The sequence below is a fragment of the Geodermatophilus sp. SYSU D01186 genome (assembly GCF_054050215.1).
In genome coordinates this window covers 1-114,645 of the sequence record NZ_JBJGYW010000018.1, presented here as the reverse complement: position 1 = coordinate 114,645, position 114,645 = coordinate 1, and the positions used below count along the sequence as shown (strand labels likewise).

107 protein-coding genes, 1 rRNA gene, 1 pseudogene and 1 riboswitch (1 of these 110 only partly in view) are annotated in these 114,645 nt (G+C 72.8%); of the genes and pseudogenes, 42 read left to right on the top strand and 67 right to left on the bottom strand.

Annotation, left to right across the window (positions count from 1 at the left end):
- From ACI784_RS14915 to ACI784_RS14905, 3 genes are all read right to left on the bottom strand, one after another.
- Positions 1-793, bottom strand: partial view of an ABC transporter ATP-binding protein gene (locus ACI784_RS14915; RefSeq protein WP_456924173.1) — the 5' portion only. It extends 743 nt beyond the left edge of the window; the window shows 793 of its 1,536 coding nt (coding positions 1-793); it begins with the start codon at positions 791-793; the stop codon falls past the left edge of the window.
- Positions 794-867: 74 nt separating this feature from the next.
- Positions 868-1,899, bottom strand: coding sequence for a BMP family protein (locus ACI784_RS14910; protein WP_456924172.1), 1,032 nt, complete (start codon positions 1,897-1,899; stop codon positions 868-870).
- 44 nt (positions 1,900-1,943) lie between these two features.
- Positions 1,944-2,954 (bottom strand): helix-turn-helix transcriptional regulator, encoded by a 1,011-nt coding sequence (locus ACI784_RS14905; protein ID WP_456924171.1) that lies wholly within the window; start codon positions 2,952-2,954, stop codon positions 1,944-1,946.
- Positions 2,955-3,049: 95 nt separating this feature from the next.
- Between ACI784_RS14905 and ACI784_RS14900 the strand changes: the two genes are divergently transcribed.
- Entirely contained in the window at positions 3,050-3,574 is a 525-nt protein-coding gene (locus ACI784_RS14900; RefSeq protein WP_456924170.1) for a DinB family protein, read from the top strand.
- Positions 3,575-3,644: 70 nt separating this feature from the next.
- On the opposite strand, the gene ACI784_RS14895 is transcribed toward ACI784_RS14900, so the two are convergent.
- Genes ACI784_RS14895 through ACI784_RS14870 form a run of 6 tightly spaced genes read right to left on the bottom strand, consistent with a single transcriptional unit; the run spans position 3,645 to position 10,480 of the window.
- Positions 3,645-4,853: a vWA domain-containing protein gene (locus tag ACI784_RS14895; RefSeq protein ID WP_457013973.1), complete on the bottom strand. Its 1,209-nt coding sequence runs from the start codon at positions 4,851-4,853 to the stop codon at positions 3,645-3,647.
- A complete protein-coding gene (locus ACI784_RS14890) occupies positions 4,846-5,712 on the bottom strand; it encodes an AAA family ATPase (RefSeq protein ID WP_457013972.1) in 867 nt (288 codons plus the stop codon). Before ACI784_RS14890 ends, ACI784_RS14895 begins: the two co-directional genes overlap by 8 nt.
- Before the next feature lie 49 nt (positions 5,713-5,761).
- Positions 5,762-6,649, bottom strand: a complete 888-nt coding sequence (locus ACI784_RS14885; protein WP_457013971.1) for an XdhC family protein — start codon at positions 6,647-6,649, stop codon at positions 5,762-5,764.
- Between the two features lie 5 nt (positions 6,650-6,654).
- A complete protein-coding gene (locus ACI784_RS14880) occupies positions 6,655-9,057 on the bottom strand; it encodes an aerobic carbon-monoxide dehydrogenase large subunit (protein ID WP_457013970.1) in 2,403 nt (800 codons plus the stop codon).
- Positions 9,054-9,584, bottom strand: coding sequence for a (2Fe-2S)-binding protein (locus tag ACI784_RS14875; protein ID WP_457013969.1), 531 nt, complete (start codon positions 9,582-9,584; stop codon positions 9,054-9,056). Before ACI784_RS14875 ends, ACI784_RS14880 begins: the two co-directional genes overlap by 4 nt.
- A 2-nt stretch (positions 9,585-9,586) precedes the next feature.
- The gene (locus ACI784_RS14870) at positions 9,587-10,480 is read right to left on the bottom strand and encodes an FAD binding domain-containing protein (RefSeq protein WP_457013968.1); all 894 of its coding nucleotides are present in this window, start codon (positions 10,478-10,480) and stop codon (positions 9,587-9,589) included.
- Between the two features lie 119 nt (positions 10,481-10,599).
- On the opposite strand from ACI784_RS14870, the gene ACI784_RS14865 reads away from it, so the two are divergent.
- The gene (locus tag ACI784_RS14865; protein WP_457013967.1) at positions 10,600-11,553 is read left to right on the top strand and encodes a LysR family transcriptional regulator; all 954 of its coding nucleotides are present in this window, start codon (positions 10,600-10,602) and stop codon (positions 11,551-11,553) included.
- A 131-nt stretch (positions 11,554-11,684) separates the two neighbouring features.
- On the opposite strand, the gene ACI784_RS14860 is transcribed toward ACI784_RS14865, so the two are convergent.
- The 3 genes from ACI784_RS14860 to ACI784_RS14850 form a co-directional block, all read right to left on the bottom strand.
- On the bottom strand, positions 11,685-12,011 hold the full coding sequence (locus ACI784_RS14860) for a hypothetical protein (RefSeq protein ID WP_456924162.1): 327 nt from the start codon (positions 12,009-12,011) through the stop codon (positions 11,685-11,687).
- A 73-nt stretch (positions 12,012-12,084) separates the two neighbouring features.
- Positions 12,085-13,029 carry a hypothetical protein gene (locus ACI784_RS14855; RefSeq protein WP_457013966.1) on the bottom strand — a complete coding sequence of 315 codons (945 nt, stop codon included), beginning with the start codon at positions 13,027-13,029 and terminating at the stop codon, positions 12,085-12,087.
- A gap of 29 nt (positions 13,030-13,058) precedes the next feature.
- A complete protein-coding gene (locus tag ACI784_RS14850) occupies positions 13,059-13,532 on the bottom strand; it encodes an ArsI/CadI family heavy metal resistance metalloenzyme (RefSeq protein WP_457013965.1) in 474 nt (157 codons plus the stop codon).
- Between the two features lie 135 nt (positions 13,533-13,667).
- Between ACI784_RS14850 and ACI784_RS14845 the strand changes: the two genes are divergently transcribed.
- The 4 genes from ACI784_RS14845 to ACI784_RS14830 are packed head-to-tail and all read left to right on the top strand — an operon-like array spanning position 13,668 to position 16,211.
- Positions 13,668-14,009, top strand: coding sequence for a metalloregulator ArsR/SmtB family transcription factor (locus ACI784_RS14845; protein WP_457013964.1), 342 nt, complete (start codon positions 13,668-13,670; stop codon positions 14,007-14,009).
- On the top strand, positions 14,006-15,124 hold the full coding sequence (gene arsB / locus ACI784_RS14840; protein ID WP_456924158.1) for an ACR3 family arsenite efflux transporter: 1,119 nt from the start codon (positions 14,006-14,008) through the stop codon (positions 15,122-15,124). Before ACI784_RS14845 ends, arsB begins: the two co-directional genes overlap by 4 nt.
- Positions 15,121-15,780: an arsenate reductase ArsC gene (locus ACI784_RS14835; protein ID WP_456924157.1), complete on the top strand. Its 660-nt coding sequence runs from the start codon at positions 15,121-15,123 to the stop codon at positions 15,778-15,780. Before arsB ends, ACI784_RS14835 begins: the two co-directional genes overlap by 4 nt.
- Positions 15,781-15,800: 20 nt before the next feature.
- The gene (locus ACI784_RS14830; protein ID WP_457013963.1) at positions 15,801-16,211 is read left to right on the top strand and encodes an arsenate reductase ArsC; all 411 of its coding nucleotides are present in this window, start codon (positions 15,801-15,803) and stop codon (positions 16,209-16,211) included.
- Between the two features lie 446 nt (positions 16,212-16,657).
- On the opposite strand, the gene thrS is transcribed toward ACI784_RS14830, so the two are convergent.
- On the bottom strand, positions 16,658-17,959 hold the full coding sequence (gene thrS, locus ACI784_RS14825) for a threonine--tRNA ligase (protein WP_457013962.1): 1,302 nt from the start codon (positions 17,957-17,959) through the stop codon (positions 16,658-16,660).
- Between the two features lie 435 nt (positions 17,960-18,394).
- On the opposite strand from thrS, the gene ACI784_RS14820 reads away from it, so the two are divergent.
- Positions 18,395-18,652, top strand: a complete 258-nt coding sequence (locus tag ACI784_RS14820) for a hypothetical protein (RefSeq protein WP_456924154.1) — start codon at positions 18,395-18,397, stop codon at positions 18,650-18,652.
- A gap of 249 nt (positions 18,653-18,901) precedes the next feature.
- On the opposite strand, the gene ACI784_RS14815 is transcribed toward ACI784_RS14820, so the two are convergent.
- The 3 genes from ACI784_RS14815 to ACI784_RS14805 form a co-directional block, all read right to left on the bottom strand.
- Positions 18,902-19,189, bottom strand: a complete 288-nt coding sequence (locus ACI784_RS14815) for a ClpX C4-type zinc finger protein (protein WP_457013961.1) — start codon at positions 19,187-19,189, stop codon at positions 18,902-18,904.
- 79 nt (positions 19,190-19,268) lie between these two features.
- Positions 19,269-20,132, bottom strand: coding sequence for a hypothetical protein (locus ACI784_RS14810; protein WP_457013960.1), 864 nt, complete (start codon positions 20,130-20,132; stop codon positions 19,269-19,271).
- A 140-nt stretch (positions 20,133-20,272) separates the two neighbouring features.
- Positions 20,273-20,587: a DMT family transporter gene (locus ACI784_RS14805; protein WP_456924151.1), complete on the bottom strand. Its 315-nt coding sequence runs from the start codon at positions 20,585-20,587 to the stop codon at positions 20,273-20,275.
- Between the two features lie 11 nt (positions 20,588-20,598).
- A riboswitch (guanidine-III (ykkC-III) riboswitch) is annotated at positions 20,599-20,664 on the bottom strand.
- A gap of 70 nt (positions 20,665-20,734) precedes the next feature.
- On the opposite strand from ACI784_RS14805, the gene ACI784_RS14800 reads away from it, so the two are divergent.
- Together ACI784_RS14800 and ACI784_RS14795 are read left to right on the top strand one after the other, a co-directional pair.
- Positions 20,735-21,217: an SRPBCC family protein gene (locus tag ACI784_RS14800; RefSeq protein WP_457013959.1), complete on the top strand. Its 483-nt coding sequence runs from the start codon at positions 20,735-20,737 to the stop codon at positions 21,215-21,217.
- A 121-nt stretch (positions 21,218-21,338) separates the two neighbouring features.
- Positions 21,339-22,136, top strand: coding sequence for an SRPBCC family protein (locus tag ACI784_RS14795; protein WP_457013958.1), 798 nt, complete (start codon positions 21,339-21,341; stop codon positions 22,134-22,136).
- Between the two features lie 3 nt (positions 22,137-22,139).
- Here the strand turns inward: ACI784_RS14795 and mgrA are convergent, their stop codons facing one another.
- Positions 22,140-23,174: an L-glyceraldehyde 3-phosphate reductase gene (mgrA, locus tag ACI784_RS14790; protein ID WP_457013957.1), complete on the bottom strand. Its 1,035-nt coding sequence runs from the start codon at positions 23,172-23,174 to the stop codon at positions 22,140-22,142.
- A 211-nt stretch (positions 23,175-23,385) separates the two neighbouring features.
- Between mgrA and ACI784_RS14785 the strand changes: the two genes are divergently transcribed.
- Positions 23,386-24,003, top strand: coding sequence for a hypothetical protein (locus tag ACI784_RS14785; protein ID WP_457013956.1), 618 nt, complete (start codon positions 23,386-23,388; stop codon positions 24,001-24,003).
- A gap of 12 nt (positions 24,004-24,015) precedes the next feature.
- Here ACI784_RS14785 and ACI784_RS14780 read toward each other — a convergent pair whose 3' ends face one another.
- Complete coding sequence (locus ACI784_RS14780) at positions 24,016-24,207, bottom strand: hypothetical protein (RefSeq protein WP_457013955.1); 192 nt, start codon at positions 24,205-24,207, stop codon at positions 24,016-24,018.
- A 287-nt stretch (positions 24,208-24,494) separates the two neighbouring features.
- On the opposite strand from ACI784_RS14780, the gene ACI784_RS14775 reads away from it, so the two are divergent.
- A complete protein-coding gene (locus ACI784_RS14775; protein WP_456924145.1) occupies positions 24,495-24,656 on the top strand; it encodes a hypothetical protein in 162 nt (53 codons plus the stop codon).
- A 6-nt stretch (positions 24,657-24,662) separates the two neighbouring features.
- Here ACI784_RS14775 and ACI784_RS14770 read toward each other — a convergent pair whose 3' ends face one another.
- Entirely contained in the window at positions 24,663-25,430 is a 768-nt protein-coding gene (locus tag ACI784_RS14770) for an IclR family transcriptional regulator (protein ID WP_456924144.1), read from the bottom strand.
- 180 nt (positions 25,431-25,610) lie between these two features.
- On the opposite strand from ACI784_RS14770, the gene ACI784_RS14765 reads away from it, so the two are divergent.
- The 4 genes and pseudogenes from ACI784_RS14765 to ACI784_RS14750 form a co-directional block, all read left to right on the top strand.
- The gene (locus ACI784_RS14765; RefSeq protein WP_457013954.1) at positions 25,611-26,945 is read left to right on the top strand and encodes an SLC13 family permease; all 1,335 of its coding nucleotides are present in this window, start codon (positions 25,611-25,613) and stop codon (positions 26,943-26,945) included.
- A 25-nt stretch (positions 26,946-26,970) separates the two neighbouring features.
- Entirely contained in the window at positions 26,971-27,963 is a 993-nt protein-coding gene (locus ACI784_RS14760) for an ABC transporter substrate-binding protein (RefSeq protein WP_456924142.1), read from the top strand.
- Between the two features lie 267 nt (positions 27,964-28,230).
- Positions 28,231-28,797, top strand: a complete 567-nt coding sequence (locus ACI784_RS14755) for a hypothetical protein (protein ID WP_457013953.1) — start codon at positions 28,231-28,233, stop codon at positions 28,795-28,797.
- Positions 28,722-28,976, top strand: a pseudogene (locus ACI784_RS14750) (GMC oxidoreductase); the annotation flags it as partial. The gene ACI784_RS14755 and the pseudogene ACI784_RS14750, both read left to right, overlap by 76 nt.
- Positions 28,977-29,125: 149 nt before the next feature.
- Here ACI784_RS14750 and ACI784_RS14745 read toward each other — a convergent pair.
- On the bottom strand, positions 29,126-30,862 hold the full coding sequence (locus ACI784_RS14745; protein WP_457013952.1) for an MFS transporter: 1,737 nt from the start codon (positions 30,860-30,862) through the stop codon (positions 29,126-29,128).
- Between the two features lie 353 nt (positions 30,863-31,215).
- On the opposite strand from ACI784_RS14745, the gene ACI784_RS14740 reads away from it, so the two are divergent.
- Positions 31,216-32,211: an anti-sigma factor RsbA family regulatory protein gene (locus tag ACI784_RS14740; RefSeq protein ID WP_457013951.1), complete on the top strand. Its 996-nt coding sequence runs from the start codon at positions 31,216-31,218 to the stop codon at positions 32,209-32,211.
- 25 nt (positions 32,212-32,236) lie between these two features.
- Here the strand turns inward: ACI784_RS14740 and ACI784_RS14735 are convergent, their stop codons facing one another.
- Positions 32,237-33,304, bottom strand: a complete 1,068-nt coding sequence (locus ACI784_RS14735; RefSeq protein WP_456924138.1) for a LuxR C-terminal-related transcriptional regulator — start codon at positions 33,302-33,304, stop codon at positions 32,237-32,239.
- A 398-nt stretch (positions 33,305-33,702) separates the two neighbouring features.
- Positions 33,703-34,173 (bottom strand): DUF1707 SHOCT-like domain-containing protein, encoded by a 471-nt coding sequence (locus ACI784_RS14730; RefSeq protein ID WP_457013950.1) that lies wholly within the window; start codon positions 34,171-34,173, stop codon positions 33,703-33,705.
- Positions 34,174-34,560: 387 nt separating this feature from the next.
- Between ACI784_RS14730 and ACI784_RS14725 the strand changes: the two genes are divergently transcribed.
- Positions 34,561-36,081 carry an MFS transporter gene (locus ACI784_RS14725; RefSeq protein ID WP_457013949.1) on the top strand — a complete coding sequence of 507 codons (1,521 nt, stop codon included), beginning with the start codon at positions 34,561-34,563 and terminating at the stop codon, positions 36,079-36,081.
- Between the two features lie 111 nt (positions 36,082-36,192).
- Here the strand turns inward: ACI784_RS14725 and ACI784_RS14720 are convergent, their stop codons facing one another.
- Positions 36,193-37,647 carry an FAD-binding oxidoreductase gene (locus ACI784_RS14720; protein ID WP_457013948.1) on the bottom strand — a complete coding sequence of 485 codons (1,455 nt, stop codon included), beginning with the start codon at positions 37,645-37,647 and terminating at the stop codon, positions 36,193-36,195.
- A 1,167-nt stretch (positions 37,648-38,814) separates the two neighbouring features.
- Here ACI784_RS14720 and ACI784_RS14715 point away from each other — a divergent pair.
- Both ACI784_RS14715 and ACI784_RS14710 read left to right on the top strand, forming a co-directional pair.
- Complete coding sequence (locus ACI784_RS14715; RefSeq protein WP_457013947.1) at positions 38,815-39,219, top strand: hypothetical protein; 405 nt, start codon at positions 38,815-38,817, stop codon at positions 39,217-39,219.
- Positions 39,220-39,461: 242 nt separating this feature from the next.
- Positions 39,462-39,779: a hypothetical protein gene (locus ACI784_RS14710; RefSeq protein WP_457013946.1), complete on the top strand. Its 318-nt coding sequence runs from the start codon at positions 39,462-39,464 to the stop codon at positions 39,777-39,779.
- A gap of 79 nt (positions 39,780-39,858) precedes the next feature.
- On the opposite strand, the gene ACI784_RS14705 is transcribed toward ACI784_RS14710, so the two are convergent.
- The 5 genes from ACI784_RS14705 to ACI784_RS14685 are packed head-to-tail and all read right to left on the bottom strand — an operon-like array spanning position 39,859 to position 47,722.
- Positions 39,859-40,527 carry an 8-oxoguanine DNA glycosylase OGG fold protein gene (locus ACI784_RS14705; RefSeq protein WP_457013945.1) on the bottom strand — a complete coding sequence of 223 codons (669 nt, stop codon included), beginning with the start codon at positions 40,525-40,527 and terminating at the stop codon, positions 39,859-39,861.
- Positions 40,528-40,582: 55 nt separating this feature from the next.
- Complete coding sequence (locus ACI784_RS14700) at positions 40,583-43,516, bottom strand: type I restriction endonuclease subunit R (protein WP_457013944.1); 2,934 nt, start codon at positions 43,514-43,516, stop codon at positions 40,583-40,585.
- Positions 43,513-44,667 (bottom strand): restriction endonuclease subunit S, encoded by a 1,155-nt coding sequence (locus ACI784_RS14695; protein WP_457013943.1) that lies wholly within the window; start codon positions 44,665-44,667, stop codon positions 43,513-43,515. The genes ACI784_RS14700 and ACI784_RS14695 overlap by 4 nt, the downstream gene beginning before the upstream one ends.
- Positions 44,664-46,178: a type I restriction-modification system subunit M gene (locus tag ACI784_RS14690; RefSeq protein ID WP_457013942.1), complete on the bottom strand. Its 1,515-nt coding sequence runs from the start codon at positions 46,176-46,178 to the stop codon at positions 44,664-44,666. Before ACI784_RS14690 ends, ACI784_RS14695 begins: the two co-directional genes overlap by 4 nt.
- The gene (locus ACI784_RS14685) at positions 46,175-47,722 is read right to left on the bottom strand and encodes an N-6 DNA methylase (protein WP_457013941.1); all 1,548 of its coding nucleotides are present in this window, start codon (positions 47,720-47,722) and stop codon (positions 46,175-46,177) included. Before ACI784_RS14685 ends, ACI784_RS14690 begins: the two co-directional genes overlap by 4 nt.
- Before the next feature lie 1,414 nt (positions 47,723-49,136).
- Here ACI784_RS14685 and ACI784_RS14680 point away from each other — a divergent pair.
- Genes ACI784_RS14680 through ACI784_RS14660 form a run of 5 tightly spaced genes read left to right on the top strand, consistent with a single transcriptional unit; the run spans position 49,137 to position 53,920 of the window.
- Positions 49,137-49,601: a hypothetical protein gene (locus tag ACI784_RS14680; RefSeq protein WP_457013940.1), complete on the top strand. Its 465-nt coding sequence runs from the start codon at positions 49,137-49,139 to the stop codon at positions 49,599-49,601.
- A 5-nt stretch (positions 49,602-49,606) separates the two neighbouring features.
- Complete coding sequence (locus ACI784_RS14675) at positions 49,607-51,148, top strand: Mu transposase C-terminal domain-containing protein (protein ID WP_457013975.1); 1,542 nt, start codon at positions 49,607-49,609, stop codon at positions 51,146-51,148.
- The gene (locus ACI784_RS14670; protein ID WP_457013939.1) at positions 51,145-51,984 is read left to right on the top strand and encodes an AAA family ATPase; all 840 of its coding nucleotides are present in this window, start codon (positions 51,145-51,147) and stop codon (positions 51,982-51,984) included. Before ACI784_RS14675 ends, ACI784_RS14670 begins: the two co-directional genes overlap by 4 nt.
- Complete coding sequence (locus tag ACI784_RS14665; RefSeq protein WP_457013938.1) at positions 51,981-53,183, top strand: hypothetical protein; 1,203 nt, start codon at positions 51,981-51,983, stop codon at positions 53,181-53,183. Before ACI784_RS14670 ends, ACI784_RS14665 begins: the two co-directional genes overlap by 4 nt.
- The gene (locus ACI784_RS14660; protein ID WP_457013937.1) at positions 53,180-53,920 is read left to right on the top strand and encodes a helix-turn-helix domain-containing protein; all 741 of its coding nucleotides are present in this window, start codon (positions 53,180-53,182) and stop codon (positions 53,918-53,920) included. The genes ACI784_RS14665 and ACI784_RS14660 overlap by 4 nt, the downstream gene beginning before the upstream one ends.
- Before the next feature lie 47 nt (positions 53,921-53,967).
- Here the strand turns inward: ACI784_RS14660 and ACI784_RS14655 are convergent, their stop codons facing one another.
- The 8 genes from ACI784_RS14655 to ACI784_RS14620 all read right to left on the bottom strand — a co-directional run bounded on the left by ACI784_RS14655 (position 53,968) and on the right by ACI784_RS14620 (position 61,622).
- Positions 53,968-54,252, bottom strand: a complete 285-nt coding sequence (locus ACI784_RS14655) for a DUF7701 domain-containing protein (RefSeq protein ID WP_457013936.1) — start codon at positions 54,250-54,252, stop codon at positions 53,968-53,970.
- A complete protein-coding gene (locus tag ACI784_RS14650) occupies positions 54,249-54,680 on the bottom strand; it encodes a RipA family octameric membrane protein (protein ID WP_457013935.1) in 432 nt (143 codons plus the stop codon). The genes ACI784_RS14655 and ACI784_RS14650 overlap by 4 nt, the downstream gene beginning before the upstream one ends.
- A 41-nt stretch (positions 54,681-54,721) precedes the next feature.
- Positions 54,722-55,108, bottom strand: coding sequence for a TIR domain-containing protein (locus tag ACI784_RS14645; RefSeq protein WP_457013934.1), 387 nt, complete (start codon positions 55,106-55,108; stop codon positions 54,722-54,724).
- A gap of 76 nt (positions 55,109-55,184) precedes the next feature.
- Positions 55,185-56,480, bottom strand: coding sequence for an AlbA family DNA-binding domain-containing protein (locus ACI784_RS14640; protein ID WP_457013933.1), 1,296 nt, complete (start codon positions 56,478-56,480; stop codon positions 55,185-55,187).
- A 196-nt stretch (positions 56,481-56,676) separates the two neighbouring features.
- Positions 56,677-59,541: a vitamin B12-dependent ribonucleotide reductase gene (locus ACI784_RS14635; protein ID WP_457013932.1), complete on the bottom strand. Its 2,865-nt coding sequence runs from the start codon at positions 59,539-59,541 to the stop codon at positions 56,677-56,679.
- A gap of 81 nt (positions 59,542-59,622) precedes the next feature.
- A complete protein-coding gene (gene nrdR / locus ACI784_RS14630; RefSeq protein ID WP_456924133.1) occupies positions 59,623-60,180 on the bottom strand; it encodes a transcriptional regulator NrdR in 558 nt (185 codons plus the stop codon).
- Positions 60,181-60,658: 478 nt separating this feature from the next.
- Positions 60,659-61,300, bottom strand: a complete 642-nt coding sequence (locus ACI784_RS14625) for a hypothetical protein (protein ID WP_456924132.1) — start codon at positions 61,298-61,300, stop codon at positions 60,659-60,661.
- A gap of 175 nt (positions 61,301-61,475) precedes the next feature.
- Entirely contained in the window at positions 61,476-61,622 is a 147-nt protein-coding gene (locus ACI784_RS14620; RefSeq protein ID WP_456924131.1) for a LysM peptidoglycan-binding domain-containing protein, read from the bottom strand.
- Between the two features lie 750 nt (positions 61,623-62,372).
- On the opposite strand from ACI784_RS14620, the gene lexA reads away from it, so the two are divergent.
- The gene (gene lexA / locus ACI784_RS14615; protein ID WP_456924130.1) at positions 62,373-63,122 is read left to right on the top strand and encodes a transcriptional repressor LexA; all 750 of its coding nucleotides are present in this window, start codon (positions 62,373-62,375) and stop codon (positions 63,120-63,122) included.
- Between the two features lie 109 nt (positions 63,123-63,231).
- Here the strand turns inward: lexA and ACI784_RS14610 are convergent, their stop codons facing one another.
- The 3 genes from ACI784_RS14610 to hflX all read right to left on the bottom strand — a co-directional run bounded on the left by ACI784_RS14610 (position 63,232) and on the right by hflX (position 66,678).
- Entirely contained in the window at positions 63,232-64,224 is a 993-nt protein-coding gene (locus ACI784_RS14610; protein WP_456924129.1) for a hypothetical protein, read from the bottom strand.
- Between the two features lie 43 nt (positions 64,225-64,267).
- Entirely contained in the window at positions 64,268-65,017 is a 750-nt protein-coding gene (locus ACI784_RS14605; RefSeq protein WP_456924128.1) for a phosphatase PAP2 family protein, read from the bottom strand.
- Positions 65,018-65,187: 170 nt separating this feature from the next.
- Positions 65,188-66,678, bottom strand: a complete 1,491-nt coding sequence (gene hflX / locus ACI784_RS14600; RefSeq protein WP_456924127.1) for a GTPase HflX — start codon at positions 66,676-66,678, stop codon at positions 65,188-65,190.
- A 154-nt stretch (positions 66,679-66,832) separates the two neighbouring features.
- Between hflX and ACI784_RS14595 the strand changes: the two genes are divergently transcribed.
- On the top strand, positions 66,833-67,063 hold the full coding sequence (locus ACI784_RS14595; protein ID WP_457013931.1) for a hypothetical protein: 231 nt from the start codon (positions 66,833-66,835) through the stop codon (positions 67,061-67,063).
- 66 nt (positions 67,064-67,129) lie between these two features.
- On the opposite strand, the gene dapF is transcribed toward ACI784_RS14595, so the two are convergent.
- From dapF to ACI784_RS14580, 3 genes are read right to left on the bottom strand one after another with little or no spacing between them, the layout of a single operon-like run.
- Entirely contained in the window at positions 67,130-67,999 is an 870-nt protein-coding gene (gene dapF, locus ACI784_RS14590; protein ID WP_457013930.1) for a diaminopimelate epimerase, read from the bottom strand.
- Complete coding sequence (gene miaA / locus ACI784_RS14585; protein WP_457013929.1) at positions 67,996-68,919, bottom strand: tRNA (adenosine(37)-N6)-dimethylallyltransferase MiaA; 924 nt, start codon at positions 68,917-68,919, stop codon at positions 67,996-67,998. Before miaA ends, dapF begins: the two co-directional genes overlap by 4 nt.
- The gene (locus ACI784_RS14580; RefSeq protein ID WP_457013928.1) at positions 68,916-69,635 is read right to left on the bottom strand and encodes a hypothetical protein; all 720 of its coding nucleotides are present in this window, start codon (positions 69,633-69,635) and stop codon (positions 68,916-68,918) included. Before ACI784_RS14580 ends, miaA begins: the two co-directional genes overlap by 4 nt.
- A 40-nt stretch (positions 69,636-69,675) precedes the next feature.
- Here ACI784_RS14580 and ACI784_RS14575 point away from each other — a divergent pair, with 40 nt between their 5' ends.
- From ACI784_RS14575 to ACI784_RS14565, 3 genes are all read left to right on the top strand, one after another.
- On the top strand, positions 69,676-71,178 hold the full coding sequence (locus tag ACI784_RS14575; RefSeq protein ID WP_456924122.1) for a DUF349 domain-containing protein: 1,503 nt from the start codon (positions 69,676-69,678) through the stop codon (positions 71,176-71,178).
- 17 nt (positions 71,179-71,195) lie between these two features.
- Entirely contained in the window at positions 71,196-71,897 is a 702-nt protein-coding gene (locus tag ACI784_RS14570; protein WP_456924121.1) for an alpha/beta fold hydrolase, read from the top strand.
- 109 nt (positions 71,898-72,006) lie between these two features.
- Positions 72,007-72,708 carry an alpha/beta fold hydrolase gene (locus ACI784_RS14565; RefSeq protein WP_456924120.1) on the top strand — a complete coding sequence of 234 codons (702 nt, stop codon included), beginning with the start codon at positions 72,007-72,009 and terminating at the stop codon, positions 72,706-72,708.
- Between the two features lie 4 nt (positions 72,709-72,712).
- Here ACI784_RS14565 and miaB read toward each other — a convergent pair whose 3' ends face one another.
- Complete coding sequence (gene miaB, locus ACI784_RS14560) at positions 72,713-74,164, bottom strand: tRNA (N6-isopentenyl adenosine(37)-C2)-methylthiotransferase MiaB (RefSeq protein WP_457013927.1); 1,452 nt, start codon at positions 74,162-74,164, stop codon at positions 72,713-72,715.
- A 122-nt stretch (positions 74,165-74,286) separates the two neighbouring features.
- Between miaB and ACI784_RS14555 the strand changes: the two genes are divergently transcribed.
- The 5 genes from ACI784_RS14555 (at position 74,287) to ACI784_RS14535 (ending at position 78,074) form a co-directional block, all read left to right on the top strand.
- On the top strand, positions 74,287-75,042 hold the full coding sequence (locus tag ACI784_RS14555) for an amino acid ABC transporter ATP-binding protein (RefSeq protein ID WP_456924118.1): 756 nt from the start codon (positions 74,287-74,289) through the stop codon (positions 75,040-75,042).
- Between the two features lie 22 nt (positions 75,043-75,064).
- On the top strand, positions 75,065-75,958 hold the full coding sequence (locus ACI784_RS14550; RefSeq protein ID WP_456924117.1) for a glutamate ABC transporter substrate-binding protein: 894 nt from the start codon (positions 75,065-75,067) through the stop codon (positions 75,956-75,958).
- Between the two features lie 71 nt (positions 75,959-76,029).
- On the top strand, positions 76,030-76,680 hold the full coding sequence (locus tag ACI784_RS14545) for an amino acid ABC transporter permease (RefSeq protein WP_456924116.1): 651 nt from the start codon (positions 76,030-76,032) through the stop codon (positions 76,678-76,680).
- On the top strand, positions 76,677-77,573 hold the full coding sequence (locus tag ACI784_RS14540; protein ID WP_456924115.1) for an amino acid ABC transporter permease: 897 nt from the start codon (positions 76,677-76,679) through the stop codon (positions 77,571-77,573). Before ACI784_RS14545 ends, ACI784_RS14540 begins: the two co-directional genes overlap by 4 nt.
- Positions 77,574-77,696: 123 nt before the next feature.
- A complete protein-coding gene (locus ACI784_RS14535; protein ID WP_456924114.1) occupies positions 77,697-78,074 on the top strand; it encodes a hypothetical protein in 378 nt (125 codons plus the stop codon).
- Positions 78,075-78,214: 140 nt separating this feature from the next.
- On the opposite strand, the gene ACI784_RS14530 is transcribed toward ACI784_RS14535, so the two are convergent.
- The 5 genes from ACI784_RS14530 to ACI784_RS14510 form a co-directional block, all read right to left on the bottom strand.
- A complete protein-coding gene (locus ACI784_RS14530; RefSeq protein ID WP_457013926.1) occupies positions 78,215-78,793 on the bottom strand; it encodes a regulatory protein RecX in 579 nt (192 codons plus the stop codon).
- A 151-nt stretch (positions 78,794-78,944) separates the two neighbouring features.
- On the bottom strand, positions 78,945-79,979 hold the full coding sequence (recA, locus tag ACI784_RS14525; protein ID WP_456924112.1) for a recombinase RecA: 1,035 nt from the start codon (positions 79,977-79,979) through the stop codon (positions 78,945-78,947).
- 176 nt (positions 79,980-80,155) lie between these two features.
- Entirely contained in the window at positions 80,156-80,350 is a 195-nt protein-coding gene (locus tag ACI784_RS14520; RefSeq protein WP_456924111.1) for a DUF3046 domain-containing protein, read from the bottom strand.
- A 159-nt stretch (positions 80,351-80,509) separates the two neighbouring features.
- Positions 80,510-81,796 (bottom strand): MFS transporter, encoded by a 1,287-nt coding sequence (locus tag ACI784_RS14515; RefSeq protein WP_457013925.1) that lies wholly within the window; start codon positions 81,794-81,796, stop codon positions 80,510-80,512.
- A 9-nt stretch (positions 81,797-81,805) separates the two neighbouring features.
- Complete coding sequence (locus ACI784_RS14510; protein ID WP_456924109.1) at positions 81,806-82,951, bottom strand: acyl-CoA dehydrogenase family protein; 1,146 nt, start codon at positions 82,949-82,951, stop codon at positions 81,806-81,808.
- 167 nt (positions 82,952-83,118) lie between these two features.
- Here ACI784_RS14510 and ACI784_RS14505 point away from each other — a divergent pair, with 167 nt between their 5' ends.
- The gene (locus ACI784_RS14505) at positions 83,119-87,711 is read left to right on the top strand and encodes an ATP-dependent helicase (protein WP_457013924.1); all 4,593 of its coding nucleotides are present in this window, start codon (positions 83,119-83,121) and stop codon (positions 87,709-87,711) included.
- A 40-nt stretch (positions 87,712-87,751) separates the two neighbouring features.
- On the opposite strand, the gene ACI784_RS14500 is transcribed toward ACI784_RS14505, so the two are convergent.
- Complete coding sequence (locus tag ACI784_RS14500; protein WP_457013923.1) at positions 87,752-88,336, bottom strand: antibiotic biosynthesis monooxygenase; 585 nt, start codon at positions 88,334-88,336, stop codon at positions 87,752-87,754.
- 88 nt (positions 88,337-88,424) lie between these two features.
- Here ACI784_RS14500 and ACI784_RS14495 point away from each other — a divergent pair, with 88 nt between their 5' ends.
- Positions 88,425-89,279: a DNA-formamidopyrimidine glycosylase family protein gene (locus ACI784_RS14495; RefSeq protein WP_456924106.1), complete on the top strand. Its 855-nt coding sequence runs from the start codon at positions 88,425-88,427 to the stop codon at positions 89,277-89,279.
- Between the two features lie 97 nt (positions 89,280-89,376).
- Here the strand turns inward: ACI784_RS14495 and ACI784_RS14490 are convergent, their stop codons facing one another.
- Positions 89,377-90,216 (bottom strand): PspA/IM30 family protein, encoded by an 840-nt coding sequence (locus ACI784_RS14490; protein WP_457013922.1) that lies wholly within the window; start codon positions 90,214-90,216, stop codon positions 89,377-89,379.
- Positions 90,217-90,358: 142 nt separating this feature from the next.
- On the opposite strand from ACI784_RS14490, the gene ACI784_RS14485 reads away from it, so the two are divergent.
- Together ACI784_RS14485 and ACI784_RS14480 are read left to right on the top strand one after the other, a co-directional pair.
- Positions 90,359-91,375 (top strand): PfkB family carbohydrate kinase, encoded by a 1,017-nt coding sequence (locus tag ACI784_RS14485; RefSeq protein ID WP_457013921.1) that lies wholly within the window; start codon positions 90,359-90,361, stop codon positions 91,373-91,375.
- The gene (locus tag ACI784_RS14480) at positions 91,372-91,836 is read left to right on the top strand and encodes a GNAT family N-acetyltransferase (RefSeq protein WP_456924103.1); all 465 of its coding nucleotides are present in this window, start codon (positions 91,372-91,374) and stop codon (positions 91,834-91,836) included. Before ACI784_RS14485 ends, ACI784_RS14480 begins: the two co-directional genes overlap by 4 nt.
- Here the strand turns inward: ACI784_RS14480 and ACI784_RS14475 are convergent.
- From ACI784_RS14475 to ACI784_RS14425, 11 genes are all read right to left on the bottom strand, one after another.
- Positions 91,833-93,488 (bottom strand): glycoside hydrolase family 13 protein, encoded by a 1,656-nt coding sequence (locus tag ACI784_RS14475; RefSeq protein WP_456924102.1) that lies wholly within the window; start codon positions 93,486-93,488, stop codon positions 91,833-91,835. The genes ACI784_RS14480 and ACI784_RS14475 overlap by 4 nt on opposite strands.
- A 112-nt stretch (positions 93,489-93,600) precedes the next feature.
- The gene (locus tag ACI784_RS14470; protein ID WP_456924101.1) at positions 93,601-94,875 is read right to left on the bottom strand and encodes an ABC transporter ATP-binding protein; all 1,275 of its coding nucleotides are present in this window, start codon (positions 94,873-94,875) and stop codon (positions 93,601-93,603) included.
- 36 nt (positions 94,876-94,911) lie between these two features.
- Entirely contained in the window at positions 94,912-95,745 is an 834-nt protein-coding gene (locus ACI784_RS14465; protein WP_456924100.1) for a carbohydrate ABC transporter permease, read from the bottom strand.
- The gene (locus tag ACI784_RS14460; protein ID WP_456924099.1) at positions 95,745-96,707 is read right to left on the bottom strand and encodes a carbohydrate ABC transporter permease; all 963 of its coding nucleotides are present in this window, start codon (positions 96,705-96,707) and stop codon (positions 95,745-95,747) included. The genes ACI784_RS14465 and ACI784_RS14460 overlap by 1 nt, the downstream gene beginning before the upstream one ends.
- Positions 96,704-97,984 carry an extracellular solute-binding protein gene (locus ACI784_RS14455; RefSeq protein WP_456924098.1) on the bottom strand — a complete coding sequence of 427 codons (1,281 nt, stop codon included), beginning with the start codon at positions 97,982-97,984 and terminating at the stop codon, positions 96,704-96,706. The genes ACI784_RS14460 and ACI784_RS14455 overlap by 4 nt, the downstream gene beginning before the upstream one ends.
- A gap of 219 nt (positions 97,985-98,203) precedes the next feature.
- Positions 98,204-99,436: a DUF4032 domain-containing protein gene (locus ACI784_RS14450; protein ID WP_457013920.1), complete on the bottom strand. Its 1,233-nt coding sequence runs from the start codon at positions 99,434-99,436 to the stop codon at positions 98,204-98,206.
- A 96-nt stretch (positions 99,437-99,532) separates the two neighbouring features.
- Positions 99,533-100,111 carry a TetR family transcriptional regulator gene (locus tag ACI784_RS14445; RefSeq protein WP_457013919.1) on the bottom strand — a complete coding sequence of 193 codons (579 nt, stop codon included), beginning with the start codon at positions 100,109-100,111 and terminating at the stop codon, positions 99,533-99,535.
- A 75-nt stretch (positions 100,112-100,186) separates the two neighbouring features.
- Positions 100,187-100,576: a helix-turn-helix domain-containing protein gene (locus ACI784_RS14440; protein ID WP_456924095.1), complete on the bottom strand. Its 390-nt coding sequence runs from the start codon at positions 100,574-100,576 to the stop codon at positions 100,187-100,189.
- Between the two features lie 168 nt (positions 100,577-100,744).
- Positions 100,745-101,410 carry a CDP-diacylglycerol--glycerol-3-phosphate 3-phosphatidyltransferase gene (gene pgsA / locus ACI784_RS14435; protein WP_456924094.1) on the bottom strand — a complete coding sequence of 222 codons (666 nt, stop codon included), beginning with the start codon at positions 101,408-101,410 and terminating at the stop codon, positions 100,745-100,747.
- A complete protein-coding gene (gene rimO / locus ACI784_RS14430; protein ID WP_457013918.1) occupies positions 101,407-102,834 on the bottom strand; it encodes a 30S ribosomal protein S12 methylthiotransferase RimO in 1,428 nt (475 codons plus the stop codon). The genes pgsA and rimO overlap by 4 nt, the downstream gene beginning before the upstream one ends.
- A gap of 77 nt (positions 102,835-102,911) precedes the next feature.
- Positions 102,912-105,452, bottom strand: coding sequence for a DNA translocase FtsK 4TM domain-containing protein (locus ACI784_RS14425; RefSeq protein ID WP_456924092.1), 2,541 nt, complete (start codon positions 105,450-105,452; stop codon positions 102,912-102,914).
- 74 nt (positions 105,453-105,526) lie between these two features.
- Between ACI784_RS14425 and ACI784_RS14420 the strand changes: the two genes are divergently transcribed.
- Positions 105,527-107,473 carry a dipeptidyl-peptidase 5 gene (locus ACI784_RS14420; RefSeq protein ID WP_457013917.1) on the top strand — a complete coding sequence of 649 codons (1,947 nt, stop codon included), beginning with the start codon at positions 105,527-105,529 and terminating at the stop codon, positions 107,471-107,473.
- A 34-nt stretch (positions 107,474-107,507) separates the two neighbouring features.
- Here ACI784_RS14420 and ACI784_RS14415 read toward each other — a convergent pair whose 3' ends face one another.
- From ACI784_RS14415 to ACI784_RS14400, 4 genes are read right to left on the bottom strand one after another with little or no spacing between them, the layout of a single operon-like run.
- Positions 107,508-109,208, bottom strand: a complete 1,701-nt coding sequence (locus ACI784_RS14415) for a ribonuclease J (RefSeq protein WP_456924090.1) — start codon at positions 109,206-109,208, stop codon at positions 107,508-107,510.
- The gene (gene dapA / locus ACI784_RS14410; RefSeq protein WP_457013916.1) at positions 109,205-110,101 is read right to left on the bottom strand and encodes a 4-hydroxy-tetrahydrodipicolinate synthase; all 897 of its coding nucleotides are present in this window, start codon (positions 110,099-110,101) and stop codon (positions 109,205-109,207) included. Before dapA ends, ACI784_RS14415 begins: the two co-directional genes overlap by 4 nt.
- A gap of 9 nt (positions 110,102-110,110) precedes the next feature.
- Complete coding sequence (locus ACI784_RS14405) at positions 110,111-110,632, bottom strand: dihydrofolate reductase (RefSeq protein WP_457013915.1); 522 nt, start codon at positions 110,630-110,632, stop codon at positions 110,111-110,113.
- Positions 110,629-111,447, bottom strand: coding sequence for a thymidylate synthase (locus ACI784_RS14400; protein ID WP_456924087.1), 819 nt, complete (start codon positions 111,445-111,447; stop codon positions 110,629-110,631). Before ACI784_RS14400 ends, ACI784_RS14405 begins: the two co-directional genes overlap by 4 nt.
- Positions 111,448-111,535: 88 nt before the next feature.
- Here ACI784_RS14400 and ACI784_RS14395 point away from each other — a divergent pair, with 88 nt between their 5' ends.
- Positions 111,536-111,943 (top strand): DUF1232 domain-containing protein, encoded by a 408-nt coding sequence (locus ACI784_RS14395; RefSeq protein ID WP_457013914.1) that lies wholly within the window; start codon positions 111,536-111,538, stop codon positions 111,941-111,943.
- Between the two features lie 7 nt (positions 111,944-111,950).
- On the opposite strand, the gene ACI784_RS14390 is transcribed toward ACI784_RS14395, so the two are convergent.
- Positions 111,951-113,168 (bottom strand): winged helix-turn-helix domain-containing protein, encoded by a 1,218-nt coding sequence (locus tag ACI784_RS14390; RefSeq protein WP_457013913.1) that lies wholly within the window; start codon positions 113,166-113,168, stop codon positions 111,951-111,953.
- 57 nt (positions 113,169-113,225) lie between these two features.
- On the opposite strand from ACI784_RS14390, the gene ACI784_RS14385 reads away from it, so the two are divergent.
- Together ACI784_RS14385 and ACI784_RS14380 are read left to right on the top strand one after the other, a co-directional pair.
- The gene (locus ACI784_RS14385) at positions 113,226-113,813 is read left to right on the top strand and encodes an N-acetyltransferase family protein (protein ID WP_457013912.1); all 588 of its coding nucleotides are present in this window, start codon (positions 113,226-113,228) and stop codon (positions 113,811-113,813) included.
- Positions 113,810-114,475: a DUF2461 domain-containing protein gene (locus ACI784_RS14380; protein WP_456924083.1), complete on the top strand. Its 666-nt coding sequence runs from the start codon at positions 113,810-113,812 to the stop codon at positions 114,473-114,475. Before ACI784_RS14385 ends, ACI784_RS14380 begins: the two co-directional genes overlap by 4 nt.
- A gap of 96 nt (positions 114,476-114,571) precedes the next feature.
- Here the strand turns inward: ACI784_RS14380 and rrf are convergent.
- A 5S ribosomal RNA gene (gene rrf, locus ACI784_RS14375) occupies positions 114,572-114,645 on the bottom strand; the annotation flags it as partial.

The following is a 114,645-nucleotide window of genomic DNA, read 5'->3' as shown; positions in this document are numbered from 1 at the left end:
CCAGCCGCACCGCGGAGCCGGCGGTCGCGTGCTCCGGTGCCTCCGCCGCGACGGCTCCGACCTCGGCCAGGCCGAGCGCGGCGGCGACCTCGGTGGACTGCTCCGCCGCCAGCTCGCCGACCATCAGCCCGGCCACGCCCGCGGCGTCGGTCTCGTCGCGGCGGACCGTGGTGAGCCGGCGGCCGTCGCGCATGACGGAGATGCGGTCGCAGATGGCCAGCACCTCGCGCACCTTGTGCGAGATGAACACGACGCTGGTGCCCTCGGCGACGATCTCGCGCAGCGAGGCGAACAGCGCGTCGACCTCCTGCGGGGTCAGGTTGGTCGTCGGCTCGTCGAGGACGAGGATCCGCGCCCCGCGGTAGAGCACCTTGAGGATCTCCACCCGCTGGCGGGCGCCCACCGACAGCCGGTCGGTGCGCGCCCGCGGGTCGACGGCCAGGCCGAAGCGGTCGGAGAGCTCGGCGATCCGCCGTCCGGCCGCGCGCAGCCCGCCCGAGCCGCCGCTGGTGCCGACGACGACGTTCTCCACGACCGTGTACGCGGGCACCTGGAGCAGGTGCTGGTGCACCATGCCGATGCCCAGGCCGATCGCGTCGCGCGGCGACCGCACGTGCACCTCACGGCCGTCGACCCGGATGGTGCCCGCGTCGGGCCGGTACAGCCCGTACAGGACGTTCATCAGGGTGGTCTTGCCGGCGCCGTTGCCGCCGACCAGGCCGTGCACCTCGCCGGCGGCGAGCTCGAAGTCCGCGTCGACGAGCGCCTTGACCGGCCCGAAGGACTTGGTCACGCCGCTCATCGACAGCGGCACCCGCCCCGCGGGCGGAGGCGCTGCCTCCCCCGCCCGCGGCTGCTGCCCGGCCGTCACTCGACCGGGGTGACGTCGCGCTCGACCTCGATCTCGCCACTGGTGAGACCCGCGACGACCTCGTCGACCTGGTCGATGACGGCCTGGTCGACACCGGCCGGCGGCTGCAGCGAGATGCCCTGCTCGAAGGTCATGCCGAGGTAGCCGCCGGTCTCGCCGTCCTGCACCTGGCCCAGGATCTCGTCGAGCATGACCGAGAAGTCGTAGAGCACCGAGGTCAGGTAGTGGTCGGGGGCCAGGTCAGACTTGTCGGTGTACTTCGCGGTGATCCGGACGGCGCCCGCGGGCTCGGCCTTGACCGCCTCGAACGCGCCGACCATGCCGAGGTTGAGCGAGCCGAGGACGACGTCGGCGCCGCCGGCGATCAGCTGGCTGGTGAACTGCTGGCCGCGGGTGGGGTCGTTGAGGTCACCGGTCCACACGGGGGTCAGCGTCGCGGTGCTGCCGACGTCGGCCAGCGCCTGCTCGACCGCGTGCACCTCGGAGTAGCTGAACGGCAGGGTGGCCCCGCCCAGGTAGGCGATCTGCTGGCTCTGCGTGGTGGCCGCGGCCAGCACGCCCAGCGGGTAGAAGGCCAGGTGGAAGTTCCGGTCGAGCACCCACACGTTCTCGGGGACGTCGGCGGGTTGGGTGTCCTGCTCGGCGATGAAGACGACGTCCGGTGCCTCCTCGGCCACGGCGACGGTGGCGTCGTAGAACTGGCTGCCGTGGGTCCAGATGACGGTGTAGCCGTCGGCGACGTACTCGCGCAGGACCCGCTGCGCGTCGGGCACCGCCACGCTCTCGGAGTAGGTGGTCTCCGCGCCGTACTCGCTCTCGGCCGCCTGCAGCGCCTCGAGGCCGAGGAAGGTGTAGTCGGCGTCGGTGGTGGTGCCGGAGAAGACCGCGGCGACCCGCGGCGCCTCGCCGTCCCCACCACCTCCGCCGCCACCACCACCGCCGTCGCCGTCCCCGCCACAGGCGGTGGCCGTGAGGAGCAGCGCGGAGCAGAGGGCGGCGGAGCGGAGGAACATCCGGGTGGAGCGCATGAGCGGGCACCATCCTCGTCACGGGGTCGGGTTCGGGGAGCCTGTCAGCCCCGGGTTTCGGGGGCCGGTGCACCGGGACCAGTCGCAACCGAATCGATACCGACCACCGCGCGGCCGAACCGGTCCGCCCACTCGCGCAGGAGGTCCCGCAACTCAGGCGGCCCGACCACGGTGAACTCCGCCCCGAGCGACCCGAGGGCGAACGCGGGCCAGTCCAGGGCGTCGGTCTCCAGGTACACGCGGCTCGACCGCGGCCCCTCCTCCACCACCCGCGCCCAGCGGCCGATGCGGTCGCGGACCTGCTCCGCGGGCGCGGCCACCACCGCCTCGACCGCCACCGGCGTCGCTCGCGGTCCCATCGCCGCGCGCACGAAGGCCGCGGCGTCCTCGGCCGGCAGCCGCCGCGGCGCGAAGCGGGCGCCGGTGGGGCGCGGGGCGGTGACCCGGTCCAGCCGGAAGCTGCGCCAGTCGCCGCGGCCGAGGTCGTAGGCGACCAGGTACCAGCGGCGGCCGAGCGGGACCAGCCGGGCGGGCTCGACCTCCCGCTCGGTGGGGGCGCCGTCGGCCGCCGTGTAGCCGAACGCCAGGCGCTCGGTGTCGCGGCAGGCCTGCGCGACGGTGGTCAGCACCTCCGCGTCGATGTCCGCCGGGACCCCGCGCCAGCCGGCCGGCTCGGTGACCGCCCGCAGCGCGTCGGCCCGGCGGCGCAGCCGGGGCGGCAGCACCTGCACCACCTTGGTCAGCGCGCGCACCGACGACTCCGCCGTCCCGGCGATCGCGCTCTGCGCCGCCGCCTGCAGGCCGACGACGAGGGCGACGGCCTCCTCGTCGTCGAGGACCAGCGGCGGCAGCGCGGCACCGGGCGCGAGCCGGTAGCCGCCGTCGACCCCGGGCTGGGCCTCGACCGGGTAGCCGAGGTCGCGCAGCCGGTCGACGTCGCGCCGCAGCGTGCGCAGCGAGACGCCGAGCCGCTCGGCCAGCTCGGCACCGGCCCAGTGCCGCCGGTTCTGCATGAGGGAGAGCAGCCGCAGGGTGCGGTTCCCGGTGTCGCCCATGCGACCAGATTGTCGGGCATCGAGGACAGGAACTGGCACCAATGGCCCCTAGCGTCGTCCGTGACGGATCCACCGGGACACGGAGGGCGGAGACCATGACCACCACGACGAGCACCCTCACCGGGGAGCGGGCGGACCTGCTGGAGGCCCTCGCCGCCCACCGGTACTTCCTGCGGTACACCGTCCAGGGCCTGACCGACGAGCAGGCCCGGCAGCGGACGACGGCCAGCGAGCTGACCCTGGGTGGCCTGGTCAAGCACGTCGCCGCGCAGGAGGCCGGCTGGGTGCGGTTCATCCTGGAGGGCCCGGAGTCGATGCCCGGCCCGGACGACCCCGAGCAGATGGCGAAGTGGGCCGAGGAGTTCCGGATGGGGCCGGACGAGACGCTCGAGGGCGTCCTCGCCCGCTACGAGGAGGTCGCCGCCCGCACCGACGAGCTGGTGCGCACGCTGCCCGACCTCGACGCCTCGCACCCGCTGCCGGAGGCGCCCTGGTTCCAGCCGGGTGCGCGCCGGTCGGCCCGGCGGGTGTTCCTGCACATCGTCGCCGAGACCGCCCAGCACGCGGGGCACGCCGACATCCTGCGGGAGTCCCTCGACGGCCAGAAGACGATGGGCTGACGGCCGAGGGATCCCCCAGGCACAGGAAGCGACACCCACGTCGGCCGCCCGCTGACGTGGGTGTCGCTTCCTATGCCTCCTGGACCGCGGCGGCCACCTGCTCCAGCGCGGCGAGGCTGTGCCCGCTGACGAAGGCGTCGCACAGGGGCAGCGCCGCCGCCATCCCGCCCACCAGCGGGGCGTAGCCGGGCGCGGCCTTGCGGGGGTTGACCCACACGATGCGGTGGGCCAGCCGCCGCAGCCGCCGCATCGCCTCGGCGACGTCCTCGGGGTCGTCGGTGGCCCACCCGTCGGAGAGCACCACCACGACCGCGCCGCGGGCCAGGCCGCGGCGGCCGTGCGTGGCGACGAAGCCCCCGATCCCGGCGACCAGGCGGGTGCCGCCGGCCCAGCCGGACTCGGTCGCCGCGGCGCGGGCCAGCGCCCGGTCGGGGTCCCGGACGGCGAGCTGCCGGGTGAGCCGGGTCAGCCGGGTGGAGAAGACGAACGCCTCCGCCCGCGCCCCGGCCACCGCGCCCTGCAGCAGCGAGAGGTAGACGCGGGTGTAGGGCTCCATCGACCCGGAGACGTCGCACAGCAGCACCAGCCGGCGCGGCTGCGTCCGCCGGGCGGCGTGCACCAGTCGGACCGGGTCGCCGCCGGAGCGCTGCGCCGCCCGCACCGTCCGGCGCAGGTCGAGCCGGTCGGCGCGGCGCCGGCTGGGTCGCACCCGCCGGCTGCGCCGGTCCGGCGTGCTGAGCACGATCCGCCGGACCAGCTCGCGCACCCCGGCCAGCTCGTCGGGGGTCAGCTCGGCGAAGGAGGTGTGCCGCAGCCGCTCGTCGGCCGACGCCGCGGCCAGGACGGCGTCCCGCTCGCCACCCGCGCCGTCCCCGGGGAGCGAGACGCCGGATCCTGCCGGCGCCTCCCCGGGCGGACGGCGATCCGGCGGGGCGGGGCGCACCCGCGGCTCGGACCCCACGGGCGGGGGTGCGGTCGGGTCCCCGCGGGTGTCGGCCGGGTCGAGCCGACCGTCGAAGACGGCGGAGAAGACCGCGTCGAACACCGGCAGCTGGGCGCGGTGGGTGACCAGTGCGACCCGGCAGGTCCAGTAGAGAGCGGCGCGGTCCACCGGGGGCACCAGCTGCAGCGACCGCGCGAGCCCCGCGGCCCGCTCGGGGGTGGTGGGCAGCCCCGCCCGGTGCAGCGCGGTGGTCAGCCCGACGGCGAGCGGTCCGGGCGCGACCGGCCGGCGGTGAACCCCCGGCCGGCGGTCGGTCCCCGGCCGCGGTTCAGGCACCGGCCAGCCAGGCCGCACCCCGCGTGCGGGCCAGCTCCTGGTCGTCGCGGTTCTTGAGCACCGAGCCCCAGGTCGCCGCCACCGCCGGCGGGTCGAGGCGGTCGACGCCGAGCACGTCGAGGGCGGCGACCCAGTCGATGACCTCGGCGATGCCCGGCGGCTTGACCAGGTCCAGACCGCGCAGCCGCCCGACGGCCGACGCGGCGGCGACCGCCAGCGGCTCGCTGCTGCCCGGCACCCGCCGGCGGACGATCTCGGCCACCCGGTCCGGCGCCGGGAAGTCGATCCAGTGGTAGAGGCAGCGCCGGGTCAGCGCGTCGTGCAGGTCGCGGGTCCGGTTGGAGGTGAGGACGACGACCGGCGGGTGGGCCGCCCGCACGGTGCCGAGCTCGGGCACGGTGACCGCGGCCTCGGCCAGCACCTCGAAGGTGAACGCCTCGAACTCGGCGTCGGCCCGGTCGATCTCGTCCAGCAGCAGCACCGCCGGCCGCGGACCGGGGTGCTCGATGGCCTGCAGCAGCGGCCGCCGCAGCAGGTACTCGGGGCCGAAGAGGTCCTCCTCCCCCAGCGGCGCCCCGGCCGCCTCGGCCAGCCGGATCCCCAGCAGCTGCCGCGGGTGGTTCCACTCGTACAGCGCCTCGGCGGCGTCGATGCCCTCGTAGCACTGCAGCCGGTACAGCGGGGTGTCCAGCACGCGGGCCAGCGCCTTGGCCGCCTCGGTCTTGCCGACGCCCGGCTCGCCCTCCAGCAGCAGCGGCTGCGGCAGCCGGACGGCGAGGAACAGGGCCGTGGCCAGGCCGGGGTCGGCAAGGTAGTCGACGCCGTCGAGCGCGGCGGCCAGGGTCGCGACGTCCGGCACCCGGTCGCGGACCTCCTCCTCCGCCCCCGTCCGCGCCGATGACACGGCGTCAAGCGGGGGCATACCGGGCCGGGTCCGCGGTGAACGCCGTCCGGCAGCCGTCGCAGCAGAACCAGGTCGTGACCCCGTCGAGGGTGACGTGCGGGCTGGCGTCGACGGCGGCGACGCCCATCCCGCAGACCGGGTCCACCGCGCGGGCCGACGCCGGGAGCCGGGGCGAGGGCAGGCGGACCTCGGCGGCCCGCCGCTCGGCGACCACCTGACCCCAGATCGACAGCGCGATCTCCGCCGCGGTGCGGGCGCCGATGTCCAGGCCGGCCGGGCTGCGGACCCGGGACCGCTGCTCGTCGGTCACCTCGAGGGCGGCGAGCACGGCCGCGCCGCGGATCCGGCTGGCGACCAGCCCGACGTAGGGGACGCCGAGCCGCAGCGCCGCGGTGAGCGCGGGCTCCTCGCCCCGGCCGTGCGAGGCCACCACCAGCGCCGCGTCGTCGGCCGCGGGGGCGGCGTCCTCCCCCGGGACCCGCTCGACGGCGAACCCGAGCGGCCCGCCGAGGGCCGCCAGCGCCTCGGCGACCGGGCTGTCGCCGACCACCAGGACCCGAGGCGCCGGCACCCGCGGCTCGAGGAAGATCTCCACCGAGCCGCCGGACAGGCACGGGTTGGCGACGGTGACCGCGCCCTCCTCGGCCGGCCCCGGCCCGCCGCCGGGCACGATCCGCAGCAGCAGCGGCTCGTTGGTCGACAGCGTCATCAGCCCGTACTCGCGCACCGAGGACTCCGCGCAGGTGCCCCCGACGAACCCGTCGATGACACCGTCGGCGCGGATCAGCGCGGTGTCGCCGGCGTGCGCGCTGGCCGGGCGCTGCGCGCGCACCACGGTGGCCTGCACGAACGGCACCCGGCTGCGGACCAACTCGGCCGCCCGGTCGGTCACGGCCATCAGATCGGTGGGGTCGGCCGGCCCTGCATGGCCTCCCACACGCGGGCCGGGGTGCACGGCATGTCCACGTGCCGGACGCCGAACGGGGCGAGGGCGTCGACGACGGCGTTGACCACGGCCGGGGGCGAGCCGACGGTCGCGGACTCCCCGATCCCCTTGGCGCCGATCGGGTGGTGCGGCGAGGGCGTGACGGTGTGCCCGGTCTCCCAGTCCGGCACCTCCATCGCGGTGGGGATGAGGTAGTCCATGAACGAGCCGCCGAGGCAGTTGCCCTGCTCGTCGAAGCCGATGAACTCCATGAGCGCCATCCCGACGCCGTCGGTCAGGCCGCCGTGCACCTGGCCCTCGATGATCATCGGGTTGATCCGGGTGCCGCAGTCGTCCACGGCGACGAACCGGCGGACGTGCACCTTGCCGGTGCCCCGGTCGACGTCCACCACGCAGACGTAGGCGCCGAACGGGAAGGTGAGGTTGGGCGGGTCGTAGGTGACCTCGGCGTCGAGGTTGCCGTCGACGCCCTCGGGCAGCGCGACGGTGCCGTGGGCGCCGAGCGCGATCTCGGCGATCGTCTTCCCGGCGCCCGGGTCGCCCTTCACGTACCAGCGGCCCTTCTGCCACTCCAGGTCCTCGGGGCGGGTCTCGAGCATGGCCGCGGCGATCGCCCGCGCCTTGTCCCGGACCTTGCGGGCGGCCAGGGCCACCGCTCCCCCGCTGACCGGGGTGGAGCGGCTGCCGTAGGTGCCCAGTCCGAACGGGGTCTGGTCGGTGTCGCCGTGGACGACGTCGATGTCCTCCGGCGGGATGCCCAGCTCCTCGGCGAGGATCTGGGCGAACGTCGTCTCGTGGCCCTGGCCCTGGCTCTGCACCGACAGCCGGACGACGGCCTTGCCGGTGGGGTGCACCCGCACCTCGGCGCCGTCGGCCATGCCGAGCCCGACGATGTCCATGTGCTTGCGCGGGCCGGCGCCCACGGTCTCGGTGAAGAACGACAGCCCGATGCCCATGAGCTCGCCGCGGGACCGCTTCTCCGCCTGCTCGCGGCGCAGCTCCTCGTAGCCGGCCATCGTCAGCGCCTTGCGCATGGTCGGCTCGTAGTCGCCGGAGTCGTACTCCCACCCCGTCTTGTTCTGGTACGGGAACTGCTCGGGGCGGATGAAGTTGCGCAGCCGCAGCTCGGCGGGGTCCATCTCCAGCTCCGCGGCGAGGACGTCGACCATGCGCTCGACCAGGTACACCGCCTCGGTGACCCGGAACGAGCAGGCGTAGGCGACCCCGCCCGGCGCCTTGTTGGTGTAGACGCCGGTGACCGAGCAGTGCGCGGCCTGCAGGTCGTAGCTGCCGGTGAAGATGGAGAAGAAGCCGGCCGGGTACTTGGTCGGCTGGGCGGTGGCGTTGAACGCCCCGTGGTCGGCCAGCACCTGGGTGCGGACGGCGAGGATCTTCCCCTCGCGGGTGGCCGCCACCTCGCCGCGCATGACGTAGTCGCGGGCGAACGAGGTGGACATGAGGTTCTCCGAGCGGTCCTCCACCCACTTCACCGGCTTGCCGGTCACGATCGAGCCGACGACGGCGAGGACGTAGCCCGGGTAGATGCCGACCTTGTTGCCGAACCCGCCGCCGATGTCGGGGCTGACCACCCGGATCTTGTGCTCCGGGATGCCGGCCACCATCGCGAACAGGGTGCGGTGGGCGTGCGGGGCCTGGGTGGTCTCGTAGAGGGTGAGCTTGCCGTCGACCGGGTCGTAGTCGGCGACCGCGCCGCAGGTCTCCATCGGCGCCGGGTGCACCCGCGGGTAGACGACCTCCTCGCTGACCACGACCTCGGCGGAGGCGAAGACGGCGTCGGTCTCGGCCCGGTCGCCGGCCTCCCAGTCGAAGATGTGGTTGTCGGTCTGGCCCTCCTTGTCGTCGCGGATGACCGGGGCGCCGGGGTCCAGCGCGCGGCGGACGTCGACGACCGGCGGCAGCTCCTCGTACTCGACGTCGATCAGCTCGAGCGCGTCGCGGGCGGCGTACCGGTCGTCGGCGACGACGAAGGCCACCTCCTGCCCCTGGAAGCGCACCTTGTCGGTGGCCAGCACCGCCTGGACGTCGGCCGACAGCGTCGGGGCCCAGGCGAGGTTGAGCCCCTCGAGGTCCCGGCCGGTGATGACCGCGTGCACCTTGGGGTGGGCCAGCGCCTCGGTCGTGTCGATCGAGACCAGGCGGGCGTGCGCCAGCGGCGAGCGGAGGATGGCGCCGTGCAGCATCCCGGGCAGCACGATGTCGTCGACGTAGCGGCCGCGCCCGCGGATGAACCGGGGGTCCTCCTTGCGCTGGATGCGCCCGAACCCGATCGGCCGGTCGGCCGAGGTGGCCGCCGGGTTGGCCGGGTGGGCCGGGCGCTCCTCGACGGTGGTCATGCCCGCACCTCCTCGGCGGCGGGCGGGGCGGCCGGCTCGGGGATGACCGGGACCTCGGCGGCGGCCTGCGCCTCGGCGCGGGCGGCCCAGCGGATGGAACGGACGATCGTCGCGTAGCCGGTGCACCGGCAGATCTGCCCGGAGATCGCCTCGCGGATCGTCTGCTCGTCCGGGTCGGGGTCGCGGTCGAGCAGCGCGCGGGCGGTGAGCATCATCCCGGGGGTGCAGAACCCGCACTGCAGGCCGTGCTCCTCCATGAAGCCCTGCTGCACCGGGTCCAGCGTGGCGCCGTCGGCGAGCCCCTCGACGGTGCGCACCTCGTGGCCGGCGGTCATCGCGGCCAGCGCGGTGCACGACTTCACCGGCTGACCGTCGACCAGGACCACGCAGGTGCCGCAGTTGCTGGTGTCGCACCCCCAGTGGGTGCCGGTCAGGCCGAGCGTGTCGCGCAGGAAGTGCACGAGCAGCTGCCGGGGTTCGACGTCGCGGGTGACCTCGGCCCCGTTGACGGTCATGGTGACCTGCATGGTCAGCCTCCGGTGGTGGCGGTCAGGGCGCCGGCTCCGGCGCGCGTGGCGGCGGTGCGGAGCACCCGGCGGGTGAGCTCGTCGGCGAGGTGGCGCTTGTAGTCGACCGGGCCGCGCTGGTCCTCGACCGGGGAGCTGGCCGCGGCGGCCAGCCGCCCGGCCTCGGCGAAGGCCTCCTCGCTGGGGTGCGCGCCGAGCAGGACGGCGGCGGCGTCCACCGCGCAGCCCTCGAGGCCGAGCGCGGTGAGGCCGACGGTGGCGTCGGCGACGGTGCCGTCGTCGGCGAGCACCAGCTGGGCGCCCGCGGCGGCGACCGCCCAGTCGCCGACCCGGCGCTCGACCTTCTCGTAGGCGCTGCCCGCGCGCGGCCGGATCGGGAACCGCACCTCGGTGATCAGCTCGGACTGCTCGCAGGCGGTCTCGTAGGGGCCGCGGTGGAACTCGTCCATGCCGATGACCCGCTCGCCGCCGCGACCGGTGACGACGACGCGGGCACGCAGCACGTCGCACACGGTGGTGAGGTCCTCGGCGGGGTCGGCCTGCCCCAGCGAGCCGCCGATCGTGCCGCGGTTGCGGACCACGGGGTCGGCGATGACCCGCTCGGCGTCGTGCACGATCGGGAACAGCTCCCCCACCAGCGGCGAGGACAGCAGCGTGGCGTGCCGGGTGAGCGCCCCGACCCGCAGCCAGTCGCCGTCCCGGGTGACGTGGTCGAGCTCGGCCACCTCGTTGATGTCGATCAGCCACTCGGGGCGGGCCAGCCGCAGCTTCATCATCGGCAGCAGGCTGTGCCCGCCGGCGACGACGCGGGACTCGGGGCCGTGGCGTTCGAGGAGGTCCAGGGCGTCGGCGACGCTGGTCGCCCGCACGTAGTCGAAGGGGGCCGGCACCTGCACGGGGAACTCCTTCCCGTGGGGGCCTCGACGGTGGGGCCCCTGGTGGCGCAGGAGCTTGTGACGCGCGCCACAGAGCTGTCAAGATCGCGATAAGCGATCCCTTAGGACGGGTGCCGACCGTGACGTTCACGCAGCTCCGCGCCTTCGCCCTCGTGGCCGAGCTCGGCTCGCTGCGCGCCGCGGCGGCGGCACTGGGGGTGAGCGAGCCGGCGGTCTCCGCCGCGGTCGCGGCCCTGCGCGTGGACCTCGGCGACCCGCTGTTCGTGCGCGCCGCCGGCGGGATCGAGCTCACCGCCGGCGGCCGCGCGCTCGCCGTCCGGGCCCGCGAGCTCGTGCGGCTGGCCGAGCGCACCCGGCGGGAGGTGACCTCGGCGGGGACGACGGGCCGGCTGCGGGCGCTGGCCACCGCGGCGTGCGCCGAGCACGTCGCGGGCCCGCTGGTGGCCGCCTTCGCCCGGCGCTCGCCGCGCACCGAGGTGCTCCTGGACGTCGTCGGCGCCGAGCGCACCGCCGCGGTCCTGGCCGACGACGAGGCCGACATCGTGCTGGGCGCACGTCCGGTCCCGGCGGCCGGGCAGGCGCTCGTGGCGGTGCCGTTCCTGCGCTACCAGCGGGTGGTGGTGGCCGCGCCCGGGCACCCGCTGGCCGCCGAGCGGAGCCGCGTGCCAGTGGCCGAGCTCGGCCGGTACGCGTGGCTCGCCGGACCGGCCGGCATCGAGCCCGGCACCGAGGAGCGCCGGTGGGCCGGGCCGGCCGGGCACGCGCTGGTGCAGCGTCTGGCCACCGAGGCCGACGCGCTGGACGCAGCGCGCGACGGCGCCGGGGTGCTGCTCGCGCTCGGGCACGCCGTCCGCGACGACCTGCGGACCGGCCGGCTGGTGCGGCTGCCGGTGGAGGGCACGCCGGTGACCGGGATGTGGTGGGCGGGGGTCCCCGGCGAGGGGCGCGCGGCCGCAGGGGCCGCCGCGCTGCAGCGCTTCCTCACCACCCCCGACGCGACCAGCGCCCTGCTGGCCCGGCCGGCCCCGCGGGACCGGGCGCGGCCGACCGTCCGCGTCGGGATCTGGAGCTAGTGCTGTGACCGCGGACATCCGGCCTGCGGCGCGGGTCGTGCACTCATCGTGGCGTCGGGCTCCGCCAGGGCACGATGAGTGCACAACCCGCGCGGGATGGGCTTCACCGGCAACCCTCGTGGGGAGCTGACTCAGCCCTCCGGCCCGCCGGCCACCCGGTCCGACGCGCGGGCACCCTGCTGGGACTGCGCGCCGCCGGAGACGCCCTCGGGTGCGGCCGGCCCGGCGCCGGTGCCCCCGCCCGGGGTGCCCTCGCCGAGCACGACCTGCCCCTCGGTCATCTCGGGGTCACCCGCGCTGCGCTCGACCGGGGCGGTGCCGGTCGTCGCCGCCGTCCCCTGGTCGTGCACCTCCTGGACCGAGCTGCCGCGCTCGGCGACCTCGATCGCCTCGGCGACGTCGGCGCCGCTGCGGGAGTCGTCGGGCGAGGTGCCCTCGGTGGCCGGTTCCTCGTTCACGGGCGGACCTTCCCGTCGGCGGCGTGGGTGGGGCGCAGTCTCGGCCCCCGGCGGCGCCACGGCAAGGGCCGGGTCAGCCGTCGCCCTCCAGCTCGGTGACGTGCTCGAGGGCCCGGTCGCGGGCGGCGGCGGCCTCGGTCGCCCGGCGCTCGGCGGTGCGTCGGTGTCGCTCGGCGCTCTTCAGCTCCTCCGCGGTCTCCGCCGCCTCGCGCTCGACGCGGGCCAGTTCGTCGGCGAGCTCCTCGACCCGTGCCTGCAGGTCGGTCCGGCGGGCGTCGAGGTCGTCGACGCGGTGCCGCTGCTCCTCGGCGGCGGCCCGGGTCTCGGCGGCGACGGCAGCGGCCTCCGCCGCGGCCCGCCGGGCGTCCTCGAGCTGCTCGCGGCGCCGCTCCTCCTCGGCCCGGCGCGCCTCCTCCTCGCGACGGCGGGCCTCCTCCTCGCGCTGCCGCCGGCGCTCGGCGGCGTCCGCCCCGCGCGGCCGGGCGGGCGCCGCCGGCTGCTCCGGGCGGGCCGGCGGCACCAGCCGCAGCGCCGGGCGCACCCCGGTCGTCCCCATGCCGCTGTAGGACATCGGGGAGGTGAGGCGACCGGACAGCAGCGCCTCCCCGGCCTCGGGGTCGGCCATGGCCGCGCGCAGCGTGTCCTCGACCTGCCCCTCCACCGAGCTGCTCACCCGGTGGCCGCGCTCGCGGGCGAGCGCGGCGGCCTGCCGGCTCAGAGCGGCGAGCAGCTGGGAGCGCTGCCGGTTCAGCGCCTTGAGCGAGTCGCCGGCGAGGCTCTCCTGCGCCTCGCGGAGCAGCCCGCCGAGCTCGACGAGGCCCTCGATCTCCTCGCGGTGCTCCCTCACGAGCAGGTTGCACACCCACGCGGCCGCCGACGGCTTGGGCAGCGCGCCGATCGCCTTGGCCAGCGGCCGGTCGCCGCCGTCCCTCGCCCGGTCCTGGCGCTCCTTGCGCCGCGCGGTGAACTCCTCGGGCGGCACCTCGTAGAGCTCGTCGGCCACCTCGTCGAGATCCACGGGGCGACCCTGCCACGACCCCGGAACGGTCAGCAGCAGGTGGCGACGCAGGCGCCGTCCTCACCCGGCACGCAGCAGCTGTCGTTCCCGCCGACGGCGGAGAGCTCGAGGGACGTCTCCCCCTCGAGGTCCGGGCGGGCGTCGCCGGTGACCGTGTAGACCTCCCACGGCTCTCCACCGGGACCGGTCACCCACACCTTGTCCTGGACCGCGTAGCAGCAGGTCGTCTGCTCCTCGACGCGCGTGGCCAGGCCGGCGCCGGCCAGCCGCGCGGTGGCCGCGGACACCTCGCCGCGGGAGGGGACCTCGACGCCGAGGTGGTCCATGCGGGTGGGCTCCCCGGCGGCACCCTCCAGGAGGACGAGCTTGAGCGGCGGCTCGGCGACGGCGAAGTTGGCGTAGCCGGGACGGCGCTTGGCCGGGGTGGTCGCGAACAGCCGCGAGTAGAAGTCGACGGCGGCGTCGAGGTCGGCGACGCGGAGGGCGAGCTGGATCCGGGACACGGGGACCTCCTGAGGGGGTGGGACATCGACGGGCGTCGATGTCTGGGCCCAAGTGACCACTATGCATCGATGCTTGTCAATACGATGGTCGTCGTTACGATGGGCGCCGATGTCCGACCGGAGGAGACGACCCCTATGAACGACCCCGACCTCGCCTGCTGCACACCGCTGACCGGAACGGCCATGTCCGCCGAGCAGGCCGAGCAGGTCGCCCCCCTGCTCAAGGCCCTGGCCGACCCGGTGCGGCTGCGCCTGGTCAGCCTGATCGCCTCCAGCACATCCGGTGAGGCCTGCGTCTGCGACCTCAACGAGGCCTTCGACCTGACCCAGGCGACGATCAGCCACCACCTCAAGGTGCTGCACTCCACCGGGCTGCTCGACCGCGAGAAGCGGGGCGTGTGGGTCTACTACGCGGTGCGCCGCGACGCGCTTGCCGCCGTCGCCGGGCTGTTCGACACCGCGGTGGTCCCGGCGTGAGCGACGCCGTCCGCGAGGTCCCGGTCGCGGGCCCCGAGGCCCCGGTCCTGCAGCGCCTGTCCACCCTCGACCGGTTCCTGCCGGTCTGGATCGTCGCCGCGATGGCGCTCGGCCTGCTGCTGGGGCGGTGGGTCCCGGGTCTGGACGACGCGCTGTCCGCGGTCGAGGTCGGCAACGTCAGCCTGCCGATCGCCGTCGGGCTGGTCCTGATGATGTACCCGGTGCTGGCCAAGGTGCGGTACTCCGAGCTGGACCGGGTCACGGGCGACCGCCGGCTGATGGCCGCGAGCCTGGTGCTCAACTGGGTGGTCGGCCCGGCGCTGATGTTCGCCCTGGCCTGGCTGCTGCTGCCCGACCTGCCCGAGTACCGCACCGGCCTGGTCGTCGTCGGGCTGGCCCGCTGCATCGCCATGGTGCTGATCTGGAACGACCTGTCCTGCGGTGACCGGGAGGCCGCCGCGGTGCTGGTGGCGGTCAACTCGGTGTTCCAGATCCTCGCCTTCGCCGCGCTCGGCTGGTTCTACCTGCAGGTGCTGCCCGGCTGGCTGGGCCTGCCGACGACCTCCGCGGAGTTCAGCGTCTGGGCGATCGTGCTGTCGGTGCTGGTCTTCCTCGGCATCCCGCTGCTGGCCGGCTTCCTGACCCGGACGATCGGCGAGCGCCGGAGGGGCCGCGACTGGTACGAGGGCCGCTTCCTGCCGCGCATCGGCCCGGTCGCCCTCTACGGGCTGCTGTTCACGATCACCGTGCTCTTCGCGCTCCAGGGCGAGGCGATCACCTCCCGGCCGGTGGACGTCGCCCGCATCGCCCTCCCCCTGCTGGCGTACTTCGTGCTGGTGTTCGGGGGCTCGTTCCTGCTCGGGATGCAGCTGCGCCTGGGCTACGCGAAGACCGCCACGCTGGCCTTCACCGCGGCCGGCAACAACTTCGAGCTCGCCATCGCGGTGGCGATCGGCACCTTCGGCGTCACGTCGGGCCAGGCGCTGGCCGGCGTCGTGGGGCCGCTGATCGAGGTGCCGGTGCTCGTCGCGCTGGTCTACGTCGCCCTCTGGGCGGGGCGCCGCTGGTTCGCCGGCGACCCCACCGCCCCCGTCACCGGGAGGAGCCGCACGTGACCACCTCCTTCGACGGGATCCGCGGTCTGACCTCCGCGGACGCCACGCTGACCCGGGTGGCCGACGACCTGGCCCGCCGCTTCACCGGCGTCTTCGCCCGGGAGACGGTCGACCGCTACGTGCACGAGTCCTTCGTCGCCATGGCGAGCGCCGCCACCGTGGGCGCGCACCTGGCGGTGCTGACCGAACGGTTCGCGACCGAGCGCCTCACCGCGCTCGCGCAGGCGAGCGGCGCCGTCGGGAAGGACGCCTGCGAGGTGCTCTTCGTGTGCGTGCACAACGCCGGGCGCTCCCAGATGGCCGCCGGTCTCCTGGCGCGCCACGGAGGGGGCCGGGTGCACGTCCGGTCGGCCGGGTCGCGACCGGGCACCGGCGTCGCCGGCGTCGTCACCGAGGCCATGGCCGAGGTCGGCGTCGACCTGGCCGGCTCGTTCCCCAAGCCGCTCACCGACGACGTCGTCCGCGCGGCGGACGTCGTGGTGACGATGGGCTGCGGCGACGCCTGTCCGGTGTACCCGGGCAAGCGCTACCTCGACTGGCCGGTGCCCGACCCCGCGGGTCGGCCGCTCGAGGAGGTCCGGGTGGTCCGCGACGACATCGACACCCGCGTCCGTGCGCTGCTCGCCGAACTCATCTCGGCACCCACCCCCAGCTGAGCCACCCCCGGAGGAACGCCGTGTCCGACACGCCCAGCGTGCTGTTCGTCTGCGTGCACAACGCCGGCCGCTCCCAGATGGCCGCCGGCTGGCTGCGGCACCTGGCCGGGGATGCCGTCGAGGTCCGCTCGGCCGGCTCGCTGCCCGCCGACCAGGTGAACCCCGCGGCGGTCCAGGCCATGGCCGAGGTCGGCATCGACATCACCGCCCAGCGGCCGAAGGTGCTCACGACCGCGGCGGTCGAGGCCTCCGACGTCGTCATCACGATGGGCTGCGGCGACGTCTGCCCCGTCTTCCCCGGCAAGCGCTACCTCGACTGGCAGCTGGCCGACCCGGCCGGCAAGGGTGTCGACGCCGTCCGGCCCATCCGCGACGAGATCGAGGTCCGCGTGCGGGCGCTGCTGGCGGAGCTGCTGCCCGCGTCCACCTGACGTCGCATCTGGCCGACGGCCGTCAGCGGTCCTCACGCGCGCAACCGCCCCGGAGCTCACCCCGGTCGAGTTCGGCAGCGAGGGTGCGCCGGGGGTGAGAGAGCCGGCGAGGGCGTCCCGGTCGTCGACCGGGGCACGTCGTGCGGTGCTCTGCCCGCTCTTGCGGTCGTGCAGCGCCGCGAGAGCGCGCGGACGGCCGCAAGAGTGTCAGCGGCAGGCGGTCCTCGACCAGCTCACCGCCTGCGACGGCGCGTGGTTCGGGATCGACCTGACCGGCCTCCGCCTCGAGGCCGCGGACACCGACCGGAGCCGGGGCAACGGCGACGTCGTGCGCGCCGACAGCGGTTCCCCGTGACGCTCCTGAGCGGCCCCACCCTGCCCGACGACCGGGTCCTGCCCCGAGCCCGAGCCTCCCGGTCGGCGACCTGTGGGTCGAGGACCGACGGTCACGACCACAGCCCCCGTGAGCGGCCGGCGGCGACCCTGGCGGCGACGGCGACGAACCGCTGCGGGGGCACCGGGTCGAGCCGGCGGCCGTCGCGCAGGTCCACCGCCACCTGCCCGGCGGCGGCCTCCCGCTCGCCCACCACCACCCGGTAGGGGACGCGGGCGAGCCGGGCGCGGCGGATCCGCGCGCCGAGCGGCTCGGCCGCGTCGTCGACGTCGACCCGCAGGCCGGCGGCCCGGGCCGCGTCCACCACCTCGACCACGGCCCGCGCCTGCACGGCCGAGGACGCGTCGACCGGCAGCACCACGGCCTGCACCGGCGCGAGCCACACGGGCAGGTTGCCGCCGTGCTGCTCGAGCAGGAACGCCAGGCACCGTTCCATGCTCGAGAGCACCGAGCGGTGCAGCACCACCGGACGGCGAGGGCCGTCCGGGCCGGCGTAGCGCAGGTCGAACCGCTGCGGGAGGAGGAAGTCCAGCTGCACCGAGGAGAACGACTCCTCCCGTCGGCCGCGGCCGGGCATCTGGACGTCGATCTTCGGGCCGTAGAACGCCCCCTCGCCGCGCACCGGCTCGTAGGCCACGCCCAGGTCGTCCAGGACGCCGGCCAGCACCTCCTCGGCCCGGTCCCACCGCGCCTCCTCGGCGCCGTACTTGTCCCCGTCCCCGCGCAGCGAGAGCCGGTAGGAGTGGCCGGCCAGGCCGAGGACGGCGTAGGCGTCCTCGATCAGGCCCACGACGAGCGCGACCTCCTCGGCGACACGAGCGGGGTCGCAGAAGTGGTGGGCGTCGTTGAGGACCATCGCACGCACGCGTGAGAGCCCCGACAGCGACCCGGACGGCTCGTTGCGGAACATCGCGCCCAGCTCGGCGATCCGCAACGGCAGCTCCCGCCAGGACCTCGGCCGGGAGCGGTAGGCGACGATGTGGTGCGGGCAGTTCATCGGGCGCAGCACGATCGGGCCGCTCCCACCGTCCTCGATCGGCGGGAACATCGCATCGGCGTAGTGCTCCCAGTGGCCGGAGATCTCGTACATGGCCTTCTTGCCCAGCGGCGGTGAGTAGACGTGGGCGTAGCCGGCGGCGCGTTCGACCTCGACGACGTAGCGCTCGAGCTCACCGCGGATGACCGCCCCGGCCGGCAGCCAGACCGGCATGCCGGCGGGCAGCAACGGGTCGGAGGCGAACAGGTCCAGTTCCCGCCCGAGTCGGCGGTGGTCGTCGGCCGGTAGCGACTCGGCCGGCCCGTGCTCGCGAGAGTCGACGGAGGCGGGCAGGGCGGGGTACGGCAGGGCGTTCACGAGGTGCTCCCTGGGGTGGTCGGAGGAGCTCCCGGGCAGCGGACCGGCCCGAAGACGACGCCGGCCCCGGGGAGCTCCCGGGGCCGGATGGGTGGTGGATCGGGGCGGCGCTGGTCAGCGCGCCCGCGGGTTCACGGCGCCGGGAGGTCCCGGCGTCGTGGTGCAGGACCCGCGCGCTGCCATGGCCTCAGTGTGCTCGCCAGCGCCGCGGGAGCAACGGGTTTCCGGAGCCGGCCGTGGGCGAACCGTGGGAGGTCCTGGCCGTTGGGTGGTCGCCACGCGCACGCGTCGTCCCGGGACGCAGAGGTGTGCCGTCCGCTCGGCCGATCGGTCGTACCGTCCCGCTCGTCCGAGGTCCGGGCGCATTCGCCCGGGCGCCAATGCGTCACCGGGGAGGTCCGCGTGAGCATCGTCGTGCGTTTTCCGGTAGTCGGCTTGACGCGTCAGCAGTACGACGAGGTGAGCCTCCGCCTGGAGAAGGCCGGACTGTGGCCCCCGGACGGGATGCAGATGCACGTGCTGTTCGGGACCGACGGGGACCTGAAGGTCAGCGAGATCTGGGACTCCCCTGAGCAGCTCGCCGCGTTCGGCGAGCACCTCCTACCGGTACTCGCCGAGGTCGGGGTCCAGGCCGCCGGCGAACCGGAGGTCTTCGAGCTCCACAACCTCGAGTTGCCGCGGACGACGGCGTAGTCGGCGGCGCCTGAGCCGGCCTGCCGGCGGCCGCTCAGGCCGGCTCGGGGACTCCCCCCGGGTCTCCACCGGGGTCGTCGGGCGTCGCCTCGATCGGCGGCGGGGGCAACGGTTCCGAGGCGTCGGGGAGCAGTTCGGCCGGATCGTCCGGCACGGGCTGGTCCGGATCGATGGGCGGTTCCGGCTCCGGGAGTGGCACGGTCATGCCCGGAGTCAACAGGCTCCGCTCCGGGTGCGGCCACTCCTGGATCAGCTGTCGAGACGGCTGAGCAGCTCCTCCAGCAACTCTCTCGCCGCCCGGACCCGCTCGGCGTCCTCCCGGTCGATCGTCGCCACCCACGTCCTGAGGAGGCGCTCCAGGTCTGCAGCTGCGTCGGTGTCCCGCGGGACGAGGGCCTCCGCTTCCTCCATGACCTCGCAGCACAGGCGGACGCAGGCGTCGCAGATGTACACCCCCGGACCTGCCACGAGCTTCTCGACCTGCCCGTGGCTCTTGCCGCAGAAGGAACACTGCAGTGACGTCGCGCTGCCGGTCATCGACGGTCCCCTTCCGGACGCACGTGCCGGGCGACTCTGACAACGCGTGACCCGGGCCCGAGGGATGACAGGGTCGGCATCACGGGGGCGGTTCGCGGTCCGCTTCGGCCGCGGCCCGGTCACGGTCGTCCTGCTCACGGTCGGCGCGGGCGGCTGCACGGTCCCGCTCCGCCGCGCGCCGGTCCTGCTCCGCCGCCCGGCGGTCGGCCGCGTCGACCGCTCGGTCGGCCTCGGCGCGCGCCCGGTCGTCCTCGGCCCAGCCTCGGTAGCTCGTGTCGACCTCGGCGTCGATGGCCCGCTGCTGCTCGGCCTGCTCGTCCGACAGCCCGCCGGCCGGCGCAGCCTGGTCCGCCCGCCGCGCCTCTTCCGCCCGGCGCGCCTGGACGGCCCGACGCTCCTCGGCAGCCGCCTCCCGGCGGCCCGCTGCCTCGCCCCGCTCCCGGGCCCGCAGGTCCCGCTCCGCGGCCACCTCGTCGCGCAGCTGCGCAGCCTGCTCGCGTTCCACAGCCGCCTCGTCCCGCCGGTGAGCGGCCCGATCGCGACGCCGGGCCGCATCGTCCAGCGCCCGGCCGGCCGCGATCCGTCTCTGCTCGGCGCGCATCTCGTCCGTGGGATCGGAGATGGTGTCCATGGGCCACCGATGCGCCCGCAGACGCTCGTGCTCGACAGCCTGCAGCGCCGCCGCCGCCTCGCTCAGCAGCCCCCGCGCATCCTCGAGACGGCCCTCCCGCAGTGCCCGTTCGGCCAGGGTGAGGTTCGTGGCGGCGACGCCGCTCTCGGTCACGGCCACCGCCGCGGCACCCCGGCTCAGCCGCTCCCGGAGCCGCCGGACGTCCTGCCGGAGGCGCTCGGAGGCCTGCTCGGCTCGACGGCGCTGCTGCTCCCGGCGCGTCCGCTCGCCCGGCATGAGCTCGTCGGCGGCCCGCTCGTCGGACCCGTTCATGCGTCGAGCGTTCTCCCGACGGAGGCCACGGACAAGAGGCGGCTGCGGCACTCCAGCACGTGCGCCCGAGTACCGGGCCCCTGCACGGTCCGGGAGAGTGCCGCCGGTGGCGCCGCCGTGGGTTCCCAGCCGGACGTCGCCTAGTGGGTCAGCTTGAGCCCGACGACGCAGCCGACGATGCCGGCGAGCAGGAGCACGCGGACCACCGACATCGGCTCCTGGCCCGCCCACATGGCGTAGCCGGCGGTCAGCGCCGCGCCGATGCCGACCCAGACCGCGTAGGCGGTGCCGATCGGCAGGCCCCGCATCGCGTAGGCGAGCCCGGCCATGCTGCTGACCAGCGCGACGGCGAACACGGCGCTCGGTACCAGGCGGGTGAAGCCCTCCGAGCGGCCGAGAGCGGTGGCCCAGACGGCCTCGAGGACACCGGACAGGACGAGGACGAGCCAGTACACGGGGATCTCCTGGAACGCCGTCTTGTCGCTGTCCGGGTACGGCGTCACTCGTCCGGGAGTCCGGCTCCGGACCCACCCCGAGCTTCTCACACCGGCGCCGCCCCGGGCGGTCAGATCGATCACCACCGGCCGGCCGGGGCGGGCACGATGGCGGCCGTGGGCACGACCCGGGTCAGCCGTCACCTGCGCGCACCGCGCTCCGCCGTCTACCGGGCGCTCGTCGACGCCGACGCCGTCGCCCGCTGGAAGGTGCCCCCGGGGATGACCGCCACCGTGCACGAGTTCAGCGGCGCCGAGGGCGGCACCTTCCGCATCTCGCTGACCTACGACGCGCCCGACGCCGTCGGCAAGACGACCGCGCACACCGACACCTACCGCGGCCGGTTCGCGCGGCTGGTGCCCGACGAGCTGGTGGTCGAGGTCGACGAGTTCGAGACCGCCGACCCGGCCCTGCAGGGCGAGATGACCATCACCGTCACGCTGCGGGACGTCGACGGCGGCACCGACCTGCTCGCCGTGCACGAGGGGTTGCCCGACGGGGTCTCCTCCGCCGACAACGAGACCGGCTGGCGGCAGTCGCTGGACCGGCTGGCCGACCTCGTGGAGAGCGGCCAGCTCGGTCCGGGCTGACCCCGGTCCCTCGGCGCCGCGACCGGCGGTGGTGGGCGGCGTCGTGCTCGTCGCGGTGGGGGTGGGCCGCCGCCGCTGAGCCTGCGCATCAGGGCGGGCCGGAGGGGTACCCGGCGTCCCCATGACGACGAGGGTCGAACGCTCCATCCAGGTCGAGGTGCCGCTGCGCACGGCGTACGGGCAGTGGACACAGTTCGAGGACTTCCCGCACTTCATGGGCGGCGTCACCGAGGTGCGCCAGCTCGACGACCGCCGGCTGCACTGGGTCGCCGAGATCGCCGGCGTCCGCCGCGAGTGGGAGGCCGCCATCCTGGAGCAGGAACCGGACACGAGGATCGCGTGGGCCGCCACCAGCGGGGCGACCAACGCCGGGGCCGTGCGGTTCGAGGCGGCCGGGCCGAACGCGACGGTGGTCCACCTGACGCTGGAGTACGAGCCGGAGGGCGTCGTCGAGCGGGTCGGCGACGCGCTCGGCATCGTCGAGCGGCAGGTCCGCTCCGACCTCGAGCGGTTCAAGGCGCTGGTCGAGGACGAGGGCTACCCGACCGGCGTCTGGCGCGGGTCGATCAACGCCGGCGCCGGCGTCGGCACCCCGGGCGTCGAGGACGCCGCGGCCACCCGCGGCGACAGCGGGAAGGCCGGGGTCTCGGGCACCGCGGTCGCGGCCGGCGTCGCCGCGGTGGCCGCGGGCGCCGCAGCCGTGGGAGCGGCGGTGGCCGCGAGCGGCTCCGACGAGGCCGAGGACAAGCCCGGACCGGTGGAGATCCCCCCGTCGGAGCGGCTCGCCGCCCACGCCTCGGAGGCCGGGGCGGGTGTCCCGTCCGAGGTCCTCGACGAGGGGCCGGAGCCGATCGCGCAGCGCACCCTCGACCCCGGCGTCGGCCGCGACGAGGACGGGACCGCCGACCGGCCCCGCTGACCCTCAGGCGCCGGTGCGCGGCGCCTGCCAGATGTCGATGCCCGCGTCGACGGCGTGCTGGTCGATGGCGGCCAGCTCGTCGTCGGCGAACGGCAGGTTCTGCAGCGCGCCGACGTTCTGCTCCAACTGGCCGACGCTGCTGGCGCCGATGAGCACCGTGGTCACCCGGGCGTCGCGCAGCGCCCAGGCCAGCGCCAGCTGGGCCAGGCTCTGCCCGCGCTGCTGCGCGATGTCGTTCAGCGCCCGCACGTGGCCGAGCGCCTCCTCGGTGAGCAGGTCGGTCGACAGCGACTTGTCCTGGCTGGCCCGCGAGCCCGCCGGGACGCCGTCCAGGTACTTGGTCGTCAGCATCCCCTGGGCCAGCGGGGAGAAGGCGATGCAGCCGGCGCCGGCGTCCTCGAGGACGTCGAGCAGGCCCTCGGTCTCGATCCAGCGGTTGAGCATCGAGTACGACGGCTGGTGGATCAGCAGCGGCGTCCCGAGGTCGGCGAGGATCTCCGCCGCCTTCGCGGTGTCCTCCGGGCCGTAGCTGGAGATGCCGGCGTAGAGCGCCTTGCCGGCCCGGACGGCGCTGTGCAGGGCGCCCATCGTCTCCTCGAGCGGCGTGGTCGGGTCGGGGCGGTGCGAGTAGAAGATGTCGACGTAGTCCAGGCCCATCCGGCGCAGCGACTGGTCGAGGCTGGCGGTGAGGTACTTCCGCGAGCCGCCGCCCTGGCCGTAGGGGCCGGGCCACATGTCGTAGCCGGCCTTGGTGGAGATCACGAGCTCGTCGCGGTAGGGCGCGAAGTCGTCGGCGAGGTGTCGGCCGAAGTTCGTCTCGGCCGAGCCGTAGGGCGGGCCGTAGTTGTTGGCCAGGTCGAAGTGCGTGATCCCGAGGTCGAAGGCGCGGCGGAGGATGTCTCGCTGCCGGTCGAACGGGACGTCGTCCCCGAAGTTGTGCCACAGGCCCAGGCTGATCGCCGGCAGGTCCAGGCCGCTGCGGCCGGTGCGCCGGTAGGTCATCGAGTCGTAGCGGGTGTCGGACGCGCCGTAGGCCATGCGCTCGATCCAACCAGCGGCCCGGCCGACCGGCTCGGCCGCGACCGAGGGCGGCGGTGTTCCTTGCCGACCGCGCCCCGGCAGTGCCACAGTTCGCACGCGGGCGGCAGCCCCACCGCTCCTCGTTGTTCCGAGGAGGACGTCGATGTTCGGCTTGTCCCGGGAACAACAGCGATACGAGTTGACCTTCCGGTGTCCGCACTGCAACCGCGTGGTCCTGACGCGAGACCGGCGCCCCGACGGCACGCCCATCTCGCGATTCGCCCTCGCGCCGTTCATCGACAGAGGGGCGATCGCGCAGTGCCCCAGGTGCCTCGGGGAATGGCGCGTCTTCGCCCCGGAAGCCGACGTCCGGCCACCACCGCAGACGGCTACGACGGTCACCCTCCGGGAGACCGCGCGGGTCCTCGAGCCGCTCGGCCGCGAGGCACGAGTGATCGACAACTCGCGCAGCGACGTCACGTCCGTCCGCCGGATGGTCGCCACGCACCGCTGGCTACGCCGGTGCGACGTCGAGGTGGAGCGCTCCGAGTCCACGGCCAGCGGGCTCTGCCTCACCCCTGGCCTGCTGGTGGATCTGAAGGCCGAGGTCACGTCCGCCGTCTCCGGCAGGTACGCGAAGACCTGGGAGGAGGAGAACCTCTTCGAGGAGGAGATCGAGGTGACGGTCCCCGGCCGGACCGCCGTCGAGGTGGTTCTCGACTGGAAGCGCGTCTGGCAACGGGGCACCGCCGTCTGCACGCTGCCTCACGGCGGCGTGGTGCGGATCCCCTACGGCCTCGTGGTGGGTGTCACGTTCGACCAGGAGATCCGTGACCTGGAGCGCTGACGGCTGCCCCCCTCAGGTGCGGCCGAGGGCGGCGAGGCGCTCGGCCCGGGCGGCGCGCAGCAGGCCGGCCACCCGCGGGTCCTGCAGCGTCTCGGTGCCGTGGACGCGCAACTTGCGGAACGACTTCCCGGTGCCGTCGAGCAGGCCGCCGTGGTCGAGCCCGGCGCCGTGGTTGAAGCCGAGGTTGAGCACCTGCCCGTACACGGCGAGGTAGGCGTAGTGCTCGGTGGTCTTCTTCGGGCCGACGCCGTAGCCGACGTCTTCTGGTGCGGCCAGACGACGCGGACGACGTCCGCGTCGGTGCGCCGGACGAGTTCGTCGGCGCCCCGCACCAGGGCGCCCACCTCCTGGCTGACGTCGGCGAGCAGTGCGTCGAGGTCGTCGAGCACGGTGCGGGCTCCTCTCTCGTGGCGGGGCCGCTCGGCCCTGGTGGGCGGCCCCTCAGGGCCTAGGGTCGGGGATGACGACCCCGACCGCCGTCCCCCTGGGAGATGACCGTGCTCCGCCTACTCGGACTCCTGCTGGTCATCTGGCTGGTCATCACCGTCATCGGCGCGGTGGTCGAGGGCCTGTTCTGGCTGGCGGTCATCGGTCTGCTGTTCTTCGTGGCCACCGCCGTGTTCGGCTGGGGGAAGCAGAAGAACCGCCTCTGACCCGGGTCACCGGCGCGTGGCCACCGGCACGCCGGCCAGCTGCCGGGACACCCCGCGCGCGGTCGCGATCACCGCGGGCACGTAGCTCGGCGCGGAGGTGTCCTCCGGGGGGACGACGACCGACACCGCGCCCACGACGACCCCGCCGCGGCCGACCACCGGTGCGGCGACGGCCAGCGCCGGCAGCGGCATCGTGCTCGTGGCCACGGCCACGCCCGACCGCCGGACCTCGGCCAGCACGCGGCGCAGCCGGCCGGGCTCGGTGACCGTGTTGGGGGTGTAGCGCTCGAGCGGGCCGGCGAGGACGGCGTCCTGCTCCTCCTTGGGCGCCCAGGCGAGCAGGACCAGCCCGACCCCGCTGGCGTGCAGCGGCAGCCGGCCGCCGATGCGGGTCGCCGTGCGCACCGCCGACCGGGTGGCGAAGTGCTCCACGACCAGCGCCGCGCCGGCGTCCCGCACCGCCAGCTGGACGTTCTGCTCCGTCGCCTCGTAGAGGTCCTCGAGGAACGGCCGGGCGGTGTCGCGCAGCGCGCTGGCCCGGGGCGCGGAGGCGGCGACCTCCCACAGCCGCAGCCCGGCGCGGTACCGGCCGTCCGGCTGCCGCTCCAGGCCGCCCCAGGCCGCGAGCGTCTGCACCAGCCGGTGGGCCGTCGACAGCGGCATGCCGGTCTCCCGGCTCACCTCGGTCGCCGACAGGCCGGCGGGCGCGGCACCGATCGCGTCGAGCACTGCGCAGACCTTGGACGCGACGCTGCGCGACCCCGTTCCGGGCACCCGGACCACCTCCGATCCTCCCGACTATAGGGAGGGCTGTTGTCCGGGACACAGTGACCCGGGTCCCATGGAGCGCAGTGGCCGGGGCGTCGACCCCCGGCACCTCACCCGGGCGCGGGCAGTCCGCCCGCCCCTCCCCCTGCCGTCCGGAGTGCCCGGACGCCCGTTCGCGGAGGCAACGTGTCCATCGACGTCCTCGCTGTCGTCGTACTGCTCGCCGTGTTCCTCGTCGGCACGATCAGCACGGTCAACATCGGCGCGCTGGCGCTCGTCGGGGCCTTCGCCCTCGGCACGCTGGTGCTCGGTGAGGACGTGCCCACGATCCTGTCGGGGTTCCCGGCCAACCTCTTCACGCTGCTGTTCGGCATCACCTACCTGTTCTCCGTCGCCGCGGCCAACGGCACGACGGAGTGGCTGGTGATGTCGATGGCCAGGCTCGTCCGCGGCAACGCACGGGTCGTGCCGCTGCTGCTCTTCGCGGTCACCGCCGCGGTCACCTCGGCCGGCGCGCCGGGTCAGGCCGCCGCCGGGATCATGGCCCCGATCGGCATCAGCCTGGCCCGCGAGTTCGGCATCCGCCCGCTGCTGGCCGGTCTGATGGTCGTCACCGGCGTCGGCGCGGGCACCTTCTCGCCGCTGTCCACCCTCGGGATCATCGCCAACGAGGCCGTGGCCGGCGAGGGCTTCGACGTCAGCCCGGTCACCCTGTGGCTGGGGACCCTGGCGTTCAACGTCGTCCTCGCCGTCGCCGTCTACGTCGTCCTGGGCGGCCTGCGGGCCACCGGCGAGCGGCTGGGCGACGCGGTGCGCGCCACCGACGGCGGCGGGACCCCGCTGGAGTCGGCGCCCTCCGCCGGCACCGGCGGCGGCGGTGCCGCGACGGTCGTCAGGACGACGGCGCCGGTGATGCTCCGCCCCAGGCTGGACGCCGCCCGGGCCACCACGCTGGTCGCGATCGCACTGGTGGCGCTCGGCTCCCTCGTCCTCGGCTGGGACATCGGCATGCTGGCGATCGTGGCCGCCGTCGCCGTCCACGTGGTGTTCCCCCGCAAGGCCAACACCGCGCACATCAGCTGGAACGTCATCCTGCTGGTCTGTGGCCTGGTCACGCTGATCGAGGTGCTCGACCGCGCCGGCACGATCACGCGCATCGGTGAGGGCGTCGCCGGCGTCGGCTCCCCGGTGGTCAGCGCGCTCCTGCTCTGCGGGGTGGCCGCGCTGGTCTCGGCGTTCGCCTCCAGCACCGGGGTGATCGGCGCGATCGTGCCGCTCGCGATCCCGCTGATGGCCCTGGGCCACCTCTCCCCCACCGCGCTGCTCATCGCGATCGCGCTGTCCGCGACCGTCGTCGACGCCAGCCCGTTCTCCTCGGTCGGCGCCCTGGTCGTGGCCAGCGCACCCGAGGACCAGCAGCGTTCGGTCTCGCGCAAGCTGCTCACCTTCGGCCTGACGATGATCGTCGTCGCGCCGCTGGCCTCCGTCCTGCTCTTCGTCCTGCCCGCCCAGCTGGGCTGATCCCCACCCCGAGAGGAGCGCCCCCATGGCCGCACCCGTGTTCACGATGGCCTGCCAGGCCTACGACCGCATGCAGGCGCTGCGCGACGGCACCGTCCGCGTCGGCGGCGCGGAGCTGAACTTCCTCGACCTGCCGGTCGAGGAGACGTTCTTCCGGATGCTCAAGTTCGGTGAGTTCGACATCGCCGAGCTGTCCCTGTCCAGCTACGTGATGACCCTGGGCCGGGGAGCGCCGTTCGTCGCGGTGCCGGTCTTCCCGTCCCGGGCCTTCCGGCACAGCGGCATCTACGTCCGGTCGGACTCGCCGATCAAGGACCCGGCCGAGCTGGCGGGCAAGACCGTCGGCGTGCCCGAGTACCAGATCACCGCGTCGGTGTGGATCCGCGGGACGCTCGCCGAGCACCACGGCCTGCCGGTGGAGTCGGTGCGCTACCGCACCGGCGGCCTCGACGAGCCGGGCCGCACGGAGAAGGTGCAGCTGGAGCTGCCGGCCGGCGTCGAGGTGACCCCGATCGGGTCGTCCGAGACGCTGTCCCAGCTGCTGCTCGACGGCGAGCTCGACGCGGTCTACAGCGCCCGCAACCCGGGTCCGTTCAACACCCCGGGCGGGGGCGGCATCCGGCGGCTGTTCGGCGACGCCGCCGAGGTCGAGCGGCAGTACCACGCCCGCACCGGCATCTTCCCCATCATGCACACGCTGGTGATCCGCCGGGAGGTCTACGAGCAGCACCGCTGGCTGGCCCGCGAGCTGGTCAAGGCCTGCGGCGCGGCCAAGGACGTCGGCCTGGCCGGCGTCGGTGAGACCGCCGCGCTGCGCTACGCCCTGCCGTGGCTGTGGGCCGAGGTCGAGCGCACCCGGACCGCGCTCGGGGAGGACTGGTGGCCCTACGGCCTGGAGGCCAACCGGACCACGCTCGAGACGTTCCTGCGCTACCACCACGAGCAGGGCCTCTCGCCGCGGCGGTACGAGCCCGAGGAGCTGTTCGCCCCGGAGTCGCTGGCCGCGGTCGTCGTCTGAGCACCCGCGCACCCGGGCGCCCCGGTCCCGCACCTCGCGGGGCCGGGGCGCCGTCGCGTCAGGCGGTGACCCTCATCGCCCACGGGTCGCCGTCGCGCCGGGTCGGACGGCGTGCGGACTCACCCTCCGGGGGTGACGCCGGACCGGCCCGGGCCCCCGGAGAGTTCCCCGGACAGCGCCGACGGGAGGGCCCGGGATGGCGAGCAGCGCGAACCGGCCGGACACGGCCACCCACGTCCCGGCACCGCGTCCCGCGGAGCGCGCGGCGTGACTGGCGTCGGCGTGGCCGTCGTCGGCCTGCTGCTGTGCTTCGCCGGGCTGCTCTCGATCCACCTGGCGGTGCTGTCGTCCGGCTTCGCCCTCGGCTGGCTGCTGGCGGAGGCGTTCGGCGCCTCGCCCGGCGTCGCGGCGGTCGTCGCCCTCTGCACCGCCGTGGTGGCCTGGGTGCTGGCCACCGTCGTGTTCCGGGCGGCGCTGTTCTTCACCGGGGCGATCGCCGGCGCGGTGATCGGCGCGAAGCTCTTCGGGCTGCTGGAGGAGGACGACGGCAACGTCGTCCTGGCGGTCCTCTTCACCGGAGCGGTCGCCGTGCTCACCGGCCTGGCCACCCAGCGCTACCGCGAGGCCGCCGTCATCTGGGCCTGCGCCTTCGGTGGCGCCGCGCTCGCCCTCAGCGGGGTGGCCCGGATCTGGCCGGACACGCTGGGCTTCCTGCGCACGCCGGACACCGCGACCGAGGCGGTCGTCAGCGGCGCGGCGTGGCTGGTGCTCAGCGCCTTCGGGTGGTCGGTCCAGCGGCGGATGGCCAGCCGGCGGAGCGCCGCCCTGAGGTAGCCGCCGGAGGTCAGCGGGAGGAGCTCTCCAGCTCTCCGCCGTGCACCATCCGGTTCGGCACGGACCCGGCGACCTCGGGGCTCGACCCGCACTGCAAGGCGCACGAACTGGACGACCTCCACGTCGCCGACACGAGCTTCTCCCCGAGCATCGGCGCGGTGAACCCCTCGCTGACCGCGATCGCGAACGCGCTGCGGGTCGGCGACCACCTGCTCGAACGACTCGCGGGCGCGGGCACCCGGGCGGTTCCGCAGCCCCAGTCCTCGCCCGGGGTCGAGACGGCCGCTCGGCCGCCGGCCGCTCGACCGGCCACGGCGTGGACGACTCCCTACCCCTCCCGCTCGGGGCCCTGGTGCTCCTGCGCCGGGACACCGCCGGGCGTGCGCTCGTCCGCACGGTGCCGCCTGCCGCCGGCCGAGGGCTCGGGTGGCGTGCGCGGTGTGGGGACGTCGGGCCCCGCGGCCTCCCGATCGGTCCTTGCAGCCGCGCCGGCGGGCGGCGCGTCGTCGTCCCGGTAGCCGGCGAGCAGCCGGCGCTCCTGGTCCCGCCGGGGGAACGCGAAGAACACCAGCGCCGCCCCGAGCAGCACGGCGACGATCCCGGCCAGGTAGGCCCACTGGTCGCCCTGCAGGAAGGCGGTCTCGGCCGCCGCCACGATCTGGTCGGCCTGCGCCGGGTACCGCTGCGCGGTGTCGGCGGCGCTGGCGAAGGACTTGGTCAGCTCGTTCTGCACGCTGGTGGGGACGTCCGCCCCCGCCGCGGCGAGCTCGGCGCCGGCCGCCGAGACGTAACCGGCGGTGAGCAGCGCGCCGAAGACCGACTGCATGACCGCTCCGCCCAGGTCCCGCTGCAGGTCGGCGGTGCCCGAGGCCATGCCGACCCGGCGCACCGGCACCGACCCGGTCAGCGAGTGCGAGGCGGGGGTGCCGGCCAGGCCGACCCCGATCCCGACCAGGGCGTAGCCGAGCCCCACGCGCCAGTAGCCGGCGTCCTCACGCCACAGCAGCAGCATCACCAGGAAGCCGAGCAGCACGAAGGCGTAGCCGCTCAGCAGCGCGAAGCGGGCGCCGCGGGCCTCGACGAGAGCCGCCGACCGGGGGGCGACCAGCACCATCAGCGCCGCGGCCGGGAGGATCGCCAGCCCCGCGGCGAGCGTGGAGTAGCCCAGCACGTTCTGCAGGAACTGCTGGCCGATGAACATGGCGCCCATGAGGGAGCCGAACACGATGATCCCGGCGCAGGCGGCCACCCAGAAGGTCGGCCGGGCGGCCACCGCCAGGTCGTACAGCGGTTCGCGCGCACGCCGCTGCCGGACGACGAAGGCGACCAGGGCGACCAGCGCGACCACGGCGAGCAGGAGGGTGAGGGTCCCGGCGGCGGGCACCGGCGCGAAGTTGATCGACAGGATCAGCGAGCCGACGAGGACCAGCGACATCAGGCCGCCCCAGTTGTCGACCGCTCCGGTGGCCTCGTTGACGTGGGACGGCACGAGCGTCCACGCCATGCCGACGGCGAGCACGGCCAGCGGCAGGGTGAGCAGGAAGACCGATCCCCACCAGAAGTGCCTCAGCAGCAGTCCGGAGCAGACCGGGCCGAGGGCGGCGATCGCTCCCCCGACGCCGGACCACAGGGCGATCGCCTTCGTCCTGCCGGGCCCGGTCCAGAGGGCGGTGATGAGCGCCAGGGTCGTCGGGTACGCCATCCCGGCCGCCACGCCGCCGCCCAGCCGGGCCGCGAACAGCACGACGTCGCTCGGCGCGTAGGCCGCCAGGAGCGACATCGGGACGGCGAGGATCGTGCCCGAGAGCAGCATGAGCTTGCGCCCGTACCGGTCGCCCAGCGCGCCCAGCCACAGCACGGAGCAGGCCAGGCCCAGCGAGTAGCCCACCGCGATCAGGTCCAGGGCGGTCTGGCCGGAGTCGAAGGACCGGCCGATCGACGGCAGCGCCACGTTCGCCACCGACAGGTTCAGGTTGGCCACCGCGGCGACCAGGATCAGCGCGGTCAGGACGAGCCCCGCCCGCCGCGGTGCGGTCCTCGCCTCGAGACCGACGGCAACGGTCATCCCGGCACGGTCGCCGAGGCACCGCCGTCCGGCATCACCCGCGCCGGACGAGCCACGCCGGTCCTCGCACCCCGGGTCGCCGGGCGGGCGCCACCAGGTGGCGGCGTCGCGGGTGCCGATCGCCGTCTGCCGTTCCCGACGCGCTGCCGAGCGGGGTCGTAGGCGCGGAGGGCTGCGTGCCGACCGGCGGATCCGGAAAGGAGCCGGACCGTGGTCGCACGCCGTCCGGGCGGGCGTAGCGTTAGGGCTGTGCGTCCCTCCGGTCGCGCGGGCTCCGCCGAGAGCCGTGGTCCACGGGGTGCCGAGTGCTGCGCGCACGAGGTCCTGCGCTGTGCACGATCGGCGGCGCAGCCATGAGGACCGGCAGGGCGCGAGGGTGCGTCGGGCACGTCCACGAGGCCGGCTTCTACGCCTCCGACGAGGAGTTCCTGGCGCTGATCGTGCCCTTCGTGACCGACGGGCTGGCCGCGGGCGAGCCGGTGGTGCTCGGCTACGACGAGCGCAAGTGCGACCTGCTGCGCGCGTCGCTGCCCCGACCGGAGGCCGTCACCTTCATCGGCGACAGCAGCCTGTACGCCACACCCGCGCGCGCCATCGAGGCCTACCGGGAACAGTTCGAGGAGCACGTGGCGACCGGCGCCGAGCAGATCCGCATCGCCGGCGACGTCCCGCACGAGGGCAACGGTGGCCGGTTCGCCGGCTGGGACCGGTACGAGTCCGCGGTCAACGTCACCTGGCAGGACTACCCGGTGTACAGCCGCTGCCTGTACGACGCCACCACCGTGGCCGACGCCGTGCGGGACGTCGTGGCACGCACCCACCCCCGGCTGCTCAGCGCTGACGGCGGCGTCGCGACCAGCCTCCGGTACGAGACGGTCCCCGACTTCGCGCCCCTGCCCCCGGCGGCCGATCCGCTGGAGGGGACCCGCCCCGCCGTCACGCTGACCGACGCTCCGCTGCGGCAGGTCCGGCGGCGGGTCGCTGCGGCGGCGCGCGGGCGGGTCGACGCCGCGACGTCCGACGAGCTGCTGTTCGCGCTCTCCGAGGCGGTCCTCAACGCCCAGCTGTACGGGCGCCGGCCGGTCACCGTGCGGGCCTGGACGGGCCCCGACCGAACCGTGGTGCACGTGCACGACACCGGCCCGGGGCCGACGGACCCCCTCACCGGCCTCGTCCCCGCCCCCGAGGGCACGGCCGGCGCGGGACTCGGGCTGTGGCTGGCGCACCAGTTCCCCTCCGTCGACATCGCCCTGCTCACCGACACCGGCGGCTTCACGGTGCGGCTGCGCGGTGGCCGCCTCCCCGGCCCGGACGACGAACCCGCGGGCGACCGGCCGCACCCGCTCTGACCTCCCGCTCCGCCGCGGACCCCGCTCAGGCCGGTGGCCGTCCTCCCGGGACACGGGCCGACCGGCGGACGAACAGGGCCGGTGGCACGAACAGGCCCAGCCGCAGGGCCCGCGCGGCCGCGGCGGTGCGGGACCGCCCGGCCAGCTTCGCCCGCACGTGGTCGACGTGCCCGTCCACGGTTCGCCGCGTGATGCCCAGGGCCGTCGCGATCCGCTCGTTGGACGCCCCGGTGACCAGCAGCCCGAGCACCTGGAGCTCCTGCGCGCTGAGCCCGTACAGCTCCCCGGCCGGGCCGGTGAGGACGACCGCGCTGGCCAGGAACCGCACGTCCGGCGGAGCGGCCATCACCGTGATCCGCACGTGTGTCCCCGCACCGTCGGCTGCCACGCCGTCGCCCGCGACGGCCGGGGGCGGAGCGAGGAACGAGACCAGGGAGCCCCCCTCGGCCAACTGCGAGGCGGCGGCCGCCAGGACGCCGGATCCCGCCTCGAGCAGTCGGTGGCCAGGCAGTCCCGGCAGCGGCTGGACCCCGCCGGAGGGGGTCAGGACGATCCCGGCCGTGGCAGGCTCGACGCCGCGGGCGATCGCCGCGAGGGACCGCCACGGGTCCACACCGGTCGCGATCGGCGTCGCGAGCAGCCCGACCAGGTCCCGGGCGGCATCGGTGATCCGGCCCGGCGCCTCGGTGATGAGGCCGAGCACCCCCAGGTAGTCGCCCTCGGCGGTGAACAGCCCGGCGACGATGCCGTCGCGGAACCCCGCCGGCTCCAGGTACTCGGACCACCCGATGAGCTCCGACGGCGCGACCACCAGGTCCCCCAGCCGCACCGGCCGGTGCGATCGGCGCAGGCCGACCACGTCCACGTCGGCGAGCAGGGCGGGGCTGACCAGGTAGTGCCGGATCCGCTCGCCGAAGCCGGTACCGGCGACCAGCGCGTGCACGTCCTGGTCGGGCAGCAGCAGGCTGATCGCGCCTGCGTCGAAGGGCACCACCCGCTGCAGCAGCGTGAGCAGCGCCTCGGCGCGCTCCGCCAGCCCGCCCGGTTCGGCGGCGAGGCGGGTGAAGTCGCGGAGGATCTCGGCATGGTCCATCGACGTCCCGACTCCGGGCGCTGGCGGCGTCGCCTCGTCGTTCCCACACCAACTCGGAACGTCCACCCCTCGCCACGTCTCAGCGCGGGTGCCGCGGTCGTCCGGTGTCGACTCAGAGGATCATCGTCCACCGCGGGACCGGAAGCGAGCACACGCCTCCACGAGCACCATGCCTCTCAAAGAACCCGTAAAAACACCTACCGTCCGCGCGTGGCGGCCTCGTCCGGGGGTAGCAGACCCTCCGGGGAGTCCCCCTCCGCAACGACGCGGAGCGGTCAACCAGTCGGCCCCCGTGCGCGGAGCAGGCCAACTTCTCCCCCCTCCCCCGCTCCGGGCTGAGCCGAGGCCTGGGGCGGCGGAGCGCTCTCGCCCCGTACGACGCCGCGATCGCCGAGCGGTCAGTCGTCGTCCCAGTCGTCGTCCCAGTCGTCGTGCCAGTCCTCGTGCCAGTCCCCGCCCCCGCCGTCCCCACCGCCGTCGGACAGCGCCGCCCCACTCAGGGCACCGACGAGGACGAGGAAGAGAGCGGCGACCAGGAGCACGACCCCCACGCGCGCCGCCCTCAACCCGCCGGTGGCGGTGGTCAGGGAGGCCCGCAACTGCTCGACCGCGAGCGCCCCGATCGACCGCCAGCCCGGCGCCGTCCGCCCGGGCGGCGCCGGCGGGAGGTCCTCGGTGAGCGGGTCGAGGTCGGTCAGGTGGACGGCGGCGAAGGCCTCGGCCATCCGCTCGCTGCCCTCATCCGGACCGAGCAGGCCGCGGGCCACCGCGTCCTGCAGGCGCTCCACGGTGGCCAGTCGGTCGGCGTCCGACGCGCGCATCCGCGGGGTGGACGTGGTCGCGGTGTCCGTGTCGATCAGGGGTGGCATGGCTGCTCCTCTCGGGGCGCGACGCGGAGAGGGCCACAGCCTGCACCCGCACCCCCGGGTACCGGGCCGGATCCGGCCCGCGCAGGTCCGCGACGGCACACGGCCCGGCGCGACGGCTGCGCCGTGCATGGGGCCGGTGTCGTTCCGCGAGCCGGACGCCGCCCGCCTGGTCCCGCAGCCGCTGCGCGGTGCGTCCCGGGACCGGACGTCGCGTCACGCCCACGGATCTCCTCCGGTCCTGCCTGGGGGACCCGGCTGACCGGACGACGCGGTGCAGGCAACATCGGCGTGCACCGATGAGCGCGCCCGCTCCGCGCGGTCTCATCTGGAGACCGCACCGGCACCGGGCCCCGCCCGCGGACCCCGGTGCCGACGGAGGAGGACACCGTGGCCGACCGGGCTCCCGCACTCGACCTGCGCTCGGGACCCGAGCGGGTCTTCGCCCACCTGCTGGTCAACAACCTGCTGGTGTCGGTCGTCAACTACACCGTCTGGTTCGCGGTCACCTTCTGGGTGTTCCTCGAGACGGGGTCGGTGTTCGCCACCGGGATGATCGCCGGCATCTTCCTGGTCGCGACGGCCGGGACCGGCATCTGGTTCGGCAGCCTGGTCGACCACCACCGCAAGCACGCCGTCCTGCAGGCCTCGGCAGGTGCGTCGACCGTCCTGTACGCGCTGGCGCTGGCGGTGTACCAGCTGACCCCGGAGGAGTCGTTCCGGACGGCGGCCAGCCTGCCGCTGTGGTGCTTCGTCGTGCTGCTCATGCTCGGCGTGATCGCCGGCAACCCGCGCACGATCGCGCTGCCGACGCTGGTCACGCTGCTGGTCTCGGCGGACCGGCGGGACCGGGCCAACGGGCTCGTCGGATCGGCGACCGGCCTGTCCATGCTGGTCACCTCGGTGATCAGCGGGCTGCTGATCGCCTTCGGAGGCATGACCGCCGTCCTCGCGCTCGCTCTGACCGTCCTGGTGCTGTCGGTGGTGCACCTGACCCGCGTCCAGGTGCCCGAGCACAGGGCGGCGCCGCTCGCCGGGGCCGGGGACGGGGCGGCGCAGCTCGCCGAGGCCGGGGACGGGGCGGCGCCGCTCGCCGGGGCCGGGAACGGCCCGCCAGCCGGGTCCGGCGTCGACCTGCGCGGGACACTCCGCCTGGTCCGCGGCGTACCCGGGCTGCTGCCGCTGATCCTGTTCAGCTGCTTCAACAACTTCCTCGGTGGCGCCTTCATGGCGCTGATGGACCCCTACGGCCTGTCGCTGATGTCGGTGCAGGCGTGGGGGCTGCTGTGGGGCGGGCTGTCCGCGCTGCTGATCATCGGTGGGCTGCTGGTGGCCCGGATCGGTCTGGGCAGCCGCCCGATCCGGGTGCTGCTGCTGGTCGACGTGGCGATGTGGACCGGCACGATGCTGTTCCCGCTGGCCTCCTCGGTGGTCACACTGACCGTGGCGATGGCCGTGTTCATGACCGTGATGCCCTTCGCCGAGGCCGCCGAGCAGACGGTGCTGCAGCGGGTGGTGCCCTACGAGCGGCAGGGCCGGGTGTTCGGCTTCGCCCAGAGCGTCGAGCAGGCCGCGTCCCCGCTGACCGCCTTCCTCATGGCCCCGCTCACGGAGTTCCTCGTCATCCCGTTCATGACCGACGGCGCCGGCGCGCGGGCGATCGGCGGCTGGTTCGGGACCGGCCCCGACCGCGGCATCGCGCTGGTCTTCGTCGTCACCGGGCTGATCGGGGTCCTCGCCGTCCTGGCGGCGTTCGCCAGCCCGGCCTACCGGCGGCTGAGTGCGGCGTACGCGGCGGCCCGGGAGGAGGACCCCGCAGGTGCGGGCGAGCCGGCGGGCGTCGACCCGGCCCTGACGGCGGTCCCCGCGCCGGTCGCCGCGGCCCGTGGCGGCGGAGAACCGCCCGTCTGAGCCCGGTCGTCCGGGGGTGGACGGTTGCGCCGCGGCGGCCGTCTCCGCCTCGAGTCACCGGTGCTCCGCCCGTGTCCGCGACCATGCAGAGAGCCGCCGCGGTGCACGTCGTCAGCGGACGGTCTGTTCGCCCCGCGCGGTCGCGGCTCCGCGGGGTGAGGGGAGGCCGGCTGTGGCGGGCACGATGTTGGGGTTGTGTCGGAAGACGTTCTCCGGATCCCAGGTGCCCTTGAGCTGGGCGAGGCGACGGTACTTGCCTTCGCCGTAGGACGCGCGCACGCGCCGTTCGTCGGTGTCGGCTTCGAAGTTCAGGTACGTCCCGTCGTCAGGCGCGTATGGGCGCAAGGCTTGCCAGAGGTCGCGGACCCAGTCCCGGTCAGCCGTGTAGGTCGGGTCGTCGGGAGCAAGGGCCAAGAGGGCCAGCGCCCAGTGGGGGCGTCGGGGGCTGCCCCATGCCGTGGCCTCGTCGGAGATCTCGCTGTACCTGCCGCCTAGCGGGAACATCGGGACGTAGGACAGCGGCGACCGCAGGCGCGGAAGCCGCTCCAGGATGACCTGGAGGGCATCATCGCTCAGCTCATCCAGGTTCAGCCCCTTGTCGTAGGCGCGAATACCCCACGGATTGGCGTCGTCGAGCATCCGCTGCAGCGCCACGTACGGGATCGGAGTGACCATCTCGAACAGCGGGTTGCGCTCGCGCAACGGTCGGACTGCCGCGGCGTGCTCCTCGGCGCTGCCCCAGCCGGCGACCATGACCGCGACTCCCCTGACCCCGCGATACTCCTCCGGTACGAACGGCTCCGGCGGCGCGGACATCCCGACCACGGCACCCGCGATCCCCGCAGGCAGCTCGAACAGGTACTCGCGGACGAAACGCAGCGGCTCGAAGCCGTCGTCCGGCCGCCAGAAGAACATGCCCAGGTTGGCCATCGGGTTGACCTCGTGCAGGACGAACACGAGCTCGGTCACGACCCCGAAGTTGGTGCCGGCGCCACGCAGGGCCCAGAACAGATCAGGCTCGGCCTCTTCAGAGGCGGTGACCGTGCGCCCGTCGGCGGTGACCAGGGTCGCGGACACCAGGTTGTCGCAGGCCAGCCCCTGTTGGGACGTCAGCCAGCCCAGGCCGCCGCTGAGCGTCAGGCCCGACACGCCCGTGTGACTCACCGTGCCGCCGACCACGGCCAGACCGTACGGCGCGGTCGCACCGTCAACGGCGGCCAACGTCGCGCCACCTCCCACGTGGATCCGGCGCGCGTCCGGGTCCACCCGAACCTCGGCCAGGCGGGACAGCTCGATCATGACCGCGTCATCTGCCACGGCGTTCCCCGCACCGCTGTGACCGCCGCCGCGCACCGTGAAGTCCGCCCCCTCCTCGCGAAGAAGAGCAACCGTCCGCATGACGTCCTCGGACGAGTCGGGCCGCACGATGAGCGCCGGCTGCCGCGTGATGGCGCCGTTCCAGATGGCTTCGGCCCGTGCAGCGGCGAACCTCTCGTCGGCCGGCTGCAGCACCTCTCCAGCAACCGACCGGGTGATCCGGGTGAGAGCAGAGCGATCGAGCGGCATGGCAGTCTCCCTGCGGGCTCGTGATCCGCCTCTCGATGCCGTGTGACAGCTCGGGAAGCCAGAGGGCACCGTCGCACACAGTCAGTTGTCGAACACCCCTGTGCGTCTCGCCGCGGCAGCCGACCGACGCGTCCCGGCGTGTGATGACTCCCGGCACAGCCGGTCCACCGTGGGGTCACGGCCGCGCCACGGGCCAGGACAGAACCACAGGGCGCACCGCGTGCAGAGAGGTTCGGCAGCCGAGCTCGGAGGCACGGAGTCCCGCGACGCTGTCGTTCCGGCAGTCGTGCCCGCGAGCGGGCAGGCGCGTATCTCCCGCAACTCTCCCTTCCCCGGGTCGCCCTTCCCTGTCCCGAACGTCCAGTGGCCCGGTCCCCTTGACGAGGGACCGGGCCACTGGACAGGTCGAGCCAGCCCCGGCGGTGTTCCGCCGCCCCGGCTCGGGACGAGGCCGACCGGAGTCAGGACATCGCTGACCGCGCCAGCCGGGACATCTGCTGGCCGACTACATTGTCGGACGACAGTCGGATGACAGGTCGGACGACATGCGTCCGGTCGGCCCTCAGGGAGCACCTCACCTTAAGTGTCGGCACCGAACGGCACGGCTTGAGCGTGCCGACCACCTCATACCCCTCCACACGGCCCGCCCGGCGCCCCATCCTCTTGGGACCTGGACAACGTGTCGCTCTGGCGAGGTCCACGCGCGCACGCAACGCAACAACCGCCGCAGTGTTGGTGCCCGCAGCGCGGCACCGCTCCACGACGTTGCGGATCGCTTTCCGCCCAGCGGCGCTGCGGCGGGCGAGGCTCGCGCGGGCACGGACTACAGCACTTGGCCGAACCTGACAACTCCCGCGGCGTCCGCCCGGGTGGGCGGATGACTGGTCGACGCCAAGCCCGAACGACCCGATGTGCCGCTGCCCCGCGTAACGCCGAGGGTCCGAGGTCGTCGGCACGTCCGGCGATGGAGACGCGCCGATGGATCGGGATGGCGCAAGCGCTAGCCATTCATGCGCGACTGAGACATGCTTGAAGAAGCCCCAGCCGACCCATTCGCATACAAATAGTCAAGCGCATACCTTTCGTCAAGGAATGCGTGGGACGCGTTGCCAACTTCCCCTGCGCCGCACGGATGAGTCGATCAACGAGACAGATGAGACGGACGCCATGACTGACTCGACCACCGAATGCACCTGTTCCAGGCTGCCGGACGGCAGCGGAGGGTCGCTGCCCGCTGCGTGGCTGGGGATGCACGAGCGCGTCGCCGTGAACACTGTCGATGAGACGCGGATCGAAGGCCGCGCGGCCCCCCTCTGGCTAAGTGAGTCCGAGGTCGTTCTGATGATGACCACCGACGAGGGTGACTCGTTCAAGCCCTCGCTTTCACGACTTCGGTCGGCCGAGCCGTTGACAGCCCCCGACTTGACGCAGGTGATCACGTCAGTGTTCCGCTATCTTGGGCGGCCCTCCGAGATACCTAGCGGCGGCGTGCACTTCCGCGTAATCGCGGATGAGCACCACTACGTTCAGGTCGCCGTCTCGGTCGAACCGCAGCCGTGCTTGACGCTCTGACGGCGATCGATACGACTACGAGTGGCACACAGGTGAGCCGCTCCCCACATCGACGACCCCAACCCACATCGGCTCCTGGACCGGATGACCGACGGCCCAGGAGGCGGCCCGAACTGAGCACCAAGCGGCTCGGGCGCCCGCTCCGGCCCTCATGACAGGCGGGCCGGAGCGGGTCTCAGCAGTCAAGGGCATCCGTGGCTGACCGCCGAACCTTCGGTACATCCGGAGACATGCCACCAGACGTGGCGACGCTCCGGTTCCTTCTCGTCCTGGCCCATGAGTTTGTCTCTGACGACGGCCTACGGGCCATCGTGCCGCTCGACCAGGACGCCGAGGACTACTGGGACACATCCCTGGCCGGTGTGTGCGCCCCCTGCAGGGATGCTCGCCTCGACGCCATCCGACTGGATCAGCCCCCAGAGGGACTCACGATGCCCGAAGTGTTCGCGATCGCCTGGTGGCGACCCGTACGCGACGCCGAGGACGCATGGGTCTTTCTCGCCGACCACGCCGAGTGCGCACGGCAGCCTCGACTGGACATCGGCATCGACTGGGACTGAGATACGCCGCCTCGGATGATTCCGACGCTGACCGGCTCCGCGCGACGGCCGCAAGGGGCCAGGACCCGGATAGGGAAGATCAGGGACGCGCCCTGAAGAGGGCCAACTCGACACCGGCGGGAGTGGCAGGAGGCCCTTCCTGTTCGGCGATGTCCGCAGCGAGGCGGAGGTATCGGCCGTAGGTGGCACCGGACCAACCGTTATCTCGCAGCGCCCAGCCGCCGAAGTTGGCGTTGAGAGCGCGAGCAACGAACTTGTCGAGGATGAGGGGCTGGGGCTGCATGGTGGGCTCTAGTCCGGCCGCGAAGTAGAGGTACTTGGTGAAGAAGGCAGGTCCCAGGAACTTGACGTGGTTGGCCTGCCGCGACAGCAGGCTCTCGTAAGCGGCGACTGGCCCGGCGGTATGCATCAAATCGGCGGCGGCCACTAGGCGCTTTCCAACCGTCTCCAACGGGGTGCGCGTGAAGGAGCGGACTCGGCGCCCGACGATGAATGCACTCTCGCCGGTCCCCCATATGTACGCGCCGAGCAAGAGGCCCACCCGGCCCTCCGGCGTGGGGTCGACGGACAGACCGAACACGTCGCGGCGAGCGATCCGCCTGTAGCCAGGGCGCCCTGGGACCTCGGGGAGCCGGTCCAGCGCCTCGGGCCACCACGGCGGCTCGACGTAGCGGCGCCACCACTCCGGCTTGAACGGGAAGCCCTGCCCGAGCACTTCATCTTCGGACGGAATCTGGAGCGGCGGCATGGGTGACCTTTGCTTCTAGGACGATGGTCGTGGACCGATGGTCGTTCGGCCGTGCTCAGTAATACTCACGGATGTAGCCGAGCGCCCGCTCGTAGATGTCGTTGTCGCGGATCTTGTATTTCACGTAGAGCGTCTTCCGAAGAGCCTGCTGCACCAGCCGGTCCCCCTCGGTGGTGTTCTGCCAGCCCTCGAACCGGACGGACTTCACCACCTGGTCGACGTCGTTCACGACCCGCTCCACCATGACCGGCGTCTCAGCGTCCTTCAGCGACTCGAACAGTTCCGTGAGGGCAGCCTTGCCGCGCTCCTCGCGAGGCACTTCGGCGACCTCCTTCTCGGCCGCCACAGTGTCGCGCGCGAGCGCGAAGAGTTCTCTGAGGAAGTCCAGGCTGGCCTGCTGCCCGTGGCTGTACTTGTCGCGGAGATCGTTGAGCCGCTTGCCCAGTTCGACGAACTTGGGATTGTTGATGTGCTTGGCGATTCGGGCCGTGATCTGCCGTTCAAGTTCTTCGACCGTGCCTTCACGTTCCTTGCCGGATGCCAGGTCTTCGATCACCTGAGCGTCAAGAACAATGGTGTCCAGGTCAGTCCGCGGGACTTCGACCGTCACGTGCTCGTTGATCAGGTCGAGGGTCTTCGCACCCAGCGAGTGCCAGACGAGGCGCCCCGTGAGGTCGGTCGGCTTGACCGACTCGTACACGTCAGTGAGCCACCGGTAGTCCGTCTCGTGGGTGCTGAGAATCGGATCAGGGCTCAGTGCCTCCCACAACTGACCGACGATGCTGTACGCGAGCGCGTACGCATCCTTGGTCTCGTCGTCCGCCAGCGCCGCCTGAGCCTGTATGAGCCCCTCGTAGCCACCGACCGTACGGTCCACGCCGGGAAAGAAAGACAGCGCTGTCGCTACCGCGGCGGGCAGTTGGTTCCGCAACTCGGCGATGTTCGTGATGACCCGTTGGACGCTCTTGTCATCAAAGAGCAGGGCCTGCGCGACGTCGTCGAAGATCCCGAGGTAGTCGATGACCAACCCGTGCGTCTTGTCCATCTCGGCGTACGTCCGGTTCGTGCGAGTGATCGCCTGAAGGAGGGTGTGATCGCGGAGCGGCTTGTCCAAGTACTGGGCTTGCAGGATCGGTGCGTCAAACCCGGTCAGCAGTTTGGCGGTCACGATGATGATCTGGAGCGGGTCCGACGCATCGTTGAACCGGGCGAGCAACTTCGCCTCCGCGTCCTTATCGAGGCCGAAGCGGTCCCTCCAGTCCTGCGGGTCGCGCGCGTCGATGCTCATGACAACGGCGGAGGCGTCAGGGCCGAGGTGAGTGTCGAGGGCGGCCTTGTAGGCCACGCACGCGGCCTTGTCGTAGACGACGACCTGTGCCTTAAAGCCGTTCGGAGCAACCTTCGACACGAAGTGCTCCGCGATGTCTGCGGCGACCTTTTGTACGCGGTCCTGGGACTTGATCAGCGTCTCTAGCGAGGCCGCCTTCTGGGACAGGGCGGTCTTCTCGGCGTCGGAGAGGTCGTGTCGCGTGGCAAGTTCGGTGAAGGCTTCGTCGATGCCCTCCTGATCAACGGTGATCTCGCTCAGGCGGGGCTCGAAGTGCAGCGGCAGCGTGGCGCCGTCGCGGATGGAGTCCTGGTAGGTGTACCGGGACAGGTAGCCACCCTTGTCCTCATCCGAGCCGAACGCCCAGAAGGTGTTCCGGTCCCGCTTATTGATCGGCGTGCCGGTGAGTCCGAAGAGGAACGCGTTAGGCAGCGCTTCGCGCATCTTGCGCCCGAAGTCGCCCTCCTGGGTTCGGTGGGCCTCGTCCACCATTGCGATGATGTTGTCCCGGTCATCCAGGACACCGGGTGCTTCCGCGAACTTATGGATCGTCGTGATGATGACCTTCCGCGCACCGTCACGAAGCAGCCGCTGCAGTTCCGCGCGGCTGTCGGTGGAGACGAGGTTTGGCACGTCCGCGGCGGTGAACGTGCCGGTGATCTGGGTGTCGAGGTCGATGCGGTCCACGACGATCAGCACGGTTGGGTTGGTGAGCCCCGCCATCGCACGCAACTTCTGCGCCGTGAACACCATGAGCAGCGACTTGCCGGAGCCCTGAAAGTGCCAGATGAGGCCCTTCTTGATCCGCCCAAGCAACACTCGCTCGACAATCAGGTTCGTTCCCTGGAACTGCTGGAAGCGAGCGATGACCTTGATCTTGCGGTGCTTCTTGTCGGTGGCGAACAGCGTGAAGAACCGCAGAAAGTCGAGAACCGCCCCTGGGGACAGCACTCCCTGGACGGCCTCCTTCACGGTAGCCAGCCCGACCTTCACCGGCGCGTCGCCGTCCGCCTCCTCGCGCCACGGCCCCCACATGCCGACCGGCATCCCGGCCGACCCGTAGCGAAAGTCTTTGCCCTCCGTTGCGAACGACAAGACGTTCGGCACGAAGAACTGCGGCACGTTCTTCTCGTAGTCATCGTGCACCTGCGCAGCGGCGTCGACCCAGGAGTACGCAGGACGAACGGGGGACTTCGCCTCACCCACCACGAGAGGGAAACCGTTACACCACAGCACCAGGTCGAAGCGTCGCTCCACCCGTCCACTCGTAAACGTGACCTCGGTCGAGACCATCCACTGGTTAGCCGACGGCTCTGTGGGGTCGAAGTCGATCAACCTGACTGTCGTGTGCGCCCCGCCCGGGCCGAACGGCATCGAGCGGTCGCCCTTGAGCCAGGCTGCGAACTCCTCGTTCGCCGCGATGAGGCTTCCCTGTCGCGCGGACAAGATGAGTGCCCGCAGCCGGTGCAGCACTTCGTCAGCGCGGCTCGGCTCCGCCTCGATCTCCGGGTTCAGCCGGATGAGCGCCGCCTTCACCTGGGCTTCCAGGAGGACGCTGCTGGTCGTGCGGGGTAGGTCGCTGCCCGGCACGAAGTGAACATCGACGGAAGTAACCAGGTCACGCACGAAGTCACGGACGGTGTTGGCCTCGTTGAACGTCATGCGCGCCTCCCGAAAACGGACTCTTGGATGGCCGCGACCATTGAGCGCATCCCCTCAGCGCTGGCGCGCGAAGCGCCGGATGCGATCTCGCGCGCCTCAACTAGGGAGAGGCACGCCGCTCGCTCGGCAGCGTTCGGCCATGGGACCTCGATTTTCATGAGATCGCTCTTGTTCAGTTTTCTGACGATCGTTGTGGACTCACGGGCCTCCAGAGCGGCTTGGCCTCGCTTGTGCGCCAACAACGTCTGCATCAAGGCTGCGTCATCCTCGGCCAGTCCTGTGATGCCAGTGATCTGCTGGTTGGTGATCCCTCTCTGACCGAGGACAGCGACCTTGCCAAGCGCGCCGCCGATGCAAACAACCGCGACTGTGTTGGCTGGTACTACCCGCCCGGCTGCTGCCCCCGCAGAACTAACCCATTGCTTCGGCTCATCGGCGTACCGACCATTGATCTCGCTGGGCGTGACGAAGGGAACCTCAGGGACGTCCCAGAAGTCTGGACGACTTCGCGACGGCGTAGAGCCAGTGACACACTCAGCGATCTGTGCGATTGGCTGCCTTCTCATCGAGGTCCACCACTCGTCCAAGCGCGCCTCGATGGCACTCTCAACGAGGCGATCGCGCTCCGCTACTGCCAAGCGGTGCCGTTCCGCTGCCCACAGAAGGTCCGCAATCCGCTTCTGTTCATCGACCGGCGGGAGATCGAACTGATACTGCGCGATGTCGGACCAGTTGACGTACGGGTTCACCGAACCCTTCGACTCCGAAACGGCGAAGGCGTGAAACGGCTCCGATGTCATGATCCAGGGCAGGAACTCCGGCAGTAGCCGTTGATCGTCCCTCGGCTGAACGACGAAAGTGGTGTTCGAGCAGACACCATCGAAGTCGGCGACCGCGACCTTGCGGAGGTATGTACGACGCGATCCGTACAGCACCTGCCCGGGCCTGAACCGGCGGTGGAACGCTGGTCCAAGGTAGCCATCCCCGATCTGGCCCCACCTGTGGATCTTCAGGTCGTCCGTGTCCATGTGCTCGCCCGCCACGTAGCGAGTGACTGACCCACCAGCCGGGTCGACCTTTTCCTTCGAGGCATCGGCGACGTCACCTAGCGCCACGCGCTTCCAGGCGCTCTGACCGAGGTTCAGGTTCACTCGGCAGCCTCCTTGCGCAGCATGGCGATCACGTCCGCTACGGCGGCATCTGCCTGCTCCGCGGCGGTTCGCCACCCGGCTACGGCAGCACTGATCCCTACGGACGGCGCCTCGTCCTCGCCCAGAGTCGAGCCGGTGGCGTAGAGCGGGATGGCGAGGCTGTGCTTCTTCTCGGCGATCTGGTCGAGGGTTGCTACAGCGGCGAAGCCGGGGATGTCAGTGAACGCCTCGTAAGCATCCAGGATCTTCTGCTGGTCAATACCACGGAGGAACGACTGTGCTTGCTTCCGGGCGAACTCGTTCACGGCGTTGATGAAGAGAACGCGGCCCTGCTGGTTGTCCGGCTTGCGACTGCGGAGCGTGATGACGACCGCTTCCATCGGCGAGTTGTAGAAGAGGCCGGGGCCGAGTCCGAGCACACACTCGACGAGGTCGGACTTGACCAAAGCCTCGCGTAGCGCAGCCTCCTCGCGTCGGAAGAGCACACCGTGAGGGAACAGGATGGCTGCGCGTCCCGTCTTTGGGTCGAGGCTGGCCGCGATGTGCTGGAAGAACGCGTAGTCGGCGCGACCCTGCGGAGGAATACCCCAGGTGTTCCGCCCGAATGGGTCGCTGGCGAACGCATCACGATTCCACGACTTGATGGAGTAGGGGGGATTGGCAAGCACTACGTCGAAAGTGCGGAGACGCCCATCGGTGTCAAGAAGTGCGGGTGAGCCAAGAACGTCCCCGTGGGCGATGTGCCCGTCAACCACGCCGTGCAGGAACAGGTTCATGCGTGCAATGGCGGACGTGCCGTAGTTCAGTTCCTGGCCATACAACCGCAGGTTGCGCCACTCCTTGCCCTGACGCTTCACCTCCGCGGCAGCCGAGATCAACATGCCTCCCGTGCCGCAGGTCGGGTCGTACACGGACTCGCCCGGCTCGGGCTTGAGCATCAGCGTCATCAGGTGCACGAGCGTGCGGTTGGTGTAGAACTCCTGCGCGGTGTGCCCGGAGTCGTCGGCGAACTTCTTGATCAGGTACTCGTACCCCTGACCGAGTTCGTCCTCGGGCAGGTTTTCCACGGACAGAGTCTTGGTCGAGAAGTGCTCGACGAGGTCGTTGAGAGTGGCGTCGGGGAGCAAGTCCTTGTTGCCCCAGTCGCCGTCACCGAAGACGCCGTACAGGGCGTCGGGGTTGGCCGCTTCGATGGCACGCATGGCCTTCAGCAAGGCTGCACCCTTGTTCTTCGTAACAGCGCGAACGTCTTCCCAGTGAGCGCCGTCCGGGATGGCGAAGCGGTGGTTCTCTGGCAGGTCGGCCAGTTCCTCGTCGCCGTAGATGGCGAGCCCCGCGGCGCGCTCCTCGTCGTAGACGTCAGAAAGGCGCTTCAGGAAGACGAGCGGGAAAATGAACTGCTTGTAGTCACCTGCGTCGATGAGTCCGCGCAGGAGAACGGCAGCACCCCACAGGTACGACTCCAGTTCACGCTGGGTGATGCGCTGAGGGGTCTTTGATGCGTTACTCATGCGCTCAGCCCCCACTTCGCGAGTTCGACGTCCAGAGCAGCGCGGGTCTCGGCTGCGGCCCTCTGCGCTACTTCGAGTTCAGCGAGCGCCTGCTTGACCGTCGTCTGCTCGCTTTCAACGGGTGGTTCGACGTAGAGCGGGATGTTGAGGCTGAAGCCGTTCGATGCGATGGCGTCCAGCGATGCAACGCGAGCGAGGCCCGGTCGGTCAACGAAGGACTGGTACGCGTCCAACAACGTATCGGCGTGACCTGACTCAAGAGTGTTCTGGTTGCGGCCTCTCTTGAACAACGTCTCGCCGTTAACGAACAGGACCTTCCCCTTGGTCGTGACCGGCTTCTGCTGACGCAAGATCAGGACACACGCGGCCAACCCCGTGCCGTAGAACAAGTTGGGCGCCAGGCCGATGACAGCCTCGATCTTGTCGGCCCTCAAGACGTGCTCGCGGATGCGTGCTTCGGCGCCCTGGCGGAAGAGAGCACCCTGCGGCAGGACGACGGCGACACGCCCCGTCTCCGGGGACGCGGAGGTGAGCATGTGCTGGACCCAGGCCCAGTCGGCGTAACCCTTCGGCGGGACGCCGCCGAGCGCGTTGCGCCCCCACCTGTCGGTTGACCACTCCTGGTCGCCCCAGTTCTTCAGTGAGAACGGCGGGTTGGCGATGACGCAGTCGAACCGGGCGAGGCGGTCCTTGTCGAAGAAGGCTGGGTCACGCAGGGTGTCGCCTCGAACGATCTGGAAGTCCTCGACCCCGTGCAGCAGCATGTTCATGCGGGCGATGCCGGACGTGGCCAGCACTTTCTCCTGGCCGAATAACTTGCCCCACAGCAACTGGGGTCGGCCGCCGTTCTGCTTCACATGCTCGATGACCTCGATCAGCATGCCGCCGGTACCGCTCGCCGGGTCGTAGACCGTCTCGCCCTCCTGCGGGTCAAGGATGTTAACGAGAAGCCCGACGACGGAGCGCGGGGTGTAGTACTCCCCGGCTTTCTTGTTCGACTGGTCTGCGAAGCGCTTGATGAGGTACTCGTACGCCTGCCCGAAGACATCCGGAGATACGGCTGCGTTGGTCAGCGGCTTGGACGAAAAATGCTCAATGAGATCGCGCAGGCGCGCGTCGGAGAGTTTGTCCTTGTTCGTCCAGGGCGCGTTGCCGAAAATGCCGTAGAGCGTGTCAGGGTTCGCTTTCTCAATGCCACGGAACGCGGTAACTAGGGCCTGCCCGACGTTTTCAGTCCGAGAACGGACGTCCTCCCAGAGGGCGCCTTCGGGGATGGCGAACCGGTGGTTCTCGGCGAAGGCGGCGAACTCGTGGTCGCCCCCTGAGTCAGCCAACGCGTAGGCGTACTCCTCCAGGTACACGTCGCTGATCCGCTTGAAGAACATCAGCGGGAAGATGAACGCCTTGAAGTCCGACTGGTCGATCGCGCCGCGAAGCAGGTCGGCAGCAGCAGCCAGATGGCTTTCTAGTTCCGACAATGTTAGTGGCGCACCGACTTGCGGAATGCTGGCGAGTGCCAGTGATCGCGCTTCCTCTTCGGTCACTTCTGCCCCATGTCCAGCCTCATGCGCGCGCACCCGCGCAACCAGACTCTCCCGCCAGGGTCACTACGTCACCGCTCCCGCCCATGGTTACCTGCAGTTGCCGCGTCGGCACATCGCGACCGTAGCCGCGCCAGCCGACAGGTTGAGGTAGCCGGGAGATGGCGACCCGTTCGCCTGCCCCATAGGGGGCAGGCGTCTCGTCCTCACCAGCAGCCGACCGATCTTCTGTGAAGCGCGTCGCTCCGTGCATGCTCAGGACCCTGCCGGGCGGCCGGGCGATACCGCGGCCTGCTCACCAGGGAGGTCGCGAGTTCAGGCCCCGCTTCGTCGCGGCCCGCGGGGCGGAGAGGGTGGGGCCAGTTTCTGCCTGAGGGGGCCCACGTCGCGGACGAGGTCCTTCGTGGCGAGCATGAGTCGGTCGACCCACCCGCCGTTCATGTATGGCCGTTCGAAGTGAACTGTGGCCGCAGCAAGGGCGTTCATCACGGCGTCGGCCCGAGCAACGATGACCTCAGCCTCGGCACGGGTAAGCGGTATCGCATTGTTCGCGCGCCTTTGAGCCTGAGACATCCCATTACGCGTCACCTGGCAGGGCTGACAGAAACTGCGTGTCCCAGCAGGATCAAGGGTTGTGTTGCACGAGTGGCACCACCGAGTTCCGTCGGAACCAGTACGCGCTCCGAAAGTTCTACGGTCACCCGCTAGGGGCAACTCACGGGCCGCGATCGGCTTGCGATTGGGCATCGACCCGTCGGGGATCAGGTCCGGCTTCTCGTACTTGAGTCCCGCTTCCAGCGGCAAAGATGACACCTCGTCGTTGAAGATGGCCGGCCGTCCAGCCGACCAGGGAAGCGGGCGGCGACAGCGAAGCCAAGGCTTTGACCTGCGTAAACGCGATCAGAAGATAACTGACCCTTGACGCGATGCATGCGAGGCGCGCCGTCATCTTTGTCATCTTCGCGGGATGGACGGTCGGCGTTTCCCTGACTTTGATCACATGCCAACGACCAGGAAGACCCCGGCAAAGCCCGAGACGACGCCCCTTGCGACGGTCCACGACATCGGGAGCATCTCGCGTCGCCGGTACGGGCGGCCCATCTCAACTAACAGGGATGGCAATGCCGTTGTGCTTCCCTTTCCTCCGCGTGCTGGCCACACAGAAACGGTCGCCGCGAAGACAGGGAAGGAGCAGCCATGCGCAACGAGTGTCAGTCCACCGGAAGGCGCGTCGCCCCGTCAGCCGACGGGTGACGCACGCCGGTCTCTGCAAAGGGACGGCTCGCACACAGTGGGAGTGCTTGTGCCACCGTTTACCCTCCCCCGTTCCCTGTCCGGCTATCGGCCGCAGGACGCGGGGATCCTCACTCACGCGCTCATCGCGATGCTGGTTCCTGAGTTGCCCCGCCTCACGCCCGTGACGCTGCCCGAACGGATTCACGACCTGGCGGGAGCCCTCGTTGACGGCGACAACGTCAATCGGCGCCGCGTGCTTCTGTCCACCGCTGCCGGGCACGCCGCGACGTACCTCCGTCGGTTGACTCCGACAGGCTGGGCTCTGCTGGGATGCGAGTTCGACACGGGCAATGGGCGCGTAGACCTCGCCTGGCAGCACGGAGACGGCCGCGTGTTTTTCGACGAGGTCAAGACCGTGAACCGGCCGATTGGTCTCCTGACTTCCTCGTGGGTCGACCAGGCGGCTCGCTACGCCCGCGGAGGCAAGGACCGCTATGGGGCCGCCTTCGTCGGGGTTCGCCTTCTGCCCATCGGGTCGTTGCACTGCACAGCCCTGGTCCGTGCCGACGGCACGTTCTCGCGGCTGTCCCCCACCTCCGTCGAGCCGCTCGCATCCGCCGACGCCGTCCCCGGGAACGATCAGTGACCGCCATGGACGCGGGGTGCACCCGCGAAGACCGCGCGATGGTCGTGAAGCACCTGCACGAGGTGCGCCTCAATGAGGGGCGGATCGCCGAGGCCCTCCTCAATGATTCCGCCCTCCGTCTTGGCATGACGCCTCGCCATTTGCGTCGAGTCGTCGCCGCACTGGCAGAGAACGGTCGCCAGGTACCGGCCGCGCCGCGCACTCGCAAGGACCTCGTTAACGACCAACTCACGAAGGTCGCCTACTTCAAGCATGCCGGGAACGCCACCAAGGCGTTCGCCGACCTGGAAACGCGCAATCTGACCGGGGGAATGAACCTGCGCACTTTCCAGCGCCGTGTTGGCGAGTTCGACTCATGGCTCAAGGCATGCGCAAAGGGAGGTTACCGGGAAATGGTAAAGCACCAGTTGTTCAACATTGAGCACATTCCCTACCGGACGTACGCATACGGAATGGACCACACGAAACTGCCGATCATGGTCTTGCCGGAGCGCGGCACAACGCCGATCTTTCCGTGGCTCACCACGGTCATCGACTTGCACACTCGCGTCGTGCTGGCATGGGTCCTCACCCCTCATGACCCAGGCATCGAGCAGAGCGCCAGCGCCTTGGCCGAAGCCATCCTGGGACAGGAGACGGACCGCGGCTTCGTCGGCGGCAAGCCGGAGTTCCTTCGCACCGACCGCGGCGGAGACTTCGTCTCTGAGGCCCTGACTCGCGGCCTGCTGCGCCTCGACGTCGAGCGCCAGTTCACCGAGCCCTACTCGTCCTGGCAGAACGGCCGTGTCGAACGCCTGAACGGAACCATCGACAGGGACTTCGCGCCGAGTTGCGTCGGCTACTTCCCCGGCGGCGAAGAGGAGTACACCCGGCGCGTACTGAAGATCGTCGTCCCCACTGCGAGCCTCGGCACGCTGCCTGACCTCGACCGCCGGTTGAGCGACTGGTTCGCCGCCTACAACAACCGCGCGCACCGGTCCCTCGGCGGCCGGACGCCTCTGGACGCCTGGTTCGCCGACTCCCAACCCCTTCAGCGCGCGGAGCCCGAAATCATCCGTCGGTCGATGATGCGCAGCACAGACCGGCGCCTGAACAAGTACGGCATCGACTTCAACCGCCGTGTCTTCCACAGCCCCACCTTGCGGCGGCTCCTGAACGAGGGCGTCCAGCGGGTCGAGATCCGCTATCTGGCTCACCGGAAGCACACCATCGAGGTCTTCCACGATGGGGAGTGGATCTGCACGGCCACGGAGTCCAGCAGGCAGTCCGTCGAACAGAAGTTGGGCACGCTGTCCGGGCGCAAAAGTCAGCGGGAACAGGCCGCGCAGTACATCGCACAGGCCAACTACGACCGCGCTCTCGCCGAGCGCGAGCGGCAGCGGCTGGCCGGGATCCCCGACGAGGACCTGCCGTCCCTGCCCGATGAACCGCAGGCCGACTCACCCGAGTCGCCAGCAGACGAGCCCACCCATGACGCCCTGATCCGCTCCGCCTCCGAGTCGGAGATCGAGGACGTCCTCAACAACATCACCCAGGAGTCGGCATGACCGCCACAGCCCCCAGCATCGTCTCTCCGCCCGCCCCTCTCACTAGGTCCGAGGAGTCGGCAACGGCACCGGCGGCGCGCCCAATCACCCGCCTGCGCGGGACCCTGCCCGTTCGGCCGCAGCGCTTCGCCAGCACACCGTTCGTGCGGCGCATTCAAATGGCCACCCAGACCGCCGTCAGGCTGCACCGGATGGCCGCGATCTCAGGGCCAGTGGGCGTCGGCAAGACCACCGCTGCGGCGGAAGCCGCTCGTGCACTCGGGAGTCAGGTCGTCTACGTGCTCATGCCGGACGTCAGTTCGGTCAAGGCCACGCTTAGCACCATCTGGGAGTGCATCACGCGCACGCCAGCCCTCGGAACCGAGCGGCGGATCATGGACGACATCGTGGCGCACGTGCTCGCTCACGACGTCACGCTGCTCATCGACGACGCGCATCACGTGAGCACGCGCGGCCTGCGCGTTCTGACCGGCATCTGGAACGAAGTCGACGTTGCACGTGGCAACGGGGTGACCATGGTGCTTGTCGGGAACGACCTGAAGAAGGCGCTGAGGGTCGTGCCCGAGATCGACTCACGCATCGGTGCCCGCTGCGACGTGGAGCCACTCGCCGGGAACTCGCTGTACGAGGCCCTCGCGGTCATCGAGCCCCGCACCGTGGACGCCGATCGGTCCATGCTGCAGACCTTGGACCTCCGGTACTTCCGCGGCGAACTCCGTCAGTGGGTGAGTTTCTTCGAGGTCGTCGCCATGCAGCGCGGCGACACCGCTCCTGCCGGGCCGCTTGACCAGTCGGAGGTCCGCACCGCCCTCATGCGGCAGGGCTGGGTCCAGTGAGCGCGCCCGTCCTGGTCACGGAGGCACCCGCCGATGTCCCCGCCACGGCGATCGGCCGCCTGGCGAAGACCGACCTGTCGACTGTCGTCATGCCGCTTGGGTCCCCGTCGACCGCCCCCGGAATCGCTTCAGAGGTGCTGCGCGCCTTGGGAAAGAACCTGGACGCCAACGGCAAGGCGCGTCACGGGCTGGACGACGTCTCCCTCGTGCCCACGTGGCTCACTGCCCACCGCACGCAGACCCTGATCGCCGCGGCACCCCAACACGCCACGGTCGACAACCTGCTCGACCTGGCCTCCATGTGCGCCGCATCCCCGACAACGGTCGTGTTGGCTGTCGACCACGGCTACGGCACCCGGCTCGTCGCTGATCTGCGATCTGTCCTGCCCGCGGTCATGCCTTGGCCCAGCATCACCGAGGCAGACCAGGTCCCGACGACAGTGGATCCCAACGCATGGAACCCTGCTGCGCCGTCCGTACTACCTGACGCCGACTTCTTGACCTTTTACGCAACCGCGCGCAGGACTGTCAGCCCGGAACGGTTCGCCTCGGTCGACGCCCTCTACCGCGACGCCTTGAGCCGCACCCTCGAATGGATCGAGCAGAGCGGAGTCGAAGACCTCACCGAGGAAGGGACACGGTCAGCGATGGCCGCCCTCATCGACGAGCAGGTGACCTTCGATGAGGTCACGACAGCCATGGCTGCCGCCCAAGTCGCGTTCTTCCGGTCCGGGTGGTTTCTGAAAATCGACCCGCGCGAACTCCGGAGCGGACTACTGCGCTTCCCGAGTGCCCGCATCGACGCTGCCACCTGGCGTCGTCTCCGCGCGTACCGCGATCCTGCCCGCGCTGCCACTACCGCCCTCTACCTCGCGGGAGCGCGTCCTCAAGACATCCGGGAGTTGACCATGGCGGACCTCGCCGCCTGGCACCACGACCGCAACAGGCCCGTGGCCGGTGTCACCATCCCGGAAGAGGCTGAGCCGTACCTGCTCGCACACACGCTCTCGCGTGCGACGTTCGGCCCGAGTGCGACGGATCCCGCATTCGTCGGGAACGACCGGCGGGTGCTACTCGACCTGCGCCACGCCCAGACCGACCTCGGACTCAATCTGGGCGATGCCCCACTGGCGGATGGCACCACGCACGGAAGCCGCCGGGTCAACTCCCGCGTTTTCGGATTGGAGCGCATCTCGTGACGCTGCGCCTGAACGCCAAACGGCTCACGCTTCTCCGGCTAGACCGCGGACTTGCAACCCGCCAACTCGCATTCGACTCAGGGATCAACATCGCCGTCCTGAACCGTCTGGAGACGGACGGAAGCGCGCAACTCAGCAGCCTGACTCTCGCTCAGTTCCTGCGCCTGTGCGAGCGCCTGGGCGTTTCCCCGGACGCGCTCATCGACGACGACGCGGCTCCGGCCGAGGGCGAATCCAGCGACGCCGCCGTTCTCGGCGCCATGTTGCACGACCTCCGGACCGCCGTGGCCATGGTTGTACTCACCGATGTTCTCGGCTGGACGTCAGAGCGCCTCCACTCGGCGGCGGACGCGCTGCTTGCTCTCCTTGCTCCTGCGGGGCTCATGGTGCATCGGCACGACGGGCGCATCGCGCTACGCGCCGTCGATGACACGCACTCCGCGGCAACGCTTGCCGCCCGCAAGCACCCGCGGATCGGCAAGAGCCAGCGGCTCGTCACCCCGCCCCGCGCGAGGTTGGTCCACCAGGCGCTGAACTACTCACTCCTCAGCCACGCGCTCAGCGACGACGACCGGCGCAACCTCGCCGTCCTCATCCGGGCGGGACTCGTCGAAGAAGACGGCGAACGCCGTCTGGAAGTCAGCGACGACGTCCAACTGAGCCTGTACCCCGACGGGGAGCCTCGTCCTCCGAAGCCACCGCAACGCGCGGCCCGCGGTCGGAGGAAGCCACAGTGAGCCAGAACCTACGTAACGGGCTGTTCCTCAAGTGCAGTGGCCAGCGATCATGGCCGCTGTGCGGCGGCTCTGATGGCTTCAAGGAAGGGGCCATCCTCAGCCTGAACGCTGGGTGCAAGGTCGTCATAGGGCCGCAATGCGTCGTGATGAGGGTCTTGCTCTTGCATCCAGGCAGCCCAGGCATCGTGGACATCGCTCGCTGTCACATCGGTTCCCTTGGCGCGAAGGACGACGGCGTAGAGGATGAACAGCCGACCCGCCCCCTCAGGCACCGATGTGCCCGCGGGAAGACAACCGCGAATCCGGTCTGCAAGGTCGTCGAGGTAGGTCATGTTGCCGCCTTACTGGCCGCGAGGCCAATCCACAACAGAGCGAACACCCAGGGCACGAGCCGCTCAATCCGGCCTAGTTCGGAGTATCGAGGCTTGCGCCAACTGGATGGCCGGGCTTCGAGCAGATCCCACTCGTCCTTGAATAGCCGTACTGGCAGGTCGGCCTCCACGGCGTGGAGGACCTCGAACTTCGCCGAGTTGAGTTCGCGGTAGGAGCGCAGGGACAACCACCAGGTGACGGAGAGCAGGACACCTCCGGCAGTGGCAACCGCACCTGTCCAGACCGATTGCTGGGTCAGGTCCGGAGCAATGAGACCCACGACGGCGATGAGGGTCGTCTGGACAGTGAGGAAAAACGAGTTGGCGGTGGCCCGGCGCGCCGACACGCGGTCGGCGAGTTCGGCGCCCAACTTGTACAGATCCAGCACTCGGGGGTCCGGTGCCGTGTCGGGACCCGTGGCGGGACTGGTCACCGCGCTCCACCGATGAGTTGCTTCAGGATTGGCCACGTCCACTTGTAGATCGCGTCGCTGCTCTTGGCGGTCGTCGGCTTGGTGCAGGTCTTGAGGGCTCGGCCCTTCAGAAGGAAGTACGACACCTTCTCCTCCTGGGCGATCTTCAACTCCACCCCGACGCCGGTAGCCGTGTGCGTGTACTGGCCGCACATGACCACGACCACGTCGCAGCCCTTGATCCGGCGGCGCGCGTTGGCCTTCCAGTCGGTCGACGCCGTCTTGATCGACATGTCTGTGATCGTGAACGGCGAGTCAGGTAGGCGGGACTGCGCAACCAGAGCGTTCTTGAGGTCTACGTCGTGGTCGTAATCGAAACTGATGAACACGCGCTTCCGAGCCATGGCTCACTCCCCCGTAGTCGGCTGACGATGCGGACGCACCGTATGGGGAGGTACCGACAGAACTCCCGGATGCAGGTCAGTCGTTCCACTCGAACCCGAACTGGTCAGGCGTGACACCGAACTGGGCAGCCATGTCCGTAACGAGGCCGAGGGCCGTCTGACGACGAGCCTCAAGGTCCGGCATAGGCGGGACGACGGTTTCGACAGGCTGAAAGTTCCGGACGTCGCGGGACCAGGACGGTTGCTCTAGCCCGAATGTGAACGGCCCCTCACGTCGCGGCATGAGGAAGCCGTACGGGCGCTGATCGCCGCGCACCAGATCGACCCGGACGACGACCGCTCCCTCGACACCACGATGACGCGCCACTGCGTCGAGCAGGTTCACGAAGCCCACGACCAGGCCCGCAACAGCGGCATCGGGGACGGTGTTCTTTCCCTCGATCCGCTCCTGTTCACGCCCGTCGGCAAGGACGGCGACGATGACAGAACCGTCATGCAGTAGTTCAACGTGCACACCGTCAGCAAGGGCAGACGGGTCACCAGGGTTACTCGTCTCTGACATCACCCATCGGTGCATGCCGACACGAGGGTTGTAGACGCGGTCACCGAGCGCGGAGATGAGGTTCGCTCGACGGAAACCCTCCGGCATCAAAGCCCGATAAGCGGCCTCCGCGTCCGCCATGACCTGCTGGACCTGTTCACGGCTCGGCGCCTGAACGCGAGTCGGTAAAGGCGTAGTGGGTCGGGCAGCGGCAACAACCCAGCATTGCCCCTCGGTTCCCAAGTAGTCGCTGGCATCACGGATCGAACGGGCGAGCACAGCCTCGTCCGCTGCCCGTCGCTCGAAGCGGTCTCGGTAAGCCCGCTCCAGGTCGAACTCCCGCATCCAAAGAGTCTGCGTCCCATACCGGTACGGGAAGCCACAGGACTTCTTCTCCCCGATCATGTGAGGCATGTCCGGGCTCGCCGGAATGGAGATGACCAGCACCCCCTCTTCGGCTGCCGCATCCCGGAGCAGCGGCACGAACCTAATGCCCTCGATACGTGGCGATACCCGAGTGTTCAGCCACGCGCGCATGCGGCGTTCGAGCGCGTCGGTGATCGTGATTGGGGTCAACCTGCTCGCCCGCCCCGTCCGCCGCTCTTCGCTGACGCCGAGCACCAGAATCCCTCCGCGCGTGTTGGCCAGAGCGGCTACATCCTTCGCGAACTCGTCGCCGGGATCTTGGTCGGAGACCTGCCGGTACTCACTCCCCTTCCAGTCGAGCGTCTCGTCCTCGCGCACGCCGCGTTCGACGGCCCGTTCGATCGTGGAGAAGTCGAGCGGACCCGCCTCACCCAGAGCGGCATGAATACTGGTGTTGGTAAGCAATCGTGGACCTTCTGGCTGGAATGACGGCGAATCGCTGCGCTTGCTACCTGTCGACGACCGAGCGCGACCGGCCGAAGCAAAGGGGCGAGCGACCTTGTGGCCGCTCGCCCCTTTGCTTCTCAGAACCGGACTCTTGTCAGGACCCTAGACAGGACTTCTGTCGCAACGCCTGACAACTTGCTGTCGTCCGACAACATCAGCTGCAGCCGCTGGTGGAGCCGCAGCCCTCGCAGACGTAGCAGCTGCCGGCCGGGCGCATCTTCGTGCCGCAGGTCATGCACAGCGGCGCGTCGGTGGCCGTGCCGGTGACCAGCTCGAGCAGCTCGGCCGAGGAGTGGGCCTCCTTGACCGACTTCTCGGCCTTGGGCTCGGGCGTGGCCGGGGCCTCCGTCGGCGCGGAACCACGCAGCGCCTCGAGGTCGACCTCCTCCTCCTCGACGACCGTCGCGGTCGACGCGGAGGTGCCGTAGCCGGAGACCTGGGCGGCGCGCTCCTCGGCGCTGAAGATGCCGAGGGTGGCCCGCTTGTCGACCGGCAGGTGGTCCAGCGCCAGGCGGCGGAAGATGTAGTCCATCACCGACTGGGCGATCCGGATGTCCGGGTCGTCGGTCATGCCGGCCGGCTCGAAGCGCATGTTGGTGAACTTCTGGATGTAGGTCTCCAGCGGCACACCGTGCTGCAGCGCGATGGACAGCGAGATGGAGAAGGCGTCCATCACACCGGCCAGGGTCGACCCCTGCTTGCCCAGCTTCAGGAAGACCTCGCCGAGGCTGCCGTCGCCGTACATGCCGGCGGTCATGTAGCCCTCGGCGCCGGCGACGCTGAAGGAGGTGGTGACACTGGTCCGCTTCTTCGGCAGCCGCTTGCGCACCGGGTGCGCCAGCGCAGCCGGGGCGGCCGCCTCGACCTCTGCCTTGGCCTCGGCCTTCTTGGCCTTGGCGTCGGACAGCGGCTGACCGACCTTGCAGTTGTCGCGGTAGATCGCCAGCGCCTTGAGGCCGAGCTTCCAGCCCTGGAAGTAGATGTTCTCGACGTCCTCGACGGTCGCCGTCTCCGGCATGTTGACCGTCTTGGAGATGGCACCGGAGATGAACGGCTGGACCGCGGCCATCATCCGGACGTGGCCCATCGGGGAGATGGCCCGCTCGCCCATTGCGCAGTCGAACACCTCGTAGTGCTCCGGGCGCAGGCTCGGCGCGTCGACGACGTGGCCGTGCTCGGCGATGAACTCGACGATCGCCTCGATCTGCTCGTCCTGGTAGCCCAGGCTCTTCAGCGCCCGCGGGACCGTCTGGTTGACGATCTGCATGGAGCCGCCGCCGACCAGCTTCTTGAACTTGACCAGCGAGAAGTCCGGCTCGATGCCGGTCGTGTCGCAGTCCATCATGAAGCCGATGGTGCCGGTGGGGGCGAGCACCGAGGCCTGCGCGTTGCGCCAGCCGAAGTCGGCGCCGATCTCCAGGCACGACTGCCACTCGGCCGTCGCGGCCTTGAGCACGTCGGCGTCGTCGGCGCCGACCGGACGGATCGCGTCGTTGGCCGCGGCGTGCTTGCGCATCACGCGGGCGTGGGCGTCGGCGTTGCGGGCGAAGCCCTCGTAGGCGCCGACGATGCCGGCCAGCTCCGCCGAACGGCGGTAGGCGGTGCCGGTCATCAGCGAGGTGATCGCCGCGGCCAGCGTCTGGCCGCCCCGCGAGTCGTAGGCGTGGCCGGTGGCCATCAGCAGCGCGCCCAGGTTGGCGTAGCCGATGCCCAGCTGACGGTAGGCGCGGGTGGTCTCACCGATCGGGTCGGTCGGGAAGTCGGCGAAGCAGATCGAGATGTCCATCGCGGTGATGACCAGCTCGACGGCCTTCACGAAGTTCTTCGCGTCGAACGTGCCGTCGTCCTTGAGGAACTTCATGAGGTTCAGCGACGCCAGGTTGCACGAACTGTTGTCCAGGCTCATGTACTCCGAGCACGGGTTGGACGCGTTGATCCGCCCGGTCTCGGGGTTGGTGTGCCAGTCGTTGATCGTGTCGTCGTACTGGATGCCCGGGTCGGCGCACTCCCACGCGGCCTGGGTGACCTTGCGGAACAGCGACTTGGCGTCGACGGTCTCGATGACCGTGCCGTCGAGGCGGGCGCGCAGGCCGAACTCGGTGGCGTCCTCCACCGCGCGCATGAACTCGTCCGAGACCCGGACGGAGTTGTTGGCGTTCTGGTACTGGACGCTGGTGATGTCCTTGCCGCCGAGGTCCATGTCGTACCCGGCGTCGCGCAGCGCGCGGATCTTGTCCTCCTCGCGCGCCTTCGTCTCGATGAACTCCTCGATGTCGGGGTGGTCGATGTCGAGGACGACCATCTTCGCCGCGCGCCGGGTGGCGCCACCGGACTTGATGGTGCCGGCGGAGGCGTCGGCGCCGCGCATGAAGGAGACGGGGCCGGAGGCCGTGCCACCGGAGGACAGCAGCTCCTTGGAGGAGCGGATGCGGGAGAGGTTCAGGCCGGCGCCGGAGCCGCCCTTGAAGATCAGCCCCTCCTCCCGGTACCAGTTGAGGATCGAGTCCATCGTGTCGTCGACGGCGAGGATGAAGCAGGCGCTGACCTGCTGCGGCGCGCTGGTGCCGACGTTGAACCACACGGGCGAGTTGAAGCTGAAGTACTGGTGCAGCAGCATCCAGGTCAGCTCGTGCTCGAAGATCTCCGCGTCGCCCTCGGTGGCGAAGTAGCCGTGCTCCCGGCCGGCCTGGCCGTAGGTGAGCACCACCCGGTCGATGAGCTGGCGCAGGCTGCTCTCGCGCTGCGGCGTGCCCACGGCACCGCGGAAGTACTTCGTCGTGACGATGTTGGTGGCGTTGATGCTCCACTCGGCGGGGAACTCCACGCCGCGCTGCTCGAAGTTGATCGAGCCGTCCCGCCAGTTGGTCATGACGACGTCACGACGCTCCCAGGTCACCTCGTCGTACGGGTGCACCCCGGCGGTGGTGAAGACGCGCTTGACCTTCAGGCCCTTCCCCCTCGTCGGCGCCTTGGCGGCGCGACGCGTGCGGCCCGTCAAACGATCCTCGGTCTCGGTCACGGAGCTCTCCCTGTGTCGTGGGTGTTTCGGCGGCTGGGGAAGAGAGCCGCACTCTGTTCTAACGGGTGGTGCTGACAGTTCTCAGGTGCCGGCGACGCTGCCGTCGGGGGCGGCCTGGGTCCGCCCCGCACCCCGCCGGCGGACCATCGGCGGGTCGTTCTGCATCCCAGGGAGCGGCAGGGTGCCGGCGGCGATGTGCCGGGCCCGCAGCTCGGTGATCTCCTTCTCGAAGTCCTCGAGCGAGGTGAAGGCGCGGTAGACGCTGGCGAAGCGCAGGTACGCCACCTCGTCGAGCTCGCGCAGCGGGCGCAGGATCGCCAGGCCGACCTCGTTGCTCGGCACCTCGGCCGCCCCGGTGGCCCGGATGGCGTCCTCGACCTGCTGGGCGAGCTTCTGCAGCTGGTCCTCGTCGACCGGTCGGCCCTGGCAGGCCCGGCGGACGCCGGCGATGACCTTCGTGCGGTTGAACGGCTCGCTGACGCCGCTGCGCTTCACCACGGCGAGGACGGCTTCCTCCACCGTGGTGAACCGCCGGTTGCAGGCGGGGCACGACCGCCGCCGGCGGGTGGTCGCACCCTCGTCGGCCTCACGCGAGTCGATGACCCGGCTGTCGGCGTTGTGACAGAAGGGGCAGCGCACCGCTCCTCCCCTCTCTCCGACGCGGCTCTCACCCGCGCCGCCCGACAACCGCAGCACGGCCGCCGACGACGACGGCTCCACGGGCCGGCTGTGGACCCTCCTGGGGACATCCGGTGGACGCCGCGGGGAGAACCTGAGGATCGGCCTGTGGACGGGCTTACATCCGTGCAACTACTAGATGTAGGGGAACCCTAGGACGGCCCCCACTACATGTGCAAGCCGAGACACGCACCGCGTGTTCCACCGAGACCCGCCCGTGACCAGCAGCGTCCTCCTGTCCCAGACGTCACCGGGACACGTCGCGACACACCCGCGCGACGGTCGCGCAGCGGCGCGGGCAGGTGTAGGGCGTGTCGCTCCGTGAGCGCCGCGGACACCGCGGCGGACGACCTCTGCAACCGTCGGGGCCGGCTCCGGACCCAGGCCCGGAGACCCGAGTCGGGCCCGTGAGCCCGGAGTCAGCCGCGCAGGCCCGCGCTCAGGTGCGGACGGACCCGTCGGGCCGCGGGATGCGCGGACGCGGGACCCGGTCGCCCAGCCGCAGGGGACGGGTCAGGCAGTCGAGCTCGGCTCGCTGCGCCGGCATCGCCGCCGTCGCGGCTCCCGGGCGCGACTCACCCTCGTCCACACGATCGTCGGCGGCACGGTGCCGGCCGATGACGGCCGGGGCGCGGTGCCGGCCGGTGACGTCGGCACGGACCGCAGACTGCTCGGCGGTGACGTCGCCGCCGTGACGCCGGCGGCGGCGCGGCGGCTCCGCACCGGTCGGCGCCGCACCGTCGGCACCCGGCCCGGCGCCGGCGACACCGGCGACCAGCCGCTCACGGGCGGCAGCGCGCGTCCACGACACCGTCGAAGACGCAGCGGGGACGACGGGCCCCGGCCGGGAGCCCACCGAAGCCGGCACCTGTGACTGGGGCAGGCGCAGCTCGGCCAGGTCGGTCCACGACTCGTGCACCACGCCGGCGACGGTGACGCGCACCCGGACCTCGCAGGCACCACCCGAGTCGTGCCGCCAGCCCAGGATCACCCCGGGCCTCCAGGCGCCGTCCACGTGGACCTCGACGCCCTGCGACTGCTCGGTGAAGACCGCTTCCCGGCGGACCGACATCCCTGACACGTCGACGACCGTAGGTCGCGCGACGACCACCGACCGTGAGCGACCGGGCGCGCAGGCTTGACGAACATGAGGCGCGCCTCTTGTCGCTCCCTGGCCCCGCGGCTCCGTCGCCGCAGGTCGGCGCCCGGTCCACCCCGGGCGCCGGGGCCCAGGGCCGCCCGGCGGAGCTGCTCACTCAGGGCAGTCGCAGGACCTGACCAGGGATGACCACGGCGCCGTCGAGGTCGTTCAGTTCCTCGATCGCGTCGACAACGGCGCGGACGTCCTGGTCGTCACCCGCGACGTCGGTGGCGATGGACCACACGGTCTGCCCCGACTGCACGACGACACTGCGCTCACCCGCGAGCCGGAGGTCGTTCGACCCCCCGCCCAGCAGGGGTGCGAGCCAGGATCCCAGGGCCAGCCCGACACCGAGCGCCAGGACCACCGACAGGCGGCGGGCCCGCCGGGTCAGTCGCAGACCGGTGCGCGCCGGCCGCTCCGCACGGCCACACCCACCCCGCACCGGACGACTCGACGGCGACGGGGTCACGCCCGTCGGCGCGGGTCGCGCCGGCCCCGGCACGCCCAGGCGGCCGGTACCCGCCGCGCGGGGCCGGACGCCCCCGGCCACGGCCGATCGCGCCGACCCGCTCGCCGGCCGAGCCGGTGCGGCTGGTCGCGCCGACCCGCTCGCCGGCCGAGCAGACGTGGCCGGTCGCGGGGACCCGGTCGCCGGCCGCGCCGTTCCGGCCCGCGACGGGGCCGGGGACACGACTGCCCGCCGCGGGGAGCCCGGCTCGCGGGGGGACGGGACTGCCCGCAGACGGGGCCGCCACGGCACCTGAACCGCGTCGTCGAACTCCAGCACCGCACGCTGCACGCCTGTCACGACCACTCCTCTCGCCGAGCCCCGGACCGTCGAACGCGTGTTCGATCCGAACGTCTGTTCGATGTCTACCGGATGGCTCCGACGAAAGCCACACCACCCCGCCCCCACTTCGAACACGTGTTTGATCGGGCGCGTCCGGCGCGCTACGGTCGGTCCGGAAGGACGAGACGCGCTGCATGGGCAGCCGGCGAGGAGGCGACGGTGGCGGAGAAGAGTGGGACGTCGGGGAGCCGCCGGAGGACGCCGGCCCCGCCGGCGACCACCGGGACGGCAGCCGTGCGCACGTTCCCCGACCGGGGCGAGGCCGGCGACGGCCTGACCCAGCGTCAGCGGCGCGTGCTCGAGGTCATCCGCGACTCCATCGAGCGCCGCGGCTACCCGCCCTCGGTGCGCGAGATCGGTGAGGCCGTCGGGCTCTCCTCCGCCTCCTCGGTCGCCCACCAGCTGACCGTGCTGCAGAAGAAGGGCTGGCTGCGCCGCGACCCGAACCGGCCCCGGGCTCTCGACGTCCGCCTGCCCGGTGACACCGCCGTGGAGGTCCCGCAGCCGGCCGCCGCCGGGTCCGACGAGACCCCGGCCCCGACGTACGTGCCGCTGGTCGGGCGGATCGCCGCCGGTGGCCCGGTCCTGGCCGAGCAGGCGGTGGAGGACGTGTTCCCCCTGCCCCGCGAACTGGTCGGCGAGGGCACACTGTTCATGCTCAAGGTCGCCGGTGACTCGATGGTGGAGGCGGCCATCTGTGACGGCGACTGGGTCGTCGTGCGCCAGCAGCCGACCGCCGAGAACGGCGAGATCGTCGCCGCGATGCTCGACGGCGAGGCGACGGTGAAGACCTACAAGCGCCGCGACGGGCACGTGTGGCTGCTGCCGCACAACCCGGCGTACGAGCCCATCCCCGGCGACGACGCCACCATCCTCGGCCGCGTCGTCACGGTGCTGCGCCGGGTGTGATCCCTCGGTCCGCCGGGGCCTGACGGTCCTGGCGGACCGGCCCACGGGAGCCGTGCCCCGTCCTCGCGCGCGGTCTGCCCGGCCGCAGTGGAGCGCCCCCGGATACGGCTCAGGTGCGGCGGCGCAGCTTCCCGCCCACCCACACGACAGCGGTGGCCACCAGGGCGGCGACCAGTGCGGCCGGCACCAGCGGGATGCCGCCGTCGGAGGCGGTCAGCAGGCCCGGCAGGGGGCCGCTCGACGACTCCGACGCCGTAGCCGGACCGCCGGCGGCCTGCTCGGCCGCGATCGGCACGACGGTCACGTCGCCGGGCACCCCCTCGCCCGCCACGAGGACCCCGCTGCCGTCCGCGGTGAAGCTGATCGCCTCCCCCTGGGGCGCGTCGGGCAGCGCCATCCGCACCGGCTCCCCCGCGAGGGCGCCGGCGACGTCGGAGCCCGACAGGGGCCACACGTAGGCGTCGGTGTACGTCCGCAGCGCCACGTGGCTCCCGTCGGCCGACACCGCTCCCCCGGTGACCATGAGCTGACCTGCGCGGCCGACCGGCCCACCGGTGGTCCCGGTGAGCGTGAACTCCACGCCGCCCACCTCGGTGAGCGCCACCGTCCCCGACTCGACCAGTGCGGTCACCGGGCGGTACACCTTGCTCGCGCCCAGCACCTCCTTGGAGACGAGGTAGGGCATGCCGTCGGGAGCCAGCAGGAGCGCCTCGACGTCCCGGGCTCCCTCGGGATAGCTGAGCCGGTAGACCGCGGTGCTGCCGTCGGGCCGCAACGCGAGCAGGGCCACGGTGTCGCGGGTGCCCTGGTTGTCGCCGGTGTCGGCCAGCCAGACCGTGCCGTCGGCGGCGAGGGCGAGGTCCTCGGGGTCGTAGGGGTCCACCGCCGCGCTGCGCACCGTGAGCACCCGGCAGGTGGCGTCCAGGACGTACACGTCGAGCTGGTCGCCGCCGTCGTTGATGGCGAGCATCCGGTCACCGACCACGACCAGGCCGGACAACTCCGGCAGTCGCGGGTCGGTGATCTGGCACTGCGTCGACGGGCCCGGCGCCGCGGCGTCCTCGGCGGACGCCGGCAGGGCGGTACCGAGGACGAGCGTCACCGCGAGGGCTGCCCCTGCTGCCAGACGTCGCCCTCCGGCACCGCTACACGGACGGCCGGCCAGCTCGGGCACCCACCCAGCGTGACAGCACGACTGCGTCCAGCCCGTGAACCACGCCCAACAGCAGGATGCCGACCGCCGCTCCCACGACGGCGTCGGTGACCCAGTGGAAGTCCAGCGAGACCATCGCCACCCCGGTCGCCACGGGACCGGCGACGCTGAGCAGCCGGAAGGTCCGCTGGACGGCGGGGGCGAGCCGGAACTCGACGGCCTGCCAGCGGGCCACACCCCACATGAGGACGGCGTTGGCGACGTGGCCGGAGGGATAGGACGCGCCGTCCCGGTAGAAGAACGACCCCGGGTAGGCCGGTGCGGTGCGGCCGGTCCCGTACTTGAAGCCGTAGACGACGACCGTGAGCAGGGCGAGGGCGACCAGCACGCGCAGCAGCGGGACGACGGTGCGCCGGCGCACCACGAGGTGGGCGACGAGGCCGGCCAGGACGATGAGGATGAACCCGCGGCCGCCGAGCTGGGTGACCGCCCAGACCGGCCAGTAGGCGGCGGAGTCCTTGAGGTCCCAGGCGCTCACCGTCTCGGAGACGCGCAGGTCCATCCGCTCGAGCGTGCCGCGGCTGAGCAGGTCGACGGTGACGCCCACGGTCACGAGCAGGGCGAGGGTGAGCAGCCACCACGGCGGCCGGCCGGGCGTGACCACGCGGGGGTGCGGCGCGGGCCGGGCGTCGTCCGCGGGCAGCTGTCCCCCGGGACGCCGCTGCACCGCGCCGCTGGTCACACGTCTCACGGTACCGGCCCGTGACGTGGTCGTGACCTCGCCCGACCGGGCGAGGCGCGCCGCCCGAGGGGGCCGCGAGCCCGCGGGACACCGGCCGCCCGCGCGCGGAGCACGGGCCGGACATGCGCGTGGCACCGGCCGGAGGGCCGGTGCCACGGACGAGCGACGGGTCAGGCGACCGGCGCGGCGAACTCCTCCAGGGCGGCGGAGAGGGCGCCGTCGACCCGCGCGGTCAGGCGCGTGCCCCCGGCCTCGTGCTGCTCGCTGAGGACCTCGCCGTCCCGGTGCACCCGGGCGACCAGGTCACCGCGGTCGTAGGGGACGAGCACGTCGACCTCGACGTCGGGGTGCGGCAGCCGGGCGGCGACGATCTCCCGCAGCTGCTCGATCCCCGCACCGGTGCGGGCGGACACCCACACCGCGCCCGGCAGCGCCCGGCGGAGGGTGAGCACGTCCTCCTCGGTCATCGCGTCGACCTTGTTGACCACGATCAGCTCCGGGACGGACCGCGCGTCGATCTCCTGGAGGACGACGTGGACCGCCTCGATCTGGCCCAGCGGGTCGGGGTCGGAGCCGTCGACGACGTGCAGCAGCAGGTCGGCGGCGGCCACCTCCTCCAGGGTCGACCGGAAGGCGTCGACCAGCTGGTGCGGCAGGTGGCGCACGAAGCCCACCGTGTCGGTCAGCGTGTACTCGCGGCCGTCGGGCGACTGGGCCCGGCGCACCGTCGGGTCGAGGGTGGCGAACAGCGCGTTCTCCACCAGCACGCCGGCGCCGGTGAGCCGGTTGAGCAGGCTGGACTTGCCGGCGTTGGTGTAACCGGCGATCGCCACGCTCGGGACGGCGTTGCGCCCGCGGCTGGACCGTTGCGTGGCCCGGGCGGTCGCCATGCCGGCGATCTCCCGGCGCAGCTTGCTCACCCGCGCGCGGATCCGCCGCCGGTCGGTCTCGATCTTGGTCTCACCGGGACCGCGGGTACCGATGCCGCCACCGCCGGCGACGCGGCCACCGGCCTGGCGGGACAGCGACTCACCCCAGCCGCGCAGCCGCGGCAGCATGTACTGCATCTGGGCGAGCTCGACCTGCGCCTTGCCCTCCCGGCTCGACGCGTGCTGGGCGAAGATGTCGAGGATCAGTGCGGTCCGGTCGACCACCTTGACCTTGAGGATCTTCTCCAGCTGGTTGAGCTGGCCCGGCGTCAGCTCGCCGTCGCAGATCACCGTGTCGGCGCCGGTGGCGGACACGATGTCGCGGATCTCGGCCGCCTTGCCCGACCCCACGTAGGTACCGGCGTCGGGCTTGTCCCGGCGCTGGCTGACCGCCTCGAGGACCTGTGACCCGGCGGTCTCGGCGAGGGCGGCGAGCTCGGCGAGGGAGCGGTCGGCGTCGGCCTGCGTCCCCTCGGTCCAGACCCCGACCAGCACGACGCGCTCGAGGCGCAGCTGCCGGTACTCGACCTCGGTGATGTCGGCGAGCTCGGTGGACAGGCCGGCGACCCGGCGCAGCGCGCCACGCGCCTCGAGCTCGTAGGAGCCGGTCGTGTCGTCGGGCTCGTCCCACTGACCGGCGGGGGCGGGACGGGTCGCCTCGTCGACGGGGGCGGCGCGCAGGGCCCGCTCCTCGGCGTCGTCCGAGACGGCGCGGTTCTGTGCTGTCGTCATCGTCTCCAGCGTGGCACGGCCCAGCAGACTGGGCACCTGAGTTGTCATCGCCCGGTACAACACCGGAGGCGTCCGGGACCATCCCGGCGATGGGAACGCGTGGCCGGGGCTGCTGCGGGTAGGGGCGGACGACGACCACGCGAGGAGGCCACAGATGAGCGAGAGCGGCAGCAGCAGCCTGGGCGCCAACGAGGAGATCGACGACCCCGGCCGCGACCCGAAGGGCCTCAACCCGCCGCGCAACCCCCTGTCCGGCGGCCTGGGCAGCACCTCCGGCGGCCCGGACCAGGACAGCGGCCGCGGCGAGCCGAAGGGCAGCCCCGGCACCGCCGGCGAGTCGATGATGCCGGAGTCGCCGGAGGAGTCGGGCAACACCCGCGGCTGAAGGAGGACCCCCTGCCCCCACCGCTCGCGAGCTCGCGGCGGGACCCTGCAGGGGCCGAGGGACGGGTCAGCTCCCGAGCCACTCGGGCGTCAGCTCGCCCGCGGCCACCACGAGCGCGGGGCCGGTCAGCACCGTCGTCGTCGCGTCGACGGTGACGGTGAGCCGGCCGCCGGGGACGTCGACGGTCACGGTGCCGGTCGCCGCGCCGCCGGCTTCCAGCGCCGCCCACGCCGCGGCGCAGGCCCCCGTGCCGCAGGACCGCGTCTCTCCCACACCGCGCTCGGACACCCGTAGCCGCACGTGGGCGGCCGGCTCGAGCACGTTGACGAACTCGACGTTGACGCCGTCGGGGAACAGGTCCGCGTCGACGGCCGGCGCGGTCGTCAGGTCGAGCGTGTCGACGTCGACGTCGGTCAGGCAGGCCAGGTGCGGGTTGCCCATGGACACCGCCCGGCCCGGGAACGCCGCGCCGCCCAGCAGCGCCTCGCCGTGGCCGAACGGCCGCGCCGGGCCCATGTTCACCCAGTAGCCGCCGTCCGCCGCGGCACCGACCCGTCGCGGACCGCCCCGGGTGCCCACCCACACGCCGTCTGCGCAGGCCGCGCGGTCGAGCAGCCCCTCGGTGACCAGCACGTGCAGGAACAGCCGGATCCCGTTGCCGCACATCTCCGCGTGCGAGCCGTCGGCGTTGCGGTGGTCCATGAACCACTCGCAGCGGCCCAGCGCCTCGCCGAGCACGGCCGGCGCATCGGGGACGTGCACGCTGCGGACGACCCGCAGCACGCCGTCGCCACCGAGCCCGGAGCGGCGCTCGCACAACCGGCGGACCATCGCCGCGTCCAGCCGGTCCTCCGGCCAGACGGTGCCGTCGGGATCGGGCAGGACGACGAAGTCGTTCTCCGTGCCGTGGCCGATGAGCACCCGGTCTGCGTTCACCCGGCGATCGTATGTGCGCCGATCACGGCCTCCGCCGCGTCCACCAGGTCCGGCCGGGCGGCGTCCAGCCACGTCGTGGCCGCGTCCCGGCGGAACCACGACCGCTGCCGCCGGACGAAGCGGCGCGTCGTGCCCACCGTGCGCTCGCGTGCCTCCTCGGCCGTCAGCCGACCGTCGAACTGGGCCAGCACCTGGGCGTAGCCGAGGGCACGCGACGCCGTCGGCCCCTCCCGCAGTCCGTCGGCGGCCAGGGCCTCCACCTCGGCGACGAAGCCCGCCGCCCACATCCGGTCCACGCGGACGGCGATCCGCTCGTCGAGCGCGGCCGGCTCGCGGTCCAGCCCCACCACCACCGCCGGGTAGTGCCGCCGCGGCTCGGGCAGGGTGGCGCGGAACGGCCCCCCGGTGATCTCCACGACCTCCAGGGCGCGCACGATCCGGCGTCCGTTGCTCGGCAGCACCGCCGCGGCCGCGGCGGGGTCGACGGCGGCGAGGCGGGCGTGCAGCGGGCCCGGGCCGACCTCGGCCAGTTCCGCCTCCAGCCGCGCGCGCACGGCGGGGTCGGTGCCGGGGAACTCCAGGTCGTCGAGGACGGCGCGGACGTAGAGACCCGACCCGCCGACGAGCAGCGGCACCGTGCCGGCGGCCCGCAGCCGGTCGATCGCGGCGCGGGCCAGCCGGCGGTACTCGGCCACCGACGCCGCCTCACGCACGTGCCACAGGTCGAGCAGGTGGTGCGGTACGCCGTCCCGCTCGGCGGCGTCGGGCTTGGCGGTGCCGATGTCCATGCCGCGGTAGAGCTGCATCGAGTCGGCGTTGACCACCTCGCCGCCGAGCCGCTGCGCCAGCGCGACGCCGAGCGCCGTCTTCCCGGTCGCGGTCGGCCCCACCAGGGCCACCACCGGGGGTGCAGCCGTCACAGCAGGAGCCAGTCGGCCACGAGGTAGCCGACGCCGAACGGCGCCTCGTGGACGTGCAGCCGCGCGCGGACCGGCCGGCCGGCGAGCGCGCTGCCCACCGCCCGCCACGTGGGCACCCCGGCGGCGAGCAGCCGCCGGCCCTCCGCGGCGTCCAGTGCGGCCAGCGCGGGGGCGTCCCCGGCGGCGAGCGCGGCCGCCACGGCGTCGTCGAAGGGACCGGCGGCCTCGTCCAGGTACCCGGGCGCCTTCAGCGTGCGGCGCGCCGAGCCGTCGCCCATCGCGAGCACGGTGACCGGTCCCGGCAGGCCCGCGAGGACGTCGGCGAGGTCGTCGGGGGCCACCCCCAGCCGCGGGCCGGCGTACCCGGCCTGGTCGAGCAGCCAGGCGCCGACGGTGTGCGGCAGCGGCGTGCGCCGCCCGCGGGGCTGCACGGGACCGGCGAACGGCACCTCCAGGTCGACGCCGAACCCGCGCAGGTCGCCGCCGTCGCCGGTACCGAACCGCCCTCCTGCCCCGTCGCCGACCACCACGACCACCTCGGGGCGGGCCGCCAGCGCCGCCTCGAGGGCCTCGGCACAGGCCGCGCGGAGGCAGGCGGTGTCCGCCGCGGCCCGCCCGGCGACCGCGGGGAGGAGCAGCGGCGGGCACGGGCAGAAGGCCACCGACACCGCACCGCCGGGCTCCGGAGTGCGCGGCTCGGCCGCGGAGGTGCTCACCGCAGCAGTGTCCCGGATGCGGCGTGGGACACTGCGGTGCGTGTCGAGCACGGAGAACGCCGCAAGCACCTCGCAGCAGGTCCCCACGCCGGAGACGGCCGGGTCCGAGGCGGTCACCCCGGAGGCGGGGACGGCGGCCGCGCCCTCCCCCGGTGACGCCGCGCTGGCCGATCCGACGGCGGAGTCCGCCGGGGTCACCGAGCAGCCGGACGTCGTGCCGCCGGAGGCCACCACCCCCGAGGTGGTCGCGCCGGTGCCGGACGCCCCGGCTCCCTCTCCGGCCGAGGCCGCGGCCCCGCCGTCCGCCCCGGACCAGCCCGCCGCCCCGGCGTCCGACCCCGCCGAGTGGGGCCGGGTGGACGAGGACGGCACCGTCTACGTCCGCACCGCCGACGGCGAGCGGGCGGTGGGCTCGTGGCAGGCCGGGGAACCGGCCGAGGGCCTGGCCCACTACGCCCGCCGCTACGACGACCTCGCCACCGAGGTGTCGCTGCTCGAGGCACGGCTGAGGGCCCACACCGGCAACCCGAGCGAGATCAAGGCGAAGGCCCAGGCCCTCGCCGACTCCATCCCCACCGCGACCGCCGTCGGCGACCTGGAGGGGCTCGCCGCCCGCGCCCGCGCGATGGTCGAGACGGCTGACTCCGCGGCCGCCGAGTCCCGGGCGGAGAAGGCCGCGGCCCGCGCCGCGCAGATCGCCCGCAAGGAGACGCTGGCCGCCGAGGCCGAGCAGATCGCCGCAGAGTCCACCTCGTGGAAGGCCGCCGGCGACCGGCTGAAGGCCATCGTCGAGGAGTGGAAGACCATCCGCGGCATCGACCGCAAGACCGACGAGGCCCTGTGGTCGCGCTTCGCCGCGGCGCGCGACGCGTTCGGCCGCCGCCGGGGCGCGCACTTCGCCGCCCTCGACGCCCAGCGCAGCGAGGCCCGCGCGGCCAAGCAGGAGCTCATCGCCGAGGCGCAGCGGCTGTCGGCGTCCACCGACTGGGGCGCCACGAGCGCGGCGATGCGCTCGCTGATGGACCGCTGGAAGGCCGTCCCGCGCACCGGCCGCGACGGCGACGACGACCTGTGGAAGCAGTTCCGCGCCGCCCAGGACGTCTTCTTCACCGCCCGCTCCGAGCAGGACAAGGTCCGCAACGCCGAGCAGGTGGCCAACCAGCAGGCCAAGGAGGAGATCCTCGCCGAGGCCGAGAAGCTCGACCCCTCCACCGACCTGCGCGGGGCGCAGAACGCCCTGCGCAAGCTGCAGGAGCGCTACGACGCGATCGGCCACGTGCCGCGCGGCGTGATGCGGCAGCTGGAGGACCGGATGCAGGCGGTCGAGCAGCGGGTCCGGGGCGCGGTCGACTCCACGCGGGCCCGCGTCGCGCCGGAGAACCCGATGGTCACCTCCATGCGGCAGGCGGTGACCAAGGCCGAGGAGCAGCTGGCCAAGGCCGAGGCCGCCGGCGACGCGCGGCGGATCGAGGAGGCGCAGGCCAACCTCGCGACCCGCCGCGAGTGGCTGGCGGAGGCGGAGAAGACGGCCTCCCGCCGCTGACGGCCGGGGACGGCGCCGTGACGACGTTCGTGCTGGTGCACGGCGCCTGGGGTGGGGCCCACGGGTTCCGCCACGTCCGCCGGCTGCTGGGCGCGGCCGGCCACGAGGTGTTCACCCCGGCGCTGACCGGGATCGGCGAGCGGTCGCACCTGGCCAGCCCGCAGGTGGACCTCACGACCCACGTCACCGACGTCGTCCACCAGGTGCTCTACGAGGGCCTCGACGACGTCGTGCTGCTCGGCTTCTCCTACGGCGGCATGGTCGTCACCGGCGCGCTCGACGCGATCGGGGACCGCGTCCGGTCGCTGGTCTACCTCGACGCCTTCGTGCCGGAGGACGGCCAGTCGCTGTACGGGCTGCTCGGGGTGCCGGTGCTCCCGCGCACCCTCGGGACGCCGTGGCTGGTGGAGGGTCCCGTGCGGGCCTACGAGGACCCGGCCGAGGAGGCGTTCAGCACCCCGCGCCGCACGCTGCACCCGATCGGCTGCTTCACCGAACCCGTGCGACTGTCCCGGCCGCTGGAGGAGTGGCCGTTCGGGCGCACTTACGTGCGGGCCACCGCCGACGAGCCCGGGATCCCGCCCAACCCGGGGTTCGAGGCGGCGGCCGCCCGTGCGCGGGCCTCGGACGCGTGGGTCTACCGCGAGATCGCCACCACCCACCTGGTGCCGCAGAACCGCCCTCGGGAGCTGACCGACCTCCTGCTCGACCTGGCCTGAGCACGTCGGCCGCGCCCGCCTCCACACCGGGTGACCGCACGCCAGGAGTACCCGGCGCCGGATCGCCGCCCCTTGGCCGCCACGGACGGCCGGCCCACACTGCGGCACCATGACGCACTTCGTCCTCGTGCACGGGTCCTGGTGCGGCGGTTGGGTCTGGGACGACCTCGTGACGCACCTGGAGAAGGACGGCCACCGTGTCACCGTGGTGACGCAGCTGCCCAGCAGCGGCACCGACCCGGCGACCCTCGGTGACCTTCGGGCCGATGCAGAGCACCTGCGTGGCGTGGTCCGCGGCGCCGGCGAACCGGTGGTCCTGGTCGGGCACTCCTACGGCGGCATGGTCGTCGCCGAGCTCGCTGACGATCCCGGCGTGGCGCAGACGGTGTACTTGGCAGCACTCCGGCCGCGACGCGGCCAGTCGGTGCTCGACCTCCTCGGTGGGGGTCCGCTCCCGCCGTGGGTGGTACCGCGGGACGACGGCACCCTGGCGGTGACCAGGGACGTGGACACCGTCCGCACCCACGTCTGCGCGGAGCTGCCGCTCGAGGAGGTCGCCCGCTTCGTCGAGCGGCTCGGGCTGCAGTCCGCCGCCGCGCTGGCGAGCCCCAGCACCGCGCCGGACCCCGCGCACCCGGTGAGCTACGTGGTCTGCACCCTGGACGCCGTGCTCCCGGCCGATGCCCAGGAGGCGATGGCGGCCGGCGCCGACCGGGTCGTGCGGCTCGAGTCGTCGCACATGGTCCAGATGGTCATGCCCGACCGCCTGGCCCAGGAGCTGGAGACGCTCCTCGCCGCTCCGCGGGGTTGACCGATCAGGCGGGGGCGCCGATCCGCGGCATGCCCAGCAGCACACCGGGCGTGGTGGGGCGCGTGCCGGCCTCGGAGGCGTCCCCGGCCCGGGTGCGCCGGTGCGACACGAGCGCGCCGTCGGCGACCAGGTGGTGCGGCGCGGCCTGCGTGACGACGGTCTCGACGACGTCGCCGGGCCGGACGCCGTCGGCGGCCGTGAAGTGCACCAGCCGCCCGTCGCGGGCCCGGCCGCTCATCCGGCCCCGCGCGGCGTCCTTGCTGCCCTCGCCCGCGGCGACCAGGAGCTCCACGCCGGTGCCGACCAGCGCGCGGTTCTGGGCCCAGCTGAGTTCGTCCTGCAGTGCGGTCAGCCGCAGGTACCGCTCCTGGACGACGTCCTTGGGCAGCTGCCCGTCCATCTCGGCGGCCGGCGTCCCGGGGCGCTTGGAGTACTGGAAGGTGAAGGCGCTGGAGAACCGGGCCTGGCGCACCAGGTCGAGGGTCTGCTCGAAGTCCTCGTCGGTCTCCCCGGGGAAGCCCACGATGATGTCGGTGGTGATCGCGGCGTCGGGCATCGCCGTCCGCACGCGGTCGAGGATGCCGAGGAAGCGGTCCCGCCGGTAGGCGCGGCGCATGCGCTTGAGGACGTCGTCCGACCCCGACTGCAGCGGCATGTGCAGGGAGTGGCAGACCGCCGGCGTCTCGGCCATCGCGGCGATGACGTCATCGGTGAACATCGCGGGGTGCGGGCTGGTGAAGCGGATCCGCTCCAGGCCCTCGATCCGGCCGGTGGTGCGCAGCAGGTCGGCGAAGGCGCCGCGGTCGCCGAACTCGGCGCCGTAGCTGTTGACGTTCTGGCCGAGCAGGGTCACCTCGAGCACGCCCTGGTCCACCAGCGCCTGCACCTCGGCCAGGACCTCGCCCGGACGGCGGTCCTTCTCCTTGCCGCGCAGCGCCGGGACGATGCAGAACGTGCAGGTGTTGTTGCACCCGACGCTGATGGAGACCCAGCCGGAGTGGGCGGAGTCCCGCTTGGCCGGCAGCGTCGACGGGAAGACCTCGAGGGCCTCCGCGATCTCCACCTGCGCCTCGGCGTTGTGCCGGGCCCGCTCCAGCAGCGCCGGCAGTGAACCGACGTTGTGCGTGCCGAAGACGACGTCCACCCACGGCGCGCGGCGCACGATCTCGCCGCGGTCCTTCTGCGCCAGGCAACCACCGACGGCGATCTGCATGCCGGGGTGGGCGTCCTTCACCGGCCGCAGGTGCCCGAGGTTCCCGTAGAGCCGGTTGTCGGCGTTCTCCCGCACCGCGCACGTGTTGAGGACGACGACGTCGGCGTCCTCCCCCTCCGGGGCGGCGGCGTAGCCGGCGGCCTCCAGCAGCCCGGACAGGCGCTCGGAGTCGTGCACGTTCATCTGGCAGCCGTACGTGCGGACCCGGTAGGTCCGGCCGGCGCCCTGGAGCTCGGTACCCATGTCGCCTGCGAGGGTACGGCGACCCGGACGGGTGTTCCGCCGCTCACAGTCCCCGCGGTTCGTTACTGCTTCGTGATCGCCCGGTTCGGCCGCCGTCGCCTCCCGGCCCTAGGGTCGCTCGCGTGACCAGCGCTGCGAAGGGAGAAGCTCTCGTCCGCCTCTCCGGCGTCAACAAGTGGTTCGGCGAGCTGCACGTCCTGCAGGACATCGACCTGTCGATCGACCGCGGCGAGGTGGTCGTCGTCATCGGCCCGTCGGGGTCGGGCAAGTCGACCCTGTGCCGGACGATCAACCGGCTGGAGTCGATCCAGCAGGGCGAGATCACCATCGACGGGCAGCGGCTGCCCGAGGAGGGGAAGGCCCTCGCCCGGCTGCGCAGCGACGTCGGCATGGTGTTCCAGAGCTTCAACCTCTTCGCGCACAAGACGATCCTGGAGAACGTCACGCTGGGGCCGGTCAAGGTGCGCGGGAAGTCGCGGTCCGAGGCCCAGCAGCGGGCCCGGGAGCTGCTGGACCGGGTGGGCGTGGCCGCGCAGGCCGACAAGTACCCGGCGCAGCTGTCCGGCGGGCAGCAGCAGCGCGTCGCGATCGCCCGCGCGCTGGCCATGGACCCCAAAGTCATGCTCTTCGACGAGCCGACCTCCGCCCTGGACCCGGAGATGATCAACGAGGTCCTCGACGTCATGACGTCGCTGGCCCGGGAGGGCATGACGATGGTCGTCGTCACCCACGAGATGGGCTTCGCCCGTCGGGCCGCCAACCGGGTGGTCTTCATGGACGGCGGCCGCATCGTCGAGGCGACCGACCCGGAGTCGTTCTTCACCCGCCCGCAGTCGGACCGGGCCAAGGACTTCCTCTCGAAGATCCTCAACCACTGAGCTCGGTAGGAAAGGAACGCACATGCGCATCACCCGCTACGCCGCCACCGTCGGGGCGCTGGGCCTCGTACTCGCGGGCTGCTCCAGCGAGGCCGGCCAGCAGGCCGAGGAGGAGGCCCAGAACACCGCCGAGGTCGCCGAGGACGTCCAGTTCGAGGCCGGGACGACGATGGCCGAGCTGGCCGAGGCCGGCGCGATCACGGTCGGCACCAAGTTCGACCAGCCGGGGTTCGGGCTGCTCAACCCGCAGACGCAGGACCCCGAGGGCTTCGACGTCGAGATCGCCAAGATCATCGCCGGTGAGCTGGGCATCGCGGCCGACGACATCACCTGGACCGAGACCGTCTCGGCCAACCGGGAGCCGTTCATCCAGAACGGCCAGGTCGACATCGTCGTGGCGACCTACACGATCAACGACACCCGCAAGCAGGTCGTCGACTTCGCCGGGCCCTACTACGTCGCCGGCCAGGACATCATGGTCGCCGCGGGCAACCCCGAGAACATCGCCGGTCCCGACGACCTCGCGGGCAAGACGGTCTGCTCGGTGGAGGGCTCGACCCCGGCCCAAAACATCCGGGACAACTACCCGCAGGCCAACCTGGTCACCTACGACGTGTACTCGAAGTGCGCCGACGACCTGGCCAACGGCAACGTCCAGGCCGTGACGACCGACAACGTCATCCTCACCGGCCTGGTGGCCGGCAACCCCGAGGGCTTCGAGCTGGTGGGCAACCCGTTCACCGAGGAGCCCTACGGCATCGGCCTGGCCCTCGGGGACACCGAGTTCCGCACCTTCATCAACGACGTCCTCGAGGAGTCCTACGAGGACGGCCGCTGGGCCGAGGCCTGGGACCGCACCGCCGGTGCGATCACCGGCGAGGAGGCTCCCGAGCCTCCGACGGTCGACCGCTACTGAGTCCGCGCGACGCCGCCGGGTGGGGCACCCACCCGGCGGCGTCGTCCCGTCACTGACGTCGAGAGGCCGCGGTGCAGTTCATCAGCGACAACTTCGACCTGCTGTGGAGCGCGTTCCTGACGACGCTGTCCCTGGCGGTCGTCAGCGGTCTGGGCGCCCTGGTGCTGGGCACCGTGCTCGTCGGCATGCGGGTGAGCCCGATCCCGCCGTTGCGGGGGCTGGCGACCTTCTACGTCGAGGTCTTCCGCAACACCCCGCTCACCGTGGTGTTCTTCTTCCTCGTCTTCGGCCTGGTCTACATCGACCTGCAGTTCCCCAGCCGGTTCGCCGCGGCGGTGACGGCGCTGTCCCTCTACACCGCGGCGTTCGTGTGCGAGGCGCTGCGCTCCGGCATCAACGCGGTCCCGCCGGGTCAGGCGGAGGCCGCCCGGGCCCTGGGCCTGGACTTCGGCCAGTCACTGCGCACGGTGGTCCTCCCCCAGGCGTTCCGCACCGTCATCCCCCCGCTGGGCAACGTGTGGATCGCGCTGGCCAAGAACACCTCGATCGCCGCCGGCTTTGCGGTGACCGACCTGACGGCCGCGCTCCAGCGCCTGTCCAACGTCAACGCCGACCAGTTGCTGGCCGTGTTCGCGGCCGTGGTGCTCGGCTACCTGGTCATCACACTGCCCTCGGCGTGGCTGATCCGGGTGGTCGAGAAGCGGGTGGCGATCGTCCGATGAGCAGCACCGTCCTCTTCGACCTGCCCGGCCCGCGGGCCCGGCAGCGGCAGCGCGTCGGCACCGTGATCGGCGGCATCGTCGTCGCGGGTCTCATCGCCGCAGTCCTGTGGCGGTTGGGGGTCAACGGCCAGCTGGAGCCGGAGCGGTGGGCCATCCTGGTCGACCCGGCGACCGGCGTGCCCCAGGCTCTCTGGCAGGGGCTGCTCAACACCCTCGCGGCGGCCGCGGTCGGCATGGTGCTGGCCACGGTCTTCGGCGCGCTCCTGGCCGCCGGTCGGCTGTCCGACCACGCCTGGGTCCGCGTGCCGGTGACGGTCGTGATCGAGTTCTTCCGCGCCGTGCCGCTCCTGCTCCTCATCCTGTTCTGCCTGCTGTTCCTCCCGACCGTCGGCGTCCCGATGACGGCGTTCCGGGCGCTGGTCCTCGGCCTGACTCTGTACAACATGGCCGTCCTGGCCGAGATCTTCCGGGCCGGGATCCTGTCGGTGGACCGCGGTCAGCGGGAGGCCGCCTTCGCCCTGGGGATGCGCAAGACCCAGGTGATGACCCTCGTGCTGCTGCCGCAGGCGGTCCGCCGCATGCTGCCGGTGCTGGTGGCCCAGCTCGTCGTGCTGCTCAAGGACTCGTCCCTTGGCTTCATCGTCGGCTACCTGGAGCTGCTCAGGACGGCGCGCAGCCTCGTGGAGTTCTTCAACTTCGAGTTCGGCAACCGCTACACGTTCCAGCTGTACGTGGCCGCCGGCCTGATCTACATCGTCGTGAACCTGCTGCTGTCGTGGCTGGCCCGGTACGTCGAGAAGCGCACCCGGCGGAACGCCAAGACGGCGGCCACGACCGAGCCCGAGCTGGCGGAGGTGCAGATGGACGGCGGAGGCGGCCCGGTCCGGGTCTGACCGCGGCAGGTTTTCCCGCTGGGACTCGTGGGGCGCCGGCAGGTCACACCCGGGTCGTGGCCTGCCGAGATCACCGGTGTGGACACCGCACTCCGCCCCGCCGTGCCGCCGCTGCCTCCCCTGGTGCGCCAGCCCGTCGGGTTCACCGACGCCGCTCAGGAGTTCGTGACCCGGATGCGTGCCGCCGCTCCCGACTTCGCCGCCGCTGCCGGCGCGGAGACCGCCGTCGTGCGCGAGGTCGTGCCGCCGGCCCGGCACCGGCGGTCGCGGTGCCGGGTGGTGCTGCGTCTGCTCGGCGGCGAGGAGGCCGACCTGACCTTCCTCGGGCCGGTGAGCCGTAGCGCCGCATCGTCGGAGCGGGCCTTCGACCTGCAGATCCAGGCGTACCTCGCCCACGGCCGCGGCGCCGACGGCGAGTGGCTGGTGCCCGACGACGAGGCGCCGGACGGCGTGGCCGTCGACGTCTCGGCCTGGTCGGCGACCGCACGGACCTCCGCCTGACCCACCGGCTCCTGGCCGGGCCCACCCGCTGACCGCCGTCCCTCAGCCCCGGGGGCGGGTGGACGGCGACGGCGGGTGCCCGGCGGCGCGTGTCCGCCGGGCACCTCACGGCGCGGGGCGCTCAGAACAGCGTGGGTTGCTCAGGGCAGCCAGGCGTCCAGACCGACCTCGGGGTGGGGACCGGCCGCCCGCCGCCGGATGCCGGCCGGGATGCCCTCGTCGAGGTCGTGATCGTCGTCGCTCACGTCCTCCGCGGCGTCCAACGCCGCGCGGTCCTCGTCGAGGGCCTCACGGACGACCCAGGACGCCAACCCGCCGCCGTACCCCTTGCGGGCGAGCATGCCGATCAGGCGCCGTTCGGCGGTGGCCCGGTCGACGCGGCGCAGGCCGGCCACCCGCCGTGCCACCAGCCGCCGGGCGGCGTCCCACTCGTCCTGGTCGTCGACCAGGGTGACCGCCTCCTCGGCGACCTCGCCGTCGATGCCCTTGGCCCGCAGTTCGGCCTTGAGCGCCCGTCGTGACAGGCCGCGACCGGCCTGACGGGAGGTCACCCAGGCCCGGGCGAAGGCGGCGTCGTCGATGAGGCCCACCTCGCCGAACCGGTCGAGCACCCGTTCCGCGGCGTCGTCGGGGACCCCACGCTTGGCGAGCAGATCGGCCAACTGTTGCCGGGTCTTGGGCGCGCCGGTCAGGGCGCGCAGGCAGATCGAGCGGGCCACCTGCTCGGGGTCGCCCGGCTCGTCCTCACTCGTGGGACCGCCCGGCCGGGCGGCGTCCTCCCTGTCCGGGTCAGGGGACAGTCGGGGACGCCGCCCACGCCGACGGTCGGGGCCGGAGCGGTCGCGCGCCTCAGGCCAGCCACTCACCGGCTCAGAAGTCGGGCGTCTCAGCCGCGGCAGGCGCGTCGAGCTGCGGGCCGATGCCGAGCTTCTCCTTGACCTTCTTCTCGATCTCGTCGGCGAGGTCGGGGTTGTCCCGCAGGAACGAGCGGACGTTCTCCTTGCCCTGACCGAGCTGGTCGCCCTCGTACGTGTACCAGGCGCCGGACTTGCGGATGAAGCCCTGCTCGACACCGGCGTCGATCAGGCCGCCCTCCCGGCTGAACCCGGTGCCCCAGAGGAGGTCGAGCTCGGCCTGCTTGAACGGCGCGGCCACCTTGTTCTTGACGACCTTCACGCGCACCCGGCTGCCGACGGCCTCGGTGCCCTGCTTGAGGGTCTCGATGCGGCGCACGTCGAGCCGGACCGACGAGTAGAACTTCAGCGCCCGGCCACCGGTGGTGACCTCCGGGGAGCCGTAGACGACGCCGACCTTCTCGCGCAGCTGGTTGATGAAGATCGCGGTGGTGCCGGAGTTGTTCAGCGCACCGGTGATCTTGCGGAGCGCCTGGCTCATCAGGCGGGCCTGCAGACCGACGTGGCTGTCACCCATCTCGCCCTCGATCTCGGCGCGGGGCACGAGGGCCGCGACGGAGTCGATGACGATGATGTCGAGCGCGCCGGAGCGGATGAGCATGTCGGCGATCTCGAGCGCCTGCTCACCGGTGTCGGGCTGGCTGACCAGCAGGGCGTCGGTGTCCACGCCGATGGCGCGGGCGTACTCGGGGTCGAGCGCGTGCTCGGCGTCGATGAACGCCGCGATGCCGCCGGCCGCCTGGGCGTTGGCCACCGCGTGCAGGGCGACCGTCGTCTTGCCGGAGGCCTCGGGGCCGTACACCTCGATGACGCGGCCGCGGGGCAGGCCGCCGATGCCGAGCGCGATGTCGAGGGCGATCGAACCGGTCGGGATGACCTTGATCGCCTGTGCGGCGTTGTCGCCCAGCCGCATGACCGAGCCCTTGCCGAACTGCTTGTCGATCTGGGCGAGGGCCATGTCGAGGGCCTTGTCGCGGTCGAGCGTTGCCATGGTGCTCACCTTCGGGAAGTCGCGTGGAAGCGGGTCGGTGCCGACGCTAGAGCGGGGGTCTGACACTTCCGGGGGATCCGGCGGACCTGTGGACGAGCGCCCGGCCTGTGGACTGCGCGGACCAATCTATCCCGAACGTGTGTTCGACTGCCACCGTGACACGCCGGATCCGGGAGTCAGCGGTCCTTGCGCGGGACGTCGTACTCCTCACAGATGGCCAGCCACACCCGGCGCACCGGCAGGCCGGCCTCGAGCGCGTCCACCGCGCTGCGCCCGCCCAGCGAGGAGAAGACGTGGTCCCGCGCCACGCTCTCGGCACGGATGGGGCCGAACTGCTCGGTGAGACGGGACCAGAAATCCTGCAGGCGCACGTCCCCGACGCTAGCGCGCGCCGGCGGTCAGCCGCTGGCGACGAGCGGCTCCTACGCTGGCCGTGTGTTCCCCACCACGGGTTCGGCGACCTGGGACCTCGTCCTCGAGATCGGCATCGCCCTCTGCCTGCTGGTGTCCCTCGTGCTGCTGTACCGCAACTACCGGGGCCGCTGAGCGACGGCCGCGGGGCCGGCGGTGACGGCCCACACCGCCCCGAGGGGCAGGACCAGGGCCGCGGAGACCGCGGCCACCAACCCGTAGCCACCGAGGGCGAGCAGGGGGCCGCCGGCGACCCCGGCGAGGGCCGCCCCGAGGCCCATCAGCAGGTCCGTCCCGCCCTGTGCGGTCGGCCGCAGCTCCTCCCCCACCGACTCGGTCACCAGCGTCGACCCGGCGATCAGCCCGCAGGACCACCCCAGCCCGAGCAGCAGGAGCGCCGTGCCGAGCTGGAGGGCGTCCCCCGGTCCGGCGGTGCCGGCCAGCGCCGCGGCGGCGAGCAGGAGCGCCCCGGCCACGGCGACCGTCGCCCGCCGGCCGGCCCGGTCGGCGAGCTGCCCGACGAGCGGCGAGAACAGGTACATGCCGGCGACGTGGACGCTGATCACGATCCCGATCACCCGCAGCGTCGTCCCCGCGGGCCCGCCGGCGTGCCCCATGTGGACCGGCGTCATCACCATGACGCCGACCATCACGGCGTGGGAGACCACGACCGCGGTGAGCCCCAGCCTCCCGCCGGGATCGGCCCAGACCGCCCGCAGCGCCGCCGCCGTCGCCCGTCGCGGACGGACGGCGCCGACGGCCGCGGTCCCACGCAGGCGCCGGGCGAGCAGGAGCGGGTCGGGCCGCAGCAGGAGGAGGATGCCCGCTGCCACCACGGAGAAGACCGCGAACGCGATCACGAAGGCACCGCCGAGCGCGGGCAGCCCCAGCGCGGTGCCCAGCTCCGCGCCCGGGCCGGCGAGGTTGGGGCCGAGCACGGAGCCGACGGTGGTCGCCCACACCACGAGCGAGAGCGCGCGCCCGCGGTGCTCGGGTGCGGCCAGGTCGGCCGCCGCGTACCGGGCCTGCAGGCCGCACGCGGTCGAGGCGCCGAAGGCGAAGAGACCGAGGAGCAGCAGCGGCAGGGACGAGACCACCGCCGCCACCACGGTGACCACCGCACCGAGGACGGCGACGGAGTACCCGGCGGCCAACCCGGCACGCCGACCGGCCCGGTCACTGATCCGCGCGAGGGGGACGGCGACGACCGCGGCACCGAGCACGCCGGCCGTCTGACCCAGCCCGGCCGCGGTGTCACTGCCGGCGACGTCACGGGCGAGGAGACCGCCGACCGTGATGCCCACGGTGACCCCCAGCCCGGCCAGGGCCACGCCTCCGCCGAGCACCCCGAGGGTCCGGCGCTGCACCCGCGTCGGGTCGAGCCTCGACGGCAGCACCGTGTCCACCGGCCGCCGCTAGAGACCGAGCGAGCGGCCGATGATCTCCCGCATGATCTCGTTGGTGCCGCCGTAGATCGGCTGGATACGGGCGTCACGCCAGGCCTTGGAGACGAAGTACTCGTCCATGTAGCCGTAGCCCCCGTGCAGCTGCAGGCACCGGTCGGCGACCTTGTTCTGCAGCTCCGTCGTCCAGTACTTGGCCATGGCGGCGTCGACCGGCGTGAGGTCGCCGCTGTTGAGCTGCCGCATGCACTCGTCGACGAACGTCCGGGCGATGGTGAGCTCGGTCTGCAGCTCGGCCAGCACGAACCGGGTGTTCTGGAAGCTGCTCACCGGCTTGCCGAACGCCGTGCGCCCCGTGACGTACTCCAGGGTGTGGGCGAGCACCGCCTCGGCCGAGGCGACCGCGCCGACGGCGATCGACAGCCGCTCCTGCGGCAGGTTCTCCATGAGGTGGTAGAAGCCGCGGTTCTCGGTGCCGAGGAGGTTCTCCACCGGCACCCGCACGTCGTCGAAGAACAGCTCGGCGGTGTCCTGCGCCTTGAGGCCCACCTTCTCCAGGTTCCGGCCGCGGGTGAAGCCGGGCATGTCGCGCTCGACGACGAGCAGGCTGAGGCCCTTGGAACCGGGGGCGTCCGGGTCGGTCCGCGCCACCACGATCACCAGGTCGGCGTTGATCCCGTTGGTGATGAAGGTCTTGGAGCCGTTGAGGACCCAGGCGTCGCCGTCGCGGCGGGCCGACGTCCGGATGCCCTGCAGGTCGCTGCCGGCGGCGGGCTCGGTCATCGCGATGGCGGTGATCAGCTCGCCGCTGCAGAACCCGGGCAGCCAGCGCCGTTTCTGCTCGTCGGTGCCCAGGTCCCGCAGGTACGGCCCGGCGACGTCGTTGTGCAGGGCGAAGCCGACGCCGGTGGCGCCGATCCGCATCAGCTCCTCGTCGATGACCGCCTGGTAGCGGAAGTCGCGGACGCCCCCGCCGCCGTACTCCTCGTCCATGTCGATGCCGAACAGCCCCTGCGCGCCGGCCGACGTCCACACCTCGCGCGGGACGATGCCGGCCTTCTCCCACTGCTCGTGGAAGGGGACGACGGTCTTCTCGGCCCAGGCCCGGACCATCTCGCGGAAGTCCTCGTGCTCGGCCTCGTACAGGGAACGGCGCATGGCGGTCAGTGTGCCGGACGCCACCGTTCCCACCGGGTTCCCCGGGCCACGGCGTCGCACGGACGGCGGAGGCCCCCGGACCTCCGTCCTCCCCCCCGATCGAACGGTCACGACCGCGCGTCCTCGATGGACCGGCGGAGTGTCGTACCCGTGTGGAGACTGGGGCCGTGACCGCTCTCGACCGGTTCTCCGCACCCACCCGGGCGTGGTTCACCGGCGCCTTCGCCGAGCCCACCGCCGCCCAGGCGGGGGCCTGGGAGGCCATCAGCAGCGGCGGGCACGCCCTGGTGGTCGCCCCCACCGGCTCCGGCAAGACGCTCGCGGCGTTCCTGTGGTCCCTCGACCGGCTGGCCAGCACGCCACCCCCCGCCGACGAGCGCGCCCGCTGCCGTGTCCTCTACGTCTCACCGCTCAAGGCCCTCGCCGTGGACGTCGAGCGCAACCTCCGCGCGCCGCTGGCCGGCATCGGGCAGGCCGCCGCCCGGCTGGGCCTGCCGCGCCCGGAGATCCAGGTGGGCATCCGCTCCGGCGACACCCCGGCCGACGAGCGACGGGCCTTCACCCGGCGGCCCACCGACATCCTCATCACCACCCCAGAGTCGTTGTTCCTGCTGCTGACCAGCTCGGCGCGAGAGGCGCTGCGGGGCGTCGAGACGGTGATCGTCGACGAGGTGCACGCCGTCGCCGACACCAAGCGCGGCGCGCACATGGCGGTCTCCCTCGACCGCCTCGACGAGCTGCTCGAGCGCCCCGCCCAGCGGATCGGCCTGTCGGCCACCGTCCGGCCGATCGAGGAGGTCGCGACCTTCCTCGCCGGAGGCCGTCCGGTGGAGGTCGTGGCCCCCGGCTCGGCGAAGGAGTGGGACCTCTCGGTCGTCGTCCCGGTCGAGGACATGAGCACCCTCGGCCAGCCCACGGGTGAGCTGGACGGCTCGGCGGCCGGCAACCAGCCGCGGACGTCGATCTGGCCGGCGGTCGAGGAGCGGGTGCTCGATCTGGTGCAGGCGCACCGCAGCACGATCGTGTTCGCCAACTCCCGACGGCTGGCCGAGCGGCTGACCAGCCGGCTCAACGAGCTGGCCTACGAGCGGGCGACCGGCGAGGCGGTGCCACCGGGCACCAACGCCGCCGCACTCATGGCCCAGGCCGGCTCCGGCGGCGGGGTACCCGAGGGCGTGCAGCCGGTCGCCGCGGCCCACCACGGCTCGGTGTCCCGCGAGCAGCGTGCCGTCGTCGAGGAGGCGCTGAAGTCCGGGCAGCTGCCGGCGGTGGTGGCCACCTCCAGCCTCGAGCTCGGCATCGACATGGGCGCGGTCGACCTCGTCGTACAGGTGGAGGCGCCGCCGACCGTGGCCTCGGGCCTGCAACGCGTGGGCCGGGCCGGGCACCAGGTGGGCGCGGTCAGCCGGGGAGTGCTGTTCCCCAAGTACCGCGGCGACCTGGTGCAGTGCGCGCTGGTCGCCGAGCGCATGAAGGCCGGCGCCATCGAGTCGATCCGCTACCTGCGCAACCCGCTGGACGTCCTCGCCCAGCAGGTCGTGGCGATCGTCTCGGAGCGGCCGCGCACCGTCGACGAGGTGGCCGAGCTGGTCCGGCGGTCGGCGCCGTTCGCCTCGCTGCCCGAGTCCGCACTGCACGCCGTCCTCGACATGCTGGCCGGGCGCTACCCCTCCGACGCGTTCGCCGAGCTGCGGCCACGGCTCACCTGGGACCGCGTGACCGACACCCTCACCGCCCGCAGCAGCGCGCAGCGGCTGGCCGTGACCAGCGGCGGCACCATCCCCGACCGCGGCCTGTTCGGCGTCTTCCTGGTCGGCGGGGAGGGGTCCGGCGGGCGGCGCGTGGGCGAGCTGGACGAGGAGATGGTCTACGAGTCCCGGGTGGGTGACGTCTTCCTGCTCGGCTCCTCGTCGTGGCGGATCGAGGAGATCACCCACGACCGGGTGCTGGTCAGTCCAGCTCCCGGTCAGCCCGGGAAGATGCCGTTCTGGCACGGCGACGCCCCCGGCCGCCCCCTGGAGCTCGGCCGGGCCCTGGGCGCCTTCCTGCGCGAGGTCGGCTCCGCCACCCCCGAGGCCGGCCTGGACCGGGCCCGGGCGGCCGGGCTCGACGAGTGGGGCGCGGCCAACCTGCTCACCTACCTCGCCGAGCAGAAGCAGGCCACCGGCCACCTCCCCGACGACCGGACGCTGCTCGTCGAGCGCTTTCGCGACGAGCTCGGCGACTGGCGGCTGGTCGTGCACTCGCCGTTCGGGGCGCAGGTCAACGCGCCCTGGGCGCTGGTGCTGGCCGCCCGGCTGCGGGAGCGCTACGGGGTGGACGTCGCGTCGATGCACTCCGACGACGGCATCGTGCTGCGGCTGCCGGACACGACCGGGGAACCGCCGGAGGCCGATCTCGCCGTCCTCGACCCCGACGACGTCGAGCGCGAGGTGACCGCCGAGGTCGGCAACTCGGCGCTGTTCGCCAGCCGGTTCCGCGAGTGCGCCGCGCGGGCGCTCCTGCTCCCGCGCCGCGACCCGCGCCGCCGGACGCCCCTGTGGCAGCAGCGGCAGCGGGCGGCCCAACTGCTGTCCGTGGCCAGCGAGTTCTCCAGTTTCCCGATCACGCTGGAGGCCGCCCGCGAGGTGCTGCAGGACGTCTACGACGTCCCGGGGCTGGTCGAGCTGATGCGCGATGTGCGTGCCCGCCGCGTGCGCGTGGTGGACGTGCAGACGCAGGCGGCCTCACCGTTCGCCCAGTCGCTGCTGTTCGGCTACGTCGGGCAGTTCCTCTACGAGGGCGACGCCCCACTGGCCGAGCGCCGGGCGCAGGCGCTCGCCCTCGACACCGGCCTGCTCGCCGAGCTGCTCGGCCGCTCGGAACTGCGGGAGCTGCTCGACGCCGAGGCCCTCGCCGAGGTGGAGGCCGAGCTGCAGCGCCTGCCGGCCGACCGGCACCCCCGTGGCCTGGACGGCGCGGCCGACCTGCTGCGCCTCGTCGGCGACCTGACCCCGGCCGAGGCCACCGCCCGCGGTGTCCCCCGGGAGTGGCTCGACGAGCTCGTCGCCGCCCGGCGCGCGCTCGTGGTGCGGATCGCCGGCGAGGAGCGGCACGTGGCGATCGAGGACGCCGGCCGCCTGCGCGACGCCCTCGGCACCGCCCTCCCCGTCGGCGTGCCCGAGGTCTTCACCGAACCGGTCCCCGACCCCCTGGGCGACCTGGTCGGCCGCTACGCCCGCACGCACGGGCCCTTCCAGCCCGGCGAGGTCGCCCAGCGACTGGGGCTGGGGGTCGCCGTCGTCACCGCGACCGTGCAGCGCCTCGTGGGCACCGGCCGGGTGGTCACCGGCGAGTTCCGTCCCGGCGGCAGCGGCCAGGAGTGGTGCGACGCCGACGTGCTGCGCTCCATCCGCCGGCGCAGCCTGGCCCGGCTGCGCCAGGAGGTCGAGCCGGTGCCGATCGGCACGCTGGCGCGGTTCACCCCGTCCTGGCAGTCGGTCGGCAGCCGGATGCGCGGGCCCGACGGCGTGCTGGCCGTGGTGGAGCAGCTGGCCGGGGCACTCGTGCCGGCCAGTGCGCTGGAGTCGCTGGTGTTGCCGGCCCGGGTGCGCGACTACTCGCCCGGGATGCTCGACGAGCTCACCAGCGCCGGCGAGGTGCTGTGGGCCGGAGCCGGGGGCCTGCCCGGTGGCGACGGGTGGATCAGCCTCGTCCCGGCCGACCTCGCGCCGCTCCTGCTGCCCGAGCCGCTGGAGCAGCCCGACGACGGCAGCGTCGGCTCCGCCGTCCTCGATCGGCTGGCCGCGGGGCAGGCACTGTTCTTCCGCGGGCTGTCCGACCTCGTCGGCGCCACCGACGACACCGCGCTGGCCGACGTCGTCTGGGACCTCGTCTGGGCCGGGCAGCTCACGAACGACACCCTGGCACCGCTGCGCACCCGGCTCTCCGGCGGCGGCACGCACAAGCGGCAGCCGGCACCGCCGCGGGCGCGGCTGGACCGCACCCGTTACGGGCGCCCCCGGCTGGGCCGGCCGGCCATGCCCACCCGCACCGGCCCGCCCACGGTGGCCGGCCGCTGGTCCCGGCTGCCCGACCGCGAGGCCAACCCGACCAAGCGGACGACCGCCCGCGCGGAGGCGCTGCTGGAACGGCACGGCGTGCTCACCCGCGACGCCGTGATGGCCGAGCAGGTGCCCGGCGGCTTCCCCGCGGTCTACCCCGTGCTGCGCGCCTTCGAGGAGAACGGCCGGGCCCGGCGTGGCTACTTCGTCGAGACCCTGGGCGCCGCCCAGTTCGGCACGCCCGGATCGGTGGACCGGCTGCGCAGCTTCGCCTCGCCCGACCGGGTGCCCGGCGGCGCGGTGGTGCTGGCCGCCACCGACCCGGCCAACGTCTACGGCGCCGCGCTGCCGTGGCCCGAGCGCTCGACCGGCGGGGACGAGGAGTCCGTGGACATCGGCGAGGGCACCGGCACCCGCCGGCCCGGGTCGGGGCACCGGGCCGGGCGCAAGGCCGGCGCGCTCGTGGTGCTCGTCGACGGCGAGCTCGTGCTCTACGTCGAACGGGGCGGAAAGACCCTGCTGTCGTGGACCGAGGAGGAGACGGTGCTCAAGGAGGCCGCGACGGCGCTCTCCGGAGCCGCGGCCGCCGGTGCGCTCGGCCGGATGGTGGTGCAGAAGGCCGACGGGGCGTCGGTGCACGAGTCCACGCCGCTGTCGGCGGCGCTGCAGGCCGCCGGGTTCGCCGCCACCCCCCGCGGTCTCCGGCTGCGGGCCTGACCGCGAGCCCGCCCGATCGGCCCGGCAGCGACGGTGCGCGTCAGCGGTCGGGGCGCAGCCAGCCGGCGAACAGCCGGGTCAGGGTCGGCATCACCACGAAGCCGAGCAGGACCACGACGATGCAGGCCGACAGCAGCAGCCGCAGCGGCCACGGCCACCCGGCGATGTGCGGCATGACCAGCAGCTGCAGCGTCGAGGTGATGAGGAAGACCGCGGCGATGGTGAGCACCGTCGACCGCCACCGCGGCCCCGGCGTCGCCGGCCGGGTGAAGAAGCTGTCCAGCCCCGCGACCCGTGCGTACCGCTCCTCGTCGATCATCTCCTGCATCCGCTCCAGTGCCTGGCGCCGCTGCTCCGAGGCCTCCCACGCGGCCAGCGAGGCGTCGTCCCGGAAGCGGTAGACGAGGTGGTACTCCGAGCTGCCGAGGCCGGGCTTGAGCAGCGTGCCCCCGAGGTTGCCGGGGTAGGTCGCGGCGAGGGCGAGCGCGTCGGCCGCCCAGCGCTCGAACGCCTGCCGGCGGTGCGGGCGCACGACCCGCGCGACCGTGACGGTCACCGGCTCCGGGGTGCGCCCGGCCACCTCACGCCGGGGCAGGCGGGCGCGGATCAAGGTCGGGACGGCCACAGGTACCTGAGCGCTGAGAGAACACGGCGTCATCCCGGCTGTCAGCGGTCTCACAGCAGGTGGCGGCCGCACAGGGGACACTGGCGGCGTGCCCGAGGGAGACACCGTGTGGCTGGCGGCCAAGCGCATGAACACCGCGCTCGCCGGCTCCACGCTGCGCCGCGGCGAGCTCCGCGTGCCCCAGCTGGCCGCGACCGACCTCGCCGGGCGCGCGGTCACCGAGGTGGTCCCCCGCGGCAAGCACCTGCTCGTCCGGTTCGCCGACGGGTGGACGCTGCGCACCCACTTCCGGATGGACGGCAGCTGGCACATCTACCGCTCCGGCGCCCGCTGGCGGGGCGGCCCCGCCTTCGACGTCCGGGCCGTGCTGAGCACCGAGCAGTGGGAGTGCGTCGGCTACCGGCTGCACGACGTCGCCCTGGTGCGCACGGCGCACGAGGACGAGCTGGTCGGCCACCTCGGCCCCGACGTCCTGGGCCCCGACTGGGACCTGGAGGAGGCGCTGCGGCGGCTGCGGGCGCACCCCGACGAGCAGATCGGCGTCGCGATCCTCGATCAGCGCAACCTCGCCGGCATCGGCAACCTCTACAAGGTCGAGTCGCTGTTCCTCTGCGGCGTGCACCCGTGGAGCCGCGTGGCCGACGTCCCCGACCTCTCCGGCCTCGTCGAGCGGGCCCGCACCCTCATGCTCGCCAACCGCGAGCACCCGGAGCAGAACACCACCGGCGACCCGCGCCGCGGGCAGGACCACTGGGTGTTCGGCCGCCGCGGCCGGCCCTGCCGCCGCTGCCGCACGCCGATCCTGCTCGGCGATCAGGGGCCGGACCTGCAGGAACGCGTCACGTGGTGGTGCCCGACCTGCCAGGCGGCCAGCACCCCGGTCGACCCGGGCGCCCGGACCGGCGAGCCCGGCCGGCCGTCACCGGTCGCCACGCGGTACTGACCCGGCGGACGTCACGGGACGACGACCGGCGGTCACCGCAGCGCGACGGGCCGGCCGCTGCGAGCGGCCGGCCCGTCGTGGCCAGGAGGAGGAGAGGTCAGGCCCCGGTCTCGGGGCGCTCGGCGGGCTGGGCCGCCGGCTGCGCCTCCGGCATCGGCACCGAGGGCGCACCCTGCTCCAGCGCGGGGTTCGCGGCCCCACCGGTCACCGCCGCCTGCCCGCCCATCGACGCCCGGATCTGGTCCAGGCGCGAGGCCCCGGCGACGTCGAGGGTCGCCTTCTGCACCTCGAGCATGCGGCCCTCGACCGAGGTCTGGGCCAGCTCGGCCTGCCCCAGCGCGTTGGCGTAGCGCGCCTCGATCTTGTCGCGGACCTCCGAGAGGCTGGGCGTGTTGCCCGGCGCCGACAGCTCGTTGACCTGCTTGAGCGAGGCCGCGACGTGCTCCTGCATCCGGGCCTGCTCCAGCTGGCTCATCAGCTTGGTGCGCTCGGCGAGCGTCGTCTGCAGGCGCATCCGGCTCTGCTCGACCGCGCCCCGCGCCTGCTCAGCGGCCTGGAGGGCCTCGTCGTGGCTGCGCTTGAGGTCCTCCATCGCCTGCTCGGCTGCGACGAGCTGGGTGGCGAAGGCCTGCGCGGCGTTCTCGTACTCACTCGCCTTGGCCGCGTCTCCGCCGGCCCGGCTGTTGTCGGCGAGGACGAGCGCCTGGCGGGCGGAGGCCTGCAGCTTCTCCACCTCGCCGAGCTGCCGGTTCAGGCGCATCTCCAGCTGCCGCTGGTTGCCCAGGACCGCCGCCGCCTGGTTGGCCAGGGCCTGGTGCCGCTGCTGCTCGGCCTCGATCGCCTGCGCGATCTGGATCTTGGGGTCGGCCTTCTCGTCGATCTTCGCGTTGGCCGAGGCCGTGAGGTACTTCCAGAACTTGACGAACGGGTTGGGCATGGGTCCTCCTGCTCGGCGCGGATCGTCCACCGGTCATCGCCGGCGGGCCGCAGCGATGGTCGTCACCGATCATCGTCCCAGGTGCGCCGGTCCGTGAGCCACCAGGGACGCCCCGGGGGCCTTCCCCCGTTAGTGTCTCGGGGTGTCCACCGAGAACCCGGTGCTGAGCGTCCTGGGTGAGCTGGTCGTCGACCTCATCCCCGTGCCCGAGGCCGGTGCCGGCCCGGAGGGCACCGCCCCGCAGTACGTCGCCCGCCCCGGGGGCAACGCCCTCAACGTCGCCGTCGCCGCGGGCCGGCTGGATACGCCGGTGCGGCTGTTGGCGCGGCTGGGCACCGGTCCGCTCGCCCCGTCCCTGCGCCGGCACGCGGAGCTGTCCGGCGTGGACCCGGCGGGCTTCGTGCCCGCGAGCGAGCCGGTCAGCCTCGCCGTCGTCGGCCTGGGGGCCGACGGCGCACCGGACTACGGATTCCACGTGCAGGGCGCGGCCGACTGGCAGTGGACCGACGACGAGCTCGCCGCCGTCCTCCCCCCGGGGACGGCGATCCTGCACGTCGGCTCGATCTCCAGCTGGACCCCGCCCGGCTGCGACCCGATCGCCCGGCTCGTGGAGCGCGTGGCCGCCTCGGGGCGGGCCCTGGTCAGCGTGGACCCCAACATCCGGCCGATGCTGGCCGACGGCCCGGTCGGGACGGCACTGGGCAACAGCCGCACCGAGGTGCACGCCCGGCTGGACCGGCTGCTGGCGCGGGCCGACGTCGTCAAGGTCAGCGCCGAGGACCTCGCCTGGCTCGAGCCCGGCGCCGCGGCCGACCTCGACGCGACCGCCGTGCGCTGGGCGGACCGCGGCGCCGCCCTCGTGGTGCTCACCGACGGCGGTGCCCCGCTGCGGATCGCCCGCCCCGGTCGGGCGCTGCTGCACCGAGAACCGCCCCGGGTGGACGTCGTCGACACGGTGGGCGCCGGGGACTCGCTCGCCGCCGGGTTGTTCGCCGGTCTCCTCGCCGCCGGCGCCACCACCCGGACCGCGCTGCGGGAGCTGTCCGACGAGCAGCTGCTGGCGATCGTCGACGACGCCGCCCTCGTCGCGGCGCTCAACTGCACCCGGGTGGGCGCGGACCCGCCGACCCGCGAGGAGCTCGCGGCGGCCCGCCGGTGAGCTCCGCGGTCACCCTCGTCGGCCTCGCCGAGCTGTCCGCCGTGGTGGTCCGGGCGCGGCTGCTCGCCGAGCACGACCGGTTCTGGGACGTCGACACCCGGCCGCTGCACGACCCCGTCTGGTTCGACCAGTTCGGCGGGTTCGGGGTGCTCGCGCGCACCGCGGACGGCGTGGACGCCGGGTACCTGCTCGGCACCGTCACCGCCGACCGGCTGGCCTACGTGCACCTGCTCGCGGTGCGCGACGACCGGCGCCGCGCCGGTCTCGGACGCCGGCTGGTGGGCTGGTTCGACGCCCTCGCCACCAGCACCGGGGCGCGGGTCGTCCAGGCCGTGGCCCGGCCGGAGGACGCCGCGACCCTCGGCCTGCACACCGCACTGGGCGCGACCGGCCACCTCTCCGCCGACCGCGCGGGGCCGGGGCAGGACCGCCTGGTGCTGACGCGGTCGCTGACCCGTTAGGCGCTCACCAGCCACGCCGCGGTGTCCGGCGGCAGCGCGTCCTCGAGGGGCTCGCTGCTGAGCACCAGCCGGCCCTCACCGGGAAGGGGCAGGGACCGGTCCGACATGTTGACGACGCACCGGAAGGTGGGACCCCTGTCGAAGGCCAGCACGTCCTCCCCCGCCTCGACCCAGGTCAGTGGCTGGTCGTCGGCGAGGCCGGGCAGGCTGCGGCGCAGGCGCAGCGCGGAGCGGTGGAGCGACAGGGTCGACGCGGGGTCCTCCCGCTGGGCCGCCACCGTCAGGGCAGCCCACGACTGCGGCTGCGGCAGCCACGGGCGGACGCCGTCGGCGGCGAACCCGAACGGCGGGCGGTCCCCCGACCACGGCAGCGGCACCCGGCAGCCGTCCCGCCCCCGGGCCGTGTGACCCGAGCGCTCCCACGTCGGGTCCTGCAACAGCTCCTCGGGGAGGTCCTCCACCTCCGGCAGGCCGAGCTCCTCGCCCTGGTAGAGGTAGGCCCCGCCCGGCAGGGCCAGGGTCAGCAGCGCCGCCGCCCGGGCCCGCCGCAGGCCCAGCCGGGGGTCCGCGGGTGCCGCCGCGTCGAAGCCCATGGTCGCCGCGCCACTCCGGCTGCGCCCGAACCGGGTGACGTGGCGGGTCTCGTCGTGGCTGGACAGCACCCACGTGGCGGGGGCGCCGACCGGCGCGAGCGCGGCCAGCGTGCCGTCGACCACCGCGCGGAGGCGGCCGGCGTCCCACGGGGCCTTGAGGTAGTCGAAGTTGAAGGTGGTGTGCAGCTCGTCCGGGCGCACGTACCGGCTCAGCCGCTCCGGGCCGTTGACCACCGCCTCCGAGACGAACAGCCGGTCCCCGTCGTAGGTGTCCCCGATGCGCCGCCACCGGCGGAAGATCTCGTGGACCGCGTCGACGTCCCAGTGCGGGTTGTCCACCCAGGAGCTCGACTCGAACAGCGCGTCGGGCCCGTGGCCGGCGTCCGGCAGCGTGGGCACCTTGGCCATGGCCGGAGCGGCATCGACCCGGATGCCGTCGACGCCGCGGTCGAGCCAGAACCGCAGGACGTCGTCGAACTCCTCCTGCACCACGACGTCGTCCCAGTCGAGATCGGGTTGCTCCGGCGCGAACAGGTGCAGGTACCACTGGCCCGGGCGGCCGTCGGGCTCGGTGACCCGGGTCCACGCCGGGCCGCCGAACGCGCTGATCCAGTCGTTGGGCGGCTCCGCGCCGCCGGCCCGACCGTCCCGGAAGAAGTACCGGCTCCGCTCCGGCGCACCCGGTCCGCCCGCCACCGCGGCAGCGAACCACGGGTGCTCGACCGACGTGTGGTTGGCGACCAGGTCGATGACGACCCGCAGGCCGGCCGCGTGCGCCTCGGCGAGCAGCGCGTCGGCGTCGGCGAGGGTGCCGAAGCGCGGGTCGATGGCCCGGTAGTCGCTGACGTCGTAGCCGCCGTCGGCCATCGGAGACGGGTACCACGGGGTGATCCACAGGGCGTCGACGCCCAGCTCGACCAGGTGGGACAGGCGGCCGCGCAGGCCGTTGACGTCCCCGAGGCCGTCGCCGTCGGAGTCGGCGAAGCTGCGCAGGTACACCTCGTAGACGACGGCGGACCACCACCACGGGCGGCGCCCGTGCCCAGCATGGGGAGACATCGGGCTCCAGACGTGCTCGGGCCCCGGGTGGGCGGGCGCCGCCCCGGGGCCGGTCGTACGGGGTGCGGCACCCCGCCGGTGGCCACTGCGACCACCGGCGGGGTGCCGTCGATCAGGCCGCGCCGGCGCGGTGCGCGCCCCCCACCGTCTGCCCGGACGCCTGCGCGTCCTGCACCTGCTCGACGCGGTCCTCGGCCGCCATCTGCGTCAGGCGGGCGCCGGCCTCGGCGTCACGGGTCAGGTTCTCGCCGGACTGGGGGTCGAACACGTGCACCTTGCGGCTGTCGAGCCAGAACTCCGCCTCGCGCCCCTCACGGATGCGGCTGGTCGCGTCGATCGACACGATGGCCTGGGTGCGCAGTTCCTCGGAGTCCAGCTCCCGGGACAGGTCCCGCAGCTGCCGGGTGATCTCCTCGGGTGCCTCGTAGGGGATGTAGGCGTACTGCGAGTCGCCCAGCCACTCGGTGACGTCCACGCGCGCACGGAAGACCGATCCGAGCGGCCGCTTGGCCTCGTCCACGAGGGCCGCGTCCTCGAAGTACTCCGGCCGGATGCCGACGAGCAGCAGATCGCGGCCGGTCACCGCCGCCGCCCGGCGCTCGTCGAGCTCGATCTGGCCGAACGGCGTCTGCAGCCGGTTGCCCTGCAACGTGGCCGGCAGGAAGTTCATCGGCGGGGAGCCGATGAACCCGGCGACGAACAGGTTCACGGGCTGCTCGTACAGCTCGCGCGGGGAGGCGACCTGCTGGATCTTGCCCTTCCGGAGGACGCAGACCCGGTCGCCGAGGGTCATGGCCTCGGTCTGGTCGTGGGTGACGTAGACGGTGGTGATCCCCAGCCGGCGCTGCAGCCGGGAGATCTCCGTGCGCATCTGGCCGCGCAGCTTGGCGTCGAGGTTCGACAGCGGCTCGTCGAAGAGGAACGCCTCGGCCTGGCGCACGATGGCCCGCCCCATGGCGACCCGCTGGCGCTGACCGCCGGAGAGGTTGGCCGGCTTGCGCTCCAGGTGCTCCTTGAGCTCGAGGACGTCGGACGCCTCGGTGACCCGGCGGCGCACCTCGTCGTCCGGGGTCTTCGACAACCGCAGCGGGAACGCGATGTTCTCGTAGACGGTCATGTGGGGGTACAGCGCGTAGTTCTGGAAGACCATCGAGAGGTTGCGGTCGCGGGGAGCCATGTCGTTGACCCGCTTGCCACCGATGATCATGTCCCCGCTGGTGATGTCCTCCAGGCCGACGATCATCCGCAGCAACGTCGACTTCCCGCACCCGGACGGGCCGACGAGGATCATGAACTCCCCGTCGGCGATGTCCAGGCTGACGTCGTTCACCGCCGGATAGCCGTCGCCGTACTGCTTGACGATGTTCCGCATCTCGATCGAAGCCATGACAGTTGTCCCCTCGATGGGTGGATGGATCGGGCGTCAGCCCTTGACGGCGCCGTTCGTCAGGCCGGCCACGATGCGCCGCTGGAACAGCAGGACGAGGACGACGACGGGGATGGTCACCACGACCGCCGCCGCGGCGATGGCGCCTGTCGGGTCCTGGAACTGGGAGGCGCCGGAGAAGAGCCCGAGCGCCGCCGGGACCGGGCGGGCGGCATTGGTGGACGTCAGCGAGATGCCGTACGCGAAGTCGTTCCAGGCGATGAAGAACGCGATGATCGCCGTGGTGAACACGCCCGGTGCGGCGAGCGGGACGATCACCTTGCGGAACGCCTGCCAGGTGGTGGCACCGTCGACCTGGGCCGCCTGCTCCATCTCCCACGGGATCTCCCGGAAGAACGCCGACATCGTCCAGATGGAGATCGGCAGCGTCAGCGAGAGGTAGGGGATGATCAGCCCGGGCCAGGTGTCGTAGAGCCCGATCTGACGCCACAGGTTGAACAGCGGCGTGACGATCGAGATCACCGGGAAGATCGCCACGGCCAACGCGGTGCCGAGGATCAGCTTCTTGCCGGGGAAGTCCAGCCGGGCGATGGCGTAGGCGGCGAACATCGACAGCACGCACGAGATCGCCGTGGCGATCAGGCAGATCCCGAACGAGTTGCGCAGTGCCGGCAGGAACAGGTCACTGGCCGACCCGGTGAGGATCGTCGTGTAGTTCTCCCAGGTCCAGCTCGACGGCAGGAACTGCTTGTTCGCGATGTCCGCCGAGGTCTTGAAGGACAGCGAGAGGATCCAGGCGATCGGGAACAGGCAGTAGACGACGATCAGGACCCCGCCGATCCACCACCAGGTCTTCTCCTTGGTCGACATCAGCGCTCCCCTCGTGCCTGGGCCAGGTCGACCCTGAATCCCTTGATGAAGCCGAAGGCGATGAGCACCACCGACAGGAACAGCAGCACGGAGACTGCCGAGCCGAGGCCGATCTCCACCCGGGAGATCGTCTGCCGGTAGGCGAGGAACGACACCGACTCGGTGTTGTTCGCGCCTGCGGTCATGACGAAGATGCTGTCGAAGATCCGGAACGCGTCCAGGGTCCGGAACAGCAGGGCCACCATGATGGCGGCCTTCATGTTGGGGATCGTGACCCGCCACATCCGCTGCCACCAGGTGGCGCCGTCCACCTTGGCCGCCTCCTGCAGCACCTCCGGCACCTGCGCCAGGCCGGCCAGGAGCAGCAGCGAGATGAACGGGGTGGTCTTCCAGATCTCGGCCAGGCAGATCACGAACAGCGAGGAGGCCTGGCCACCGAACCAGTCGGTGGTGTCGCTGACGCCCGGCAGCCAGGCGAACCAGTTGTTGACGAAGCCCGTGTCGATCCGGAATGCGAACTGCCAGGCGAAGGCCGACACGACCGTGATCACCGCGTACGGGATCAGGATGGCGGCCCGGACGACGGGTCGGATCGACGAGAGCGCCTTGGCCATCACGAGGGCCAGCGCGAAGCCGAGCACCAGCTCGACGGCCACCGTGACCACCGTGATGACCACGGTGACGATGATGGCCTGCCACCACACCCAGTCGGTGAGGATCACCGCGTAGTTGCCGAGGCCCTCGAAGGTCCGGTTCTCCGGGTCGGTCAACCGGTAGTTGAACAGCGAGTACCAGACCGCCTGCAGGATCGGATAGGCGGTCACCAGCAGCATGACCACGAACGCCGGACCGGCCAGCATCCAGCCGAGCTTGCGCTCGGCCCGGGACCGGTCGCTGATCGTGCCGCGGGGCGCGGAGACGGGTCGAGTCTTCTCGACCGGCGGCAGCGTCGTCTGGCTCATAGCAGCTGCTCTCCTGTCAGGACTGCCTTGGTGAGGGTCTCCGTCCGCTCACCGGTCTGGTCGTTCACCGAGCCCGGCGGGTGGAACTCGCGGAGGAAGGACCCCAGGACCTCGCTGTAGTAGGCCGTGAGTGGCCGGGACGCCGCCAACTCCAGGGACTCGCGGATGGTGTCGGCCATCGGGTAGGCCTCCCGCACCTCGGGGTCGTCGTAGACCGCGATCGACGACGCCGGGTTGCCGTTGGTCACCATGTAATCGGCCTGGTTCTCGTCCTGGACGATGCAGGTGACCGCCTCGTAGGCGAGGTCGACGTTCCGGCTGAAGGCCGACACGGCGATGTCGATCCCGCCGAGGGGAGGCGCACTCGGCGTGCCCTCGTCGACTGCCGGGTAGAGCGCCCAGCCGTAGTCGTCGGGCACCGACTGGTCCAGGGTGCCGGCCTCCACCTTGCTGACGGCCTGGGCGTAGACGAACGGCCAGTTCACCATGAAGCCGGCGTCGTCGCTCTCGAACTCGGTCGCGCTCGTGTCCTCACTGGCCGTGGTGAAGCCGGCGCCGACCGCGGAGGAGTTGGCGACGGCGGCCATCACCTCGGAGGCGCGGTCCGCCTCGGGGGTGGAGAGACCGAACTGGATCTCCTCCGGGCTCTCTCCGCTCTCCTCGATGTACTGGCCCCCGGCGGACTCCAGGAGCGCGTTGAACCACACCATCAGGGACTCCGACCGCCTGCCCTGGGCACTCAGCAGGACGTCCTGACTCTCTGCGGCCTCGATCAGCTGGTCCCAGGTGACCGGCTGGGTCATGTCGAGCCCGGCCGCCTCCGCCACCGACTGCCGGTACCAGAGGAGCTGGGTGTTGGCCCAGAAGGGGACCGCGACGAGCTCGCCGTTCCACGTGGCGGAGTCCAGCGCACCCTCGAACACGCCCTCGCTGACCTCCTGCGCCACGTCCTCCGGGACGGGGGCGAGGAAGCCGGCCTGGGCGAACTCCGGCGGGAAGACCACGTCCAGACTCATGAGGTCGATCGACTCGTCGTTGGCCGCCAGCCGGCGGATCAGCTGCTCCCGCTGGGCGGGCGAGTCGCGGGGCAGCTGGGCCACCTCGATCGTGTACGCCCCGTTCGACGCCTCCGAACAGCGGGCGGCGATCTCCGCCTGGCCGCCGGAGTCGGGGTTGATGTACCAGTTGAGCACCGGCGCACCGCTGCCCCCGCCCCCACCGCCGCACGCGGCCAGGGTCGAGGCCAGGACCAGCGTGGCCGCCGAGCCCCCCAGCAACCGGCGGGAGCGAGGACCCGCGGACCTCCTGTCCGGCGCGACGCGCTGCCGGTGCGCCGCCCTCCTGCCACTTCTCAGCACGCGTCATCGCCTCCGTTGGCGGCTGTGGGCGTTGATCTCTCGGATTTCGTACGGTGGCCCAGGTCACAGGGGCTGTCAACTCGAACGAAACCCGTCCGTTACCGCCCCTGACCAGGGGTCCGGCGGTGCGCGCAGGGGTCAGATCTGGTGGCCCACGATGGCCGACGGCGTGGTCATCTCCTTGGGTGTGCGGGGCAGCACGGTCTCGAAGTACGCGCGCGCCGCCGCCGTCGTCCCGACGTCCCGGCCGGCCTTCTCCGACAGGAACCAGCGGTGCTCCAGCACCTCGTGGAACACCTCGGCCGGGGCCAGCCGCCCGACGAGGTCCGGCGGGATCGCCTCGACCACCGGCTGGTAGGCCTCCTCGAGCCACCGGTAGCCGGCGACGGTCTCGGGCACCGGCCGCCCGCTCTTCTGCTCCAGGTGCACGCGGAAGGCCCGCAGGTCGTTGAGCAGCCGGCGGGCCTGGCGCTCCTGGACCTCCAGGCCGGTCAGGCGGAACAGCTCCCGCCGGTTCTCCCCCGGCTCGGCCACCCGCGTCTCCACCCGCAGCCGGGCGCCCTCCGGTGAGGTGACCAGCTCCACCTCGCCGACGTCGAACCCCAGGTCGTTGAGCCGCTGCAGCCGGGCGGTCACCCGGTACCGCTGCTCGTCCGGGGCGAAGACCTCCTCCCGGTTGACCTCCTCCCACAGCGCCTCGTAGCGCGGCGGCAGGCTGTCGGCCACCTCGATCGGGTCGACGTCGCCGGGCAGCAGCCCGCCCGCCTGCAGGTCCAGCAGCTCGGCGCCGACCCGCTCGCGGGCCAGGTCGACGTCGTAGCGCCGCTGCCCGTCGCTGAGCCGGGGGTGGCGCTCGGCGGTCTCGGCGTCGACCAGGTAGGCGGCGAAGGTGCCGGCGTCGAGCCGGAAGAGGGTGTTCGACAGCGAGCAGTCGCCCCAGAACACCCCGGCGAGGTGCAGCCGGACCAGCAGCACGACCAGGGTGTCCAGCAGCTGCTCGGCCGACTGCTCGCCGTGGGGCCGGGAGAACAGGTACCGGTAGGACATCGAGTACTCGAGGTACCGGGTGACCAGGACGGCGTCCTGCCCGCCGGGCCGGTCGACGCAGATGCCGAGCACCGACACCGACGGCAGGCCCTCCTCCTCGAACTCGCCGAGCAGGGCGTACTCGTGGCGGGCCAGCGGCTCGGCGATCTCCTTGAGCGCGTACACGTGTCCGTCCTGGGCGACGAAGCGGACCACGTGCCGCGAGATGCCGCGCTGCGGCACCTCGAGCAGCAGGTCGGGGTCCCACTCCTCGAGCGGGACATGCCAGGGCAGGGTCAGCAGGCCCGCCCCGTCGGCGGCCGGTGGCCGGAACAGGTACCGCACGGCGAACTCCGATGGTGCAGCAGCAGCCGCCCGCCCGGGCGGTGTCGGACCGTCACCATCCCACGCCGGTGCGCCCTGCCGCGCGGCCGGGAGGGGTCAGGCGCGCCCGAGGACCGCGGCGAGGCGTGCCGCCGCGGCGTGCCGGGCCGCGGTCCCGCCCGGCTGGAGGACCAGTCCCAGCAGCCAGTGCGCCACCGTGTCCGCGGCGTCGGGCTCGGCCCGCAGCGCCGTTGCCAGCCGCTCGACCAGCTCGGTCCAGCGCTCGGGCGCGGCGGACAGCAGGCCGACCAGCTCGGCCGGCTCGTCCTCGGCCAGCCGGCGCAGCACCGGGTGCCCGGCGACCTCGTCGGCGAGGGCGACCAGCGCGGCCTCCGCCGGCAGCGCCGCGGCCAGCGCGGCCAGCCGGTCCAGCTCGGCTGCCAGCAGCGCCCGGGCGACGTCGTCCTTGGTGCGGAAGTGGTTGTACAGGGTCGCCTTGGCCACCCCGGCCGCGACGGCGACCGACTGCATCGTGCTGCGGCGCAGCCCGCGGTCGGCGAAGGCCCGGGCGGCGCCGTCCAGGAGTCCGGCGCGGGTGCGGTTCATGGCGTTGCCGCTGCGGGTGTGCGAGCCCGGCACGTGCACCGGGGCCGGCGGCGCCCAGCCCGGCGGCGGGGAGGGAGGACCGACGGTCACCATGCGTCCTGTCCGGCACCGCCCGGAGCGCGCGCCGAGGACGGCGGGCGCTGCGCGTCGGCCGTGTCGGCGACCTCAGGCCGCCAGCGACACCGCGGTACGGGCGGCGGGGCGGGCGGGTGCACCCACCAGGGCCAGCGCCGGCTCGGCGGCGGACTCCTCCGCGGCCTCCTCGGTGGGCGGCTCGGCGGCGACGGCGCCGGGCGCGGGGGTCAGCGGGTGGACCCCGCCGTCGGCGTGCCGCAGTTCGAGGCTGACCTCGGCGAGCAGATCGGCGAGCTCGAGGTCGAGGGCCTCGCAGATCGAGGCGAGCAGCTCGGAGGAGGCCTCCTTCTGGCCGCGCTCGACCTCGGAGAGGTACCCCAGGCTCACCCGGGCGGCTCCGGAGACGTCCCGCAGCGTCCGGCGCTGACGCAGCCGGTGGCCGCGCAGGGAAGTGCCGAGCTGGGTGCGCAGCAGCGTCATGGCCGTCTCCTGTCCTGCCTCTGCGGGGGCGGCGGCTCCCTCGGGGGCGCCGTGCGCTCACGGTACGCGGAGCCACTGACGGGCACCGCGCCATCCCCGGCGCGTCCGCTCTGGGCGTAACGCCCAGAGCCGCACGACCCTTCCCCGTCCTGTGCGGCGGGTCCTCGCTCAGGCGGCCGCGTCGGTGCGGGGTCCCCCGGTGGGGCCGGCGGCGCGGCGCGCGGCTGCCGCCCGCATCGCCCGGGCGCTGGTGCGCCGGAGGGTGAGGGCGCGGTAGACGTAGTCCAGGCCGGTCACGACGGTCAGCACGAGCGCCGCCGCCATCACCCACCAGCGGACGCTGGCCAGCACGCCCTCGAGCGGGAGGATGTAGAGCCCGACGGCCAGCGCCTGGACGACGGTCTTGGCCTTGCCGCCCCGGCTGGCCGCGATCACCCCGTGCCGGATGACCCAGAACCGCAGCAGGGTGACGCCGACCTCCCGGACCAGGATCGTCAGCGTCACCCACCACGCGACCAGCGACAGCACCGACAGCCCGATGAGCGCGGTGCCGGTGAGGGCCTTGTCGGCGATCGGGTCGGCCAGCTTGCCGAACTCGGTCACCTGGCCGGTGCGGCGGGCGATCATCCCGTCGTAGCGGTCGGTGATGATGGCCAGCGCGAAGAACAGCGTCGCCCAGTAGCGCTGGGCCTCGTCCGTGCCGCCGTCGGTCAGCAGCAGGACGGCGAACACCGGCACCACGGCCAGCCGCAGCACGGTCAGCGCGTTGGGCAGGTTGAGCACCCGCACCGACTGCGGCGGGGTCGCGGCCGGGTCCGCGGGTGCCGAGCTCATGCGGTCACCGCGGGTACCAGCGCGGCGGCGACGAGGTCGACACCCTCGGTGCCGACCACCTCGGCGGTCACCAGCTGTCCGGCGACCGCGCCGTCCGGTACGCCGGTCACCGTCGTCGTCCCGTCGGCCTCGGGGTCCTGGTGGGCCGCGTGCCCGAGCCAGCTGCCCGCGCCGTCGGTGCCGGAGAGGTCCTCGGTGAGCAGCACCTCGACCCGGTCGCCGACGCGGTCCTCGGCGCGCTGGGCGGTGAGCTCCTCCACCAGGTCGGTGACCCGGCGGACGCGGGCGTCGATCTCGGCCTGGTCGAGCTTGCCGGGCAGCCCCGCGGCCTCGGTGCCCTCCTCGTCGGAGTACCCGAAGACGCCGACCGCGTCCAGCCGGCCCTCGACGAGGAAGCGCTCGAGCTCGGCGACGTCGTCCTCGGTCTCCCCCGGGAAGCCGAGGATGACGTTGGTGCGGAAGCCGGCGCCCGGGGCCAGCGACCGGGCCCGCTCGATCAGCGCGAGGAAGTCGTCGGTGCCGCCGAAGCGGCGCATGCGGCGCAGCAGCCCCGGCGAGGAGTGCTGGAACGACAGGTCGAAGTAGGGCGCGACCCCCTCGGTGCCGGCGATGACCTCGAGCAGGCCGGGCCGCATCTCGGCCGGCTGCAGGTAGGCCACCCGCACCCGGGTGATGCCCTCCACGGCGGCCAGCTGCGGCAGCAGCCGCTCCAGCGACCGCAGGTCGCCGAGGTCCTTGCCGTAGGAGGTCGAGTTCTCGCTGACCAGCACCAGCTCGGTCACGCCCTGCGAGGCCAGCCACTGCGCCTCGCCGAGGACCTCGGCCGGGGGGCGGGAGACGAAGGCGCCGCGGAAGGCCGGGATGGCGCAGAAGGCGCACCGGCGGTCGCAGCCGGAGGCCAGCTTCAGGGCCGCCGACGGCCCCGACGCCAGCCGGCGCCGCTGCAGCCAGCCGTGGCCGGGGATCGCCGGGGCGTCGACCGCCGCGACCGCCGCGGTGCGGGCCACCGGACTGATCGGCAGGAGCGTGCGGCGGTCGCGCGGGTCGTGCGGCACCAGCGGCCGGCCGGTGAGGACGTCGTCCAGCCGGTCGCCGATCGCGGCGTAGTCGTCGAAGCCGAGCACCGTGGCCTCGGGCAGCGCGCCGGCGAGCTCGGAGCCGTACCGCTCGGCCATGCAGCCGACGGCCACGACCTGCGCGCCGGAGTCGGTGGCGGCGAGGATCGCGTCGACGGAGTCCTTCTTGGCCGACCCGATGAACCCGCAGGTGTTGACGAGCACCGCGTCGGCGTCGTCGGCGTCCTCGACCAGTTCGTAGCCGCCGGCGGCCAGCCGGCCGGCGAGCTCCTCCGAGTCGACCTCGTTGCGGGCGCACCCGAGGGTCACCACCGCCACCTTGCGGGCAGGGTCGGGCAGAGCTGTCACCGGCCCATCGTAGTCGCCGCGTCGAGCCCGGTCGGGATCCCGCGAGTGACCCCGCCCTCCCCGCCGGGCGGCCGCCCTCAGGCCTCGCTGAGGGTGCCGCCGCGCAGCGTGAACAGCACCGACTCGAGCTCGTCGGGCTTGATCAGCACGTCGCGGGCCTTGGAGCCCTCCGACGGGCCGACGATGCCGCGGCTCTCGGCGAGGTCCATGAGCCGGCCGGCCTTGGCGAAGCCGACCCGCAGCTTGCGCTGCAGCATGGACGTCGACCCGAACTGGCTGGTCACGATCAGCTCGACCGCCTGGCACAGCAGGTCGAGGTCGCCGCCGATGTCCTCGTCGATCTCCTTCTTCTCGCCCCCGCCGGCGGTGAAGACCTCTTCCCGGTACTCGGGCTCGGCCTGCCGCTTGGTGAAGTCGACGACCGCCTCGATCTCGCCGTCGGAGACGTAGGCGCCCTGCACGCGCATCGGCTTGCCGGCGCCGATCGGCAGGAACAGGGCGTCGCCCATCCCGATCAGCTTCTCCGCGCCCGGCTGGTCGAGGATGACCCGGCTGTCGGTGAGGCTGGAGGTGGAGAACGCCAGCCGCGAGGGCACGTTGGCCTTGATCAGGCCGGTGACGACGTCCACCGACGGCCGCTGGGTGGCCAGCACCAGGTGGATGCCGGCGGCGCGGGCCTTCTGGGTGATCCGGACGATCGACTCCTCGACGTCGCGCGGCGCGACCATCATGAGGTCGGCGAGCTCGTCGACGATCGCGAGGATGTACGGGTAGGGCCGGTACACCCGCTCGCTGCCGGGCGGGGCGGTGATCTCGCCGCGCTCCACCTTGCGGTTGAAGTCGTCGATGTGCCGGACGCCGGTGGCCCGCATGTCCTGGTAGCGCTGCTCCATCTCCTCGACCAGCCAGGCCAGCGCGGTGGCCGCCTTCTTCGGGTCGGTGATGATCGGCGTGATCAGGTGCGGGATGCCGTCGTACGGCGTCAGCTCGACCATCTTCGGGTCGATGAGGATCATCCGCAGCTGGTCGGGCGTGGCCCGCAGCAGCAGCGAGGTCAGCAGCGAGTTGACGCAGCTGGACTTACCGGCACCGGTGGCGCCGGCGACCAGGAGGTGCGGCATCTTCGCCAGGTTCGCGCAGACGAAGCCGCCCTCGATGTCCTTGCCGAGGCCGACCAGCATCGGGTGCGGGTCCTGCTTGGCCACCTGCGAGCGGAGCACGTCGCCCAGGCTGACCATCTCGCGGTCGACGTTGGGCACCTCGACGCCGACCGCGGACTTGCCGGGGATCGGCGCGAGGATGCGGATGTTGTCGTTGGCCACCGCGTAGGCCATGTTCTTGGTCAGCGCGGTGATCTTCTCGACCTTGACCGCCGGGCCCAGCTCGATCTCGTAGCGGGTCACCGTCGGGCCGCGGGTGAAGCTCGTGACGGCGGCGTCGATGTTGAACTGCTCGAGCACGCCGGTGATCGCCTCGATGGCCGCGTCGTTGGCCTTCGAGCCCTTCTTCGGGGGGTCGCCGGGGCGCAGCACGCTGACCGAGGGCAGCGTGTAGGCACCCTCGACCGGCTCGATGCGCAGCTGCTCGGGCTCGGTGACCGGCTCGAGCTCCTCCGGCGGGGCGGTGCGGTCGACCACCGGCCGGCGCGGCGCCGGGGGCGGTTCGGGCGGCCGCTCGAGGCGCACGGCCTCCGGCGCCTCGTCGAACGCGGCGTGGTCGATGGCCGGCACGGTGTCGACCGGGCCGGTGTCGAGCAGGTCCTCCGACAGCGAGCGCCGGCGGGCGCGACGCGGGGTCGGCGGGGCGACCGGCTCGTCGTCCTCCTCGTCGTCCCAGTCGTCGTACGCGTCCTCGTCGGACCCCTGGCCGAGCAGCCGGTCCCCCAGCTCGCGCAGCCGCTCGGGGATCTGGTGCACCGGCGTCGCGGTGAGCACCAGCAGGCCGAAGAACGCGAGCAGGACCAGCAGGACGACGGCGACGACGCTGCCGACGCCGGCGACCAGCGGGGTGCCCGCCGCCCAGCCGACGAGACCGCCGGACCCCGGCCGGCCCGCGGCGGGGACGGCGCCCTCCCCCACGACCTGCGCGATGCCGAGCACCGAGGCGACGGCGCAGATCCAGCCGATCACCAGCCGGCCGCGGGCCTCGGGGCGGGGACCCCGGCGCAGCAGCCGGAGGGCGGCGAAGAACAGCACGACCGGCAGCACCATCACCAGGGAGCCGACGATCCAGCGCACCGCGTCGGCGAGCGCGGCGCCGACCGGGCCGATGCCGTTGGTCCAGGCGGCCGCACCGAGCACGACGGCCAGCCCGAGGACGGCGAGGCCGACCCCGTCGCGGCGGTGCTCGGGCGCGAGCGGCTCGGCCTCCTCCGGACGGGCCACGGAGCGGGCCAGCCCCCCGGCACCGCGGGCCAGCAGCGACCAGCCGCCGCTGATGACGCCCCAGAGACCGGGGCCGGAGTTCTTCGCCGCGGGCTTGCGGGCCGCGGGCTTGCGACCGCCGGAGGCGGGTCGCTTCGCGGGCGGTCGCTTCCGGGACGCGGTCGACCCGGAGCCGGAGCGGCCGCGCGCGGACGACCGACCCGACGGCCGGGTCGTCGTCGAGCGAGCAGGCATGCGTCAGACGGTAATGGCCGCGGGGGTCCCCTGACGGCAGGCGGAGGGACGTGTCCGCCACCTACGGTCATGGCATGCCGACGACCCCGTACGGGAGCTGGCCCACCCCGATCACCTCGGAACTCGTCGTCCGCGCCGCCGCCCGGCTCGGCGAGGTGGCCGTGGACGGGGACGACCTCTGGTGGTCGGAGTCACGGCCCGGCGAGGGCGGGCGCTCGGCACTGGTCCGTCGCGCCGCCGACGGCCGGACCGCCGACCCCCTGCCCCCGCCGTGGAACGCCCGCACCCGGGTGCACGAGTACGGCGGGGGCGCGTGGACCGTCGCCGACGGCGTCCTGTGGTTCACCGAGTTCGCCGACCAGCGGCTGTACCGGCTCGGCCCCGGTGCCGCCGAGCCGAGCGCGGTCACGCCCGAGCCGCCGCTGCCGTCCGGGGTGCGCTACGCCGATCTGCACGTCGTCCCGGGCGGTGTCCTCGCCGTGCGGGAGACGCACGCGGCGGGCGGCGCGGCCGCCGACGTGGTCAACGAGGTCGTGCGGATCGGCACGGACGGCACCACCGAGGTCCTGGTCACCGGCCCGGACTTCGTCTCCGACCCCCGCCTCTCCCCCGACGGCCGGCACCTGGCCTGGCTGCAGTGGGACCACCCCGACATGCCGTGGGACGCCGCCGCGCTCGTCGTCCGGGCCGCCGACGGCACCGAGACGGTGGTGGCCGGTGGCCGATCCCCGGACGGCCGCGCGGAGTCCGTCGTCCAGCCGGTCTGGGCCGCCGACGGCAGCCTGTGGTTCTGCGCCGACCGCAGCGACGTCTGGGCGCTGTACCGATGGCGGCCGGGTGGGGACGTCGAGCCGGTGCTGGACGTCGGCGCGGACCTCGCCGGGCCGCAGTGGGTGTTCGGCGCCCGGCGGTTCGCGGTGCTGCCCGACGGCCGGGTGGTCGTCGCGCGCGCAGGGGAGGGCACCGACCGGCTGGCCGTGCGCGAGCCCGACGGGACCCTGCGAGATCTCACGCTGCCGTACGCGGCCTTCCGGTACGTGACCGCCGCCGGCGGGTCGGTGGTCTGCGTCGCCGGCGGTCCGGACGCCGAGCCGGTCGTGCTGCGGGTCGGCCCGGACGACGGGACCGCCGAGGTGCTGCGCCCCGCCCGCGACCTCGGGCTGGACCCGGCGTGGTTCTCCCGCCCCGAGCACGTCAGCTTCCCCACACCCGAGGACGGGACCGGCATCGACGTCGCGCACGCGCTGGTCTACCCGCCGACCAACCCGGAGGCCTCCGCCCCCGCCGGCACCCTGCCGCCGCTGCTCGTGCTGGTGCACGGCGGCCCGACCTCGGCGACCTCCGCGGTGCTCGACCTGGGGGTGCAGTACTGGACCTCCCGCGGGTTCTGCGTCGCCGACGTCGACCACCGCGGCTCGACCGGCTACGGCCGGCGGTACCGGGAGGCGCTGCGCGGCCGGTGGGGTGTGGTCGACCTCGACGACGTCGTGGCCTGCGCGCGGTTCCTCGCCGACAGCGGCCGGGTGGATCCCGCCCGCATGGCCATCCGCGGCGGGTCGGCCGGCGGCTACACCACCCTGGCGGCGCTGTGCCTGCGGCCGGGCGTCTTCTCCGCCGGCGCGAGCCACTTCGGCGTCGCCGACCTCGGCGCACTGGCCGCCGACACCCACAAGTTCGAGTCCCGCTACCTGGACTCGCTGGTCGCCCCATGGCCGGAGGGCGCCGACGTCTACGCCGAGCGCTCCCCGATCTCGCACGTGGACGCCTTCGACACCCCGCTGGCGGTGTTCCAGGGCGAGGAGGACCGCGTCGTCCCGCCCGAGCAGGCCGAGGCGATCGTCGGGGCGTTGCGGGACAAGGGGGTGCCGCACGCCTACCTGCTCTTCCCCGGCGAGCAGCACGGGTTCCGGCGGGCGGAGAACATCCGCGCGGCCCTGGACGGCGAGCTGTCGTTCTACGCGCAGGTGTGGGGCTTCGAACTGCCCGCGGACGAGGGCATCGAGCCGATCGAGCTGCGGTGACGGAGTGGGAGGGACGCGTTCCCCCCACTCCAACTCACACCTCGAGGACGGTGGGGATGATCATCGGTCGGCGGCGGTGGGTGTCCGACACCCACTTGCCGACCGTCCGCCGGATCACCTGGGACAGCCGGTGCGGGTCGGTCTCGCCGTCGGCCAGCGTGCGCCGCAGGGCGTCCTCGACCAGCGCCAGGGCGGGGTCGAAGACGGTGGGGTCGTCGGCGAAGCCGCGGGCGTTGAGGTGCACCGGCCGCACGATGGTGCCGGTCGAGGGCTCGATGACGACGGTGAGCGCCACGAAGCCCTCGTCGCCGAGGATCCGCCGCTCCTGCAGCGACTCCTCCCCCACGTCGCCGACGTTGAGCCCGTCCACGTAGACGTCGCCGACGGGCACGCTGCCGACGATCGAGGCCTTGCCGTCGACGAGGTCGACGACCACGCCGTTCTCGGCGAGCAGCACCCGGTCGGCGGCCATGCCGGTCTGCTCGGCCAGCGCGGCGTGGGCGCGCAGGTGCCGCCACTCCCCGTGCACCGGCATGAGGTGCCGCGGCTTGGCGACGTTGAGCAGGGTGCGCAGCTCCCCCGCGGGGGCGTGCCCGGAGACGTGCACCATCGCCGTCTCCTTGTGGACCACGGTGGCGCCGAGGCGGGCCAGCCCGTTGATGACCTTGTAGACGGCGGTCTCGTTGCCCGGCACGAGCGAGGAGGCCAGCACGATGGTGTCCCCGGCCTCGATCGTGACCTGGTGGTGCTGACCGCGGGCCATGCGCCCCAGCGCCGACAGCGGCTCCCCCTGGGAACCGGTGCTGACCAGCACCACCTGCTCGGGCGGCATGGACGTCGCCTCGTCCAGCGACACCATGAGCCCGGGTGCCACCCGCAGCAGGCCCAGGTCGCGGGCCACGCCCATGTTGCGGACCATCGAGCGCCCGACGAGGGCGACCTTGCGGCCGTGCACCTCCGCGGCGTCGAGCACCTGCTGGATGCGGTGCACGTGGCTGGCGAAGCTGGAGACGATCAGCCGCTGGGTGGCCCGGCGGAAGACGTCCTCGAGCACGGGGCCGATCGCGCGCTCGGAGACGACGAAGCCGGGCACCTCGGCGTTGGTCGAGTCGGCCAGCAGCAGGTCGATGCCCTCCAGCCCGAGCCGGGCGAAGGCACCGAGGTCGGTGAGGACGCCGTCGAGCGGGAGCTGGTCCATCTTGAAGTCGCCGGTGTGCACCAGGACCCCGGCCGGCGTGTGGACGGCGACGGCCAGCGCGTCGGGGATCGAGTGGTTGACCGCGAGGAACTCGCAGTGGAACGGCCCGGCCACGTGGTCCTCGCCGGCGGCCACCTCCACCAGCACCGGGTCCAGGCGGTGCTCGCGCAGCTTGGCCCGCACCAGTGCGAGGGTGAACCGGGAGCCGACCAGCGGGATGTCCCCCCGCATCCGCAGCAGGTACGGGATGGCGCCGATGTGGTCCTCGTGCCCGTGGGTGAGCACCACCGCGGCGACGTCGTCCAGCCGGTGCTCGATGACGCCGAAGTCCGGGAGGATCAGGTCGACGCCGGGCTGCTCGGCCTCCGGGAAGAGGACGCCGCAGTCGATGACCAGCAGCTTGCCGTCGAACTCCAGCACGGCCATGTTGCGGCCGATCTCGCCGAGCCCGCCGAGCGCCATGACCCGCAGGCCGCCGGCCGGCAGCGGGGGCGGGACCTGCAGGTCGAGGTGCGGCTGAACGGCACCCGCCGTCACAGCGCGACCCCGCCCGCGGTGAGGTCCGCGCGCAGGGTGGCGACCTGCTCAGGGGTGGCGTCGACCAGCGGCGGGCGGACCGGGCCGGCGGGCAGGCCGAGCTCGCGCAGCGCGGCCTTGACCAGGATGACCCCCTGCGTCCGGAAGATCCCGGTGTAGACCGGCAGCAGGCTCTCGTTGACCGCGCGGGCCTTCACCAGGTCACCGGAGTCGACTGCCGCGATCAGCTCGGCCAGGCGCGGGCCCACCAGGTGGCCGACGACGCTCACGACGCCGACCGCGCCGAGGGCCAGCAACGGCAGGTTCAGCATGTCCTCGCCGCTGTAGTAGGCGAGGTCGGTGCGGGCGAGGGTCCAGGCCACCGCGCCGAGGTCGCCCTTGGCGTCCTTCACCGCGACGATCCGCGGGTGCTCCGCGGCCCGCACCAGCGTCTCCACCTCGATGGGGACCACGGTGCGCGGCGGGATGTCGTAGAGCATCACCGGCAGGTCGGTGGAGTCGGCGACGGCGGTGAAGTGCCGCAGCAGGCCGGCCTGCGGGGGCTTGTTGTAGTACGGCGTCACGACCATGAGGCCGTGCGCACCGAGGCGCTCGGCGTCGCGCGCCTTCTCGATGGAGTGGGCGGTGTCGTTGGTGCCGACACCGGCCACGACGGTGGCGCGGTTCCCGACGGCGTCGAGCACCGCCTCGAGGACGGCACGCTGCTCGGCGTCACTGAGCGTCGGCGACTCCCCCGTCGTCCCGGCGACGACGAGGCCGTCGTGGCCACCCCGGTCCACCAGGTGCGCGGCCAGTTCCTGGGCCCCGGCGAGGTCGATCGAGCCGTCCTCGGCCAGGGGGGTGACCATCGCCGTCAGAACGCGCCCGAAGGGCCGGGCGGGGTCGCTGGTCATGGGGAGAATCTACCGAGCGATCCCGGGCCGGTCCCCCGGCGCGGACCGCCGGTGCTCCGAGACGGCGTACCGCAGGCCCGTGGAGGACGTCGACCAGCCCTCTCCCGGCTCCCGGGACACCCGGTGCCACTCGGCGCCGAGCTCCGGCGCCCACGTGTCGCCGTCCACCCGGGTGTCGACGTCGGTGACGACCACCCGGTCGGCGAACGGCAGGAAGGCGACGTACACCTGGCCGCCGCCGATCACCCACAGGTCGCCGTCCCGCTCGGCGAGCACCTGCGCCACGGACGACGCCGCGTGCGCGCCGTCCGCCGTCCACGAGGGGTCGGAGGTGAGGACGACGTTGCGCCGCCCCGGCAGCGGGCGGGAGCGCTCGGGCAGCGACTCCCACGTCCGCCGGCCCATGACCACGGTCGAGCCCGTGGTGAGGGTGCGGAAGAGCCTGAGGTCCTCGGGCAGGTGCCAGGGCAGGGTCCCGTCGGCGCCGATGACCCCGCCGTGGGCCTGGGCCCAGATCAGCGCGACCGTCACACGGCCACCGGGGCCTTGATGGCCGGGTGGTGCCGGTAGTCGTCGAGGGTGAAGTGCTCGTAGGTGTAGTCGAACAGCGACGGCGCGGGCGCCAGCTCCAGCCGCGGGAACGGCAGCACCTCCCGGGAGAGCTGCTCGGTCACCTGCTCGACGTGGTTGCTGTAGACGTGGCAGTCCCCGCCGACCCAGATGAGGTCGCCGGGGGCCAGGCCCACCTGGGCGGCGACCATGCGGGTCAGGAGCGCGTAGCTGGCGATGTTGAACGGCACGCCCAGGAACAGGTCGGCGCTGCGCTGGTAGAGCTGGCAGGACAGCCTTCCGTCGGCGACGTGGAACTGGAACAACGCGTGGCAGGGGGCCAGCGCCATCTCGGGCAGGGCCGCGACGTTCCAGGCCGAGACCACCATGCGCCGCGAGTCGGGATCGGTGCGCAGGGTCTGCAGGACGGCGCTGATCTGGTCGACGTGCTCGCCGCCCGGCGTGGGCCACGACCGCCACTGGACGCCGTACACCGGCCCCAGCTCCCCTTCGGCCGAGGCCCACTCGTCCCAGATCGTGACCCCGTTGTCGCGCAGCCACTGCACGTTGCTGTCGCCGCGGAGGAACCACAGCAGCTCGACGGCGACCGACCGGAAGTGCACCCGCTTCGTGGTGACCAGCGGAAAGCGCTCGGAGAGGTCGTAGCGCAGCCGCTCACCGAAGAGGCTGACGGTGCCGGTGCCGGTGCGGTCCTGCTTCGGGGTGCCCTGCTCCAGCACCCGGCGCAGCAGGTCCTCGTACTGGGTGTCGATCGGGCCGTCGGTTGCGCTTCCCACGGCGCCGAGACTACGGCGGGCCGCCGACGGGGAGCGCGAGGCCGGGCACCTGCGGATCGCTCCCGCCCCACCGGTCAGACTCGTCACCGTGGAGTGGTGGGAGACGCTGCTCGCCGTCGTGGGCGGGCTGCTCCTGCTCTGGGCCGTCCTCCTGCTGCTGCTCTGGCGGGCCCGCCCGCCGGACCTGACGGTCCGGGAGGCGCTGCGCCTGCTGCCCGACCTCGTCCGCCTGGTCCGCCGGCTGGCGGCCGACCGCTCCCTCCCCCGCGGGGTCCGGTGGCGGCTGTGGGCACTGCTGACCTACCTGCTGTCCCCGGTCGATCTGGTGCCGGACGTCGTGCCGGTCCTCGGCTACGCCGACGACGTGGTGGTGGTGGCGCTGGCGCTGCGGTGGGTGGTGCGCAGCGCCGGGGACGCCGCGCTGGTCCGGGCGTGGCCCGGCAGCCCGGTCGGCCTCACCGTCGTCCGCCGGCTGGCCGGCCTGCAGGAGAGCTGAGGCCGTCTCAACGGACGACGACGGCGGCGGCCAGGTCCCCGGCGAGGTCGCCGCGATCGGCGACGCCGACCGCCTCCAGCTCCATCCAGCCGGCCATGAGGGCCAGTTCGGCGGCGAGCTCGGCGGCCACCTCGGCCCGGTCGACGCCGTGCTCGGCGAAGGCGGACTGCACCCGGAGGACGCCGGCCCGACGGTCGGCCTTGAGGTCCACGCGGGCGACGAGCCGGTCACCGAGCAGGAAGGGCAGCACGTAGTACCCGTGCACCCGCTTGTCCGCCGGCGTGTAGATCTCCAGGCGGTAGCGGAACCCGAAGATCCGCTCGACCCGCGGCCGCTCCCACACCAGGGAGTCGAACGGGCTCAGCAGTGCCCGCGCCCGGGCCCAGCGCGGACGTCGCGCCTCCGGGTGCAGCCAGGCCGGGGCACCCCACCCGGCGACCTCGACCGGCAGGAGTTCGCCAGCGTCGGCGAGCTCGGCGATGGCGGTGCGCGCCGGCCCCGGCCGGAGCCGGAAGTAGTCGCGCAGGTCGCGCTCGGTGGCCACGCCCAGGGCGCGGGACGCCGTCCGGACGAGCTCGCGGACCGCCTCGGCCGGCTCTGGGGTGGGCGCGCGCAGCACCTCGGTGGGCAGCACCCGCTCGGCCAGGTCGTAGACGCGCTCGAAGCCGGCCGTCCGGCCGCGGGTGCTGAGGACGCCGGTGTAGAACAGCCACTCCAGCGCGACCTTGCCCGCGTGCCAGTTCCACATGCTGCCGGGCCGGTCCGGACGCGGCCCGGCGAGGTCGCTGGCCTTGAGCGGCCCCCCGTCGCGCACCCGGTCGAGGACCTCCGCGACGAAGCCGGGGCGCTCGCGCTGGATGCGCACCATCGACCCCCAGGCGTGCTCCTCCGCAGCGGCCATCCGCCACCGCAGGTGCGGGTGCAGCCGGACGGGCAGGAACGACGCCTCGTGCGCCCAGTACTCGAACAGCTCCCGGCGACGCCCGGCCAGCTCGTCGAAGGCGGCCCGCCGATAGGGGCCCAGCCGGCTGAACGCCGGCAGGTAGTGCGACCGGGAGAGGACGTTCACCGAGTCGATCTGGACGACGGCCAGCCGGTCGGCCAGGCGCCGCAGGTGCCCGCCGTTGACCGTCCCCTCCGGCCGCGGGACGGCGAGCCCCTGGGCGGCCAGGGCGATGCGCCGCGCGAGCGCGGCGGGCAACCGGTCGACGACGGGAGCAGCCACGATCTCGATCCTGCCCGGCGGGTCCGACGGGAACCGCGCGGGCCCTAGGCTCGCCGCGTGCAGCCGACCTCGCCGTTCCCCCGGTTCTCGGGCAGCGCGGAGGTCTCGGTGCGCCGCGCCCGGGCCGAGGACGTCGCCGCCATCACGCGGGTCCAGCTGGTCACGTGGCGCACCGCCTACCACTCGGTGCTCCCCGCCGACGTGCTCGACGACTGGGACGACGAGGCGGCCGCGAACAGCTGGCTGGCCGCGGTCACCTCACCCCCCACGCCCGCGCACGGCGTGGTGGTCGCCCTCGAGCGGGAGGACGTCGTCGGCTTCGCGGCCTACGGGCCACCGGAGGTGGGCGGAGGCGAGGTGCCGCACCCTGCGGGCCCGACCACCGAGGTGGCCGTACTGCTCGTCGAGCCCCGCTGGGGACGGCGTGGGCACGGCAGCCGGCTGCTGGCAGCGGTCGCCGACCTCGCCCGCGACTCCGGGGCGGCCCGCCTCTCGGTGTGGCTGCCGGAACAGGACCGGGTGTCCGCGGACTTCTTCGAGTCGGCCGGCTGGGCGCCGGACGGCTGGGTGCGCACCCTCGACACCGGGCAGGGCCCGCTGCGCGAGGTGCGCTGGCACGCACTGCTGGAGGAGGCGGAAGGGTGAGCTTCGCCGGGTTCCCCGACGAGGGACTGGTCTTCTACGAGGGCCTGGAGGCCGACAACAGCAAGACGTACTGGACGCGGCACAAGGCCACCTACGACACCTGCGTGCGTGCCCCGATGCAGGCCCTGGTCGACGAGCTGGCCCCGGAGTTCGGGACGGCGAAGCTCTTCCGCCCGTACCGCGACGTCCGCTTCAGCCACGACAAGACGCCGTACAAGACCCACCAGGGCGCGGTGGTGAACCCGGAGGGGCGTGGGGCGGGCGCCTGGTACGTCGAGGTCTCCGCCGACGGCCTGCGGGTCTCCGGGGGCTGCTGGCGGCTCGAGTCCGACCAGGTGGCGCGGTACCGCCGCGCCGTGGCGGACGACGTGCAGGGCGGCCGGCTGCGGGCCGAGGTGGACCGCCTCGCCGCCCGCGGGTGGGACATCGCCGGTGAGCGGCTCACCCGGGTACCGAGCGGCTTCTCCGCGGACGGCGACCGTGCCGATCTCCTCCGGCACAAGTCCCTGCACGCCACGCGTCGCTGGGAGCCGGCCGAGTGGCTGCACGAAGCGCGCGCACTCGACGAGGTGCGGACGGCGTGGCGTGACCTCGACGCGCTCAACGCCTGGTTCGCCGACAACGTAGGCGCCACGACCAAGGAGCCGCGCGCCCGGCGGTGACCGCACCGGCGGAGCCCGGAATGGCGCCGTCGTGATTGTTCCGGGGAATGCCGGCAGGGCCCCAGCACGGATGCTGGGGCCCTGGCGGAAAGGTTTGTCCGGCGGCGTCCTACTCTCCCACCCCGTCTCCGGGGCAGTACCATCGGCGCTGAGAGGCTTAGCTTCCGGGT

Excerpts from the sequence above, each read along its gene's own strand:
- ACI784_RS14910 (WP_456924172.1), bottom strand. The coding sequence starts at position 1,899 with ATGCGCTCCACCCGGATGTTCCTCCGCTCCGCCGCCCTCTGCTCCGCG.
- ACI784_RS14905 (WP_456924171.1), bottom strand. The coding sequence starts at position 2,954 with ATGGGCGACACCGGGAACCGCACCCTGCGGCTGCTCTCCCTCATGCAG.
- ACI784_RS14900 (WP_456924170.1), top strand. The coding sequence starts at position 3,050 with ATGACCACCACGACGAGCACCCTCACCGGGGAGCGGGCGGACCTGCTG.
- ACI784_RS14880 (WP_457013970.1), bottom strand. The coding sequence starts at position 9,057 with ATGACCACCGTCGAGGAGCGCCCGGCCCACCCGGCCAACCCGGCGGCC.
- ACI784_RS14875 (WP_457013969.1), bottom strand. The coding sequence starts at position 9,584 with ATGCAGGTCACCATGACCGTCAACGGGGCCGAGGTCACCCGCGACGTC.
- ACI784_RS14845 (WP_457013964.1), top strand. The coding sequence starts at position 13,668 with ATGAACGACCCCGACCTCGCCTGCTGCACACCGCTGACCGGAACGGCC.
- ACI784_RS14815 (WP_457013961.1), bottom strand. The coding sequence starts at position 19,189 with ATGACCGGCAGCGCGACGTCACTGCAGTGTTCCTTCTGCGGCAAGAGC.
- ACI784_RS14810 (WP_457013960.1), bottom strand. The coding sequence starts at position 20,132 with ATGAACGGGTCCGACGAGCGGGCCGCCGACGAGCTCATGCCGGGCGAG.
- ACI784_RS14800 (WP_457013959.1), top strand. The coding sequence starts at position 20,735 with ATGGCGGCCGTGGGCACGACCCGGGTCAGCCGTCACCTGCGCGCACCG.
- ACI784_RS14795 (WP_457013958.1), top strand. The coding sequence starts at position 21,339 with ATGACGACGAGGGTCGAACGCTCCATCCAGGTCGAGGTGCCGCTGCGC.
- mgrA (WP_457013957.1), bottom strand. The coding sequence starts at position 23,174 with ATGGCCTACGGCGCGTCCGACACCCGCTACGACTCGATGACCTACCGG.
- ACI784_RS14775 (WP_456924145.1), top strand. The coding sequence starts at position 24,495 with ATGACCGTGCTCCGCCTACTCGGACTCCTGCTGGTCATCTGGCTGGTC.
- ACI784_RS14760 (WP_456924142.1), top strand. The coding sequence starts at position 26,971 with ATGGCCGCACCCGTGTTCACGATGGCCTGCCAGGCCTACGACCGCATG.
- ACI784_RS14745 (WP_457013952.1), bottom strand. The coding sequence starts at position 30,862 with ATGACCGTTGCCGTCGGTCTCGAGGCGAGGACCGCACCGCGGCGGGCG.
- ACI784_RS14740 (WP_457013951.1), top strand. The coding sequence starts at position 31,216 with ATGAGGACCGGCAGGGCGCGAGGGTGCGTCGGGCACGTCCACGAGGCC.
- ACI784_RS14735 (WP_456924138.1), bottom strand. The coding sequence starts at position 33,304 with ATGGACCATGCCGAGATCCTCCGCGACTTCACCCGCCTCGCCGCCGAA.
- ACI784_RS14730 (WP_457013950.1), bottom strand. The coding sequence starts at position 34,173 with ATGCCACCCCTGATCGACACGGACACCGCGACCACGTCCACCCCGCGG.
- ACI784_RS14720 (WP_457013948.1), bottom strand. The coding sequence starts at position 37,647 with ATGCCGCTCGATCGCTCTGCTCTCACCCGGATCACCCGGTCGGTTGCT.
- ACI784_RS14715 (WP_457013947.1), top strand. The coding sequence starts at position 38,815 with ATGACTGACTCGACCACCGAATGCACCTGTTCCAGGCTGCCGGACGGC.
- ACI784_RS14705 (WP_457013945.1), bottom strand. The coding sequence starts at position 40,527 with ATGCCGCCGCTCCAGATTCCGTCCGAAGATGAAGTGCTCGGGCAGGGC.
- ACI784_RS14700 (WP_457013944.1), bottom strand. The coding sequence starts at position 43,516 with ATGACGTTCAACGAGGCCAACACCGTCCGTGACTTCGTGCGTGACCTG.
- ACI784_RS14690 (WP_457013942.1), bottom strand. The coding sequence starts at position 46,178 with ATGAGTAACGCATCAAAGACCCCTCAGCGCATCACCCAGCGTGAACTG.
- ACI784_RS14675 (WP_457013975.1), top strand. The coding sequence starts at position 49,607 with ATGGACGCGGGGTGCACCCGCGAAGACCGCGCGATGGTCGTGAAGCAC.
- ACI784_RS14670 (WP_457013939.1), top strand. The coding sequence starts at position 51,145 with ATGACCGCCACAGCCCCCAGCATCGTCTCTCCGCCCGCCCCTCTCACT.
- ACI784_RS14655 (WP_457013936.1), bottom strand. The coding sequence starts at position 54,252 with ATGACCTACCTCGACGACCTTGCAGACCGGATTCGCGGTTGTCTTCCC.
- ACI784_RS14645 (WP_457013934.1), bottom strand. The coding sequence starts at position 55,108 with ATGGCTCGGAAGCGCGTGTTCATCAGTTTCGATTACGACCACGACGTA.
- hflX (WP_456924127.1), bottom strand. The coding sequence starts at position 66,678 with ATGACGACAGCACAGAACCGCGCCGTCTCGGACGACGCCGAGGAGCGG.
- ACI784_RS14595 (WP_457013931.1), top strand. The coding sequence starts at position 66,833 with ATGAGCGAGAGCGGCAGCAGCAGCCTGGGCGCCAACGAGGAGATCGAC.
- ACI784_RS14565 (WP_456924120.1), top strand. The coding sequence starts at position 72,007 with ATGACGCACTTCGTCCTCGTGCACGGGTCCTGGTGCGGCGGTTGGGTC.
- miaB (WP_457013927.1), bottom strand. The coding sequence starts at position 74,164 with ATGGGTACCGAGCTCCAGGGCGCCGGCCGGACCTACCGGGTCCGCACG.
- ACI784_RS14550 (WP_456924117.1), top strand. The coding sequence starts at position 75,065 with ATGCGCATCACCCGCTACGCCGCCACCGTCGGGGCGCTGGGCCTCGTA.
- ACI784_RS14540 (WP_456924115.1), top strand. The coding sequence starts at position 76,677 with ATGAGCAGCACCGTCCTCTTCGACCTGCCCGGCCCGCGGGCCCGGCAG.
- recA (WP_456924112.1), bottom strand. The coding sequence starts at position 79,979 with ATGGCAACGCTCGACCGCGACAAGGCCCTCGACATGGCCCTCGCCCAG.
- ACI784_RS14510 (WP_456924109.1), bottom strand. The coding sequence starts at position 82,951 with ATGCGCCGTTCCCTGTACGAGGCCGAGCACGAGGACTTCCGCGAGATG.
- ACI784_RS14490 (WP_457013922.1), bottom strand. The coding sequence starts at position 90,216 with ATGCCCAACCCGTTCGTCAAGTTCTGGAAGTACCTCACGGCCTCGGCC.
- ACI784_RS14475 (WP_456924102.1), bottom strand. The coding sequence starts at position 93,488 with ATGTCTCCCCATGCTGGGCACGGGCGCCGCCCGTGGTGGTGGTCCGCC.
- ACI784_RS14470 (WP_456924101.1), bottom strand. The coding sequence starts at position 94,875 with ATGGCTTCGATCGAGATGCGGAACATCGTCAAGCAGTACGGCGACGGC.
- ACI784_RS14465 (WP_456924100.1), bottom strand. The coding sequence starts at position 95,745 with ATGTCGACCAAGGAGAAGACCTGGTGGTGGATCGGCGGGGTCCTGATC.
- ACI784_RS14460 (WP_456924099.1), bottom strand. The coding sequence starts at position 96,707 with ATGAGCCAGACGACGCTGCCGCCGGTCGAGAAGACTCGACCCGTCTCC.
- ACI784_RS14440 (WP_456924095.1), bottom strand. The coding sequence starts at position 100,576 with ATGACGCTGCTGCGCACCCAGCTCGGCACTTCCCTGCGCGGCCACCGG.
- pgsA (WP_456924094.1), bottom strand. The coding sequence starts at position 101,410 with ATGAGCTCGGCACCCGCGGACCCGGCCGCGACCCCGCCGCAGTCGGTG.
- ACI784_RS14425 (WP_456924092.1), bottom strand. The coding sequence starts at position 105,452 with ATGCCTGCTCGCTCGACGACGACCCGGCCGTCGGGTCGGTCGTCCGCG.
- ACI784_RS14420 (WP_457013917.1), top strand. The coding sequence starts at position 105,527 with ATGCCGACGACCCCGTACGGGAGCTGGCCCACCCCGATCACCTCGGAA.
- dapA (WP_457013916.1), bottom strand. The coding sequence starts at position 110,101 with ATGACCAGCGACCCCGCCCGGCCCTTCGGGCGCGTTCTGACGGCGATG.